Below are 114160 nucleotides of genomic sequence, written 5' to 3' on the forward strand. Positions count from 1 at the left end.
CTCAATTGATGAGAAGAGGGTAAGGCCAGTGAAAACTGGCCTTACCCTAAACCAAGTTATTTTCCTTTCACGAACAATAAGTTAAGTTGTTTTTTTGAGGATTTCGCACGATTCCCGGCCAACCCTCGTGTACGGGTCATAGTGCAGGTAGACCTGCGGAATCAACGCCGGCAAGCGATCGCCTAGCAAGCCGCCGTAGCGCTCGTAGTAGCCCTGGAACACCGCAAATTCCCCCGCAGAACGGGCGCCGAGCACAGCCTGACGCAGCCGCCGGAACAATTGCTCTTTTGCGCTGATCGGATCGCTGATCCCTTGCAGTTCGGCATACCAGTCCCGCAAATCTTTCCAGAGCAGCAATCCCGAACTGGGCAAGAACCGGTCGAAGACCAGCACCTTGTCGGCGTGCCTGACGATCTCGACATCGTTGTTGACCGCATCGCGAAAGACCAACTCCGGCTTCTCACCGATCGAGGCGAAGATCAGATTCTTCATCGTCCCGGCGACGCCGGCCTGCGCCCGGCACACCCCATAGATAGCGTATCCGGACTCCATCCCGGTCTGCCGCACCGTGAAGCCATCCCGACTCAGTGCTGCGTCAATCGCGCTGGCTAACTCGCCCTGCTCCGCATCGCGGCGGATCATGGGATGCAAGAGCTTCGTCAACAGCGCGAAGAAGCGAGTCTGGCTGCACGTTAGCGCACCGCATTTCCTCAGTAGTTCTTCGTGCGACCAATCGTCGTTGCGCAAGCAATGCTGAATGATCTGCCCGTGCAGACTGTTACGTCCGAGCAACCCCACCGGATCGTCCTGGATAACCGAGGTACCGAACACCTCGCTCAGACAGTCGATCAGCGGCATTTCACCGAAAAGAGTCTCCAAAGGATTGAGCGCCTTGAGCACGTCACACCGAACCAGCGCACTCACCCGATGCGCTGCGTGCACCGTCATCTCGCTGACCGTGTTTTCGAGATCCTCCGATGCGTATTCGCGCAAAACCCGAGCGGCCAAGGCGAGAAGGTCGGCCTCATCCCACGAGAGGATGCGGCGCCGGACGTACATCCGCTTGCTGCCGAAGGCCTCCTGCTCATCGCCATCCGCGACGGCTTGCTGAATCCCCAGGCGGACACAGACACTCGGAACGTCATAGGCTTTGGCAGTAGCAATGGCCTGTGCGATCTGCTCCCTCAGCGTATCGAGAGGAATGAGTGCCGACTTAACCTGTGTTCCCTGCATGACATCTCCAAGGCTCAACGCTTGCGGACCGTCCAGCCCAGCGGAAAGATAATCTGAGTAAACCTCTTCTCGCCCCAGGAAGGGTACTTGATGCTCAGAAGGTGCTTGGGCACAGCCATCTGTTCAACCATACGTTTCTCAAATTTCGCGATAGTCATGCGCTCTCGCATGGGCTTGCCGTCTGGGCCATTGCTGTAGTCCTCGTCTTCAAGCCACAAAACGTTGCTACCCCCGTAATGAACCGACTCCAGGATGCAGGCTTCGCCGTCGGGGGGGGACTGGTGATGACGTCGATCACGACCTCGTGGCCCTTGCCCGGAATGCTGTGGAAATGTCCGGATTCAGGCAGCAGGCACTCCGCGATGAAATCGAAGCTGGGCTGGAGTTCCTTGTGCCGTTGCAACTCGAACAACTCGGTACGCCGGCCGGATAAGCCATGCATCATTCCGGCATCAGATAGGCCTTACTCTTCCCCGTCGAAAACCGTCAGTGCATGGCTGAGACGTTCTTCACGCCAATATTTCGCCGTTTGTCGCCGAGCGCTTTTCACTGGCCTATCGGCCACAAGTTCCACCGGCAGTTTCAACCGCGGTCGTGCAGGCGCCGCACTTTCGATCAGCGGCATCCCTCTCACGGAACCAACAGCAAACTCCTGCAGAAAGCTGGTCTCGATTTTTGGCATACCCAGGTCTACCGTTTTCTGGAAAAGCCGATCCGCCGACCGTGGAAGTCGCGTCGATGCCGTAGGGGCGGTCGCCGACTCGCCTATCCGGCTCGCCTCGACATAGAGCTCCTTCACGATTTGAGGACTGACTGGCGCACGCGGCAAAACCACGCGCGTATGCCCAAACCTCCCCGCCTGAATAGCGCCCATCGGGCGAGCATAGACGACGGCATCGCCCGTTTCCAAAGCACTACTCGGATGGTCCACCGGTTTGCCCTCTTGGCCGTAGATCGGCATCCAGGACGGCTCGGCCGGACTCTTTCCGTAGAATGCGAAGTATGCCCCCCTGGAACAGCGCGCTCGGGCATAGGCTTGTGCGGCTAGGTAGGCTGCATGAAAGCGCTTCGTCTCACGCTTGCCACGGTGTACAGCCGCCATCGTCTCCACCAGGACCGAAGCGCCCATGGCGAAAATTGGCAGTCCCCGGCCAAGCGCCAGATCGATCAATGAGCGTATCTCCGATTCCGTGGCATCCTCCCGCTGCAGCGCCAACGCCGCCGACACGATCGCGCCGTCGGCCATGTAGGGGAACCACTCGACGAGGTTGCCCACCCAGTCGCGGCGATGTTGCAGACGCCGATTCTTGAGCAGAACATAGGCGCCCGCCGCCGCCGAGACCGGGTCCTGCTTCTTCTCGTAGAGGAGAAGGTCCGCCGCATTCCAGGCCTCGGCTAGGCGATCTGCTTCAGCGACCGCGCCTCGCGCCAAGTAGGACATAATCAACTCGTTGTCCGGTTTGGCCCGTCCCACGGTGATATCGAGGGCATCGCCATCCTCCGCCGCGCTACGCGTCAGCGCCACGCGCACCGGACCACCGGGCGGCAATGAGACCAGCCGCCAGGCCACTTCCTCGCCGCCGATCTGCAAGAGATGGGGGAAGCGCGGCACGTCTACGACGAGCTGCTGTATGCCGTAGTCGCGCTGCCGCTCAATGGGGCGCAGCCCTTGCGCTTCCCATCGCCCATCGCGCAAGGACCATAGCGTCATCCAGACCTTGCCGATACGCCGGTTGGAGACGGCACCGGACTCGGCAGCAGACCGCAAGTGGCCCAGGGAGCGGAACGGAGTCACCCATTGCAACCACTCGTGGGGGCTCTCCTCGCCCAGATGCAGCGTCGCCTCCGCGCGATCTCCGCGCAGTTCGACCGTCTGCTGGATCGACGATCCGTTGGGCAACTTGCCCAGCACGTGCACGCGGTCCCATGGCAGTCCCCCCCACTTGGAGAGTTCGAATCGACCGGGCTGGCTGGGTGAGGCCGTACCGCTTGCAAGAATGCGCCCGTCCGGCGCATAGACGTCCACCGGCAGCGTGAGCAGCCGCGATTCCGACCAGGAGCCTGACACAGAGATAGTTAATTGCGTCATGGCCTTGCTCCTCAGGGAATACGAAAGCGGCAGGTATGTACTGCCCTCGTCAGAAACTGTCGGGCGTAAAACTGTTCGGGATACTCATTGTTCTGAGCATTGGTGCCGTATGACCACTCGCCTTGCTCCTTCACGAAGCGCGCCGGACCGCCGGCAAGCGTCTTCATATCCCGCTGCTGCGCCGCGTCCTCCATGAAGGCGCGTGCCACGGGGCGGTAACCCTCGGGTTGCACATCCATCTCCACAAGGACCGATGGGCGCTGCGTCTGAACATGCATCGCGACGCTCCAATCGCCCTCTCCTTCCGTCTGTCCCAGTTTCTGGCGTTCACCGGTAGCCATCTGTTGCGAGAGCGCCAGAAAGGCGGCAGTGGCGTCGCGCAAATCGGAGACACCGACGTCGAATCCCGCCCCATCGGCGCGCTGGCTTCCGCAATGACCACCCAAGGCCTGAAGGAGCGCCGCCGTGAAGCGTGCCACTCCATCCTGCGGCGCATAGGCGAGGCGATTTGCTGTGGTGGCGCGCAACACCGCCCATTCGGTCGTCTGGGGCGGCCCGTTCCGCTTGCCTGGGATGAGTGCCAGCGGATCGTCGATCTGGTTGATCAGTTCCTCGCTGAGTTCCATGCAGGCGTCGACCAGGAAGAACAGGCTGGCCGCCGTCTTGCGAATCGTCGCCTGGCAGGTGTTGGACACATGGAAGACACCCGACCAAGGATCGTCCGGTAGATCGCCAAAATCATCGGCCACTAGATACTGGCTGATGCCATCGCTGACGCCATGGCCACAAAAGTGGAACACGCCGCGGCTACCCGGGTTAGCACCGAGCCGAGCTAGCCACTGCAAATAGGCGGCCCTGATGTTCGCTAGGGTGGGACGCGTCGTCGGGGAAACCGCCCCGGACGGCGCCTGGTAGGGCTGTGCGGGCGAAGTCAGCATCACGAGCGAGCCCAGCGGCGCTTCGGGATTGTAGAAGGCCCGATCTGAAGGCTGTGCCAGCCCTACCGGCATAGCATCGGGGCCACTCAGGAACCAATTGGCCATGGCCTCAGCCGACAGGCGCGGCGAGGTCAGCGGTTTCAAGCCGCCGAAGCCTGCTGCTGCAAGATGAGGGTATTCCCCGCAGCCAACCAGCAGCACATGGGTCGCTGTTGCCTGCGGATTCTGCAGGATCGTATCCGACTCGAAAATAATGCCCATCAGGCGACCTTGCCCAAGCGAACGGCGAGGCGCTTGTAGAAACTCGGGCGGGCGAAATAGCCGCCATGGGCATCCAGCAGGCCGTAGCCGGTATCAAAGCGATAGTCGTCCACGCCGTTGAAAACGCCGGTAGCCCGGAAGGAAAACACGTCGTTCGTGTCGTAAACGTTCAGCCACCGCGCCGCGTGCGCAGGCCGTTCCAAGCGGTCCTTGTCCGGGTTGACCGGCGGCTCTTGCGCGCTGCTACGGTACAGCGCCATCTCCTCGAACAAGGCAACCTGTGAGCCTACCGTCACGAAAGCGTCGACCGTGATGTCAGGAGCGAAACAGGTCAGCACGTCGTACATGATCACACCGCCCAGGCTATGACCGATCACGATGAGCTTGTCGTCGCCGGGCCGCTTAGCCTCCTGCGCTGCTCGCAATTGGGCGAGCACATCCTTGAGGATTTTGCCCGGCTGCTCCAACGTTCCCCGCCGGTCCAGGTAAACAAACACGTCTCCGAGGAAGCGCGAAGCCTTGGCATGGACCGATTTGCGTGCCAAACCTACCGACAGCGAAGTCAAAGCATCCCCCGGCGCGTCGGCGAGGCGGCTCACCGCTTCCTTCAGCGACTGGAACCAACTGCCGATACCCAACGCCTCTGCCGGCTTCCCGGCAAGTGCCCCGGGGCGGTAAGGTTCGATCGCTGCCATCAGCTGCTCTATGAACTCCTTGTTGGACAAGAAAGGCTCCTGGAAGGCCCAAGCCGGCGCCAGGTGCTCCCCGGCGTAGGCCATCGAGGCCATATAGCCCTCGAGCAGTTCACCATACCCCTGATCGGGTCGCAGCAAGGCCGAAGCGGTATCCCAAACCAGATCGATGGCGGTCGCGAACCCCTTCGTTTTACTAAGTTGTCCCAGATTCACCCCTTGCGCGCCATACTGGAAACGCGCCTCACCCAGCCAGACCTCTGGATTATCGGAAGCCCCGCCGGGCGAACCGAGCGCGAGCGCCTCAACTGCCTCCGAACCGGTGGGCACCGACGCCTGGTTCCAGCGGAATTTGACACCTTCTCCTCCCCAGTAGGGAAAACTGATGGAGACCTTCTGCGCATCGAGACCGATGTGCGGTGCGAGCAGCGACTTAAAAAACTCCGTCTTGCGCGCCAAGCCTTCCTCATAGTCCGCATCCTCGATGCGGTTGTTAACTCCGTGAACAAAAACGATGGGCATGATCTCCCCCTCATGTTTTGGGCGAGCTTTTGCCCAGAATTCATTGATGACGGAACGCTAATAACTCCACTATTGCATACTAGCGGCATATTGAGAAATCACCAACACGACCAAGTGGTGCAGCCAGTCTTGATCCTCAAGACTGATACATCTGCTTTTGACTGTACGAGTGGCCTGCTCAAGACAAAGCGATTAAAGGCACACCACATTGACTGCCTGCAATTCAAAATTGACATTATCCCCAGCAAGTCTGGAATTCGATCTTTCCGGTTATTGGCCGGTTGCTCGGTATCTAGCCGCAACCGAGCGGTTAGCGACCAGATGACTTAGCAGCATGCAAATTAGCCGTTTAGCGCAGTAAATGCCGGGTTTCCGGAAACAACACTGAGATGAATTCATCGTATTGCCTATCGTACACTGTCTCTTTATCGAGATAGGTAAGGAATTTTTCTAGCGTGATTGCCTGTTTTTTCGTGCGTGGAGGTTCGTAGGTTTGCCAGACTTTTAGAAATAGGCGTCGCAGCGGATGATGCCCATTTTTCCCTCTACACAAAGCTACCGCCAGAACGTTAAATGGGCCGTCGAGCCGACTACCAACGGTTCGTCCCAGTTGAAAAGATAGGAGCACAGGTAGGATTCCTTTGCCCCCCCAGAACGCCGGATTAAGCGCCGGCGCAAATTCATCTCGCCAGTAGCGATAGCGGGTCAATCGATAGATATCAGCAAAGAGTACCTGCTGTTGGTCCCTGGGGGAGCCCGCATCATAGAAACGGGTAGCATGCTCAAGCAATGAGCACATCGACTGATCCCAAGATTCATTCGTATCACAGGGTTGTTTGTCGAGTTCGCTTAGCACAACCCGCTCCCAGGCCCCCTTTAGGCTCAGATGGTGTTCGACCAATTGGCGATCTGGATAACTGAAATGGCCCCCCCTCACCTGTTCGATGCCATGACGGATCATCATCAAAATGGTGACTTCGTTTTCAAGGTCTTCCGCTTCGCGGGTATTTCGTGTTCCAGTGCTTATTGCATGCATCACCCGGCGTGGCTTATGTAGGCGAGTCCATTCCGCACCAAACCCCTCACCGTCCCAGTGTTGTTGCAAGCGCTTGGTAATGTCTGATGTGAGGCCGACGTAATAGCATCCATCGTTCAACTCAAGAACGTATAAATAGATATCTACGGGGTCAGGAGACCCACACCAAAATATTTCAGGTTTCAATTTTATTCCAGTGAGCTAGTGCGGCTCGCGGCGATTAAATGCCAAATCGTTATCCGAGCTATCCTGATCCGTAAGGAGGCAAGTGTCTCGCCCAATCCATCGCTCTTGTACAACTGCCGAGCGGTATTTGAGGATCAAATCAAGCACGATCCGGCACGGAGCATCTGCTGAAATTCCAGCTATAGCATTCTGGAGGCTCGGGTACTGATCCTGGAAAAGGTCTCTGCGGCCTATTTGCGGCGATGATAGCTGCTGATTTAGCGTAGGCAGATCAGGCGTAACCATTCCCACAAGCCACGGCAAACTAGTGGCAATCACTACTCCTGCCAGATCGGCATCAACGAATGCTAGGACTGGCAACTTTGCATCTCCTAGGAATGCCAGAACGTTATCAATGCGGCTCTCGTTCGGATCACCGCGATAAACGATCAAGGGAGAACTGTATTCCACTGGGAACTTAAAAGAGGTCTGGTGAATGCGATTGAAGTTCTCGTAGTTCTCGACCACCATGATGCAACGATGACCAATCTGACTAACTATCTTCTTCCAATCCACGTCCAAGTGAGACTCTTCCGGCAGGTTGATAGGCTGCCCACCGATAACGAGAGCTTGCCCAGCTAGCGCCTTGATCGAGATGCGGTTGCGCTTTACGGCTTCATCGCCTGCCTTCTCATGGGGAGTGACCTCAAGCCGCTTTGCTCGGCTCATGCCGGTCATATCTACTAGCTCGGTGGAAAAGCCCTTGGCTTCCAACCACTCACGCATCGCCTGACGATCACGCTCGTTGAAATAGGCCGATTTGCCGCACTTGGTGCCGATGCCGTCATCAACCAGGCGCTGAAGAGTGGCCGTCAAAGTAAAACGCTCGTCCTGCCGAGACAGGATGCGCTGCATGGCTTCTGCAAGCTTTTGATCGAGCATCAGGCAGCCCTCTTGGAGATCACGACATCCTTGATGAGGAGGTTCCCGTCAAAGTCTGGATGCGGCCGAGAGTTCATACGCAACTGCCAGTGGCCGAGCTTCCCCTTGTTATCGTGTTCGGCCAGGACGCGGAGGACCCAGATTTCCTCTTTAATACTGCCGAGAAGGATGGGGTTAGCTGACCACCAATCGCGTGCCGATAGGCCCTCCGGAGAGCGCTTCGCATCCTTGAAATACATCCGTATCGCCTTGCGGATCGGCGACTCGGGTGGCTGAATCTGCTGATTGCCAGGCTCCTGATCCAGATTGCCGGCCGGGCGGGCAGTACGGCTCTTGGCCCCTGCCGTATCGGGAATCGACCTTGCAATCTCTGAGAGAAGCTCTTCCGCTTCCGGTGCTAATACGTCGGGGTGGGTCTGGATTTCGAGCGGAGTCGCACAACGCAGCCAGTCGGCCGGTTCAGCAACCTCATCCCATGCTTTCGGCTCCCAGTCCGGATTACGGTTCAGGTGGAGAGCAAAAGCGCGAACCCGCTTGGCACGCTCTTCGATCTTACGGAACTCAAAGAGGTACTGGTTCAGCGTATCCAGGATAGTCCATAGCGACTCGCGGAATGCAGGAATGCGATCTGCCAGCAGTGACTTGAAAGACAGAGCCAATTCCTCGTGCCCGGCCAACTGCTCGCCAATATCCGAAAAGTGAAAGCTTTCCAGAAGATTGACCAGTTGTTGAGTTCGCTTCTGGTAGTGGAGGTTCTGGCGCTTCTTCTCGGCGATGGTCGAAACGGCTGCAAAGCGCGTGGAAACTTGGGCTTGAAGGATGATCAGTTCATCGTCGATGGCATCGGCAATATCGCTGATGGCTTCCCGTGTTTCTACTTCGTAGCGCTCACAATCAACATCACGCCCTTCCTGATAGGCCACAGAATGGCCCTCAACCAGATCGGACAGGCGCTGAAAATAGCCTCCGATGTTGGCCCCCATCGAAAACAGCCGCTCGGTGTTAAGCGCCGCATTCAGGAAATGGCGGAAACTAGCCCGTAGCTGGAAGGCGTCCCTGATGTCCGGCGACAGGAGACGAAGATGCCGCAAACGTTCGATGTCGCGGAAGTTCTCCTCGGTCTTGTGAACACGACCTTGATAGTAGGCTTCGGCAACCGTCTTGCTGCTCGCACTTAGCTTGGCGAGTAGCGTGAGGACTGGGTCGATGTTGCTCACAGGAGCCCCCGCTGCTCTGGCGCATCCTCCTGATCCTCTGCTGTTGGATCGGCAATTCCTTCGTTCTGAGCCGGGTCCATGAGAAATTCGATCACTTGATAGTAGTAATCGATCTTCCCCGTGAAGCGGTAGGACTCTTGCTCGCGATTGACCAGAATCAGGTAGCCCCAGCGCTCCATTTGCTGGATAACCTTGTCCAGCATTCCCTTGGCTGATGCGTCGGTGACGGTGAATTCCTTGCCCATTGTGGCGAATTCGCGCAGCACCTCGAAGAGATGGGGATTCTCGGTGACAGCCTTCAGAAGCACCGCATAGTCCAGACGATCACCGGCTGCCGGGCTGGCGTCCTTCTTCTCCACCTCCATGCACAGATTGATGAAGTGGATGACCGGACGAATCATCTGTTTGATGTTGGCAAAGACACGCTTTACCTCAGAGCGCTCATCGGAACCGACGCGCTTCCAGGTCGCGTAGTAGGCGACGCCATTCGGGGTCTTGGTCAGACGACGCCCGATCCTGTCGAGGTAAGCGGCAACATCCTGCCGTGACTCCTCGGAATTGAGCCAACGGAAGGCTTCAGGCGCAGTCGATTCACAGATGAACTTGCCTTCGAGAAGGCGAATGGTGACCTGGTCAAACATGGGCTTCCTCCTCGTCGTTCTCGACTTCGTCATCAAGGTTGATCAAGCCGACCTTGCGGCCCGGGAGAATCTTGTAGTTGCGCTCGAACAGCTCGGCTAGGTCAAGGTCGATATCCGGGAAGGCCGAAATCATGGTGATATTGTTCCGCGTCAGCAGATCGAGCAGCGTTTTGGCATTGGCGAAACTCAAGTCCTTCAGCTCGTCCACGACGAAAGGCACGACGACGTTCTCTGAACGGCGAATCCGGTTCACGAAGCCAATCAGGATCACACAGAGAATGATGTAACTCAGACCGTTACTACTGATGTTGGCCAGCTCGTGTTCATTGCTTGCTGTTTTCACCCCTTGATTGTTCACGTTGGCACTGATCTTCAGGCTGATGAGATCAACCGGGTCAGCAACCAGCCCCTTGTCCTCACCAACGACAAGCGCTACTTGCTTGGCGGCATCGACAAAGCTAGCCGGCGGCAATGCTGGATCACCATTGGTGTGCCAAGTCTCGTATTCGCGATGCAGGTTGCCAACCGCTTCCCAGTAGCCCTGAGTATCGACCTCGGCCCGGATTTCCGTGCTGACATCGGCAATGCTGTCGAAGATTTGGCCTTGTTCCAGATTAGCTCGCAAATCGGTCGCGAAGGTGCTGACGTTACGTTTGAAGTCATCGAGACTCTTCCAGAAGTAGGAGATGTTCTGGGCCAGCGTCTTTCCGCGCTGGAGAAGGTCTGTCCGGTTCGTTTCGTGTTCGTGCTGGAACCAAGTGCGGAATACTTCAATCCACTCGTGCTCCATCCCCGGGCGCGGATAGCCTGATGCCGCCACGGCGCTTGCATAGAACTTCTCGGGGCCGGTACCAACAATCGAAATCATCTGCCGGCGAATTTCTTCAACACCTTGCCGAATCTTTTCCCGGAAACTATCAAGGTCTGCCATCAAGCGGCGACGCTCGGCCACTAGAGCGTCGATATCGGGAATCTGCTCGAAACCGGCCTTCAGGGTTTCCTGATCTTGCGGCCAATGCACCAGATCACGTGTTTGGCCTAAAGCGAGAATGCGCCTTCTCTCGTGTTTATTGATCGTCTCACCGATCTCCTTGATGACAGTCTGTTTCTTATCGGTGACTTCCTTGCGCTCACGGAGCACATCTTCGCTCTCGCGCTTCAGGCGAGCGGAATCAGCATCTGCTGTTTGCCGGTCCTGTAAGTGTGTTGGCCGTTGAGACCACAAGGTATCGAGCCAGTCACGATACTGAATCACCTCTGAGCGTAGCTTGTTGGCTTCGGCAATCTGGCCATCCAGTTTGGAAATGCGCGTCCGGAGTCCACTGAGGACATCGGTTGAATAACCCTTGTCGCGCAGGCTGGCGTCGCGATCTTTGGCGATCTGGGCGACTTTGGCAGCCAAGTCGGCATCGATAGTCCTCTTGCGGGTATCGATCTCATTGAGCGCGTTTGTTTTTTCGGACTTTAGTTGAACGAGGGTTGCGGTATGCAGCCTCTCAACCTCGTCGATTTCTTTGCGGTGATCCTTCTTGAGCGATTCCAGCGCCTGAACAGCCAAGGAAAGATTCTTGGCGCAAACATCAAGCTCTCCTTGGGCTTTTGTGGCTGCCGCCTTTTTGCTTTGCTCGACTCGGAGAAGTGCTGTCTTTACCGCAGTATCGGCAGACAGCTTCCGGTTCTTTGCTGTAGCGATGGCGGCATCGTGAAGGGTAATGGCGGTCTTGGCCTTATCCATTGCCTCCTTCTTCTTTATCAGGAGTTTCCTGTCTTCTGCCACCTCCCCATTCCGGGTTGCTAGCCTAGTCCTAACCAGCTTTATTTCCTGCTGGATAGCTTCTTCGGAGGAGTAGCGGCCCGCCTTGAGTTGCTCCAGATCAATGGTTACTCCGTACAGATCGCGACCATCGCCAAGAACCGGGGCCAGATCAGTCCTCAGTAGCGTTTCTGGAGAGACCACACGCCCGATGTCGGCAGCCCAGTTCGGCTTATTCCGGCGCAAGAAACCGAGGAAGGTGTCGTCTCCAGCAGCATCGGCGGCTAGCAGTTCTTCAAGTTCTGCCTCCGCTTTCTCGATGGCGTTTTCACCTTCGTTGACCTGCAATTCCAGATCATCGTATTCGCGCTTAGCCTTGCTGTAGGTCTTTTGGAGGCCATCAGTCTTGTCGTGGAGGTCAGTCAGATCAGTGTTAGCGGCGGTTTGTTTCTGCCGTTCGATTTCCAGTGCTTGAATGGTCTCCGGGTCAGCCTGGATTTTTTTGACCTCGACCTCAAGCCCGGCTTTTTGGGTCTTGAGGTCTGTAACTTTGATGTTTGCTGCGTCGAGTTCTGGCTCATGGCGCAACCGGATCGCCTTGAGATTTTCCCCGTGAGCATCAATGACTGCTTCCTTGCGCTTTCCGAAGGACTCGTAGATGCCGGGCTTCTTGTCGTCTAGCTCGGACTTCTGATCGCGGGCTTGATTTCTGGCTTCTGTTTCCATCACCGTGAACGTCTCGGTCAGCGACTTGACCTCTCGCTCCAGGTCATCCAACTGCTGCTTGAGCGGCTTCAGTTCAGCTTCCCATGCAGTAATCGAATCGACTTTCGTTATCTTGCCGGCGATATCGTCCGTCTCGTATTTGCGCTTCCGGGCATCCAGTTGCTCGATGGCCTGGCGAGCCTGCTTGGCGCGAGAGTCTGCTGCGATCTTTGCGTCGGAAATGGTTTGCAGGCGCTTTCTGTACTCTTCCTCCGTCTCGGTGAGTTCGGCCTTGGCCCGTTCCTCGGCTTTCTCCCCTTCTACAACCAGTTCTTGAAAGAAGTCGTGGAGTAACTGGAACTTCGCATGCAGGGTCGTGAATTCATGATTGATCAGCCGGCGGCCTTGATCGGCCTGCTCCAGATCAGCCATGACCGGCCCTTTTTCCATCACCTGACGATGGGCTTCGTGTTCATTCAGCCAGTGCTGCAAGTCGCGCCGACCGGTGCGGAGGGCAAAGACTTCATCGCCGTTCAGGACGGACGACACAATCATCTTCTTCAGGTCGTGGAAGGTTGTCGCACGCTGAAGGATGCCAGTGACCACGCGCTCAAGATGGGTCAGTTTCCCAGTCCCCCCCGTGAAGGAAAAACGTGCAGCCAAGCTGCGGTGCTCACGACCGGCGGTGTTCTGGATAATCTGCCGATAGGCATGAAGGGTTAGCGGCTTGGAGTCGAATACACCTTGTTTGTCGAGATGGCGGTACAGGTCGCGAGTTTGGACGACCTGCCCCTCGTGCTTGAACAACTCAGGTTTGTACTCGCTATCGATCAGGCGATAAACCACGCCTTCGCCACTCTGTCCATCTGGATGAATAACAGCCATGGCCTTATGTGTCCGGCGTAGGTACTCGAAGATGACGTAGGAGCCGGTAGTCGGGAAATAGTAGCTGCCGAAACGCTCCGTGACTGCATCACCGCGAATGATCCGTGAGGGGCTTTCACCGAAGAACATGGGCAGCAGGCGCAGCAAGGTGGTTTTGCCGGCCCCGTTCTCGCCATTGATAGTGATGTGCCCGCTGACATCAAGTTCAACGATGCGGCTGCGGCAGTAGGAATCGATCAGGATGATGCGAGTAAGTCGGAAGTCCAAAGCTGGCCTCTTGGTGGTACGATGTTATCGTTAATGATATGTTATCGTATAAGATAAATGACAAGCGCACAACAGGGTAAGTATGTCAAATAGGCCAGCACTTCGCGATCAACGATTGAGAATCATGGAAGGCGTTCTCTCCTGGGAAGGGGAGATCGGCAATGCGAGGGTTCGACAGCTCTTCAATTTGCAGCCAGTGCAGGCCAGCCGGCTGCTCGCCGATTTCAGGGTATTGCTTGGAGAGAAAATCACCGAAGACGGTCGAGCCAAGGTGCTCCGCCTTGCAAATCCGAGTGAATTTGAGTGCTCAATACCTCTTGACGAATACGTCTTGCACACCATGGCTTCCGAAGGTGGGAGTCCCGGCCTTGTGGATGCACGCGTCGACCTGACGGAAGTTCGACCAGAGATATTCGCAACGCTTCGAAAGGCTGTGCTAGCGAAAACGGGGGTTGAAATCGCCTATGCGTCGATGACCAATCCGGCGTATGGAAAACGGGTTATTTTTCCACATGCCATAGTGCATGTTGGTCGCCGATGGCATGTTCGTGCCTGGTGTATGAAACGACAGGACTATCGAGATTTCACTATGGGACGAATTCGCTCGGCAGAATCAGCTCTTGAACGATTTCCGCTCAACCTTGATAAGGACAAGGGGTGGGAGACATTTGTTGAGCTTGAACTTCAAGCGCATCGCAAGCTCTCGCCTGATCAACAACAAGTTGTTCGAAATGAATTTTTTTCTGGGGAAAAAAATCGCTTTCTATCAATTCGCGCTTGCTTAGCTCAATATGTGATTTTCGACCTTAAGGCCTCAATTGATCCTGTGCATGAGGAGCCACCGGAATTTCAGCTAGAAGTGGCAAATTCCGAAAAATTGCTTTCACTTCTATTCGAATAAATTCGCTAGGCAGGAACACTCGCCGTTTAGCGCAATCTGCTGATACCAATAAATTCCTGATCAAGTAATGCTGGGGGTTCAATGCCCGCTGTCCGAACTGCGGAAATTGGGGTTGGTCCCCTTCCCTACTTTGTTTGACATTACCCCCAGTAGGTCCGGAAATCGGCCTTTGCATCTGCTTAAGAAACGGACCACTTAGTGAATCAAAACAGTCCTTCAAACCATCGAGCCGGAGCGAGTTACGGAGAGGAATTTTCACTGTCGAATAATGCTGAAAACCGGTGAATTATTTCAACGTTAGCGGAAACCGTTAAGGACGGGGGCATTTCAGGCTATTCTTTAGCTTGCTCGCCGTTAAATTTGCGCCACAACGCCTCCGTCTTTCTTTCCGAATGAGCGAAGTGACCCCTTCTGCCCAAACCGCCGTCACGCTGTTGTTGCCGTTTCAACGCTACCGGCTGCGGTTTTCTCATCGCCTGCTAGACAGCCTGGGGGGCGTATCGCGTTTTATTCTTCGCGCGCTGGCTGATGGCTTGGCGTTGGAGCAGATTGCTGAGATCGTAGCCCTATCGCACACGGTGCTGCTACAACAGATGACCTTCTTGGAGTACCACCATTTCGTGTCCATCGCGCGAGATACTGATGTGACCGTAGTGACATTACTCGAGCGTGGGGTCAGGATGGTCGCTGTCGAACAACATTTGCGGCAGGGCGATCATCGGGTCTGGCTAGATACTTTCACAGTGGACCGGAAAGCTGTCCATCTGCTGGTTGCACCTGACCCCACTAGCTTGATCCAGATTCCGCACGGGGACCTCCGTCAAGACGAAAGGCCGGAGGTTCGCCTTCCGGTTCGCCGGTACCAATACCATTTGTTCGACGACGCGAGTCGGCTACACAGGCTGCTGGACCAGGACAATCTGACCGATCTCATCGGGTATTTCTGGAGCGGCGCCCAGGCGTTGATTGCGGAAGAAGTCGATTACATGGATTGCTTATTGGAGCAAGAGACAGTGGACGTGCAGGAGTACTACCCATTGCTCCTGTCGGCAAGCGAATTGCTGGACATTGCCGATACGGAAACAGCCGGGAAAAAGGTGGCACTGCCATTGCTGCTGGTGCCGGTACTGGAAATGACAATGAAGTTCAGCCGAGCCGAAGGCTTTCCCTGGCCGGTAGCCATACCTGCCGCACGGACGTCATACCTGGAATTGGTCACCCAGCGGTCGCTGCCACATTTCATTCCCGACGGGCAAGCAGACCCGGCGGCACCGGACGTCGCTGTCCTGTCAGCGATCACCGGTACGCATCCGCCAGAACTTGCCGATACGATTGTACCCGCGGGTCTGTCCGTGACCTGCACCACAAGCCAGACCTACGAGCGGCGAGCGATCAATCACCGGGCGTTGTCCCGCCTGATGCACGAAGGCACGGAAGTGTTCCTGATCTCGTTCAATCAAACCACCCGCGAAACAGAACCTATACCTGAAGCGGAGTCGCTATGCGAGTAGTAGACCTGTTCGTCGATTTGTACGAGTGGGAGGACAACGAGCGCGAGCGCGTGCATCGCATGGTGCGAGCCGGAAAACACGTTTACACGGCCGCAAGGCATGGCGCATCCGCGGTGAGTCCTTTGGTGGTGGTCGATGCGGCGCTGGCTGTACTCGATGCGCTGGACGCCTATGTTGGGTATAGAAGAGCCAAGGAAGTCACCCAGCAACTGAAGATCGAAGGAGACTCGCTGTGCCGTCTGTTGCAGGAGTTGTATGAGCAACAGGCGATTCATGCAAAAGTGATGGAAGACAGGCATGCACAAATGGTCCGTTCGTTGCGTGCGCGCCTGTCTGTTACTGCCGCGGAAATCGAGATAAGCCGAGATGCCTTCGACAGCCTCTCGCTGCAGGCGAAGAACTTGGGTGGTGCTATTGGCGCGCTACGCGTGAATTCGGCGCCCAACTGCGCATGTCTATTAAAGCTGGAGCGCGCGTATTACGATCTGGTCGACCTGCTTCTGCTGGCCATGATGAATGCTGTGAAAGAGTGAGGAAATAAAACAGTGAAAAAACCAACACCGAAGCAGGGCACGCAGAAGGATGAAACCGGCAAGAGCACCGGCAGCAAGACGAATACGCAGACGGTAAACAAGGTGCTCGATATCGGCAAAGGCATTGTTTCAGTCTGCAGCGGCGTTATTGACCTGGGCAAGGAGAAGGAAAAGACCAACCAAGTTCGCATAAAGGCAGATGCCGACATTGAAACCGCACGGCAGATAACTGAGCGGCATCGCCTTTCCGCCAACGTGGCGCACGACGAGATCGCCCGGTTGCGCGAAAAGGACGACAAAATTTTTCAGGCCGAGATGGCAAGGCTCGCCATTGAGCGTGATCACAAGGCATCTCAGAATCACGTTCGTGAGAGCCTAGTCCAACGACTTGTGCAGGATTCCGAGGTCAGTAAGGCCCAGATCGTGGACACCTACCAGGCGCTGCTTTCCGACGACCAAAAGAAATAGGCCGGGCAGCACATGCTCCCAGTAGTTTTCGCAGGCATCGTCATCGGCGCATCGGTGGTGGCCTATCTGTACGATAGGATGACCGACGAAGAAGAGGCGCTACAGGAAGAGCTACGAGGCAGGAATGCAGAGTTGCGCAGGCAGTACAGTGCCAGCATGGATGACGACCGGCGCAGGCGGGCGATCAAGAGAAAACAGCTGGCCACCGAGATGGCGGCCACTCGTCGTGAATATTGCCTTCGTTTCCAGGAACGCGTGAATACGCCGCTGCAGGAGTTCCAGAAACTGGCCTCCACTCTGAAGGCTAGCCTGAGCGATCTCACCATCAGCCCCTACCGCCGCAATGCGTTGCGCTTGCTGCAAGCACGCCTGGAGGACACGGGAAACCGTCTAAAGGCCTACGGTAACTATTGCGACTGGTATTTGAAACAGCAGGAGTGGCTGGCGGAACATGGGCGGTTCGAGACACTGATCGATTTTCCGGACCCATCGGTACGCTTGCCGGAGGACTGGTACTACGGCGGCAAGGTTGCCTTGGCTTCGGTTAAGGAACTTGACCGCATTCGTAACGGCTACGGCCAGATGCTCGAGCTTTTACAGGAACGTGTAGGCAGCGACTACAGCGATGCAACGCAGCGCGCGCTGATGCTTCAGTATCCGGACCAAGAAGCAGTACCGGTGCAATTGTTGGCACAGAAAAATCCGTACTTCTTTAAGGCCTGCATTCTTCGCGGCGCGCTCTACGTGGACCACGTCCTGGAGCAACTGCCGTGCACAGGGATCGTTCGTCAGGCAAAGCGCCATGACATGTTTGGTGATGGATATATTGTGCAGTGCCACCCTGGTTTTTGCCCCGTAGATAGGCAGCAGGGGCTCAATGGCGGCCTACCCGCCTTCCTGCCGAAGTCTGAATCGAGTTTCCCAGGCAAGCACTATTTTCCGGGAGAGAAGATCGAAGTCTTCCTTCATTACTACGACCTGCTTCTCAGCAACGGGAATACAACGGTCACGCAGCATCGAGAATCGCTGGACGTAGGCGGCAAAAGCAGCGGCAGCGCTCTAGTTTTTCTACATGCGGATGCCACCAAGCATGACTTGTACCCGCTGATAGAGGAAGTTGCTCAAGGAGCGGTTTGGTGTTTGAGCAGTTGCGTCGAGCGGGATGACCGTTTTTGCGTCACGCTGCAAATCGGGGCATGGCAAGTCGAGGCGGAAGCTGGCCCTGGCAGCACCCAGCTACAACTCGTCGCCACGGCGCGTACCAGCATCGGCAGTGTTGAATTGGACGAATTGCCATTTGCGGTGCGCCTGATCGACCAGCGATTCAGAGACCATGTATTCTGCGATGCGCTGAGATTCCAGGAATTCCTGCAGTTCTGCAGTCAGCAGACACGCTACGGCGAGGATGTGCCGGGCCGCAAGGCTGCTGGGGAGTTCTTCAGCCGGTGGAGCAAAGTTACCGATTATTTGCTGGAAGAGAACGGATACGTGACATTCTGGCTAACTCCTGATCGAGACCCGGATGAGGGGCAATGGGATTGCCTGTGCGCAACCAATCTTCGGTCAGACCTTCAATGCTTGATCGAGAAGGCATTGTCTAAGCCGAAGCTGTTTCTTGAAGAGCAGTACATGAGCGCCGCGGGTGAGCGATGGCTGCGCATAGGTGAGTTGAACGGATTGCCAGAATCCCTGGGAAAAGGGCTATTCCGGCTCTCGCATACAGGTATCAGGCGTCCGAGCCCATACGAGCGGTACGAACGGATCGAGACGGTGCAGTTGCGTTTGCGTTTCCCACTAAGCGGAGAATTGTCCAACCTGGGGCGGCAGCGCGAGGCCCTGCAGTCCTTCATGAGCGGCCGCCTGCAGAATCCGGTCTTGCAGCAGATTCTTCTCATGCCGGCAAGCTATGTTCCGCAACCAGATCCGGTCTGGGAAGCCCGGGTTCGCCTGGGCTTGCATTGGCAGGACAAGAATTGGCAGGAACCCGACAAGGCGGCTGTTGCCAAGCGTATCGTCGAAGAGGCGCTTACCGAGTCCAACCTGTATTTGATCCAGGGGCCGCCCGGAACGGGGAAGACCACCTGCATCGTCGAGTTGCTGTATCAGATTTTCGCGGCAGCGCCGGAGAGTCGGGTGTTGGTGGTTTCACAACAGAATACTGCCGTGGATAATGCGCTGGATCGCTATCTGGCACGCTATCCAGATCGTCGCAAGAGCGTCGTGCGGATGGCGAGTGATGCCAGTAAGGTGCAGGCATGCCTGCATCCGAACATTACGGAGACCATCCTTAGCGATTACCTCATGAGGCGTCAGCAGGAGTACAGCCGTTCCGTCACACTGCATATGGATGCGCGCGCTGCTTGGGTCCAAGACTGGATTGAAAGCGTGTATTCGCCCGGGGGCGACGGACGTCCACGATTCGACGAAGAGCTGACGGAATTACTGGTAAACGACTACCCCCTGGTGGGGGCCACGTGCGTGGGCATGGCTTCGCGCCGCCATGGCGCAGACCGGCTGATTTTTGACGTGTGCATCGTAGACGAGGGCGGACGCTCTACCGTGCCGGAGATGCTGATTCCGCTGATGCGCTCCCGCAAAGCGATCATTATCGGAGACCATTTCCAGTTGCCGCCGAGCATTGCCGCGGAACTTCGAGAAGCCGACGCCCGGGAGACCCTGCCGTTCCTGAATGAAACCTTCCTCAAGACGAGTTTCTTCGAACGGCTGTATACGAATCTGCCTGACGGATGCCGGGGCATGTTGCGTGAGCAATATCGCATGGTTGAGCCAATTGGTGACCTAGTGGCCGATCTGTTCTATACGGATCAGGGGGAGCGGCGCCTATTCAACGGTATGGTGCATGACCGCCAAAGATTCCTTGACCCGGACCATCCCCTTCGCTGGGTTGACGTGCCGCACGGAAGGCAGACAAAAGAGAATGGCAAGGGACCCAGCCTGTTGAATGAAGGGGAAGCGAAGGCTATCCTGCATTATCTGCAGGTGGCCATGGTTCCGCTGGTGAAACGCAAGGAGGACGAAGGCAGCGCGTTCAAGAAGAAGACATTGGCCATCATAACCCCCTATGGCGCCCAAAAGCGATCAATTGCAAGACTGCTGGCAGCCCTGGCGGCGACAGATGCACGGCTGCATGACGTCATGTCGATCGAAGTTGACACGGTGGACAATTTCCAGGGTAGTGAGGCCGATATCGTGCTCTATTCGACGGTTCGCACGGATGGGGCCATCAGTTTTCTGCTGGATCGGCAGCGCTTGAACGTGACATGCTCGCGGGCCCGCGAGAATTTGGTTTTTTTCGGTGCCAGTGGATTCCTGCGCGATCAGGAATCACGCAGCAAGCAGCCATTATTCAGCCAAATTATCGATCGCGCTGCCTTCATAGCTGTCCGCCCCCCGCACAAGAATGAGGTACCACACCACAATGCGGCGCAGCAGACTAAGAAAAACCGCCATAAGGCAAATACTTAGCGGTGTAACAAAAGTGGCTTCATGGATTCCATAGAGCCCGCAGATGTTCAGTGCCCACAACTCGCCTAACACCGGTCACTCGAGGGAGCCGCCACTAACGGCAGCAATGGCCGAGGAGCGGAAATAGGGCATCCTCCCCGGCCCCATTTCGTTTGACATTATTCCCTTAGGGATCAGCAGAGAGCCTACGACTAGAATTTCGGTACTGGATAAGCGATTACTCCCCTCCCGGTGGCACGTAGGCTCGTGCTTGAGAGAACACAGAACTGTCGAAGAGCCCCTCCGCGTGCGAGGTCCGCCACGTAATCCCCCTTTAGGATGGCACGCTCGACATCAAAGACCAAACCTCGATAAGCCGCCCAGAAAAATATCTTCCAGCCCGCAGGCTTCAAGTTCCCCAACGCGAATGGGATCAGGTCCTGACCGATGAAAACATCCTCTCGCTCTCCTGTTCTACCCATCAATTCCGGGGTAGACAAGCTTTCAAATTGCACTCGCCACAGTACGTAGGCAAGCTCTGCCGCACTCATCCCTGTATCCGGCTTCACGCACGACCACCCCAGCTCTCGACACTGCTGAAGGAGGATTGCTAACCTATCTGGCGTTAGCCGCCGCTCAATCCCCTTCTTCGCCTCCGAATAAGCCGCTGCGACATATCCTTCGGTCGCGCGTGGCCGCTTTGGAAGCGCGCCACCTTCGGCAAAGTAAAGGCATTTCCGAGGCAAAGAAGGCGTCTGCCAAACGAAGGGACCTGCCGGCAATGGTCGAATAGCGTTCAACACGTACACGGCGTCGACTTCGCGTTCAGCACGGTATTCGCCAGCGTACTCGATAACCCATTCTCGTAATGAAGCAAAATTAAGATCTACCTCACGAAATGCCGACAGCCACTGATCAATTGGTTGCCATATCTCCCGGAGCCGATCAGTCTCCAATCCGGGATTGAAGTATGTTTGTATCGACACACTGGAGCTCGCATACAAAGCATTGCACTTCCAGCAGCAATACACTTGACTCATAAGCTCTCGGCAAACCCTGAAGAACGGGGTGACAGATCCGCAGCTTGGGCATGTGTCACGTAGTGGCCGATGATGAATCGGACATTCTTGTAGGGCGAGAATTTGGAAGTACCGAGCGTGGTAGCCGACTTTTAGGCATTCAGAGCAGAACCGTAGGCGTTGGGCGACAACAGGGGTCCCCCTTAGGATTTCTAGGATGTCCCCCAGAAGCGCATTCTTTGCTTCATGGAGGGGCATCCCCACGGCAGTGCAGAACCGACTCCACTCCTCACCGATGTTCCCGGTGCAATAAAGAGGACGTCCCAGTGGAGAAACCACTGACGTATAGGAAATCAGCCCTTTAAGTGACTGAGGAGAGAGGGCGTTCGCGTAAGCAAAGCGGAGCAATATGCCCACCATAGAATCGCCATACAGATGCCAACGAGGACTCCAGTTCCATGATGCCTCTTGCCCAAGACTCATCTCCGTCTCCTTGGCGCTTTACTCTCTGGCATCTGACTCAGCATCGCTCGCGAACTGATCAGACCACTGGATTGAACGGCAATACGCCACGCATCCTCATCTGGTGGCAGCGCCCCGCTCCCTCGCTGATATGCAGATTCCAGCAAGGAACAAGCCGTTTCGGTGACGTATTGCATTTCCACTTCAGCGGGCACCCCTTCCCGAATTGCATAACCCGAGAAAATAGACCACGCCCTCGCCGCCTCATGCCAAAGACGCCATCCACGGTCAAATGCCTTGGGAAAGCAGAATCGTGAGATTGGCCATTCGCTGCCTTGAGGAAACCGACATTTATCGAAGGACTCGAGAAAATAGGCGAGTTCTTGAGAACTTCTTATTCCGTAGAGGTAATGTTCGTTCTCAAAATAGCGTCGGACAGGCTCCTCCCTAGCCTCATCATGTAAACAGTCCCTTATCGTCCGCAATGATTCATATCCCGCTAGCGCGACCACAAGATTCGTTCCCTCGTCGGCTAGGTCATCTTGAAATACTGCCAGCTGCAACAACTCCTCGGGCAGCAAGGTATGAGCGCGATCAACGATCAATAGAAGACGGTCACTATCGTGTGCATTGGCTCTCGTAAGGAGATTCCTTAAGAGGCCGAGACGAAGCGCATCGGGATTACGCCATGTCGCAAGATTCGGAATGAGTTGGGTGACCAGCGAGGACCAGAATCTCACAGGGTGATAGACCGTTGCCCCTGGGGACCGAACAAGCGCGATGGGAATTTCGGAGTAAAGCTTTGGCCATCCAGCAACTAAAATGCGGAGTGCCGTCGTCAACCCCATCAGCGGTTTGGAAACAACGACAAAGCCTTTGGTGCGAGCCCGGATAGCGTGTTCGCAACTGCGAAGGAGGTGTTCTGAAGCTTGCGTCGGATAAGTAATTTGGCGTAACTTGACCGGATGTCGCTCCCAGATTTCCCCTCGGTCAACGATGGAGTTCATCTTGCTCCCCCCCTCCATCCAACTCGCTCTGCCACAACAAATCGCGCAGTTCCGAGCGGGCTACTTCAGATGGTAGCGCAAGCGAAGGTAAATCCGGACGCTCGGCATTAGGCTTGCTCAGACTTGCGGCAGTTACGCCAGTGCGATGGTCGATTTCGGCAAGCCGAGTTCCTGCTTTGGAGACTCGCTTGTGTTTAGTCTCCGCACCGCCCTCAGTAGCGGCCTTGGCCGCAAGATGCGCTAGATATGCAGCCACCGGATCTGCATGAGGTGGTATTGCAAGGGTTCTTAGGTGTTTCAACCGATTGATTGCCCGACGCATTTCCCGCGTGTGCGGTGTTCGAGACCAGGGGCCTTGCGCGATGAGCATTCCTAGTTTTATACCGGAATCCATGACGCTTGCCTCGACGCTCCGAAAATCGTCCTCGTCTATGGCAATCCGGAGTTTATGGCCGATCAGATGCCAAGACTTTGCAAGTATTGGATTGGTATATCGAGCCCGGTCCAAATTGATATATGGCCTCCTACCTACCCTTTGTGAGCCGCGGACAACGACCTCCTCATAAACAACAGATAGGCAGTTGCTTACATGCCGCTCTGACGGCAACGTTCTTAACAGGAAATGCTGACAAGGATCGGTTACCAACTGGCGCAAGAGTTCAATTGGTGTGAGCATGCCGATGCCTTCACTTGGGATCGCATTTTGCTGAGCGATCACTACTTCAATCAGTTGAAGCACTTCAGACCAGCGAATGCGCAACTTGACCGCAGTTTGTACTGGATCATTTTTCCGCGCATCAACCGGGCTTGATCCGGTGGTGCTTGGCAGTCGCTGAGCCGATGACCTGAGAACTTCAAGAATCTTTCGTTCGACATCCGCTCTTCTATACCAGGCCCCCACCGGTCCCAAATTGATGAAACTTCCGATAACCTCACCGAGATCCGACAGCAGCCCGATATCCTGATGAGCAAGGGCGTTGTCGACAACCAAGACCGTCCAGGGATGGTAGGCAAGACTGGGGATGAGTCCGCTCGGCAGTCCCGCATCCGGGTGGCCATACGTCAGGCCGCTAATAGAGAACTCCTTCGGCTTCCAGGGATTCAGGGCATTCTGAATCGCATGCCTGATGTCGCGTGAAGTCACTGAATTGGTGAAAAACGCGTACCAACTGCAGATCGCTTTCGATACCAACTCAATGACGACGACTACATGAATCCTCTCTATCGCAACGTCCCTGACACCTCCGCCCAGTATTGGAATAGCAACCGTTGTAATCAGGTCGAACGTAAATTCGTCAATTCCGACAATGTCGTAAGGCAGCTGAGGGGACAACAGAGAACTATGTCCGCTGCCAACATGGAGGCGAGTACCCGCATCCTTACCATAACGCGCCCGGATGAATTGATGCGGTTTCTTCTGCCCCACTCTTTTGACATAGTTGATGAGCGACGTTCGCCCCTTGGTTTTTGTGTTGAAAGGCCATTGTTGGTCTGCATTGCGGCCGACTTTCTCGCATAGCTGGAGGAAGACTCGATGTAAATCGACAATCGAAATTTTGGCTTCAGCAACTTTGACCCCTGCTGGTAATCGTTTGAGAATCTCCTGCTCGATGCGCTCTTCCAGCTCAGGAAACTCGTCAAACAGTTGAGTCAATGCACCGGAGCAACCGCCACGGCCCGCACCCTCCATCCGGGCAACCCTCGTTCTTCGGATATAGGGCCGCACATGAATAAAAGGTAAAAGACCACGTTCTCCGCAGATATCACCGTTTCCATCGGGTTGAAGACATTTTGCTAGCAGGCGCCTGACCTTCGCACTCGAAACCCCGGTTTCCTTGGTGATTTCTCGGTAAGAGGCTTGGGCGAGCAAAGCCGTAATGGCTTTCCGATTCCGTAGAAAATCCTCACGTTTTTCCTCAGGAAGCGCATAAGCATCGACAGAAGGCCAAGTACGTATGTCACGCCGAGTAGATGGAATGCGCTGTAATACTGTGTTCTTACGCATGGAGGTCCTCCATGCGGTGCAGTTTTGTGGCCAAAGTTAGCGGCGTGGATTCAAGGTCGCCGAGAACGCTGCCGTCCAACATTAACCCGAAGATAGCAGCTAGCGTGATTCCCCTATCGTCACCGCCTGTTTCAATCAACTCTCCGATCGATGCTACTCCCCCGCATAAACGTGAGAGCACAAGTGTTCTGGCACCAGCCACGGAAAATTCTTTTGCGGCTTGGAGCACCTGCAGCATGCGCAGGCAATTCCAAACGCGTGTGGTATGGGGTTTTAGTTCGTTGATAGTAAAAAGGCGATACAAAACTTGATGAGCGGCCGCCAATTTTGCCTGCGCTTCCAGCTGTTTTTGCTGTGCGTCATCTATCGCTTCAACGTCGCCTTTTACTTCATCCCAGGCAACCGTCCCGTCTTTGAAATGTACTTCGGCATCAAATCTCGTTCCAACAACTTCGTGGTTGAGGCGAATGGCGAGTGATGGCGCTTCCAGTTCATAAGAACGCACTCTCAGATCAGATTCCAAAAGTGCAAAGTGAAACAGTGCGGGATCCGATGGCAGCAAACAGGATATTTGCAGTTTGTATGACCACACTGACCACAAGTTATGCAGCTTATGGCCCCGCTCTGCCACTGCAAGACGAATCGTAGTGGGGGCTTGATGTATTTGCACATGGCCTATCGTACTCATGATATCCACCCATACTGAGAAGTAATGTCATACGCTTCAAAATATGAATCCGGAGTTGTCCCCGCTTAGGCTGCACTACCAATTTGAGACAAAAAACGACCTACTCTTCAGGAAAAAACCTGAAGTTCGATTAACGATCTGAGGAATATTGAACACGGTCTTGACCGAAAACCGCGTGGCAAAGATACTAACAAGCGCCAACTAGCTGTAAATTCACCGGGCGATCTCGCCCCAGACGGGACAAGCCGTGAGGATTGTCCCGTCTACATTTTCGTCTCCTGATTTATGAGCTGGTAAAGGAGTAACGCACGTCCGTCATTTTTCCCCTTGCTTTTTTCGTTCGGCCTTAATCGCTGGCGGATGGCAACGATTTTTCCTGGATATAAACGGTCGATTTTTTCCCCAAGCTCATTACAGAGCTGATATTTTTCTAAAGAACCTTGTTTCGGGAGCACCAACTGACGACGAAACTTTTTGGCCGCTTGCAGAATTTCGCTAAATTCGACTTCATTCAAATGAAGCCATTTGGTAAATCGGCTCAAGAATTCCTGACTCGGAGAGTGAAGACACACCTCAATAGCAAAAGTGTGGGGGTGTTCATAGCCAAACACCCTTTCCACCTCGTACTGGCGTAAGCCAAAATTAAGCAGTCTCTTCTGAGAAAAATCTCCAATCAGGCTACTCATCGCGGCTGGTCTTTCTTGACGGATTGGTTTAAACCTACCCACCAGCCTATATTAGCTAAGCATTTGTTTCAACTACATTATTTAATGCAACACAACGAACTTTTGCAATTTTCTGGAATTTTTATACCAGAGTCAGAAAGCCCTGACTCTGCACATTGGCGAATAGGCATCAATATTTAGTGAATTGGGTGACTTCCGCGTTCACCTAAGCCCATGTTTTCCTGACATCGCACGTGCAAACTAACCCATTGTCGTAAAAAAACACCACTAAAAGTTGGAGAAGAAAAAGATAACCTGTTGGTTATTTTTAACTCTTTTGCAAAGCATCAGAATAGCTATTAGTGGAGCGAACTACCGGTGCTTCTGGGCTCCCGGTACCAGCTACCGATCGGCTGACGCTGCCCTAACGACGGCATCAGCCTGCGCTCACCGTGACCTGACTTTCGCAGCCGATCAACGCTTCCAGGGCTTGGGGTTGCTGCAGTAGATCCGCCAGGGTGTAACTGTCCAGGACCAGGAACATCCCCGCCAGGGCTTCGGCCAGTATGGCCTTCAGGCGACAGGCCGGCTGGATGCGGCAGTCGGAACCGGTGCTGAAACACTCCACCAGGCTGATGTCGCCTTCCGTGTGGCGAATGACCCGTCCCAGGACGATCTGCTCCGACGCCTGGCCCAACCGTATGCCGCCGCCTTTGCCCCGTACCGTTTCCAGATAGCCGGCCTTGCCCAGTTGGTGCACCACCTTCATCAGGTGCCCGCGGGAGATGCCGAAGGCGGCCGTGATTTCGGCCACGGTGGCCAGGCGTTCGGGGTGCAGGCCCAGGTAGATGAGCACCCGCAGGCTGTAATCGGAAAAGGTACTGAGCTTCATGACTGTTCACACCGTAAAGATATATTTGTTGTATTGATTTAGGTTGATGCGCCTGTTACATTAAAGATATACGAAATTTCAATCTTTTGGGTGACGGACGCTTTGCTCCAACCGCCCATGTCTTTGCGTTTTCCCCATGTCCCAGCCTCCCAAAGCGCCCAAAGTCATCCCGATTCAACCGATGTTCCAGTCCGACGCGAAGGTGTATCCGCGTTCCATCTCGGGCTGGTTCGCCAACTGGCGCTGGGGCCTGGTGTGGCTGACCCAGGCGGTCTATTTCGGCCTCTGCTGGCTGCCCTGGAACGGCCGTCCGGCGGTGCAGTTCGACCTGGACGCCCGCCGTTTCTACATTTTCGACCTGGTGTTGTGGCCCCAGGACACCATCTACCTGGCCATCCTGCTGGTCCTCTCCGCCCTCGCCCTGTTCCTCTTTACCACCCTGGCCGGCCGCCTGTGGTGCGGCTACAGCTGTCCCCAGACCGTCTATACGGAAATTTTCCTGTGGATCGAAAAGGTGATCGAGGGTGACCGGCCCAAGCGCATGAAGCTGGACGCAGCGCCCTGGGATGCCCGCAAGGTGGGCATCAAGACGGCCAAGCACGGCGCCTGGCTGGCCTTTTCCTTCTGGACCGGCATTACCTTCGTCGGCTATTTCGTCCCCATCCGGGAACTGGTGGCGGACCTGTGGCAGCTGCGGCCAACCCTCAACGAGGCTTTCTGGGTCGCCTTCTATGGCTTTGCCACCTACGGCAATGCCGGCTTCCTGCGGGAGCAGATGTGCAAGTACATCTGCCCCTACGCCCGCTTCCAGTTTGTCATGTTCGATCCGGACACCCTGATCATCACCTACGACGCCGAGCGGGGCGATCCCCGGGGCACCCGCAAGAAAGGCGCCGATGCCAAGGAAAAGGGCCTGGGCGATTGCGTCGATTGCGGCATCTGCGTCCAGGTGTGCCCCACCGGCATCGACATCCGGGACGGCCTGCAGAACGAATGCATCGGCTGCGCCGCCTGTATCGATGCCTGCGACCAGGTGATGGACAAGATGGAATACCCCCGGGGCCTGATCCGCTATTCCACGGAAAACGCTGTCAAGCAGCACTTCGGCCGCAGCGAGATCATCCGCCGCGCCCTGCGTCCGCGCACCATCGTCTATGCCTCGGTGTTCTTCCTCCTGACCGGGGCCACGGCCTGGTCCCTGGCCACCCGGGTGCCCCTCAAGGTGGACGTGCTGCGGGACCGCAGCACCCTGGCCCGGGAGGCGGACGACGGCAGCATCGAAAACAACTACCAGCTGCAGCTGGTCAATGCCAGCGAGCAGCCCCGGCGCTACACCGTGCAGGTGGCCGGCCTCGAGGGCATCCGCCTCAGCCAGCCGGCCCAGGTGTCCCTGGCAGCGGCGTCCACCGGCACGTTGACGCTGCAAATCCGGGTGGATGCGGGGAGCGCGGACAAGGGCGCCCATCCCATCACCCTGACGGTGCAGGACGAGGCTGACGCCAGCATCCGGGTAACGGAAAAAACCAAATTCTGGATGCCCTGAAGATCGGCCAGGGGCGGGCTTCTCCGCCCTTCCCCGGCCAGGATGGCCTAACGGCGGCGTTTGCTGATGGGGCGTTGCACCGGTTCCGTCGTCAGCCCCAGGGCCTGACGGGATAGGCGATCGGCCTCGCCGTTGCGGTGCCGTGGCACCCAGAGAAACTGCACCGCCTCGAAACGGGCCGCCTTGGCCAGCACGGTCTGCAACAGTTCTGCCAGATGGGGCACCGCGGTATGGGCCTGTCCCTGCAGGTGGCGTACCGCAAAATCGCTGTCGCCGCGCACCGTCAGGCGCCGCGCCCCCGCGGCCCAGGCCAGATCCAGCACCTCGGCCAGGGCCAGCAGCTCCGCCTCGTTATTGCAGCCCAGCTGCCCCGGACGCAGGGAAAGCTCCTGCCGGGCGCCGCCGGGCGACAGCAGCAGCCCGCCCAAACCGATGCGGCCCGGATTGGGGGCCGCCGCGCCGTCGAACCAGGCCTGCCAGCCCTCCCCTGCCTCCACCCTAATGCACCGTGCCCTGGGCCCGGTTGGTCTGCTGCCATTCCAGCACCGTGCGGGCCGCATTGCCCATCACCTGGGAACGCAGTTCCCCCGGCAACTGCTTGGCCAGGGCGCCGAACAGCTCCTGGGTCATTTCCTGGCCCAGGCCTTCCGCCGCCAGGGCGTGGGCCAGGCAGCGGATCTGGATGTCGGCCAGGGTGTTGGCCAGGATCATCCAGCCGTGCTGCGGCATGGCCTGGGGCAAGGCCAGCATCATGCCGCCCAGCTGCTGCAGCAATTGCAGGGCTTCACCCCGGTTTTCCGTGGCGATCATGGTGTGCCAGAGGGCCATGTGGATGGCCTGGCGCAGGTCGGACTTGAAGCTGAAGGCCGCCGTTTCCTCGTTCACCAGGCGCTCGAAGAAGGCCTGGTAGCCTTCGCTCTCCCCCGCCCCGTCCAGGCCGGCGCGCAGGCCGGCCACCATGGCCGAGAGGCCGGTCATGGCGCTGGGACCGTAGACCTGGGCATAGGCCAGGCCCCACTGATCCAGGCCGCTGAGCAGCATGGCCTGGCGCAGGTGGCGGCCGGCATGGTGGTCGCCCGCCTCCCCTTCCCGCTTGTCGTTGGCCCAGCCCATGAGGCGCTGGACGATCTGGGCGATGATCTGGGGCCGCTCTTCCCCCTTGCCCTCCAGAGTCTGGCGGAAAGCCAGGGCAAAGGCCTCCTGGGCCAGGCGGGCAGCTTCCCGTTGCAGGGCGTGGGGCGCCAGGTCGGCGACGGGATCGTTCAGGGTCTGTTCTTCCATGGGGACTCTTATTTCTGCAGGTTCTGCGAATACATGAAGTTTTCGATGCCGGTTTCGCCGATGCGGAACCAGGCCTGTTGCTGGCTGCGGAAGCGCTGCCAGTCGTTATAGATCTTGCGGAACACCGGATTGCGCTCGGCTTCCTCGTCGTAGAAGGCAAAGGCGGCCTTGTAGGCGGCCTTCATCACGTCATCCGGGAAACGGCGCAGCTTGACGCCCTGGGCCAGCAGGCGGGTCAGGGCCGGCGGATTCTTGGCGTCGTATTCGGCGGTGGTGAGCAGGTGGGCTTCTGCCGCCGCCACCTCGAAGGCCTGCTGGTAGGCCTTGGGCAGCTTTTCCCATTCCCGGGCATTGACCAGGAAACTCAGCTGGGCACTGGGCTCCCACCAGCCCGGATGGTAGTAGTAGCGGGCCACCTTGAAGAAGCCCAGCTTCTCGTCATCGTAGGGGCCGGACCATTCGGCAGCGTCGATGGCGCCCTTTTCCAGGGCCGGATAGACATCGGCCCCGGGAATGGTCTGGGGCACCGCCCCCAGGCGCGCCATGATTTCCCCGCCCAGGCCTGGAATGCGCATCTTCAGGCCCTTGAGGTCGGCCAGGCCCTGCAGTTCCTTGCGGAACCAGCCCCCCATCTGGGCGCCGGTGTTGCCGCCGGGGAAGTTGATGACGCCGTAGTCCCGGTACAGCTCCCGCAGCAGGGTCAGGCCGTTGCCGAAATGCATCCAGGCCGTCTGCTGGCGGGTGGTGAGGCCGAAGGGCAGGACGCTGTCGAAGGCGAATGCCCGGTTCTTGCCGACATAGAAGGAGCCCAGGGTGTGGCCGCACTCCACGGTGCCTTGCTGCACCGCATCCAGGGTCTGCAGACCGGGGACGATTTCGCCCGCGGCGAAGGGGCGGATCTGGAAGCGTCCCTCGGTCAGGGCCGCCACCCGGTTGGCCAGCACTTCGCTGGCGCCGTAGAGGGTATCCAGGCTCTTCGGATAGCTGGAGGCCAGGCGCCAGCGCACCACCGGCTGGCCGTCGGCCGCCCGGGCCGTAGCCGCGCCCAGGGCCGCCGAAGCGCCGGCGCCGAGCAGGAAGTCACGTCGTTGCATGGCAGTGTTCCTCCCGAAACCAGGTTGCTGCAGCAAAAATCGGGAGCGGCCGAAACCCGCGTTCCCGCTTACTCCAGGACGGCGCCGGCCTGGCGCAGCAGGTCGGCGATTTCCGTATTGTTGGCGGCCACGGCCCACTTCAGGGCGGTGCCGCCGGCCTCGTTGATCTTGTCCACATCCGGCTTGTGCTTGAGCAGCAGGCGCACCGCTTCAATATGGGCATTGCGGGCTGCCACCATGAGGGCGGTGGTGCCGTTGTCGCTGGTGCCGTTGATGTCGGCGCCGTGGGCCAGCAGGTATTCCATCACCTCCAGCTGGTTGTTGAAGGCCGCATAGGCCAGGGGCGGCCAGCCTTCGCTGCGGTTCACCGGGGCGCCGCCGGCCAGGAGCAGCTTCACCACCGGCAGATGGCCGCGGAAGCTGGCCAGCAGCAGGGCGTCGTCGCCGAAACGGTTGCGGGCGGTGACCTTGGCCCGGCGCAGGATCAGCTGGTCCACCAGCTCCGCATTGCCGTTGCGGGCCGCCAGCATGAGCAGGGTGCTGCCTTCGGCATCGGCGGTATTGGGATCGATGCCCCGCTCCAGCAGGGCCACCGCCTCCTCCGTGTGGTTTTCCAGCACGGCCTTGAGGGTGTCGTCGTAGATGCCGGCCAGGGCCGGCTGGGCAAGGGGGAAAGCCAGGGAGAGCAGCAGGGCTGCCAGGAGCTTGCGCATGGTGGTTCCTCGAGGGTCAGGCGGCTAGGGCGGTGCCGGCGGCAGGGAAACAGCGGAAGAAATTGGCGGTGGTGGCGGCGGCCACCTCCTGCAGGGTGAGACCGCGCAGGGTGGCGATTTCCTCGGCCACGTGGCGCACGTAGGCCGGTTCGTTGGTCTTTCCCCGGAAGGGCGTGGGCGCCAGGTAGGGCGAGTCGGTTTCCACCAGGATGCGCTCCAGGGGCACCTTGGCGGCCACTTCCTTGACCACCTTGGCGTTCTTGAAGGTGACGATGCCGGAGAAGGAAATGTAGAAGCCCAGGTCCAGGGCCTGTTTGGCCACTTCCCAGTCCTCGGTGAAGCAGTGCATGACGCCGCCCACCGCTCCGGCCCCCTCCTCCGCCATGAGGCGGATGGTGTCGGCGGCCGAGTCCCGGGTATGGATCACCAGGGGCTTGCCGCAGGCCTTGGCGGCGGCGATGTGGGTGCGGAAGCGCTGCCGCTGCCACTCCGGCTTGTCCTTGTGCCAGTAGTAATCCAGCCCGGTTTCGCCGATGGCGACGACCCGGGGATGGGCGGCCAGGGCCACCAGTTGCTCCGCCGTGGGCTCGGCCCCTTCCGTGTGTTCGGGATGGACGCCGACGCTGGCCAGCAACTGGGGATGGGCCTCGGCCAGGGCCAGGACCCGGGGAAAGTCCTCCAGATTGACGCCGATGCAAACGGCGGCCTGGACCTGGTTGGCTGCCATCTTGGCCAGGATTTCCGGCAGCCTGGCGGCCAGGTCGGGAAAGTCCAGGTGGCAGTGGGAGTCGACAAGCATGGTTTCTCTACGCGGGGCCGCCAGGGCCCTCAGATGGTATGGGTGGCGCGGCTGGACTGGAGCAGGCCGCCGAGCAGGCCTTCGATCTTGCGCCGGGCCTCGATGCCGCTCTCGTCGTTGTTGAAATGGATGCCGATGCCCTGGGCCTTGCTGTTCTGGGCCCCGGCCGGGGTCACCCAGACCACGGTGCCGGCGATGGGCAGCTTGGTCGGGTCCTCCATCAGGGAGAGGAGCATGAAAACTTCGTCCCCCAGGGTGTAGCGACGGTTGGTGGGGATGAAGATGCCGCCGTTTTTCAGGTGGGGCATGTAGGCGGCGTAAAGGGCCGACTTGGAATTGATGTTGAGGGAGAGAACGCTGGGGCGGGCTCCGGCGGCGGCAGGAGCGGCAGAACTTGCGGCATTGGTGTCCGACATGGGGTCCTCGCGTCTTTCAGTACAGGGCCCGGTAGGCGAAGAAGAGTTCTTCCAGTACCAGGCGCAGGTTCAACGGATGCTCAGATTGAGCTTTAAATTTAATCAGCAATCTATTGAAATTTATAATTTTAATAGTGCTTGACGAAGCCGCCAGCTGCCCTATTGTAGCGCCATCGGCCTGGAAGTAGCGCGGCGGCAGCCCCTCTGCCACCAGGGCCAGGTCGGCGCTCCATTTCTGCAGCCATTCCACCGTCCGCTTCATGGTGAGGGCGCCGGACTTGTCCGCCTTGAGGGTTTTCTCGATCAGGGCGGCCGCGGCAATGGGGTCCAGCTGGCGTCCCTTCTGCAACTGTCCGAGCAGGGCATCGAGCAGGCCGCGCTGGCCGCTGCCGGCCAGTTCCGCCGCCAGGCGCGGCGCCCCGCCGGCCAGGGCCAGCCAGCGCCCGCCGTCGCTGACCTTCTGCGCCGCCAGCCAGGCGGTGGCCGCCTGGGGCGACGGCAGGGGCACTTCCACGGTCTGGCAGCGGCTGCGGATGGTCGGCAGGAGCCGGTCGGCCTCGCTGGACACCAGCAGGAACAGGGTGTCGGGCCGGGGTTCTTCCAGGCTCTTCAACAGCGCGTTGGCGGTGTTGCGGTTCATGGCCTCCGCCGGGTGCAGCAGGACGATGCGCACACCCTGACGGTGGGTGCCGACGTGGAGGAAGTCGTCCAGCCCCCGCACCTGGTCGATGGTGATCTGCTGGCTGGGCTTCTTCTTGCCCGTTTCCTCGTCGGCCTCGGCCTCTTCGTCGCTCATGGCCGCCGGTTGCACCAGCCGGAAATCCGGGTGGTTGCCCTGCCCCAGCCAGTTGCAGGCGGAACACTGGCCGCAGGCATGGCCGTCCATGCCCGGCGCCTCGCAGAGCAGGCCGGCGGCGAAGGCCCGGGCCAGTTCGAACTTGCCGACGCCGCGCTGGCCGATCAGCAGGAGGGCGTGGGGAAGCTGGGCACGCCGCCCCTGGAGCCGTTGCCAGGCCGATTCCTGTAATTGAAATATATTCATAAACAAATATTTGAAATCAATTCTTCAATTGATTTCTTGATTTCATCCACGGTCCGATCGGCCTGCACCACCCGGATGCGGCCGTTGGACTGGCCGGCCCGCTGCAGATAGCACTGGCGCACCCGCTCGTGGAAGTCGGCCTCTTCCTGCTCGAAGCGGTCGAGGATGCGCTCCTTGCCGATGCGGGCCTGGGCCACCGCCAGGGGCAGATCGAAAAGCAGGGTCAGGTCCGGCTGCAGGTGGCCGTGGACCCAGTCCTCCAGGACTTTCAGCTTGTCCAGGGAGAGCCCCCGGCCGCCGCCCTGGTAGGCCACGGTGGCATCGGTGAAACGGTCCGAGATGACCCAGGTGCCGGCCGCCAGGGCCGGCTCGATGACCTCGGCCAGGTGCTCCCGGCGGGCAGCGAACATCAGCAGGGCCTCGGTTTCCAGGTGCATGGGCTCGGCCAGCAGCAGGGCCCGCAGCTTTTCCCCCAGGGGCGTGCCGCCGGGCTCCCGGGTGGTGACCACGGTCTTGCCCCGGGCCGTGAGCTGGTCCGCCAGCCACTGGATGTGGGTGCTCTTGCCGGCCCCGTCGATACCTTCGAAGGTGATGAATTTTCCGCGCATGGTCATCCTGTAATCAGCGTCCGCCCCGCTGGTATTTGTTTACCGCCCGGTTGTGCTCGTCCAGGGAGGAGGAAAAATGGCTGCTGCCGTCGCCCCGGGCGACGAAATAAAGGGCCGGGCTGGCAGCGGGATGGAGCGCCGCCTGCAGGGCCGCCTGGCCGGGCATGGCGATGGGCGTGGGCGGCAGGCCGCCCCGGGTGTAGGTATTGTAGGGCGTATCGGTGAGCAGGTCCTGGCGCCGCAGGTTGCCGTCGAAGCGCTTGCCCATGCCGTAGATGACCGTGGGGTCGGTCTGCAGCAGCATGCCCTGGCGCAGGCGATTGACGAAGACTGCGGCGATGTGGGGCCGGTCCGCGGCCCGCCCCGTTTCCTTTTCCACGATGGAAGCGAGGATCAGGGCCTGGTAGGGGTGCTGCAGGGGCAGGCCCGGGTCCCGGGCCGCCCATTCGGCCTGGAGGCGCTTCTGCATGGCCCGGTAGGCCCGGGCCAGCAGGTCCAGGTCGCTGGACTGCTTGCTGAAGAGATAGGTGTCGGGGAAGAACAGTCCTTCCGGATGGCTTTCGGCGGCACCGATGCGCTGCAGCAGTTCCCGGTCCGACAAGCCGGCGCCGTCATGGCGCAGATCGGGATGGGCGTTGAGCTTGTCCCGCAGCTGGCGGAAATTCCAGCCCTCGATGATGGCCAGTTCGCTCTGGCTGACGTCGCCCCGGGTCAGCTTCTGCAGCAGGGCCCACAGGGTGATGCCCTGCTCCACCTCGTAGCTGCCCGCCTTGAGGGCCGCCGCGCTGCGGCTGGCCCGGGCCAGGGCCTCGAAGGCCCAGGGATTGAGATCGATGCCCGCCTCCACCATCTGCCGGGCGGCTGCGCGGGCACTGCTGCCGGGCTGCACCTGGAAGTCCAGGGGCGAGGCATTGAGGCGGACCGGGCTCAGGGCCAGCCAGGCCAGGCCGCCGCCGCCCAGCAGGGCCGCGAGGATCAGCAGGGACAACAGTCTGCGGAACAAGCGCATAGGAAAGCGGGTCTAGGGGAACGGCTGCCGCCACCGGCCTGGCCGTTGCCGAGAATTCGGGGTAAAAGGAGGCGATATAATAGCCCAAGCCCTGTATTCTCCCCAGCTATTGACGCCCGCGCCGGCCAATGACGACGCGGACCTGCTGTACGAGCCGGCCCCCGATGGCCGACCGTTTCCGACAAGCGACTCACGAAAACCCTTAACTTTCCCCCAATTGCCACGGAAATCCCCATGAACGCTCTCTGGAAAACCACCCTGGAAACGGCTGGCGCCAAGTTCGACGCCGATCTGGTCACCGATTTCGGCGATGCCGCCGGCGAACGCCAGGCCGCCCTCAACGGCCCGGTGCTGGCTCCCCTTTCCCACCTGGGCCTGATCGCCGTCGGCGGCGAGGATGCCAAGTCCTTCCTGCACAACCAGGTGACCAGCGATGTGAACCACCTGAAAGCTGAAGCGGCCCAGCATTCCGCCTGGTGTACCGCCAAGGGCCGCATGCTGGCCAGCTTCCTGCTGTGGAAGGAAGGCGACGCCTACCAGGTGCAGCTGGCTGCCGAACTGCAACCCGCCATCCAGAAGCGCCTGCAGATGTTTGTGCTGCGGGCCAGGGTGCAGATCACCAGTCGCAGCGACGAAGTGGCCCTGATTGGCCTGGCCGGACCGGGCAGCGCCGCCCTGCTGGCCCAGGCAGGTTTGCCGGTGCCGGCCCAGCCCCTGGAAGCCCAGGAGGCGCCGGCGGGCAAGGTGATCCGCCTGGAAGGCAACGAGCGCTTCGAAATCGCCGTGGCCGTGGCCGCCGCACCCAGCCTGTGGGCAGCCCTGGCCGCCGGTGCCCGCCCCGTGGGCACGCCGGTATGGCAATGGCTGCAGATCCAGGCCGGCATTCCCCACATCAGCGGCCCCACCCAGGAAGCCTTCGTGCCCCAGATGGCCAATTTCGAACGCATCGGCGGCGTCAGCTTCCACAAGGGCTGCTATCCGGGCCAGGAAATCGTCGCCCGCACCCAGTACCTGGGCAAGGTCAAGCGCTCCCTCTTCCGCGCCAGGGTGGCCGCCCCGGTAAAGGCCGGCGACGCCCTCTTCTCCACCCTGGCCGACGAGAACCACGGCGGCACCGTGGTCAATGGGGCACCGGCAGCCGACGGCAGCTGGGAGCTGCTGGCGGTGATTCCGGAAAACTGCGCCAGCGGCGGCCCGGTGCATGCCGGCGGCCCGGACGGCCCGGTGCTGGAACTGCTACCCTTGCCTTACTAAAACTAGTGCCACAGCGGACACAGAGACCAACAGGGGAAACTGTCACGGTTTCACCGTCGTAGCCGTACTACGGCCGCCTACGGTCGCCTACGGCCTTCCTGTCTTTTCTCTGAGATCTCTGTGCCCTCTGTGGCTATAGGTTTCCCATGTGTCTCATCCTCCTCGCCTGGCAGACCCATCCGGATTACCCCCTGGCGGTTTGTGCCAACCGGGATGAATTCCATGCGCGCCCCACCCTGGCCGCCGATTTCTGGAGCGACCAGCCCGGCATCCTGGCCGGAAGGGACCTGCAGGCCGGCGGCACCTGGCTCGGCATTGACCGGCGCCAGCGCTTTGCCGCCGTCACCAACTACCGGGACCCCAAGGCTCCCGAAGGCCAGCGTTCCCGGGGCGACCTGACCCGGGACTATCTGGCCGGCGACCTCTCGCCCCGGGACTTCCTCTCCGGACTGGACGGCGGGGCCTACGGCGGCTTCAACCTGTTTCTCGCCGACCGGGACAGCCTCTGTTACTACTCCAACCGGCAAGGCCGCATCCAAGAACTTCCGCCCGGCATCTACGGCCTTTCCAACCATCTCCTGGAAACCCCCTGGCCCAAGCTGGTGGCGGCCAAGGCCCGTTTCAGCGAGGCCCTGCAGGCCCTGCCGGAGACCGAACCCCTGTTCCATCTGCTGGCAGATCCCACCCGCTGGCCCGACGAGCACCTGCCGGATACGGGCGTCTCCCTGGAATGGGAAAGAATGCTCTCCGCCATCTTCGTCCAGTCACCGGCATACGGCACCCGGGCCTCCACCGTCCTGACGGTGGATCGGCAGGGAGATATCTGCCTGACGGAGCGCAGTTTCAACGCCGCCGGCCCCAGCGGCGAAGTGCAGCGGCGCTTCCAGGCTGACTAGGATGACCCGGGCGCCCTGTTAAGGGGGCCGCCACCGCCGGCTGAAGGCCTTTGGTGGCGCGGCGCCATCCACCGGGCCATCGGCAGGCACGATGGCTATTGCCGATGCCGACGTGCCTCGACATCAAATAAATCGGCATTTTTCCAAGAATCGTTTGACAGCCTCCTGGGGGGTGCGTATAACGGATCGGGCTAAATCTTCAAGTTCCAGATTCAAGTTCATCGTTGTCCCTCTGCATAGTGGTACTCCATTGTTCCATGTAGTCTCCCTTGATTATTGCGCGCCTCGAGCATCTGCTCATTTTTTAAGCTGTTTTTAAGGAATACAAAATGGAAACTGGTACCGTTAAGTGGTTCAACGACGCTAAGGGCTTCGGCTTCATCACCCCGGACAATGGCGGCCCCGATCTGTTCGCCCACTTCTCCGAAATCAAGGCTGACGGCTTCAAGTCCCTGAGCGAAGGCCAGAAGGTGAACTTCGTCGCCGGCCAAGGCCAAAAGGGCCCCCAGGCAACCAACATTCAGCCCCTGTAATCCAAGTTCGCTGAACGGTTGTAAAAAAAGCCCCGCACTGCGGGGCTTTTTTCATGGTGCCGGCCGTGGCACCGCTTTTGGAACTTCCATCTGCACGGCCCCAGTCCCCAAAGCTCAATCCTCGACGATATCCACTTCCGTAAACGCCGGGACCCGCTCGAAAAGATCCACGATGTCCGCATTGCCCATGCGGATGCAGCCGTGGGACGCCGGCGTGCCCAGGGCTGCCTCGTCCGCCGTACCGTGGATGTAGATGTAGCGGGCCATGGTATCCACCGGGCCGAGCCGGTTGAAGCCTGGCTCCCGGCCACAGAGCCAGAGAATGCGGGAGAGAATCCAGTCCCGCTCCGGCGTGGCGGCAGCCAGTTCCGGCGTGCAGATTTCGCCGGTGAAGCGGCGGCCGCGGAATACGGCATGGGTCGGCAGGCCCTCGCCGATCTTGGCCCGCACGTAATGGCGGCCCCGGGGGGTACAGAAGCTGCCGCTCTCCTCCCCCGCGCCCCTGGCCGAGGTGGAGACGGGATAGCCGCGCAGCACCCGGCCCTGGTCGTCCAGCAGTTCCAGGACCTGACGCCCGAGGGAGACGCGCAGTTTCATGCCTTGGCCGCCTTGCGCCGTTCGGCAAAGAAGCGGGAGAGCAGCTGGCCGCATTCGTCGGCCAGGACGCCGCCGACGATTTCCGTGTGGTGGTTGAGCTGGTCCACCGCGAACAGGTCGAGCACGCTGGCGTGCACGCCGGTCTTGGGGTCCCGGGCGCCATAGACCACCCGGGCGATGCGGGAATGCATGATGGCGCCGGCACACATGGCGCAGGGTTCCAGGGTGACGAACAGCTCGCAGCCGGGCAGCCGGTAATTGCCCAGGTTGCGGGCCGCATCCCGCAGGGCCGCCACTTCGGCGTGGGCCGTGGGATCGCTGTCGCCGATGGGCGAATTGAAACCCCGGCCGACGATGACGCCTTCCCGCACGACGACGGCACCCACCGGCACCTCCCCCAGGCAGCCGGCAGCCACGGCCTGGGACAGGGCTTCACGCATGAAAAATTCGTCGGTCATGGGCGGAAAAAGGACGGCAAAGAGGCGAAATAAGGGAAAAAGGTGGCAGACAATCGAAGCAGGCCCATAGTTTACCTCATGGCCTGCGGGCCCAGCGCCTATAATCGCCCCTTCGCCTCATGCTGCCGCCCGTTTCGCCATGCCTGCAAAAGCCAAAGCCACGCCCGCCCCTGCCGCCGCCTCCATGCCGGAAATCCGCCCCGGCCAGTCCCTCGAGCTGCTCAAGGAACTGCACATCCTGACCCGGGACGGCAAGATGAACCAGGACAGCCGGCGCAAGCTGAAGCAGGTCTACCACCTGTACCAGTTCATCGAGCCCCTGCTGCTCGAGCTGCTGCAGGACAAGCCGGAATTCACCCTGGTGGACCACGGCGCCGGCAAGAGCTACCTGGGCTTCATTCTGTACGACCTGTTCTTCAAGTCTGGCGCCCCCCTGGCCCGCATCGTTGGCATCGAGACCCGGGACGAACTGGTGGGCAAATCCCGGGAGCTGGCCCAACGACTGGGCTTTCCCGGCATGGAATTCCACAACCTGTCGGTGGCCGATTCCATCACCTCGCCCCTGCTGCCACCCCGGGTGGACATGGTCACGGCCCTGCATGCCTGCAACACGGCCACGGACGACGCCATCCGCTTCGCCCTGGAAAAACAGGCCCGCTTCATCGTCCTGGTGCCCTGCTGCCAGGCGGAAGTGGCGGCGGTGCTGAACAAGAACAAGGGCAAGTCCCTCGGCCAGACGGTGCTGACGGAAATCTGGCGCCACCCCATCCACACCCGGGAATTCGGCAGCCAGCTGACCAACGTGCTGCGCTGCCTGCAGTTGGAGGCCCACGGCTACCAGGTCCGGGTGACCGAACTGGTGGGCTGGGAGCACTCCATGAAAAACGAGCTGATCATCGCCACCTACAAGAACCTGCCCCGGCGCAAGCCTGCCGAGCGCCTCAACGAACTGCTGCAAAGCCTGGGACTGGAAGAGATGCAGTCCCGCTTCTTCACCGCTGCGCCCGACCGGACGGCGCATTCCGAATCATCAACGTAGCAGACCCGCGAAGGAATCCAGTTGGCCAAAACCAATTTTCAGTTTGAAAAACGCCAGAGGGAATTGGCCAAGAAAAGGAAAAAGGAGGAAAAGCTGCGCCGCAAGCAGGAAGGCCTGCCGGACGACACTCCGGAAAATCAGGAGCCGGCTGAGGGCAGCGAAGGCACCGCCAACGACGACGCCCCGCCTGCCGTGCCCGCCGCCTGATCTGGCTTCACGCCTCCCCAGTCGCCGAACCGTCCGGATTCTTCCGGCGCTTCGGCGATTTGTTTTTGCCCTCCCCCAGGAAGCGGGAGCGCATCAGGCTTTCCTGCCAGATGCCGGCCACGGCGGCGCCGGCGGCGAAGCTACCCTGCAGGTCGCCGCTGGAAACCGCTTGCAGCAGGCCTTCCAGGGCCCGCCCCAGGGCCGCCTGTTCTGCCGCCTGGCGGGCCCGGTAGAGGCGCATGTTCTGCTTCACCTGCTCGCTGCGTTCCGCATAGCGGCTGCGGGGCCGGCCCCGGCTGGGGCGTTGTTCCGGATTGGCGTCGTCCATGGCAGTTAATTTTGATAACGTTATCTAAATTATAGGCGATGGACGCAAAAAAGCCGCCCCGGGGCTTACCCCGGGACGGCCTGGGAGAGACGGGCGCAGACGTCGTCAGCCCAGCACGACCGGCAGCAGGGCCTCCAGCGGCGTGGTGGGACGGCCGATGAGGCGGCTCAGCTGGTGCTGGTCGTCGAACAGGGCTCCCCGGGCCGCAGCGGCATCGGAGTCGGCCAGCAGGGCCGCCAGGGGCGCCGGCAGGCCGGCCTTGAGCAGGGCGGCCTCGAAATCGGCCTGACTCAGATTCACATAGGGCACGGTCTTGCCGCTCAGGCGGGTGATGGCGGCGGCCAGATCGGCCAGGGTGTAGGCCGTGTCCCCGGCCAGTTCATGGACCTTGCCGGCCTGATTGGGCTGGGTGAGGACGGCAGCGGCCGCCTCGGCATAGTCGGCCCGGGCCGCCGAGGCGATGCGCCCCTCGCCGGCGGCGCCGATGTAAGCGCCGTGCTGCAGGGCCGGAGCGACGCTGGCCAGGTAGTTCTCGGTGTACCAGCCGTTGCGCAGGATCACGTGGGGCAGACCGGACTGGCGCAGCAAGGCTTCGCTCTGCCGATGCTCTTCTGCCAGCCCGAGGGGCGAGGTATCGGCATGCAGCAGGCTGGTGTAGGCCAGCAGGCCCACGCCGGCTGCCTGGGCGGCCTCGATGGCATTGCGGTGCTGGGGCAGGCGCTGGCCCACTTCGCTGGAGGAAATGAGCAGCACCTTCTCGGCGCCGGCGAAAGCGGTACGCAGGCTTTCCGGTTGGCTGTAGTCGGCCTGGCGCACGACGATGCCCTGGGCCGCCAGGTCGGCGGCCTTGGCCGGGTTGCGCACGGCGGCGACGATGCGGCTGGCGGGAACCTGCCGTTGCAGCAGGGACTGGATGACCAGGCGGCCCAGTTGGCCGGTGGCACCGGTAACGACGATCATGGATTTGCTCCTTCATCTCTGGTTTCGGGCGGAAAGCATTGGCCACTGGCCACGTCCCGCCCCGGGCTTGGGTTTAGCCAAGGGAAATGGGAGAATAGCAACCATACGAACTAAAAATAAGTACGCACACAAAGGTAAGTACCCATGCCCTCCTCCCCACCCGCCGTTCCGGCCCCCACTCCCGCCGAGACTCCGACCCTGGCCGAACTGATGCGCCGGGGCGACGTCTTTTCCGACCGCTGCCCCTCCCGGGAAGTGCTGCAGCACGTCACCAGCCGCTGGGGCGTGCTGGTGCTGGTGGCCCTGCTGGAAGGCACCCACCGCTTCAGCGACCTGCGGCGCAAGGTGGCCGGCGTCAGCGAACGCATGCTGGCCCAGACCCTGCAATGGCTGGAGGCCGACGGTCTGGTGCGGCGCCAGGCCTTCCCGGTGGTGCCGCCCCATGTGGAATACAGCCTGACGGGCCTGGGCCGGGAGGCCGGGGCGCGGGTCCAGGCCCTGGCGGACTGGATCGAGGGCAATCTGGCGGACATCCTGGCAGCCCGGGAGACGGTGCAGCGGGACAAGTCCGCCAACCGCCCCAAATAAGGGCTCGCGACCATGACCTCCCGCAACTTCCGCCTGCGCCCCATGCAAGGGGCCGACCTGCCCGCCGTGCTGGCGCTCCAGGCCCGGGCCTACGTGCCCTTCTTCCATGAGGACGAAGCCGTCTTCCGCGGCAAGCTGGCGGCTTTTCCGGACTGGTGCTGGGTGGCGCAGATGGCAGACGGCGAACTGGCCGCCTACCTCTTTACCCAGCCCGCCCGCCTGGGCCGTCCGCCCTGTCTGGGCGATGGGGGCGGTAGCCATAAGGACGGTGCCGACACCCTGCACCTGCACGACATGGCCGTCAGCCCCCTGGCCCGGGGGGCAGGACTGGCGGCCCGTATGACGGCCCATGCCCTGGAGGCCGCACAGAAAGCCGAGTTCCGGCATGGCCGCCTGCGGTGGGCCAGCCTGATTGCCGTCCAGGGCTCCGTGCCCTACTGGGCCCGCCACGGCTTCGTTCCCGGGCAGGTAGCGCCCGATCTTTCCTCCTACGGGCCGGGAGCGGCCTACCTGGTCCGCCCCCTGGCTCCCCAGCTGCTGCCCTAGCCCCCCACCACGCCGCCGTCTTCGCGCCGGATCACCACGGTGCCGGAACGGGGCCGGCCAGCGGGCGTTTCCGGGAACTGGCTGTGGGGCCAGTGGGAAATGGCGGTGGCCTTGGCCGGCTCGGAACGTTCGCTGGCCGGCTCCCCCGGGTGCTGGATATTGACGAACAGGGTCCGCCCGTCCGGCGTGCTGGTGATGCCAGTGATCTCGCAGCCCTTGGGCCCGGTAAGGAAGCGCTTGACCTGGCCCGTCGCCACGTCGGCCACCAGCATCTGGTTGTTGCCCAGGCGGGCGTAGTCGCCCTGGTTGAGGACGCTGGTGGAAACGTCGGTCTGGATCCACAGGCGGCCGGCGGCGTCGAACCACAGGCCGTCCGGGCTGCCGAAGGCATCACCCTTGATGTTGCCGCGGCGGGAAGCCTCCGGATGCTGGGGATCGCCGGCCAGGAGGAAAATGTCCCACTCGAAATCCAGGCTGCCAGCATCGTGCCGGCCCTTGGCCGGAGCCTCGCGCCAGCGCACGATGTGGCCGAAGACGTTGTCGGCCCGGGGATTGGCGGCATTGAGCCCGGGCACTTCACTGGTACCGCGCTTGACGTTGTTGGTGAGGGAAACATAGACCTCGCCGCTCTTGGGATGGACGGCGATCCACTCGGGCCGGTCCATTTTGGTGGCGCCCACCTGGTCGGCGGCCTGGCGGGTGCGGATCAGCACCTGGGCCTGGTCGGCAAAGCCGTTTTCCGCCGTGAGGCCGTTTTTGCCGTGCTCAAGGGCCACCCAGCGCCCCTTACCCTCCTCGCCAAACTTGGCCACGTACAGGGTGCCTTCGTCCAGCAGACTGGCGTTGGCGGCCCGGTCGCCGGGCTGGTAGATGCCCCTGGAGACGTACTTGTAGATGTACTCGAAGCGCTCGTCGTCGCCCATGTAGACCACCACTCGACCGTCCGCCGCCAGGGTCACGGTGGCGCCCTCGTGCTTGATGCGGCCCAGGGCGGTGCGCTTGACCGGCGGCTGCATGGGGTTCCACGGATCGATTTCCACCACCCAGCCGAAACGGTGGGGCTCATTGGGGTGCTTGGCGGCGTCGAAGCGCTCGTCGAATTCGTGCCAGCGGTAGCCGGCGGTCTTGTCGTTGATGCCGTAGCGCTTCTCGTCCGGCGTGGCGCTCTTGCCGGTCTTGAAGTAGCCGTTGAAATTCTCTTCGCAGGTCAGGTAGGTACCCCAGGGCGTATGGCCCATGGCGCAGTTGTTGAAGGTGCCGAAGATGAGCCGGCCATGGGGGTCCTGGGCGGTTTTCAGGCCGGCACTGCCGGCAGCCGGGCCGGAGACGGTGATGGCGCTCTGGGCCGTGATGCGGCGGGCGTAGGCGGAAGGCCGCAGCACCTGCCAGCGGCCGCCCTCCTCCTTCACTTCGATGACCGAAACCCCGTGGGCCGCCTGGGACTTGGCCACCTTCTCGGCAGACCAGTCGGCCATGCCGCCGGTGTGGAGCAGGCCATCATCCGTGTATTCGTGGTTGATACACATCAGGCCGTGGGTGGAAGAGAGCTTTCTGCCCTCGACGAAGGGGAAGAAATGCATGCCGTCGTGGTGGCTGCCGGACTGCAGGCCCTGCTCGGCGGCACTGTTGCCCCCATCGGCGCGATAGACCGGGCCGTCTGACACCGGGTCGCCCCAGGCATAGAGCAATTCGGCCCGGTAACCGGCCGGCACCCGTACCTGGTCCAGTTGGGAAACCGGGATGGGATCGAAACCGATGGGCACCTTGGCCGCCCGCCCGGCATCGGAAGCCGCGCTGACGGCTGCTGCCGGCAGGGGCAGGCCGGCCAGGGCTGCGGCTCCCAGGCCGCCGGCCAGCATCTGGCGGCGAGCGGGACTGGCCAGGTCGAGAAGATGGGGATTGGGACTGGCATTGCTGCAACAGGCGTCGTCGAAGTCTTTCATGGGAGCCTCGTGGCGAAAATTGGCCATTGTTCGCGCCCCATGTGACAGAACCATGACAGGTGGAAAGGGGTTGGGGGTGCCAACGGCTCAGGCAAGACTTGCAGGGGGAAGAATAATGCCGGACAATTTTGTGAAATATTTCACACAAGTGATCGCCATGGATCAATTTGAAGCCCGCCGTCGCCGCGAATGGATGCTCATCGGCCTGGTCCTGCTGCTAGCCGTGCTGGCCAACCTGCCCCACGACCTGAGCCAGGCCCTGCATCTCAACACCAACTACCTGGTGGCCGTCCTCGGCCTGATGGTGCTGCTGGCCCTCTTCCTTTACGTCCGCTTCACCTTTTTCCTGCTCTACGCCCTGCTGGTGGTCGGTGCCAACCTGCCGGACCAGTGGGCCGACGGTCTGGGCGTGTCGCGCATGCCCCTGCTCTTCGCCCTCGGCTTCATGGTGGCCGGTTCCCTGGTGAATCAGGTCACCCGCCTGGTGCCGAGCGGCCTGGAACCCAAGCCCAAGGTGAAAAGCAGCGAAGGCACCCGGGCCCTGTGTGGCGCGGTGGAACGAAACAACCTGTCCCTGGCCCGCCGCGTCCTGGCCATGGAGATCGATCCCAATCAGATGGACGAACAGGGCCGTCTGCCCCTGGCGATGGCCGCCATGAACGGCCACCTGCCCCTGGTACAGGTCCTGCTCCAGGCCGGCGCCAATCCGACCCAGGCGGCCGGTGACGGCCAGACCGCCCTGATGCTGGCGCAGCAGCACGGCCATGCCGAAGTTGTGAGTGCCCTGCGGGAGACCTTGAAGGAGCGGCAGGACGACGAAATGCCGCGCCTCAACCCGGATTCGAGCTTCATCCGGACCTGATCCCCAGGACTCGGAATAAAAAAACCGGACTTCGCGTCCGGTTTTTTATTGGGCCAGGCTGCCTGATATCTACCGGCAGAACGGCACACTCACTCCCACTCGATGGTGGCGGGCGGTTTGCCGGAGACGTCGTACACCACCCGGTTGAGGCCGCGGACTTCGTTGATGATGCGGTTGGAGACCTTGCCCAGCAGCTCGTAGGGCAGATGGGCCCAGTGGGCGGTCATGAAGTCGCTGGTGACCACGGCGCGCAGGGCCACCACGTTTTCGTAGGTGCGGCCGTCGCCCATGACGCCCACGCTCTTCACCGGCAGGAAGACGGCGAAGGCCTGGCTGGTCAGGTCGTACCAGCTCTTGCCGATATCGGCCTCGGTGCAGGCGCCGGCGGCCACGTCCCGCTCGGTGGCCAGGGTGGCGCGCAGCTCGTCGATGAAAATGGCGTCGGCCCGCTGCAGCAGCTTGGCGTACTCCTGCTTCACCTCGCCCAGGATGCGCACGCCCAGGCCGGGACCGGGGAAGGGATGGCGGTAGACCATCTCTCGGGGCAAACCCAGGGCCACGCCCAGTTCCCGCACCTCGTCCTTGAACAGCTCGCGCAGGGGTTCCAGCAGCTTGAGGTGCATGTCTTCCGGCAGGCCGCCCACGTTGTGGTGGCTCTTGATGGTGTGGGCGCCCTTCTTGCCCTTGCCGGCGGATTCGATCACGTCCGGGTAGATGGTGCCCTGGGCCAGCCACTTGGCGGCGGAGAGTTTCTTGGACTCAGCCTGGAAGACCTCCACGAATTCCTTGCCGATGATCTTGCGCTTCTGTTCCGGATCGGAAACGCCGGCCAGCTTGCCCATGAAATCGTCCACCGCATCGACGCGGATGACCTTGACGCCCAGGTTGCGGGCGAACATGTCCATCACCATGTCGCCTTCGTTGAGGCGCAGCAGGCCGTGGTCCACAAAGACGCAGGTGAGCTGGTCGCCGATGGCCTTGTGGATTAGGGCGGCGGCCACGCTGGAATCGACGCCGCCGGAGAGGCCCAGGATGACTTCTTCACTGCCCACCTGGGCGCGGATGGCAGCGACGGCCTCGGCGATGTAGTCGCCCATGACCCAGTCGGTGCCGCAACCGCAGATGCCGTGCACAAAGCTTTCCAGGATGGCCCGGCCCTTCACGGTGTGGGTCACTTCCGGATGGAACTGGACGGCGTAGAACTTGCGTTCCTCGTCGGCCATGCCGGCGATGGGACAGGAAGGGGTGGAGGCCATGAGCTTGAAGCCCGGCGGCAGTTCCATGACGGAATCGCCATGGCTCATCCACACCTTGAGCATGCCGTGGCCTTCGGGGGTGGTGAAGTCGGCGATGTCTTTCAGCAGGGCGGTATGGCCGTGGGCGCGGACTTCGGAATAGCCGAATTCCCGGGCCTTGCCGGCGGCTTCGGCGGTCATCACGGTGCCGCCCAGCTGCTGGGCCATGGTCTGCATGCCGTAGCAGATGCCCAGCACGGGGATGCCCAGTTCGAACACCACCTTGGGGGCCCGGGGGGTATCGCCCTCGGTCACGGAGCTGGGGCCACCGGAGAGAATGATGCCCTTGGCGCCGTAGTTGCGGATGAACTCTTCCGACACGTCGTAGGGGTGGATTTCGCAGAAAACCTTGGCCTCCCGCACCCGGCGGGCGATGAGCTGGGTGACCTGGGAACCGAAGTCGAGAATGAGGATTTTCTGGTGGGCCATGATGGGTCTGCTATGTGGGCAATAGGGGCAATGAAGCCGATGCTATGAAAAAGGGCGGCCTAGTTGGAACTGGCCGCCCTTGCTTGGTCCCGGAGGATCAGTCCTGGTGGTAGTTGGGCGCTTCCTTGGTGATCTGCACGTCGTGGACGTGGGATTCCCGGACGCCGGCGGCGGTGATCTCGACAAACTCGGCGGTCTCCCGCATCTGGTCGATGGTGGCACAGCCCACATAGCCCATGGAGGCGCGCAGACCGCCCATCAGCTGGTGGATCACGGCCAGCACGGAACCCTTGTAGGGAACCCGGCCTTCGACGCCTTCCGGCACCAGCTTGTCCACGTTGGCGGTGTTGTCCTGGAAGTAGCGGTCGGAGGAGCCGGCCTGCATGGCGCCCAGGGAGCCCATGCCCCGGTAGGACTTGTAGGAGCGGCCCTGGAACAGTTCCACTTCGCCCGGGGCCTCTTCGGTACCGGCAAACAGGCCGCCCAGCATGACGCAGTTGGCGCCGGCGGCGATGGCCTTGGAGATGTCGCCGGAGAAGCGGATGCCGCCGTCGGCGATCATGGGCACGCCGGTGCCCTTGAGGGCTTCGGCCACGTTGGTGATGGCGGTGATCTGGGGCACGCCGACGCCGGCCACGATACGGGTGGTGCAGATGGAGCCGGGGCCGATGCCGACCTTGACGCCGTCAGCGCCGTGATCGACCAGGGCGCGGGCGGCGGCGGCGGTGGCGATGTTGCCGCCGATCACTTCCACATGGGGGAAGTTCTGCTTGACCCACTTGACCCGGTCCAGCACACCCTGGGAGTGGCCGTGGGCGGTATCCACGATCAGCACGTCCACACCGGCGGCGGCCAGCAGTTCTGCCCGCTCCTCGGTGCCGGCACCGACGCCGATGGCGGCGCCAACGCGCAGGCGACCGGCTTCGTCCTTGTTGGCCAGGGGGTGCTCGGAGGTCTTGAGGATGTCCTTGACGGTGATCAGGCCCTTCAGTTCGAAGTCGTCATTGACCACCAGCACACGCTCGATGCGATGCTCGCGGATCAGTTCCTTGGCCTCTTCGATGCTGGCACCTTCCTTGACCGTGACCAGGCGCTCCTTGGGGGTCATGATCTTGGTCACCGGCTGATCCAGCTTGCCTTCAAACCGCAGGTCCCGGTTGGTGACGATGCCCACAACCTTCTTGCCTTCCAAGACCGGCAGGCCGGAAATCTTGTGCTGGCGGGTCAGGGCCACCACTTCACCGATGGTCATGCTGGGGGTGATGGTGATGGGATCCTTGAGGATGCCGGCTTCGTGGCGCTTGACCTTGGAAACTTCAGCGGCCTGGGCCTTGGCCGAGAGGTTCTTGTGCACAATGCCGATGCCGCCTTCCTGGGCGATGGCGATGGCCAGGCGGGCTTCGGTCACGGTGTCCATGGCGGCGGACACCAGGGGCAGATTCAGGGAAATGTTGCGGGTCAGGCGGGTGGCCAGGCTGACGTCGCGAGGCAGGATGTTGGAATGGGCGGGGACAAGCAGGACGTCGTCGAACGTCAAGGCCTTCTGGATTACACGCATGGCTTTGATCCGGAGTCTCAAAAACGTATTATACGGGACTGGATTACCCTCGGAAAAGAGCCTAGGCATGCCCATCTTCCCATTCCGGCCTGCGACATCCTCCGGCAACCGTCCCCATATTGCCCGAATCGCTGCCATATCCCTGCTTTTCGCAGCCACTTCGGCACTGGCACAAATTTATACCTGGAAGGACGAAAACGGCCGCACCGTCATGTCCGACAAGCCTCCCGTGGGCAAGGTGCAGCAGAAACGGGTGATTGATACGCCTCCTGCCGGCAGTGTCCAGACGCCCCCACCGAAGAGCCTGGCGGAAAAGGAAATGGAATTCCGCCAGCAGCAGAAAATCCGGCAGGACAAGGCGAAAGAGGCTGAAGAGGAGGCTGCCCAGCAGAAGAAGCGCAAGGACAACTGCGATGCAGCCCGCCGCAATCTGGCGCTTTATCAGTCCGGAGAGCGCATCGCCCGCCGCAACGACGCCGGCGAACGGGAAATTCTCGACGACAGCCAGCGGGCTGCGGAAGCAGCCAAGGCACAGCAAGCGGTCAATGAATGGTGCAAATAGCGCTGCAGCAGATCTGATTCGATAAAAAAGGCGGCTTCAAGCCGCCTTTTTCATTCGCCGGAGCCTTCGTCCCCGGCTCCCTTCTTCATCACCTTGCCTTCGGCGGCCCGCTGCTTGCGCACCTCCTTCGGGTCGGCGATGAGGGGGCGGTAGATTTCCACCCGGTCCTTGTCCCGCAGCACCCCGTCGGCCTTGGCCAGCTTGGCGAAGATGCCCAGCTTGTTCTTGGCCAGGTCGATTTCCGGATATTTCTCCAGCAGGCCCGAGGCCTCGATGGCCTGGCGCACGGTGGCGCCCTCCTCCAGCTTGACGGACACCAGGTCCTGCTTGCGCTGCTGGGCGTAGACGACTTCGACGTTGATTTTTTCAGCCATAAATCTGGGCCGCACGTTTGACGAAGGCTTCGACGAACGTATTGGCAATGTGATTGAAGACGGGACCGATCACCTTTTCAAAGAGCTTGCTGGAAAACTCGTAGCTCAGGGTGAATTCGATCTTGCAGGCCTTTTCCGCCAGAGGCTTGAATACCCAGCGCCCCTCGAGGCGGCGGAAGGGACCATCCACCAGGCGGATGTTCATCCACAGGGGAATTTCCTTCTCATTCTCGGTGGTGAAGTGGCTTTTGACGCTGTGATAGTTGATATGCAGGGTCGCCGCCGTCTTCTGCCCGTCGCGGAACTTCAGTTCCGTGGAGCTGCACCAGGGCAGGAACTGGGGATAGTCCTCCACCCGGTCCACCAGATCGAACATCTGCTGGGCCGAAAACTCGATCAATACTGATTTTTCCACCAGGGCCATGGGCGGCCTTTTTCTCGGAATCCTTGTAGAATGGCGCATTTTAGCGGAAAGCCCGGCCCAATGAGCATCACCACCAACAAGAAAGCCTTTCACGACTACTTCGTCGAGGAGAAGATCGAAGCCGGTCTCGCCCTCGAAGGGTGGGAAGTGAAGGCCATTCGTGCCGGACGGGTGAATCTCAAGGAATCCTACGTCGTCATCAAGAACGGCGAAATCTGGCTGCTGGGCATGCATTTGACGCCCCTCTACACCGCCTCCACCCACGTCCATCCCGAAGCCACCCGCACCCGCAAGCTGCTCTTGCACCGGGAGCAGATCGACAAGCTCATCGGCAAGGTGGAACGGGCCGGCTTCACCCTCGTCCCCCTGGACCTGCACTACACCCGGGGCCGGGTAAAGGTGGAAGTGGGCCTGGCCAAGGGCAAGAAGATGCACGACAAGCGGGAAACCGAGAAGCAGCGTGACTGGGACCGGGAAAAGCAGCGCCTGATGCGGGTCAAGGTCTGATGCTGCTGGCCGATCTGCTCTACTGGGTCGGCCTGGTGGCCGTGGCGGTTGGTGCCGCCACCGGCGTCTTTGAAGCCGAACGCAAGGGCATGGACCTGGTCGGCACGGTCATGGTGGCGGTGGCCACGGGCCTGGGCGGCGGCACGGTACGGGACCTGCTGCTGGACCGCAATGTCTTCTGGGTGGTGGACCAGACCTACCTGATCACCGCCTTCGCCACCGGCATTCTCACCTTTTTCATCGTCCGCCGGCGTCCCATCTCCCCTCGCCTTTTCCTCTATCCGGATGCCCTGGCCCTGGCCCTGTTTGCCGTCCTCGGCACCCAGGCCGCCCTGCACTGGCATGCACCCTGGCTGGTGGCCAGCCTCATGGGCGTCATCACCGGGGTGTTCGGCGGCGTGCTGCGGGACATCTTCTGCAACCAGGTGCCCCTGATCTTCCTCCCCGGCGAACTCTACGCCTCGGCCGCCCTGGCCGGCTGCCTGCTGCTGATCGGCCTGCAGGCCCTCGGCGTTTCCCCGGTCTGGGCCGCCTGGCTGGCGGCGGCGCTGATCTTCGGCCTGCGCTGGGCCGCCATCGTCTTCAAGATTTCCCTGCCCACCTTCAAGGCCCGGACCTAGCCGCCGGCCGCGGCGGCAGGCCATTTCCAGCCGCGACAGCACCTCCGCTGCGAGCAAGAACAGATAAGCCTTTCCGGGCTCCCTATCCCGAACACCGCGCTCCTCCTGCCCTCCATGGCATGCCATGAAAAAAGGCGCCGAGTTGTGCACTCGGCGCCTTTTCCGGAGTCGTCAGGGAGACGGGGCTCCCTTTGCCTTTAGCTGGCCTTGTGGGCGCCCAGGCGGGTCCAGGTGTCCACCACCGTATCCGGATTGAGGGAGATGGAGGAGATGCCCTGGTCCATCAGCCACTCGGCCAGATCCGGATGGTCGGAGGGGCCCTGGCCGCAAATACCGACGTACTTGCCCTTCTTGTTGGCGGAGGCGATGGCCATGGCCAGCAGGGTCTTGACCGCCGGGTCCCGCTCGTCGAAGAGGGAAGCCACCAGACCGGAGTCACGATCCAGGCCCAGGGTCAGCTGGGTCAGGTCGTTGGAGCCGATGGAGAAGCCGTCGAACACTTCCAGGAACTGGTCGGCCAGCAGGGCGTTGGAGGGAATCTCGCACATCATGATCAGTTTGAGATTGTTCTCGCCCTGCTTGAGGCCATGTTCGGCCAGCAGGCTGACCACACCCTTGCCTTCATCGACGGTGCGCACGAAGGGCACCATCAGTTCCACGTTGGTCAGGCCCATTTCTTCGCGGACCTTTTTCATGGCCCGGCATTCCATCTCGAAACAGTCGCGGAAGGTGCTGGCGATGTAGCGGGAGGCGCCGCGGAAGCCCAGCATGGGGTTTTCTTCCTCGGGCTCGTAGAGGTCGCCGCCCAGCAGCTTGCGGTACTCGTTGGACTTGAAGTCGGAGAGACGCACGATGACGGGCTTGGGCCAGAAGGCGGCGGCGATGGTGGACACACCCTCGGCCAGCTTCTCGACGAAGAATTCCACCGGATTGGCGTAACCCCGGGCGCGACGCAGGATCTCTTCCCGCTTGGAGGCGGGCAGACGGTCGATTTCCAGGATGGCCTTGGGGTGGATGCCGATGACGTTGTTGATGACGAACTCGACCCGGGCCAGGCCGACGCCGGCGTTGGGCAGCTGGGAGAACTCGAAGGCCAGCTCCGGGTTGCCCACGTTCATCATGATCTTGGTCTTGATCTCGGGCATGGCGCCCAGGTCGCGGGAGGTGACCTCGAAGTCCAGCTTGCCGCGATAGACGTGACCGGTGTCGCCTTCGGTGCAGGAGACGGTGACCACTTCGCCTTCGGCCAGGGTCTCGGTGGCGTCACCGCAACCGACGATGGCGGGGATGCCCAGTTCCCGGGCGATGATGGCGGCGTGGCAGGTACGGCCACCACGGTTGGTGACGATGGCGGAAGCCCGCTTCATCACCGGCTCCCAGTTGGGATCGGTCATGTCGGCCACCAGCACGTCGCCGGGCTTGACCTGGTCCATCTCGGAAGGATCGTGCACCACGCGCACCGGGCCGACGCCGATCTTCTGGCCGATGGCGCGGCCGGAGGCCAGCACCTTGGAGAAGGACTTGAGCTTGAACTTCTCGACGCGGCCATGGCCTTCTTGGGACTTCACAGTCTCGGGACGGGCCTGCAGGATGTACAGCTTGCCGTCCACGCCATCCTTGCCCCACTCGATGTCCATGGGACGCTGGTAGTGCTTTTCGATGATCATGGCGTAGCGGGCCAGCTCTTCCACTTCGGCATCGTTGATGGCGAAACGGTGACGCTCGGCCTCGGCCACGTCCTCGGTGATGGTGGACTTGCCGGCCACCTTCTCGGCGGAGAAGGTCATCTTGATCAGCTTGGAACCCAGGTTGCGGCGGATCACGGCCTTCTTGCCGGCGGCCAGCATGGGCTTGTGCACGTAGAACTCGTCCGGGTTCACGGCGCCCTGCACCACGGTCTCGCCCAGGCCATAGGAGGCGGTGACGAAGACGGCGTCGCGGAAGCCGGATTCGGTATCCAGGGTGAACATCACGCCGGCGGCACCCTTGTCGGAACGCACCATGCGCTGCACGCCGGCGGACAGGGCCACCTCGGCGTGGGTGAAGCCCTTGTGCACGCGGTAGGAGATGGCGCGGTCGTTATAGAGGGAGGCGAACACTTCCTTCATGGCGTGAAGGATGTTGTCGAAGCCGTGGATGTTGAGGAAGGTTTCCTGCTGGCCGGCGAAGGAAGCGTCGGGCAGGTCCTCGGCGGTGGCGGAGGAGCGCACGGCGAAGGAGGCGTCGGCGGTGGAATCGACGATCAGGGCGTCGTAGTGGGCCTTGATCTCGTTCTGCAGCTGGGCCGGGAACGGGGTGTCGATGATCCACTGGCGGATCTTGGCACCGGCAGCCAGCAGGGCATTGACGTTGTCCACGTCCAGGTTGGAGAGTTCAGCCTCGATGCGGGCGGCCAGGCCTTCATGGGCCAGGAACTCCCGATAGGCATGGGCCGTGGTGGCGAAACCGCCGGGAACCCGCACACCGGTATTGGCCAGCTGGCTGATCATTTCGCCGAGAGAGGCGTTCTTGCCGCCGACACGGTCCACATCTGTCATGCGCAGCTGGTCGAAACCGATTACATAATCGCTCATGAAGTCCTCTGAAGATTGTTTCAAAATCGGGAAACCGCTATTTTAGCGCCTTCCACAACACTTGACCCGCCGATTAGGGAAATCCATGACTCAAGCGCCGTCCCATCTCCCCTCCCGCACCATCTTCTTCATCTCCGATGGCACGGGCATCACCGCTGAAACCCTGGGACACAGCCTGCTCACCCAATTCGAGGGTGTGCGCCTGAAGATGGTGCGGATTCCCTTCGTCAATTCCACGGACAAGGCCCGGGAATGCCTGGAACGCCTGAAGGAGGCGACCATCCTGGACGGCGCCCGGCCCATCGTCTTCTCCACCCTCATCGACCGGGACCTGAACCGCATCCTGAGCGAGGCCAACGTCCTCTGCCTCAATTTCTTCGACACCTTCATCGTGCCCCTGGAGGCGGAGCTGGGCGTCAAGTCCACCCACACCATCGGCCGCACCCACGGCTCCATCGACACCAACGACTACAAGCAGCGCATCGAGGCCATCAACTACACCCTGTCCCACGACGACGGCGTCACCAACCAGGGGCTGGAGCAGGCCGATGTCATTCTCGTCGGCGTCTCCCGCTGCGGCAAGACGCCCACCAGCCTCTACCTGGCCATGCAGTTCGGGGTCAAGGCCGCCAACTTCCCCCTCATTCCGGAAGACTTCGAGCGCATGAAAATGCCCGACAGCCTGGTCAAGCACCGGGAGAAGCTTTTCGGCCTCACCATCCAGCCCGAGCGTCTCAACCAGATCCGCAGCGAGCGGCGCCCCAACAGCAAGTACGCCTCCCTGGAAAACTGCCGCTACGAGGTCAAGGAGGCGGAGAAGATGATGCGCCAGCACGACATCCGCTGGCTCGATTCCTCCACCAAGTCCATCGAGGAAATCTCCACCACCATCATGCAGGAAGTGAAGCTGGAACGGCTGAGCTTCTAAACCCGTCGCCCTACAAGGCAGCAGGGGCGCCATTCTCCAGCCATAGGCCGGGAAGAATGGCGCCCCTGCTGCATTTCAGGCCGGGCCGCTTTAAGGTACTGCTCTCGCTTCTGCGGCTCAGCGCCGCTGGCGCACCGTCTCGAACAGGCAGATGGCGGCGGCGGCGGCCACGTTGAGGGATTCGCTGCCCCCCGGCATGGGAATGGCCAGGGGCGCATTGGTCAGGGCCAGCACGGCGGGCCGCACGCCCTGCCCTTCGGAACCGAAGACCCAGGCCACCGGGCCGCGCAGGTCCGCATCGAAGAGGTCGCCCTGGGCCCCCAGGCAGGTAACGGCGGCCTTGCCGCCATAGCCGGCCAGGAAGGCGCAGAGGTCCTGGTTCTCATGGATGACCGTCTGGAAATGGGCGCCCTGCCCCGCCCGCAGGGTCTTGGGTGCCCAGGCCTGGGCGCAATCCGCGCTCAGCAGCACCTGGCGGAAGCCGGCGGCGGCGGCGCTGCGCAGGATGGAGCCCAGGTTGCCCGGGTCCTGCACGCCGTCCAGCAGCACCGCATCGCCCTGGGCGTCGGGGCCGGCGGCGGGCACCGGGGTGTTGATGAGGCCGACGATGCCGGTGGGCGTATCCACCAGCCCCAGGTCTTCGAACAGGCGTTCGCTCAGCACCGTCTGCTTGATGCCGGCGGAGGCGGCCAGGTAGGCGGCGATTTCGGGCTTGTCCCGGGCCGCCTCGCTGACGAACAGCTCCCGCACCTTCTGGAAGCGCTCCTCGTAGGCCGTCAGCAGATGCATGCCGTCGAGCACGGAAAAGCCGGTCTTGCGCCGCTCCCGGCCGGACTGGCAGAGGCGCCGCAACTGGCGGTAGGCGGGATTGTCGGGGGATTCGACGAAGCGCATGGTTCAGAACAGCTCGGCCTGGGCCAGCAGCAGCTTCACCGGGCCGAAGGAGCGCCGGTGGATGGGGCTCGGCCCGTGCTGCCGCAGGCGCTCCAGATGGTCCGCCGTGGGGTAGCCCATGTGGCGGTCGAAGCCGTATTGGGGGTATTGGCGGTGCAGGTCGAGCATGGCCTCGTCCCGGGCCGTCTTGGCCAGGATGGAGGCGGCGGCAATGCAGGCCACCTTGCCGTCTCCCTTGACCACCGCCTCCGCCGGCACCGCCAGCTTGGGGCAGCGGTTGCCGTCCACCAGGGCCCGCAGGGGCGCCACGGCAAGGCCGGCGACGGCCCGCTGCATGGCCAGCATGGTGGCATGGAGGATGTTGAGACGGTCGATCTCGGCCACGGAGGCTTCCGCCACGCACCAGGCCAGGGCCTTTTCCCGGATTTCCGGGGCCAGGGCCTCGCGCTTCGCCGCGCTCAGCTTTTTCGAGTCGTTGAGGCCGGCGATGGGCCGGGCCGGGTCCAGGATCACCGCCGCCGCCACCACGCTGCCCGCCAGGGGGCCGCGGCCGGCTTCGTCGATGCCGCAGACCAGGTCGTCAAACAGCTGCAGGGACATCGTCGGCCCGCACGGGACGGCGCCCGAGCACGGAAAGGATGGCCGCCGCCGCCTTCTCCGCCGTGTTCTGGCGCAGCTGCAGGTGGATGCGGGTGAATTCGTCCTCGATGCGGCCGCGCAGCAGCTTGTCGGTCTGCAGGTTGAGCAGGGCCTGGGCCAGGTTGTCCGGCGTCGCATCGTCCTGCAGGAATTCGGGCACCACGAACTGGCCGGCCAGGATGTTGGGCAGGCCCACCCAGGGCTGGTACTTCATCCGCTTCATGAGGCGCCAGGAGAAAGGCGCCATGCGGTAGGCGATGGCCATGGGACGCTTGAGCAGCGCCGCTTCCAGAGTGGCGGTGCCGCTGGCCACCAGCACCGTGTCGGCGGCCGCCATGGCATCGTGGGAATGGCCGAAGAGCAGGGTGAACGGCACATCCAGGGCCTGATGGCGGTAGATGGCGGTCTCGAACAGCAGGCGGGTTTCCCGGGTGGCCAGGGGCACCAGGAACAGGGCCTTGGGCATGCGGGAGTAAATGCGCTTGGCCGTCTCGATGAAGGTGTCCGCCATGTACTCCAGCTCGGACTGGCGGCTGCCGGGGAGGAAGGCGAAGATCGGCGCCTCCAGGGGCAGGTTCAGCTTTTCCCGGGCCGACTGGCGGTTGATCTCCAGGGGCACCATGTCGGCCACCGGATGGCCCACGTAGTCCACCGGCACGCCCTTGGCCTCGTACAGGGCCGGCTCGAAGGGGAACAGGCAGAGCATGCGGGAGACGGAACGGGCGATCTTGTGGATGCGCTTGCCGCGCCAGGCCCAGATGGAGGGGCTGACGTAGTGGATGGCGGGAATGCCCTTGTTCTTCAGGCTCCGCTCCAGATCCAGATTGAAATCCGGCGCGTCCACGCCGATGAAGACATCGGGCTTTTCCTCCAGCAGACGCTTTTTCAGCTGGCGGCGGATGCCGGTGATTTCCCGGTAGTGCTTGAGCACTTCCACATAGCCGCGCACCGCCAGCTTTTCCAGGGGCCACCAGGCATCGAAGCCCTGGGCCGACATCTTGGGGCCGCCGATGCCGTAGAAGGTGGCGTCTGGCAGGTGCTGCTTGAGCGCCTTGATCAGATGGCTGGCCAGGAGGTCGCCCGAGGCTTCCCCCGCCACCATGGCGATACGGATTCCGTTGCCCGCCATGGCCTCACCGAACGATGCCGCGCTTGGACACGGCGAGGAAATCGAGCAACAGCTGGTATTCGGGATGTTTGGCCAGATCGGCCTCCAGCTTGGCCTTGGCTTCTTCCAGGGTCAGGCCGGACTTGTAGATGGCCCGGTAGGCCCGCTTCAGGGCCATCACCGCCTCGGAGGAGAAACCGCGGCGCTTCAGGCCCTCGCTGTTGATGCCGTAGGGCGAGGCCGTATTGCCGGCAGCGGTGACGTAGGGCGGCAAATCCTGGAACAGGATGGTGCCCATGCCGGTCATGGAATGGGCACCAATGCGCACGAACTGGTGCACCACGGTGAAACCGCCGAGGATGGCGTGGTCGTCCACATGGCAGTGGCCGGCCAGCTGGGCATTGTTGGCGAAAATGGTGTGGTTGCCCACCTGACAGTCGTGGGCCAGGTGCACGTAGGCCATGATCCAGTTGTCGTTGCCCAGACGGGTGACGCCACCGTCCTGGATGGTGCCCAGGTTGAAGGTGCAGAATTCCCGGATGACGTTACGGTCGCCGATTTCCAGACGGGTCGGTTCGCCGGCGTACTTCTTGTCCTGGGGTTCGGCACCGATGGAGCAGAACTGGAAAATCCGGTTGTCCCGGCCGATCGTGGTATGGCCTTCGATCACCACATGGGGACCGATCTCGGTGTTGTCACCGATCTGCACATGCTCGCCGATGATGGAATAGGCGCCGACGGAGACGTTCGCTCCGAGCCTGGCTCCGGGATGGACGATGGCCGTCTGATGGATCATGGGCTTACTCGATGGAACGGACGGTGCACATCAGTTCGGCTTCGGTGGCCAGCTGGCCATCGACCTGGGCTTCGGCCTTGAACTTCCAGATGCCGCGCTTGCTGGCGATGATCTCCACATGCAGGTTGAGCTGGTCGCCCGGGCTCACCGGCTTCTTGAAACGGGCGCCGTCGATGCCGGCAAAGTAATAGACGGACTTGTCGTCAGGCTTGGAACCCATGGTCTTGAAGGACAGGATGGCAGCGGCCTGGGCCAGGGCTTCCAGGATCAGCACGCCGGGCATGACCGGATGGTGCGGGAAGTGGCCGTTGAAGAAGGGCTCGTTGATGGTCACGTTCTTGATGGCATGGATACTCTTGCCTGGCTCGCATTCGAGCACCCGGTCCACCAGCAGGATGGGATAACGGTGGGGCAGGTATTCGAGAATTTGGTGAATATCCATATTGGTCAAGATTTTTTCTCCAGCTCACTAAGTTTTTTTTCAAGTTCATGGACCCGGTCCGCCAGCTTCGACAGATGGCGCAGGTGGGCCGCATTCTTCAGCCAGCCCTCGTGGCGCTCCACGGGGAAGGCTCCGGTGTATTGACCGGGCTGTTTCAGGCTCTTGGCCACCAGGGTGCCGGAAGAGACATGCACATCGTCCCCCAGCTCCAGGTGGCCCAGGATGATGGCACCGCCACCGACGGTACAGCGCCTGCCGATGCGGGCGCTGCCGGCGATGCCGACGCAGCCGGCCATGGCCGCGTGGTCGCCGATCACCACGTTGTGGCCGACCTGGATCTGGTTGTCGAGCTTGACGCCGTCGCCGATCACGGTGTCCTCGATAGCGCCCCGGTCGATGGTGGTGTTGGCGCCGATTTCCACATCGTCGCCGATGATGACGCGCCCCACCTGGGGAATCTTCAGCCAGGCCTCGCCATCCTTGGCGAAACCGAAGCCGTCGGCACCGATCACGGCACCGGCATGGATCAGGACCCGCTTGCCGATGCGGCAACCGGCATAGACGGTGACATTGGGATGCAGCACCGAACCGTCGCCGATACTGGCGCCGTCGCCGATGACGCAGCCGGCATGGATCACCACGCCCTCGCCCAATTGCACATCCTGCCCCAGCACCACGCTCGGATGCACCGGCGTTTTTGGCTGACGAGCCGGATAGAGCAGCTGGGCTACCCGAGCGTAATAAGTGTAGGAATTGGCGGCAACGATGCGGGGCCGGTCCGTGCCGTCCTGCATGGCCGGAGGCACGATGACTGCGGCCGCCCGGGTGCTCGCCAGCTGGCTGCGATACTTGGGGTTGGAGAGGAAGCTGATCTGCCCCTCGCCGGCCCCGGCCAGGGTGCCCACCCCGCAAATCCGGACGGCACCGTCACCCAGCAGGGAGCCTCCCAGACGGGCGACGATTTCGTCGAGACGAATCCCCTCCCCCGTCACGCGGCCCCCTGGCAAATCGGCTTACTTGCCGGCCTTGTCGTCGGACAGGGCCTTGATCACCTTGTCGGTGATGTCCAGCTTGGGGCTGACCCAGACCACATCCTGCAGGATCAGGTCGAACTTCTCGTTCTCGGCGATCTGCTTGATGGCCTTGTTGGCCTTTTCCAGCACGGCGGCCATTTCCTCGTTCTGGCGCAGGTTCAGGTCTTCGCGGAACTCGCGCTGACGGCGCTGGAAGTCGCGGTTCAGATCGTTCAGCTCGCGCTCCTTGTTGCGGCGCTCGCTCTCGGACATGGTGACGCCGTTCTTTTCCAGATTTTCCTGCAGGGTCTGCAGTTTCTTGGCAACGACCTGGAGGTCCTGGTCCCGGCGGGAAAACTCGGCATCCAGCTTCTTCTGGGCCTTGACGGCAGCGGGGGCATCGCGGAACACCCGCTGGGTATTCACGTAACCGATCTTGTTCGCTTCATTGGCAAAAGCGGGCACAGCCAGAAATGCAGACAGGACAGCGGCGGCACCGACATTAAGCATTTTGTATTTCAAACCAGTCTCTCCTGATTAAAAAGTAGTACCCATGGTGAACTGGAAGCGCTGGGTCTTGTCGCCTTCCTTGTCGTTCAGCGGCTGAGCCACGCTGAACTTGAGCGGCCCCATGGGCGAAGCCCACGCCACGGCCAGACCCGTGGAATAACGCAGGTCACCCAAGGCAAACTTGGAGTAATCCCCGTTGTCGTCCTTGGGGCCAAAGACCTGGCCGGCGTCCACGAACCAGCCCAGACGCAAGGACTTGTCCAGACCAGTACCGGGCATCGGGAACAACAGTTCGGCATTCATCACCACCCGCTTGGTACCGCCGATGGCTTCGTCATTCTGACGGGGGCCGAGGCTGGCCACATCGTAGCCGCGCACTGAAGTCACGCCGCCAGCGTAATAGCTGCGATAGAACGGCAGGGACTTGCCGTTCAGGCCATTACCGATACCAAGCTCCCCATTCAGCATCAGGACCAGGTCCTTGGTGAAGGGGAAGAAACGCTGGTGCTGGAGGTTCATCTTGTAGTACTTGAGACTGCCAGCCGGTGCCACTTCGGCACTGACCCGGGTCATACCGCCCTTGGTCGGATAGATCAAACTGTCCCGACCATCCTGGGACCAACCGACCGTACCACTGAACGAGGTGTTGGAATTACCGAATTCCTTGACGTGGTCCAGGTAAATCTGGCGACTGGTGGAGAGCGTCGTGATATCGGTGTTATCCACAGCCACGCCGAAACTGAAGGTTTCCTTTTCGGCAATGGGAATACCCCAACGCAGGCCGCCACCGATGGAGGTGGTCTTGTAGCTCTTGGCGTAGTAGCTCGAGTTGGTGGGATCGTAGGTTTTCTTATAGACATCGAAACCCTGACTGATCCCGTCCACCGTGAAGTAGGGATTGGTATAGGAGAGCGAATAGGTCTCCCGGGACTTGGCCGTATTCACGCCGACCGAAACCGACTTGCCGCTGCCGAAGACGTTCTGCTGGGCAATGGAGCCGGACAGGATGACGCCATCGTTACTGGAGAAGCCGGCACCCAGCATCAGGTTGCCGGTGGGCTTTTCCGTGACGTTCATGGAGACATCCACCTGGTCGCTGGTACCGGCCACCGGTGGTGTTTCCACGGTCACATCGGAGAAGTAGCCGAGCTTGTCCACGCGCTGCTTGGAGAGCTGGATCTTTTCGGCATCGTACCAGCCGCCCTCCATCTGGCGCATTTCCTGGCGGATGACCTCATCCCGGGTCCGCGTATTGCCACCGATGTTGATACGGCGTACATAGACCCGCTTGCCCGGATCCACGAAGATGGTGAAGGCGACCTGGCGCTTTTCCTTGTCCACTTCGGGTGCGGAGTTCACGTTGGCAAAGGCGTAGCCTTCGCGTCCCAGGCGATCGGAAACGGCCTTCTGGGTTTCATTCAGTTTTTCCCGGGAGAAAATCTCGCCCGGCTTGATGGTCACCAGCTTGCGCAATTCGGCTTCAGGCGCAATCAGGTCACCAGCCAGCTTCACCGAGGAAACAATGAACCGCTCCCCCTCATTGACGCTGATGGTGATGTAGATGTCCTTCTTGTCCGGACTGATGGAAACCTGGGTGGACTCCACATTGAATTCCAGATAGCCCCGGTTCTGGTAATAGGACTTGAGGCTTTCCAGGTCGGCGGAAAGCTTCTGCTTGGAATACTGATCGTTCTTGGTGTACCAGGTCAGCCAGCCAGGCGTCTGCAACTGGAAGAGTTCCAGCAGTTCCTTTTCCTTGAAAGCCTGGTTGCCGACGATGTTGATCTGCTTGATCTTGGCCGCATCGCCTTCGTCAATGGTGAAGTTGATGGCAACCCGGTTCCGCTCCAGAGGCGTTACCGTGGTCTTGATCTCCACCGCGTATTTGCCGCGGGAGAGATACTGGCGCTTCAACTCCTGCTCCGCCTTGTCCAGCAGCGCCCGGTCGAAAATGCGGGACTCGGCCAGACCGACGTCCTTCAGGCCCTTCTTCAATTGGTCCTTGTCGAACTCCTTGAGGCCGACAAAATCGATCTGGGAGATGGCAGGCCGCTCTTCCAGCACCAGGACCATGACATCGCCATCAACCTCGATGCGCACGTCCTTGAAAAAGCCGGTGGCGAACAGGGCCTTGATGGCCTGGGCGGCACGCTCGTCATTCAGGGTGTCGCCGACGCGGACCGGCAGGTAGCTGAATACGGTACCGGCTTCGGTACGCTGAATACCTTCAACACGGATATCTTTGACCACAAACGGGTCGAAGGCTTGGGCCGCAGAAGCGAAAAGCGCCGCAACAACCCCTGCCAACAGGTTTTTGTTCATATTCAGCCGGAAATCAATCGGTTGATGTCGTTGTAGAAGGCAAACGCCATGAGCAACAAAAGCAGCGCCAGCCCGATTTGTTGACCAATCTCCATGAACCGCTCCGAGACTGGCCCTCGCTTGATAATCTCAATCATATGATACATCAAATGCCCGCCATCCAGCACCGGCACGGGGAGCAGATTGAGGATGCCCAGACTGATGCTGACCAGGGCCAAAAACTTGAGGTAGTAGTCGATGCCCATGCGAGCCGATTGACCCGCGTAATCGGCGATGGTGACCGGACCGCTGAGATTGCGCCAGGACACCTCTCCCGTCAGCATCTTGCCCATCATCACCAGGCTGAAGGAGGATTTTTCCCAGGTTTCCTCGACCGCCTTGGACAAGGCGGTCAGCACATCGTAGCGCACCGTGACCGTCAACTCGTCGCGGCTGGGACCCGCATCGCGCACGCCGACGCCGATGCGCCCGATCCTGGCGCCGCGATCCCCATAGCCTTCCGGCACGACACTGATTTCCAGCCGGGCATCGTCGCGAAGAATGCTCAGGCGCAGAGGCTGGTCCGGCGCACTGCGGATTTTCTGCACCACATCCGACCAGAATTCGATGGCCACGCCATCCACCGCCAGCACCCGATCACCACTCAGGAGCCCCGCGGCCTCCGCCGGACTGCCGGGCGTCACCTTGCCGAACACCGGCGCCAGCTGGGGCCGGAAAAAATTCACCCCCAGGAGCCCCAGCGGATCCCCCTCGTACCCCTGCTCCCTCAAAGGCGCCAGGTTGAGGCGCCGGAATACGATTTGCTGACGGGCGTCCTGGACTTCGATGCTCACATAGCCGGGATCGGGCTCTCCACCTTCGGCCCCGGCGGACTTATTGACGCTGGACTGCAGCAGTTCCCAGCGGAAATCCTGCCAGGTCTGCACCGGCCGGCCATCCACCCGGACCACCACTTCGCCGTTTTGAATACCCGCCTCGGCGGCCGCGGAGGCGGCCGGTGGCGCGCCCAGGATGGGGCGCAGTTCTTCGGTGCCGCTGTAGAAAAGCCCCCAGTAAATCAGGACCGCCAGCAGCAGGTTGGCCAGGGGGCCCGCCGCCACAATGGCCATGCGCTTGCCCACCGGCTGCACGTTGAAGGCCCGGTGCAGTTCCTGGGCCGCCACGGGAGCCTCCCGCTCGTCGAGCATCTTGACGTAGCCGCCCAGCGGGAAGGCACCGACGGCCCATTCGGTACGGTCCGCCCCGGAGAACAGCGAAAAAATTGGCCGTCCAAAACCGATGGAAAAGCGCAGGACCTTCACGCCGCAAAGCCGGGCGACCCAATAATGTCCCAGTTCGTGCACCACGATCAGGATACCGAGGACGACGGCGAATGCCGCCAGGTAGAAAAGGAAGTTGCTCACCGCAGCGATTCCCGGGCCAACAGTTCCCTGGCCTTGGCACGGGCCTGGGCATCGGCGCCCATCACGTCGTCAAGACTGCCCACGGCGACCGCGGGAATGGCATCGAGGGTCGCCTCAATGACGCGGGGAATAGCGGTAAAGCTGATGGTACCGGCCAAGAATGCCTCCACTGCCACTTCGTTGGCTGCGTTGAGCAGGGCCGGGGCACTGCCCTCCTCCGCCAGAGCCCGATAGGCCAGGGAGAGGCAGGGGAAACGCCGGTTGTCGGGCTCCTGGAAATCCAGCCGGCCAACCTGGAACAGGTCGAGAGGGCCGACCCCGGACTCGATGCGCTCGGGAAAGGCCAGTGCATGGGCGATCGGAGTGCGCATGTCCGGGTTGCCCAGTTCGGCCAGCACCGAGCCATCCACATACTCCACCAGGGAATGGATGACGCTCTGGGGATGGATCACCACCTGGATCTTGTCGGCGGCCACGTTGAACAGATAGTGGGCCTCGATCACCTCCAGGCCCTTGTTCATCATGGAAGCGGAATCCACTGAAATCTTGCGCCCCATGACCCAGTTGGGATGGGCGCAGGCCTGATCCGGCGTGACCGATTCGAGACTCTCTGCCGTGGCGTTGCGGAACGGCCCGCCGGAGGCGGTGAGCAGAATCCGACGCACCCCATTTCTTGATAAATCACTTGAGAAATTAATCGGAAGTGATTGAAAAATAGCGTTATGCTCACTATCGATAGGCAGTAATGTGGCGCCATGCCGGGCCACTGCAGCCATGAACACCGGCCCGGCCATGACCAGGGCTTCCTTGTTGGCCAGCAGCACTTTCTTGCCGCAACGGACCGCGGCCAGGGTGGGCGCCAGACCGGCTGCGCCGACGATGGCAGCCATGACCGCATCCACCTCCGCCAGCTCCGCCATCTGACACAAGGCCTGGGGACCGTGTAGCACCTCGATGGAGAGCCCCGCCAGCCGGCCCCTCAAATCGTGGGCCAGAGCCTCGGTACCGACTACGGCATAAGATGGCAGGAATTCCCGACACTGTTCCGCCAGCTTGTCCACCTGCCGGTGGGCACACAGAGCCACCACCCGGTAGCGCTGGGGATGGCGGCGGACGACGTCCAGAGTGCTGACGCCGATGGAGCCGGTGGAACCTAGGATGGTGAGACGCTGGGGCTGCATGGGGAGTCCGGCAAAAAATACGGAAGGATCAGAGAACGAGCCAGAGCAGGGTCACCAAAGGCAGGGTCGAAGTGAGACTGTCGATGCGATCCAGAATGCCGCCATGGCCGGGCAACAGCTGGCTGCTGTCCTTGATGCCGGCCTGGCGCTTGAGCAGGGACTCGAACAGGTCGCCGATGATGCTGACCGCGGTCAGCACCAGCAGGGTGGGGATCAGGAGCAGCAAGGGCAAAGCCAGCGCGGAACCGGCAAGGAAATAGACCGCCAGACCGTAGATCAGGACGCCGGCCACGGCGCCATAGGCTCCCTCCCAGGTCTTCCCCGGGCTGATCTGGGGCGCCAGCTTGCGGCGACCGAAGGCCCGGCCGGTGAAGTAGGCGGCAATATCGGCGATCCAGACCAGAGCCATGATGCCGAGCAGAGCCCAAGGACCCAGGTGGCGCAGCAGGACCAGGGCCAGCCAGGTGGGCAAGAGCACCACGGCGCCGGTCAGCAGGCCGAACGCTGTCCCCGACAAGGGAAAGCGCCGCACCAGCCATAAGGGCACCAGCAGGGTCCAAAAACCCAGGGCCGGCAGCAGGAACCACCAGGCCAGGGACAGGGCGGCGCCCTTGTCGAGGCTGCCGGAGAGACCGAGCGCCTCCGGCTGGGCAAGCATCAAGGTGGTACAAGGGACACCAAGGAGCAAGGCCACCGCGATCCGCTGGATGCCGACCAGACGCATCAGGCCGCCCCACTCCCAGGCCGCCAGCATGGCGACTACGGTGGCCAGCAGGGTCCAGCCCAGGGGCGAAAGCAGGAACAGGGCGGCCAGGAAACCGATCAGCAGGAAAATGGCGGTGATGACCCGGGCCTTAAGCATGGGAGTTCCCCTTGGTGTCGGTGGCGAGCTGCTCGCTGGTACGGCCGAAGCGGCGCTCCCGCTGCTGGTAGGAAGCAATGGCGGCCTCCAGGGCGGCCGTATCGAATTCGGGCCAGAGGGTATCGGTGAAATAGAATTCCGAGTAGGCCAGCTGCCAGAGCAGGAAATTGCTGATGCGCTGCTCGCCCCCGGTGCGGATGAACAGATCCGGCTCCGGGGCATAGGCCATGGCCAGGAAAGGCGCCAGGTCCTCTTCCTGCCACTGTCCGAGCTTGTCGGGACAGGCCTGGGCCAGACGGTTGGCCGCCTGCAGGATGTCCCAACGACCGCCGTAGTTGGCGGCAATGGTCAGGGTCAGGCGCTCGTTGCCGGCAGTGCGTTCCTCGCCCTGGCGGATGAGTTGCTGCAAGGCGGGATCGAAACGGGACAGGTCGCCCACGATGCGCAGGCGTACACCGTTGCTGTGCAGCCGTTCCACCTCCTGCTGCAGCGCCTTGACGAACAACTGCATGAGCAGGCTGACTTCATCCTGGGGACGGCGCCAGTTCTCGGAACTGAAGGCGAACAGGGTCAGGTATTCCACCCCTTTTTCCAGGCAAGCCCGCACCATGTCGCGGACGGACTCGACGCCTTTGGTGTGACCGGCAAAACGGGGGAGGAAACGCTTTTTGGCCCACCGGCCATTGCCATCCATGATGATGGCAATGTGCCGGGGCACCGCTGCCGCCCGGGGAATCTCCCGGGTGGAGCTTTTGAAAATGGACATCCGGTGAAATCTCCCGGAAGGGGAAGATGGCGGTCAGACCGCCATCAGCTCGGCTTCCTTCTGGGCGACGAGCTTGTCCACTTCGGCAATGTATTTGTCGGTGAGCTTCTGGATGTCGTCCTGGGTACGACGCTCGTCGTCCTCGGAAATCTCCTTGGACTTGACGCCCTCCTTCAGGCTGTTGTTGGCATCCCGGCGCAGGTTGCGCACGGCCACCTTGGCATTCTCGCCTTCGCCCTTGACCACCTTGGTCAGGTCGCGGCGGCGCTCTTCAGTCAGGGGAGGCATCGGCACGCGGATCAGGTCGCCCTGGGTGGCCGGATTGAGGCCCAGATCGGAATCGCGGATGGCCTTTTCGATCTTGGCGCCCATGCCCTTTTCCCAGGGCTGCACGCCGATGGTGCGGGCGTCCACCAGGGTGATGTTGGCCACCTGGTTAACCGGCACCATGCTGCCGTAGTAATCCACCTGCACGTGATCCAGCAGGCCGGTATGGGCACGGCCGGTGCGGACCTTGGCGAGGTCGTTCTTCAAGGCCTCGATGGACTTCTGCATCTTGGCTTCGGTGTTCTTCTTGACTTCGGAAATCATGGTCTGTTCCCCTCAGCAGTAGACCAGCGTGCCTTCCGCTTCACCCAGCACCACCCGCTTCAGGGCGCCGCTCTTGAAGATGGAAAACACGTTGATCGGCAGTTTCTGGTCGCGGCACAGCGCGAATGCAGTGGCATCCATGACCGCCAGATTACGGGCGATGGCTTCGTCGAAACTGATCTTGTCGTAACGGGTGGCGGACGGGTCCTTCTTCGGATCGGCAGTGTAGATGCCGTCCACCTTGGTCGCCTTGAGCACGATCTGGGCGCCGATTTCGGCACCGCGCAGGGCGGCGGCGGTATCGGTGGTGAAGAAGGGGTTGCCGGTGCCGGCAGCGAAAATGACGATGCGGCCCTGTTCCAGATAGCGGATGGCCTTACCCCGGATGTAGGGCTCCACCACCTGCTCGATATCCAGGGCGGACTGGACCCGGCTGTTGAGGCCGGCCATGCGCATGGCGTCCTGCAGGGCCAGACCGTTCATGACGGTGGCCAGCATGCCCATGTAGTCGGCGGTAGCCCGGTCCATGCCGGTGGCGGCAGGCGCAACACCGCGGAAGATGTTGCCGCCGCCGATGACCACGCCGATTTCCACCCCCAGTTCAGCCACTTCCTTGATCTCGGCGACAATCTCGGAGATCGTCTGGCGATTTATGCCGTAGGCATCGGAGCCCATCAGGGCCTCACCGCTGAGTTTGAGGAGAATACGCTTGTAGGCCGGCTGGGGAGTGGTATCGGGCATGGGCATCCTTAGATTGCTAGATTACTTCTGGGCAGCAGCGGCAGCCTGGGCAGCCACTTCAGCAGCGAAGTCGGTGACCTTCTTCTCGATGCCTTCGCCCACGATGAACAGGGTGAAAGCGGCCACGGAGGCACCCTTGGCCTTCAGCAGCTGTTCGATGGTCTGCTTGCCGTCTTCAGCCTTGACGAAGACCTGGGCCAGCAGGGTCACTTCCTTCAGGAACTTCTGCACGGTGCCGTCGGCGATCTTTTCCAGCATGGCTTCGGGCTTGTTGTCGGCACGGGCCTTTTCGATGGCGACGCGACGCTCGGTGTCGATCAGTTCCTGGGAAACGCCGGAAGCATCCAGAGCCTTGGGCTTGGAAGCGGCGATGTGCATGGCGATGTCCTTGGCCAGCTGTTCGTCGCCGCCCACCAGGTCCAGCAGCACGCCGATCTTGGCGCCGCCGTGGATGTAGGAGGCCAGCTTGCCCTGGGCTTCCACGCGCACGAAGCGGCGGAAGGACATGTTTTCACCGATCTTGCCGACCAGGGCGGCACGGATGGATTCCAGGCTCTGACCACCCACTTCCAGGGCGGAGAGGGCTTCCACGTCGGCCGGGTTCTTGGTGGCCACCAGTTCGGCGGCGTTCTTCACCAGCTCCAGGAAGTCGTCGTTCTTGGCCACGAAGTCGGTTTCGCAGTTCACTTCAACGATGGCGCCCAGCTTGGCGTCAGCGGAAATGTAGATGCCGACCACGCCTTCGGCGGTCACGCGGGCAGCGGCCTTGGTAGCCTTGTTGCCCAGCTTGACGCGCAGGATTTCCTCGGCCTTGCCCATGTCGCCGTCGGCTTCGGTCAGGGCCTTCTTGCATTCCATCATCGGCGCATCGGTCTTTGCGCGCAGTTCAGCCACCATGCTTGCGGTAATTGCCGCCATATTTTTTCTCCGGTTGCTACTGGAAGGGCGCCACGCAGGCGCCCTTCCGGATTGACATAAACGAATCAGAAACGCCGCTCGGAAGCGGCGTCGGAAGGGACCGATTACTCGGCAGCTTCTTCCACTTCAACGAACTCGTCGTCGCCGCCGGTGGCAGCCACGATTTCCTGCAGGGACATGCTGCGGCCTTCCAGGATGGCATCGGCCACGCCACGGGCGTACAGGCGGATGGCGCGGGAGGAGTCGTCGTTGCCGGGGATCACGTAATCCACGCCTTCGGGGGAGTGGTTGGTATCAACCACGGCGATCACGGGGATGCCCAGCTTGTTGGCTTCGGTGATGGCGATCTTGTGGTAGCCCACGTCCACCACGAACAGGGCGTCGGGCAGGCCGGCCATGTTCTTGATGCCGCCGATGGACTTCTGCAGCTTTTCCAGTTCGCGCTTCTGCATCAGGGCTTCCTTCTTGCCCAGACGCTCGATGGAGCCGTCCTCGACGGACTGTTCCATGTCCTGCAGACGCTTGATGGACTGCTTGACGGTCTTGAAGTTGGTCAGCATGCCGCCCAGCCAGCGCTGGTCAACATAGGGGGTGCCGGCGCGCTGGGCTTCTTCGGCGATGATCTCGCGAGCCTGGCGCTTGGTGCCGACGAACATGATGGTGCCCTTGTTGGCGGCCAGCTTCTTCACAAAGGCCATGGCTTCGTTGTACTTGGCCAGGGTCTTTTCCAGGTTGACGATGTGAATCTTGTTGCGGGCACCGAAGATGTACTGAGCCATCTTCGGGTTCCAGAAACGGGTTTGGTGGCCGAAGTGAACACCGGCTTCCAGCATCTGACGCATAGTTGCGGACATATAAAACTCCTCAAGGGTTGAACCGCCATCCGCCGCATTACAGCTTAAAAAGCCACTACTGCCACCCGCAAAGCGGGCACCCTAGATAGAGGCGGATGTGAGTGATTTGCCCGGAACCGGACCACCCGGTTCCATGACATGCAGGCCTGGCAAAACAGTTTTGCCAGCCCCGTCTTCCCGGTTTCGATGGACCGAAGCCGAAAAGCCGCAGGATTTTAGCATTTCATCGCTTTTTACTCAAGGCGAACCACCGGCCACCAAAATTGCCTAAGGGGGGCGCCTTCTATATCCTTCGCCCTTCAACCCGCATCAGACAAAGAGCCGCAATGAGCGTCATCATCAAAACCGCCGACGAAATCGAAAAAATGCGTATCGCCTGCCGCCTGGCGGCGGAAGTGCTCGACCACGTCACCCCCTATGTGAAGCCCGGCGTCACCACCGGCGAACTGGACCGCATCTGCCACGACTACATGGTCAATGTGCAGGGCTGCATCCCCGCCCCCCTCAACTACGCCCCGCCGGGTTACACGCCCTACCCCAAGTCCATCTGCACCTCCATCAACCACCAGGTGTGCCATGGCATCCCGGGGGAAAAGCCGCTGAAGAACGGCGACATCGTCAACCTGGACATCACCGTCATCAAGGACGGCTTCCACGGCGACACCAGCCGCATGTTCGTGGTCGGCGAAGGCTCCATCCTGGCCAAGCGCCTGTGCGAGATCACCCACGACTGCATGTGGATCGGCATCAACCAGATCAAGCCCGGCGCCCACCTGGGCGACATCGGCGCCGCCATCCAGAAATATGCGGAAAATGCCGGTTTTTCCGTGGTCCGGGAATTCTGCGGCCACGGCATCGGCCGCAAGTTCCACGAAGACCCCCAGGTCCTGCACTACGGCAAGGCCGGCACCGGCATCGAACTGAAACCCGGCATGATCTTCACCGTGGAACCCATGATCAACGCCGGCAAGGCCGCCATCAAGGAAATGGGCGACGGCTGGACCATCGTCACCAAGGACCGCAGCCTTTCCGCCCAGTGGGAACACACCATCCTGGTCACCGAAACCGGCTACGAAGCCCTGACCGTCTCCGCCGGCAGCCGCCCCAAACCCGACTGGATCTGAAGCCCATGCCCAGCAGCGCCCCCGCTCCCCATCCCCTGGCCCATTACAAAGCCATGCTGCAGGAAGGGCAGCAGGCGCTGAAGTCGGACTACCAGTCCCAGGGCGATGCCGCTGCCCTGCTGCGGCAACGCTGCAGCAACATCGACAAACTGCTGGTGCAAATCTGGCAGGACCAGCAGTTCCCCTCCTCCCTGGCCCTGGTGGCCGTGGGCGGCTACGGCCGTGGCGAGCTGTATCCGGCCTCCGACATCGACCTGCTGCTGCTGTTGCCGGAGGAGCCCGACGAGGCCCTGAAGGGCAAGCTGGAACAGCTGGTGGGCCTGTTCTGGGACATCGGTCTGGAAATCGGCCACAGTGTCCGCACCCTGGAAGAATGCCTGCAGGAGGCTGCCGGCGACATCACGGTGCAGACGGCCCTCATCGAAGCCCGCCTGCTGAGCGGCGACCAGGCCCTCTTCAGCCGCTTCCAGCAGGGACTGGCGGCCACCCTGGACCCCCAGACCTTCTTCAAGGCCAAGAAACTGGAGCAGGATGAGCGCTACATCCGTTTCCATGAAACCCCCTACGCCCTGGAGCCCAACCTCAAGGAAAGCCCGGGCGGCCTGCGGGACCTCCAGGTGGTGCTGTGGGTGGCCCAGGCGGCCGGCCTGGGCCGAACCTGGCAGGACCTGGAACGGGGCGGTTTCATCACCGCCGAGGAAACCCAGGCCCTGATCGAGGCCCAGGGCCTGCTGGAGACCCTGCGGGTCAGGCTGCACCTGCTCACCGGCCGGCGCGAGGACCGGCTGCTGTTCGACGTGCAGACGCCCATGGCGGCGGACATGGGCATCGAAGCCACGCCCACCCGCCGCTCCAGCGAACAGCTGATGCAGCGTTACTACCGCAACGCCAAGCTGGTGACCCAGCTCAACATCATCCTCATGCAGAACATCGGGGCCGCCATCTTCCCGGCCCAGGAACGGGCCCCCGAAGCCATCGACGCCGATTTCCAGAAGGCCAATGGCCTGCTCGACGTCAGCGACGAAGAAGTCTTCCAGCACCGTCCCGGCGCCCTGCTGGAAGCCTTTCTCCTGCTGCAGCAGAACCCGGACCTGAAGGGCATGACCGCCCGCACCCTGCGCGCCCTGTGGCGGGCCCGCCTGCTCATCAACGACGAATTCCGCGCCGATCCGGCCAACCGGGCCTGCTTCCTCAAGCTCTTCCAGCAGAAGCAGGGCATCGTCCACGAATTCCGCCGCATGAACCAGTACGGCATCCTGGGCCGCTACATCCCGGCCTTCGGCGCCGTGGTGGGCCAGATGCAGCACGACCTGTTCCATGCCTACACGGTGGACCAGCACATCCTCCAGGTGATGCGCAACATGCGCCGCTTCACCATGGAGGAATTCGCCCACGAATACCCCCTCTGCTCCCGCCTGGTGGCCGGCTTCGACCGCCCCTGGCTGCTCTACATCGCCACCCTGTTCCACGACATCGCCAAGGGCCGGGGCGGCGACCACTCCAGCCTGGGCATGGCCGACGCCCGCGCCTTCTGTGAAAACCACGGCCTGGCGCCGGAAGACACGGAGCTGGTGGAATGGCTGGTGGGCCAGCACCTGGTCATGTCCCAGGTGGCCCAGAAGGAGGACATCACCGATCCCGAAGTGGTGGCCGCCTTTGCCGCCCGGGTCAGGGACGAACGCCATCTCACCGCCCTCTACCTGCTCACCGTGGCCGACATCCGGGGCACCAGCCCCAAGGTGTGGAACGCCTGGAAGGGCAAGCTGCTGGAGGACCTCTACGGCATGACCCTGCGCCTGCTGGAAAAGGGTGTCACGCCCGAACCCCACGGCGTCATCGAGGAGCGCCAGGAGGAGGCCCTGCGCCTGCTGCGCTACTTCGCCCTCTCCGACACGGTGCACCAGGGCCTGTGGAAGCAGCTGGACACGGTCTATTTCCTGCGCCACTCGGCCGAGGAAATCGCCTGGCATACCCGCTGCCTGCACTACCGCATCCACCACGACGAGCCCCTGGTGAAGGCCCGCCTGCGCCAGATCCAGGACTGCAGCGAGGCCACCGAGACCCTGCAGGTGATGGTCTACACCCGGGATCAGCCGGACCTCTTCGCCCGCCTCTGCGGCTTCTTCGGCCGCGCCGGCTTCAACATCGTCGACGCCAAGATCCACACCACCCGCCACGGCTACGCCCTGGACAGCTTCATCCTGCTTGACGTCTCCAACCGGGAGATTCCGCGGGAAATGGCCAGCTATGTGGAACACGAACTGACCGAGGCCCTGCTCCACCCGGGGCCGCCGGAGGCACCGCCCACCGGCCGCCTGTCCCGCCAGGTGCGGCACTTCCCCATCGCGCCCCAGGTCAGCCTGCTGCCCGACGACCGGGGCCACTGCGTCCTCTCCATCGTCGCCGCCGACCGTCCCGGCCTGCTCTTCTCCGTTGCCCAGACCCTGGCCCGACACGGCGCCGGGCTGCAGACGGCGAAAATCGCCACCCTGGGCGAACGGGCCGAGGACACCTTCCTCGTTTCCGGCGGCGACCTGGACCAGAGCAGCAAGCGCATCCGTCTGGAAACGGAATTGCTGGAAATGCTGCAGGTCTAGGGCAGACTCCAGGCGGCGGACTGCGCCATGAAAAAAAGGAGGCCGCGGCCTCCTTTTTTAATCCTCCGCCCCCGTGCCGGGGCCCTCGGGAAACAACTCCTCGATGAAGCCGAAGCGGGAAAAGTCCCGGATGCGAGCCGGATAGAGCAGGCCGTCCAGATGGTCGCACTCGTGCTGCACCACCCGGGCGTGGAAACCTTCCACCACCCGCTCCAGGGGCTCTCCCTCGGGGGTGAAGCCGCTATAGCGCAGGCGCTTCCAGCGGGGCACCCAGCCGCGCATGCCGGGCAGGGAGAGACAGCCTTCCCAGCCCTCTTCCTCCTCGCTGTCGAGGGGCTCCAGCTGCGGATTGAGCAGCACTGTGAAGGGAATGGCCGGGGCCTCCGGATAGCGCTCGCTGCTGTCGAAGCCGAACACCACCAGGCGCAGGTCCACGCCGATCTGGGGCGCCGCCAGGCCGACGCCGCCCTCCGCCACCATGGTCGCTTCCATGTCCGCAATCAGGGCGGCCAGGGCCGGAGTGCCGAACTCGGTGATTTCCCGGGCCCGCTGCCGCAGCACCGGATGGCCCATGCGCAGGACGGGACGGGCGACGCCGGCGGCCATGGTCAGTCCCGGGCGCCGTGGTTGGCGACCAGCTGCTCGATGATGCCCCGCACCCGCCCCATGGCGTTCTGCAGCACGTCCTCGATGGACTCGAAGTGGATGCCGTCCCGGCTCTCGCCGCGGCCGGCGGCGTAGTTGGCCACCACGTTGATGGCGGCATAGGGCAGATCCAGCTCCCGGGCCAGCACCGCTTCGGGCATGCCGGTCATGCCCACCAGGTCGGCGCCGTCCCGCTCCATGCGGTTGATTTCGGCGGCCGTCTCCAGGCGCGGCCCCTGGGTGGCGGCATAGACGCCACCCATGCGCACCTCCTCGCCGATCATGGAGGCGGCGGTGAGTATCTGGTTGCGCAACAGCTCGTCGTAGGGATGGGTGAAATCCACGTGGGTCACGGTGCAGCCGTCGCCTTCATGGAAGGTGGAGCGGCGGCCCCAGGTGTAGTCGATGATCTGGTGCGGCACGACGATGTCGCCGGGGGCCAGGTCGCCGCGGATGCCGCCGACGGAAGCCACGGAGACGATGGCTGTGGCCTTCTTCGACCACAGGGCCCACAGGTTGGCGCGGTAATTCACCTCGTGGGGCGGAATGGTGTGGCCGTAGCCGTGGCGGGCGACGAACATGGCGGGCTGGCCGCAGATGTTGCCGAAGGTGACAGGCCCGGAGGGCTCGCCGTAGGGGGTGCGGACGATTTCCCGGTGGGAAATGTCCAGGTTGGCCAGCTGGGTCAGGCCACTGCCGCCGATGATTGCAAGCATTGCGGGAAAACTCCGAAGATTGGCCGGTGGCGGCGAAAGCCGCCGCCGGGATTACTCGTCCTTGAGGGCGTAGATGGCCGGCAGGTTGCGCCAGGCGCCGTAGGCATCCATGCCGTAGCCGAAGACGAAGCGGTCGGGCACCTTGAGGGCCGCGAAATCGGCAGTCACGGGCTTATTCTTGCCGTTTTCCTTGTCCGTCGCCACCGCCAGATAGACGGCCTTGGCCCCCTGGTGCAGCAGGCGGTCCTTGATGGCCGCCAGGGTCACGCCTTCGTCCAGGATGTCGTCCACCACCAGCACGGTGCGGTCCTTGACGCTGGTCCAGGGCGCGGCGCGCCAGGACAGGGCGCCGCCGGCCGTATCCTGACCGTAGCGGGTGGCATGCAGGTAGTCGAAGTCCGCCGGGAAGGGCAGGCGGGCCATCAACTGGCCGGCAAAGACCACGCCGCCGGTCATGACGCAGAGGATCAGGGGATTGCTCTCCCCCAGGCGGGCGGTGATTTCCGCCGCCACCCGGTCCACGGCGGCGGACACGGTTTCGGCGGAATGGACCAGTTCTCCCCGGGCCAGCAGGGCCAGGGCTTCTTCGCGGGTAGCCATGGGCTGCTCCTTCTTATTTCAGGGAATCGAGATAGGCGCCGAAGGCGGCCCCCACTTCGGGATGGCGCCGGCCCAGGTCCACCGTGGCCTGCAAATAGCCCAGCTTGGAGCCGCAATCGTAGCGGGTGCCGGCGTAGCGGTAGGCCAGCACCTGCTCTTCCGAGAGCAGGGAAGCGATGCCGTCGGTGAGCTGGATTTCGCCGCCGGAGCCTTTGCCGATGCGCTCCAGGTGGTGGAAGATGCGCGGCGTCAGGATGTAGCGCCCGACCACCGCCAGGGTGGAAGGGGCCTCCTCGGGCTTGGGCTTCTCGACGATGGCGGCGATCTGCTCCAGGCGCTCGGCCACCGGCTTGGCGTCCACGATGCCATAGCTCTTGGTGTCGGCCCGGGGCACGTCCTGCACGCCCAGCACGGAGCAATGGTAGTAGTCGTAGGTGTCCACCATCTGCTTCATCACCGGCGTCTCGCCATCCAGCAGGTCGTCGGCCAGGATCACGGCGAAGGGCTCGTCCTGCACCACCGGCGCCGCGCACAGCACGGCGTGGCCCAGGCCCAGGGCCTCGGGCTGGCGGATATAGATGCAGTTCATGGACTTGGGCAGCATATCCTGCACGAACTTGAGCATTTCGGTCTTGCCCCGCTCGGCCAGTTCCTTCTCCAGTTCGTAGGCCTTGTCGAAATGGTCCTCGATGGCCCGCTTGCTGCGGCCGGTGACGAAAATCATGTCGGTGATGCCGGCCGCACAGGCCTCTTCCACCGCGTACTGGATCAGGGGCTTGTCCACGATGGGCAGCATTTCCTTGGGACTGGCCTTGGTCGCCGGCAGGAAGCGGGTTCCCAGACCGGCCACGGGAAAGACGGCCTTACGCACTTTTTTCATTGGATTTTTCCTCATTCAGCAGATTCAGGAGGGCCGTCTCGTCGAGCACGGGCACCCCCAGTTTCAAGGCATTTTCCAGCTTGGAGCCGGCTTCCTCGCCGGCCACCACATAATCGGTCTTCTTCGACACCGAGCCGCTGACCTTGCCGCCCTGGGCCTCGATGCGGGCCTTGGCCTCGTCCCGCTTCAGGGTCGGCAGGGTGCCGGTGAGGACGAAGGTCAAGCCCGCCAGGGGCCGGGGCCCCAGGGCCTGGGCCGGCAGGGCCGCCAGCAGTTCCCGCCGCAGGGCCGCCAGGGCCGTCAGGCGGGCGCGGTTGCCCTCCTCCTCCAGCCAGGCCAGCACCGCGGTCGCCACCTCGGCGGGCAGGGCCGCCAGTTCCAGGCAGCCGGGTGCCAGGGCCGCCAGTCCCTCGCCTTCAGGCACCAGATCGGCCAGCTGGCGCGCCCGCACCGGCGTCAGGCGGGGAATGCCGAGGGCTGCGTAGAGTTCGGTCCAGCCCAGGCGGCCACCCAGCTCGGGGCTGGGGGCATGTTCGTCGGCCGGCGCCACACCGGCCGCCAGCAGGGCATCCACGGCGGCGGCATTGTGGGGTTCGGCGAAGAAGTCGGCAATGGCCGTGGCCACGGTGGCGCCGATATCCGGCAGGGCCGCCAGGAGGGGCGCCGGAGCCCGGCGCACCACGGCCAGGGAGCCCAGCCAGTCGGCCAGGGTCTTGGCCGTGGATTCGCCGACGTGGCGAATGCCCAGGGCGAACAGCAGCCGCGCCAGGGGCGGCGTCTTGCTGGCGGCGATGCCGGCCAGCAGGTTCTCCGCCCAGCGGGTGGCGATCTGGCCCTGCTTCACCGTCTCCGGCGTGACGCCATCCCGCTCGTCGGCGAGGCGCTTCATTTCCAGCAGGTCGGCCAGGGTCAGGCGGTAGAGGTCGGCAACGCCGTGGATCAGGTCGAACTCCACCAGCCGCTCCACATAGCGCTCCCCCAGGCCCTCGATGTCCATCATGCGGCGCCCGGCGAAGTGCAGAATGGCCTGGATGCGCTGGGCCCGGCAGGCGAAGCCGCCGGAACAGCGGGCCACTGCCTCGCCCTCCTCCTTCACCACATGGGAGCCGCACACCGGGCAGCTGCGGGGCATCTGGAAGGGCGTGGCGCCGGCGGGACGGCGCTCGGCCACCACCCCCACCACTTCGGGGATGACGTCGCCGGCCCGGCGCACGATGACCGTGTCGCCGGTGCAGAGGCCGCCCTTGCGGGCCATTTCGTCCTCGTTGTGCAGGGTGGCGTTGGTCACCGTGACGCCGCCGACGAAGACCGGCTGCAGCCGGGCCACGGGAGTCAGGGCGCCGGTGCGGCCGACCTGGATGTCGATGGCCTCGACCACGGTCAGGGCCTCCTGGGCCGGATACTTGTGGGCCACGGCCCAGCGCGGCTCCCGGGAGCGGAAGCCGAGGCGGGCCTGCAGTTCCAGGGAATTGACCTTGTACACCACGCCGTCGATGTCGAAGGGCAGGCTGTCCCGCAGGGCGCCCATGCGCCGGTGGAAATCGGCCAGGCCGGCGGCGCCCCGCACCACGTCCCGGTGCTGGCACACGGGCAGGCCGAAGGCGGCCAGGGCGTCGAGCAGGCCGGCATGGGTGGCGGGCAGCGTCCATCCGGAGACGGCGCCGATGCCGTAGGCGAAGAAATTGAGGGGGCGGCTGGCGGCGATGGCCGGGTCCAGCTGGCGGATGCTGCCGGCCGCGCCGTTGCGCGGATTGACCAGGGTCTTGTCGCCCCGGGCCAGGGCCTTTTCGTTGTAGCGGGCCAGGTCGTCCCGGCGCATGTACACCTCGCCCCGCACTTCCAGCAGGGGCGGCAGGCTTGCCGCCGGGCCCTGCAGGCGCAGGGGGATGGAACGCACGGTGCGCAGGTTCTGGGTGACGTCCTCGCCGCTGGCGCCGTCGCCCCGGGTGGCCCCCTGGACGAGCACGCCGTGCTCGTAGCGCAGGCTCACCGCCAGGCCGTCGAACTTCAGCTCGGCGGCGTATTCCACCGGCGCCGCGCCCTCCTCCAGCTCCAGCTCCTTGCGCACCCGGGCGTCGAAATTGAAGGCGCCGCTGGGCTCCGTATCCGTCTCGGTCTGGATGGAGAGCATGGGCACCGCATGGCTGACGCTGGGAAAACTGTCCAGGGGCTTGCCGCCCACCCGCTGGGTCGGCGAATCGGCGCTGAGCAGCTCCGGATACTCGGCTTCGAGGGCCTGCAGTTCCCGGAACAGACGGTCGTATTCCGCGTCCGGGACCGTCGGCGCATCGAGCACGTAGTAGGCGTGGTTGTGGCTTTCCAGCTCGGCCCGCAGGGCCGCGGCCCGGGCCCGGGCGACTTCCCCCACCGGCATCAGGCGAACAGGCGCAGGGAGAGGGAACCGCCGGCCACCAGGCCGCGCTGGGCCATGGCGCCCTGGTACTGGGCCACCTGCTTGCGGATGGGCTCCAGCAGGGCCTCGGTCAGGGGCTGACGGTTGTCGTCCACCACCACCCCGTGCAGGGAATCGGCGAAGCGGCGGGCCAGGTCGCCCATCTGGTTGAAGACCCGGTCGCCGTTGGGCACCCGGGGCACATCCAGGAGGAAGGTCAGGCCGTGGCAGGAGAGGGTCTTCATGGCCTCGGCGGTGAAGGGCTGCTGGCTCTGGTGGCTGAGGGTGTACAGCACCCGGCCGTCGTCGTCACGGCGGACGAAGGCACCGTCGGCTTCCAGCACCATGCCGGCGGCTTCGGCCAGGGCGCGGATCTTGGTGCCGGGGAAGAGCTGGCCCACGGCCACCACGTTGATGCCGATCTGGATATCCACGTCGGCGCAGAAGCGGTCCAGTTCGTAGGCGTCTTCCAGGGCCGACTTGCGGGTCGGCAGGTCGGCCACGGCCATGAATTCCTCGGCCAGCTGGCGCATGGCGGTGTGGAAGATGGACAGCTCGGCGTCGGAAATGGCGCCGCGGCGGTCCGCCAGCTGCACGCCGATGCGCAGGCGGCGGTACTCCTGGGGACTGTTCTCGTCCATCACTTCCCACTCGCCGCTGCCTTCGTTGAGGCCGACCCAGGTGACCCGCTTGCCGATGCGCAGCAGGGCTTCCCGCTGGGACTGCATGAACTGGCCGGCGGGAATGAAATCCACGGTTTCCAGGGCCACGATGTAGTCGGCGGCCGGAGAGAGCAGGAAGGTGGGCAGGGCCGGCGCCATCAGGGTGCGGGGGGCCTCGGCTTCGCCCGGGGCTGGCATCTCGCTGGCGGGTGCCCGCGCAGCCACGGCCGGCGCGGCTTCCCGCAGGGGCATGGCGATCGGGTCGATGGACAGGGCACCCTGGGCCTGTGTCGCGGCGAAGGCAGGCGCAGCGGGCTTCACCGCCAGGGCAGGCTCGGCATCGAAGTCCAGGGCGGATTGGGGCGTGGCCTTGGCGGCGGTCCGGGGTGCTTCGGCGGCATAGACGGGTTCGGCCGCCGGGGCCGGTTCGTCGTCGAAGTTGAACACCGGTTCCTGGCGCGCGGCCGGGGCCGGCTCCGCCTCTGCCTCGAACACCGGCTCCTTGCGCTGGGCCAGCTGGGGCGCGCGGATGATCTCGCCGTTTTCGTCGCGCTGGATGAGGACGGCGTATTCCTCCTCGCCCTCTTCCTCCACGGCATCCTCCTCGCCGTCGAGCAGCACGTCCTCGTCGCTGGGACGCAGCATCTGCTCGGCCACCTGGCGGTGCTTGCGCTCCTGCCACTTGTTGTAGGCCAGCACGCCAACCACGGCGACGCCGCCGAAAGCCAACAGGCCAATATGCAATTCGGTCATGGCTTTTCCTTTTCCATCGGGGTCATGCGGCCACCTGTTCGCGCATGCGCAGGGCCTCGGCGATATCCACCTCGACGATCCGGGACACCCCGGATTCCTGCATGGTCACGCCCACCAGTTGCTGGGCCATTTCCATGGCGATCTTGTTGTGGCTGATGAACAAAAACTGGGTATTGGCAGACATGCGCTTGACCATCTCGGCAAAGCGCTCGGTATTGGAATCGTCCAGGGGCGCATCCACTTCGTCGAGCAGGCAGAAGGGCGCCGGGTTGAGCTGGAACATGGCGAACACCAGGGCGATGGCGGTGAGGGCCTTCTCGCCGCCGGAGAGCAGATGGATGGTGGCGTTCTTCTTGCCCGGGGGCTGGGCGGTGATCTGCACGCCGGCATCGAGGATCTCGTCGCCGGTCATCACCAGCCGGGCCTCGCCGCCGCCGAAGAGAGTCGGGAACAGTTCGCCGAAGTGCCGGTTCACCGTGTCGTAGGTGGCCTGCAGCAGGTCCCGGGTTTCCTTGTCGATGCGGCGGATGGCGTTTTCCAGGGTTTCCATGGCGGTGTTCAGGTCTTCCGCCTGGTCGTCGAGGAACTGCTTGCGCTGGGTCGCCGATTCCAGTTCCTCCAGGGCCGCCAGGTTCACCGCTCCCAGTTCCAGGATGGCCTTCTGCAGGCTGCCGATGGAGCTTTGCAGGCTGCTGGCCTTGGTGCCGGCGAAGGCCTGGGCCTGTTCCGCCAGGACTTCCTCGTTGGCGCCGGCTTCCAGCAGCTGGGCGGTGAGCTGTTCCACATTGAGGGCCGCCGCCTGTTCCTTGAGGCGCAGTTCGCCGACCCGGTCGCGCATGGGGTTGAGGCCCTGCTCGATCTTCAGGCGCTGCTCTTCCAGCTGGCGCAGGGCCTGGGTGGCGTTTTCCATGGCCTCCCGCTGGGCCGCCAGGGCCTGCTCGCGCAGCACGCGCTGTTCCAGGGCTTCCTGCAGCTTGGGTTCGAGAATCTCGACCTGAAGGTTTTCCCGGGTCTGGCGGCACTGGGCCAGGTCGTCGGCGATGCGCTGCAGCTGGCGCTGGGACATGACCCGGTTGTTGGCCACTTCGGCCAGCTTGCCTTCGGCCTCGCGCAGGGAGAACTGGGCTTCCCGGTGTTCCCGCTCCACGTTGGCCAGGGCCTCCCGCTCCTCGCGCAGGGCCCGGTCCGCCTCTTCCAGGCGGGCCCGCACGCCGGCGAAGCGGGCATGGAGGGCGTCCAGGTTTTCCCGCTGCTGGGCGATGGCCTCGTCGGCGATGAAGAGGCGCTCCTGCTCCACTTCCTCTTCCGCCGCCAGTTCGGCCGCGGCCTGTTCGATCTGGGCGTGGCGCTCCCGGATGCGCTCGAGAATCTGGTTCTGCCGCATCACTTCCATCTGCAGGGTGTGGATGCGGTCCTGCTGTTCCTGGGTGCGGCGGCGCAGGTTCTGGCTGTCGCTCTGGCCGGCGGCGATGCGTTCCTCCACTTCGGCCAGGCGGGCCTGGGCGGTTTCCACCGCCAGTTGCTTGTCGTCCAGGGCGGCGGCGAGGGCCTCGATTTCCCGCTGGCGTTCCAGCAGGCCGTGTTCGGCCGAATCGGGGGCGAACAGGGTCAGGCTGTGACGGCTCAGCAGATGGCCTTCCCGGGTCACCAGCAGCTGGCCGGGGGCCAGGCTGGCGCGCCGCTGCAGGGCCGCCTCCATGCTGTCCACGCAATCGATGCCGTGCAGCCAGTCGGCCAGGACGCCGGCCAGGGCCGGCTCATGGCAGCGGATGCGGCCCAGCAGGCCGCCGGCCGGGGCTTCGGCGGCGCCGGAGAGGAGCAGGGTCAGCTTGCCCGCCGGCTTGTCGTCCACCAGGGCGGCCAGGGCCGCCGGGTCTTCCAGGGAAACGGCGTTGAGGCGTTCGCGCAGCACGGCTTCCACCGCGTCTTCCCAGCCCGCGTCCACCTCCAGGCGCTTCCACAGGGGGGTGCGGCTTTCCAGGCCGTGGCGGCGCAGCCATTCACCCACCTTGCCGCCGGACTGGACCCGCTCCTGCAACTGTTCCAGGGCGGCGCGGCGGGCGCGCACATCGGCCACGTCCTTCACGGCTGCCTGCACTTCCTCCAGCAACTCGCGGCGACGGGCCTCGAGCTGGGGCAGTTCGCCCTGGGCGGCGCCCAGTTTGTCCTGCAGGGCGATCAGGCGCTCCTGCTGTTCGGCCAGTTCCTCGGTCTTCAGGTCCAGCTCGCTGGTATCCGGATCGGCCAGGCTTTCCCGCTCCTGCTCCATGCGGTCGCGGCGCTGGGCGATGCTTTGCAGGGTGCGCTCGGCATGGCTGCGGTGGGTCTGTTCCACCTGCAGTGCCTGCTCCACCTTGGCCATCTCGGCCCGCTGCTGGTTGAGGGCCTCCTGGGCCGCCGCCTGGGCCTCCTCGGCCATGGGCAGGCGTTCCTGGCGGGCCTCCAGCTTCATCTGGGCCTGTTCCTGGCGGCCTTCGGCCACCAGTTGCAGTTCGCGCCAGCGTTCCTCGTCCATGTCCAGGCGCTCGGCCTGTTCCTGCCAGTGCTGCTGCTCGCCTTCCAGCTGGGCCAGACGGGATTCCAGCTGCACGCCGGATTCGCGCTGGTGGCGGATTTCCGTTTCCAGCCGGGCCACGTCCGCATTGACTGCGAAGAGGTCGCTCTGGGCCTGGTGCACGCCGTCGCTGGCGGCGAAATGGGCTTCCCGGGAGGCTTCCAGCTGGGCCTCGATGTCGCGCAGGGCGGCGGTCTGGCCTTCCAGGTCGGTGCCGGCCCGCTCGATTTCCATGGCGAAGCGCTGCTGCTCGGCCTTGGCCTCGTTGCGCCGCAGCACCCACAGCACCTGCTGCTTCAGGGTCAGTTCGTCGTTCAGCTGGTGGTACTGGCGGGCCACGGCGGCCTGGGCTTCCAGGCGCTCCATCTGGCCGGCCAGCTCGAGACGGATGTCCTCCACCCGCAGCAGGTTTTCCCGGGTGTCGGCCAGGCGACCTTCGGTTTCCTTGCGCCGTTCCTTGTAGCGGGTGACGCCGGCGGCCTCTTCCAGGAACACCCGCAACTCGTCGGGCTTGGCCTCGATGATGCGGGAGATCATGCCCTGGCCGATGATGGCGTAGGCCCGGGGGCCCAGGCCGGTGCCCAGGAACAGGTCGGTGATGTCCTTGCGGCGGACCTTGATGTTGTTGATCAGGTAGTCGGACTGGCCGGAACGGGTCAGCACCCGCTTCACCGACAGTTCGGCGTACTGGCTCCACTGGCCCATGGCCCGGCCCAGGGAATTGTCGAAGATCAGCTCGACGGAGGCCCGGGACACCGGCTTGCGGTTGGAGGAGCCGTTGAAGATGACGTCCTGCATGGACTCGCCGCGCAGCTCCGAGGCCTTGGACTCCCCCAGCACCCAGCGCACCGCGTCCATGATGTTGGACTTGCCGCAGCCGTTGGGGCCGACGACGCCCACCAGCTGCCCCGGCAGGGCCACCATGGTGGGATCGACAAAGGATTTGAAGCCGGCAAGTTTGAGCTTGGTCAGGCGCATCGGCGGGTCAGTCAGGCGGCGGGTCGGCCGGAGGAGAAAACTTGGTTTTTCCCCCGAAAAGCCCGGATCGCGTTTCTCGTTAATCCAAATGAAACGAAAAGGGCGCCAGAAAAGACTGCGGGCGCCCCGGAATCCACATACATGGGCGCGTATAATAGCATTTTGCCTGTGGCGGACGAACTACCCCGCCATCATGCCCCGGTCCTTTTTCACCGGCAGAAACCGGGACCGGGCCGGGCAGCAGCAAAAACTGGCCGTCCGCCGACAGTTTCATTCAGGCAACGGCAGTGCGGCGCCCCGCCTGAAGCGCCTCGGCGTGGCAGGCGACATGTCCGGTTTTCCGCCCTGCCGCACAACACCGCCGCCGGCAGACCAGCCCCGGCCAAGGCCCCACACGACCGATTTGTTGCACCCGGATTCCACTGAAATCAAACCCTGAGACCTCACCATGACCACCACTCCCCCCACCCCGCTCAACGATGCCGACCTGGACCGTCTGGAAGTCCTGCTGGACGACCCGGCCCTGGAAGACACCCTGCGCCTGGACGAAATCCAGGGCTACCTCTGCGCCACCCTGGGCGGCCCGGTGCCGGTGCCCGAAGAAGAATGGCTGGCCGAGGTCCTGGGCAGCGACGAAGCCGCCGCCAGCCCCGCTGGCCAGGAACTGACCGGCCTGCTGCGCCGCTTCGCCGCCGGCCAGGCCGAGCTGCTCAACTCCGGCGAGCCCCCCGTACTACTGCTCTACGGCCAGGAGGAAGGGGACGACGCCCCCAGCGATTTCGCCCCCTGGTGTTCCGCCTACCTGCTGGGCGTGGATGCGGCGCCGGAAGACTGGTTCGACGCCATCGCCGACGAAGAGGAACTGGAATGGCTGGACGAGCGCCTGTTCCCCTTCATGGTGCTGACCGGCGAAGCCGAGGCCGCCGCCAAGGAACACGGCGAGGAATGGCCTGACGGCAAGGAAAAGGCCGACATGGAAAAGCAGTGCCAGGATGACCTGCCCCTGGCCGTGGCCGAAATCCACCGCTTCTGGCTGGCCAAGCGCAACCCGGCCACCCAGCGCCGCGACGGCGACAAGGTGGGCCGCAACGATCCCTGCCCCTGCGGCAGCGGCAAGAAGTACAAGCAGTGCTGCGGCAAGGAATGAGCCTCAGCTGAAGCCCTGCCCCGGCGGCCCCGCGCCGCCGGGGCCCGCCCACCCCTTCCTTCCACCGGCGACGGCCTCCTGCCGTCGATCTTCCAGGATTCTTCCGATGCTGGAACGCTACTTCCAACTGTCTGCCCACGGCACCACCGCTCGCACCGAGCTCATGGCGGGGATCACCACCTTCCTCACCATGGCCTACATCATTTTCGTGAACCCGGACATTCTCTCGGCCGCCGGCATGCCCCGGGAGGCGGTGTTCGTCTCCACCTGCCTGGCCGCCGCCCTCGGCTCGGCCATCATGGGGCTCTACGCCAACTACCCCATCGCACTGGCCCCGGCCATGGGCCTCAACGCCTATTTCGCCTTCACCGTCGTCGGCGGCATGCACTTCCCCTGGCAGACGGCCCTGGGCGCCGTCTTCATCTCCGGCTGCCTGTTCGTCCTGATCAGCCTGTTCCGCCTGCGGGAAGCCATCGTCAATGCCATTCCCCGCTCCCTCAAGTACGCCATCTCCGCCGGCATCGGCCTGTTCCTGGCCATCATCGGCCTCAAGAACGCCGGCCTCATCACCGCCCATCCGGCCACCCTGCTGACCCTGGGGGACCTGCACCAGCCGGGCGCCCTGCTGGCCATCGGCGGCTTCATCCTGATCCTGGCCCTGGAGCAGCGCCGCGTTCCCGGCGCCATCATCATCAGCATCCTGGCAGTCACCGCCACCTCCATGCTGCTGGGTCTGACGCCTTTCAACGGCATCGTCGCCATGCCGCCCAGCATCGCCCCCACCTTCCTGCAGATGGACCTGGAAGGCGCCTTCCACGCCGGCCTACTGACCGTGGTCATGACCTTCTTCCTGGTGGAACTGTTCGACGCCTCCGGCACCCTCATCGGCGTCTGCCACCGGGCCGGCCTGCTCGACGCCGAGGGCCGCCTGCCGCGCCTGAAGAAGGCCCTGCTGGCCGACTCCGGCGCCATCCTGGCCGGCGCCGCCCTGGGCACCTCCTCCACTACCGCCTACATCGAGTCCGCCGCCGGCACCTCCGTCGGCGGCCGCACCGGCCTCACCGCCGTGGTGGTGGCCCTGCTGTTCCTGGCCGCCCTCTTCCTCGCGCCCCTGGCCGGGGTGGTGCCGGCCTATGCCACCGCTCCGGCCCTGTGCTATGTGGCGGTGCTGATGGTGCGCGGCCTGGCCGAGATCGATTGGGACGACCTCACCGAGTCGGCCCCGGCGGTGGTGACGGCCATCACCATGCCCTTCACTTTCTCCATCGCCCACGGCATCGCCTTCGGCTTCATCACCTATGCCGCCCTCAAGCTGCTGTCGGGCCGGCAGGGCGACCTCAAGCCCATGGTGGTGGTCATCGCCCTGGCCTTCGTCCTCAAATTCGCCCTGCTCTGAGCTGCCCATGAACGACGCCTTTTTCGCCTCCCACATCCGCACCATTGCCGACTGGCCCCAGCCCGGCGTGCAGTTCCGCGACATCACGCCCCTGCTGCGGGACGGCGCCGCCTTCCGCCGCCTCATCGACGCCTTCGCCGAGCGCTATGCCGACAGCCACATCGACGCCGTGGTCGGCATCGACGCCCGGGGCTTCATCATCGGCGCCGCCCTGGCCTACCGGCTCGGCTGCGGCTTCATCCCGGTACGCAAGGCGGGCAAGCTGCCCTTCACCACGATGCAGGAGTCCTATGCCCTGGAATACGGCGAGGCCAGCATCGAGGTGCATACGGATGCGGCTCTGCCGGGGGAACACGTGCTCATCATCGACGACCTCATCGCCACCGGTGGCACCCTGCTGGCGGCGGTCAATCTCATGACCCGGCTGGGGGCCCGCATCATTGAAGCGGCGGCGGTGGTGGACCTGCCGGAACTGGGCGGATCGGCCCGTCTGGCGGAGGCCGGCCTGCCGGCCTTCACCCTCCTCCGCTACTGAGGCGATAGGCTGCAGAACGGCTCAGGCAGCCGCTTCCACCCGTGCTTCCAGGCGGGTGGACAACAGGCTGGCGGCAGCGATCATGGCCCCACCCAGCCACTCCCGCGCCCCCATGGTCTCCCCCGCCAGGAACCAGGCGGAGATGGCGGCAAAAACCAGCTCCGAGAGCAGGATGACGATGGCCCGGTTGGCCGCGGTGTGGTGCAGGCCGAACTGCACCACCCTGTTCACCAGCATCAGGATCACGCCGATACCCAGCAGCCACAGGACGCCGGCACCGCTCTGGGGCCACTGCATGGAGCCCCAGCCGGTGAGCAGCAGGGCACCGCTGATGACCAGGGCACCGACGAACATGGCGACGGACTTGACCTCGATGGAGAGGGCCTGGGCCCGTCGCGACAGCACGTTGGAACAGGCAAAGAAGAAGCCGGACGCCAGGCCCAGCCATTCGGCCCCATTGCGGGGCCAGGGCAGGCCCATGGCCGGATGCCAGAGCATGGCGGCGGCACCGCCCAGGGACAGGCCCACCACCGCCAGCCCCCACACCCCCAGCTGCTCCCCCAGCCACCAGCGTGCCAGCAGGATGGTCCACAGGGGCGCCAGGTAGAACAGCAGCAGCACCCGCATCACTTCCCCGTGCAGGGTGGCCAATACATAACCCATGTTGCAGGCGGCGCCGGCCAGGCCGATGGCCGCCAGCAGCCAGGAGGGCCGCAGGGCGGCCAGGGCCCGGCGCCAGAAGACCAGGGCCAGCGCCAGGGCCACCGCGTAGGTCAGGGCCGAGGCGGCGATGCCGCTGATGCCCAGGCCGGCCAGCACCCGGTAGGGATACCACAGCACACCCCAGACCAGGGCGCCGGTGAGCAGGGCGCCGACGGCCAGGTGGGTGCGCCTGCCATTTCCTCTCCGTGCCGCTTCTTCCCTCACGCTCCGCCCTTTATAATCCGTTGTTTTCAGCCCAGCCCCACACCGGGAACCCCGCCGTGAATCCATTTCTCGCCAAGCTGCAGCCCTACCCCTTCGAAAAACTGCGCCAGCTGTTCCAGGGCGTCACGCCCAATCCGGACTACCAGGAAATCAAGCTGTCCATCGGCGAGCCCCAGCACGCCACCCCGGGCTTCATCAAGGAAGCCCTGACGGCCAATCTGGGCGGCCTCGCCAATTATCCCACAAGCCAGGGAACGCCCGCCCTGCGCCAGGCCATCGCCGCCTGGATGGAGCGCCGCTACGGCCTGGCCGGCGTCAATCCGGACACCGAGATCCTGCCGGTGAACGGTTCCCGCGAAGCCCTCTTCGCCTTCGCCCAGACCGTCATCGACCCCAGCCGCGGCTACGTGCCCCTGGTGGTCAGCCCCAATCCCTTCTACCAGATCTACGAAGGCGCGGCCTACCTGGCCGGGGCCGAACCCTACTTCCTCAACACCCTGCCGGAGAACGACTTCTCCCTGGAACTGGAGGCCCTCTCCGAGGCCGACTGGGCCCGGGTGCAACTGCTCTATGTCTGCTCCCCCGGCAACCCCACCGGCAAGGTGCTGGACCTGGAAGACTGGAAGAAGCTCTTCGCCCTCTCCGACAAGTACGGCTTCGTCATCGCCTCCGACGAGTGCTACTCGGAAATCTACTTCGACGAAGCCAAGCCGCCTCTGGGCGGCCTGCAGGCTGCAAAACAGCTGGGACGGGGTTTCGAGCGCCTGGTCATGTTCTCCTCCCTCTCCAAGCGCTCCAACGTGCCGGGCCTGCGCTCCGGCTTCGTCGCCGGCGATGCGGCAGTGCTGAAGAAATTCCTGCTCTACCGCACCTACCACGGCGGCGCCATGAACCCGGCGGTGCAGGCGGCCTCCGCCATCGCCTGGAACGAGGAAGCCCATGTGCGGGAAAACCGTCGCCAGTACAAGGAAAAGTTCGATGCGGTGACGCCCATCGTCGCCTCCGTGCTGCAGACCGGCCTGCCGGATGCCAGCTTCTACCTGTGGGCCCGCACGCCCATCGCCGATACCGAGTTCGCCCGCCGTCTGCTCGCCGACTATAATGTCGTGGTCCTGCCGGGCAGCTACCTGGCGCGCGAGGCGCGGGGCGTGAATCCCGGCGAGAATTTTGTCCGGATCGCCCTGGTGGCCCCCCTGGCCGACTGCCTGGAAGCCGCCGAACGCATCCGCCTCTTTGTGCAGCAACTCGAACAGCAACCCTAACCCCCAAAACGGAAACGACAACATGCAAGAACTGCAACAGATCATCGAAGACGCCTGGGAAAACCGCACCTCCCTGCAGCCCGGCACCGCCCCCGCCAAGATCGGCGAAGCCGTGGACCACGTGCTGGAACAGCTGGACAAGGGCACCCTGCGCGTCGCCGAGAAAATCAACGGCGACTGGGTCACCCACCAGTGGATCAAGAAGGCCGTGCTGCTCTCCTTCCGCCTGCAGGACAATGTGCTGCAGCAGTCCGGTGACCTGCGCTTCTTCGACAAGGTGCAGACCAAGTTCGCCAACTACGACGAGCACATGTTCCGCCAGGGCGGCTTCCGCGTCGTGCCGCCGGCCGTGGCCCGTCGCGGCTCCTACATCGCCAAGGGCGCCGTGCTGATGCCCTCCTACGTGAACATCGGCGCCTACGTCGATGAAAACACCATGGTGGATACCTGGGTCACCGTCGGCTCCTGCGCCCAGATCGGCAAGAACGTGCACCTCTCCGGCGGCGTCGGCATCGGCGGCGTGCTGGAACCCCTGCAGGCCAACCCCACCATCATCGAGGACAACTGCTTCATCGGCGCCCGCTCCGAAGTGGTGGAAGGCGTCATCGTCGGCGAAGGTTCCGTCATCTCCATGGGCGTGTATATCAGCCAGTCCACCAAGATCTACGACCGGGAAACCGGCGAGATCAGCTACGGCCGCATCCCCCCCGGCTCCGTGGTCGTCTCCGGCAACCTGCCGGCCAAGGACGGCAGCCACAGCCTGTACTGCGCCGTGATCGTGAAGAAGGTGGACGCCCAGACCCGGGCCAAGACCAGCATCAACGAACTGCTGCGCGACTAAGCCAATAACAACAGGGGCGCCACGAGGCGCCCCAATCTTTTCGGCGGGAGGGAGGAAGCGTGATTCTCGACAAGCTGTTCCAGCTGATGGCGGAAAAGCAGGCCTCGGACATTTTCATCTCCGCCGGCGCCCCCATCCACATCAAGATCCAGGGCAACACCATCCCGGTGAACCAGCAGATGATGGACCCGGCCATGATCGACAAGATCGCCGAGGAACTGCTGAACGCCGAGCAACTGGCGACCTTTGCCCAGACCATGGAAATGAACCTGTCCTTCGGCATGTCCGGGGTCGGCAATTTCCGGGTGAATCTCTTCCGCCAGCGCGGTTCCACCTCCATCGTCATCCGCTACATCCTGGGCAACATCCCGGCCCTGGACAGCCTGGGGCTGCCTCCGGTGCTGAGCGAACTGATCATGGAAAAGCGGGGCCTGATCCTCATTGTCGGCTCCACCGGCTCGGGCAAGTCCACCACCATCGCCTCCATGCTGGATCACCGCAACGCCAACCGTTCTGGCCACATCCTGACGGTGGAGGACCCGATCGAATTCCTCTTCAAGCACAAGAAGTCGATCGTGAACCAGCGGGAAATCGGCATGGATACTGCCGATTGGGACAATGCCCTGAAGAACGCCATGCGCCAGGCCCCGGACTGCATCCTCATCGGCGAAATCCGGGACAAGCAGACCATGTCCGCTGCCCTGGCCTACGCCCAGACCGGCCACCTGTGCCTGGCCACCCTGCACGCCAACAACAGCTACCACGCCCTCAACCGCATCATCAATTTCTTCCCCCTGGAAAACCGCTCTGCCCTCAACCTGGACCTGTCGGTCAGTCTCAAGGCCATCATTTCCCAGCGGCTGCTGAAGAAGCCGGACGGCAAGCGCATTCCCACGGCGGAAATCCTGCTCAACACCCGCCACATCCAGGAACTGATCGAACGTGGCGAGATCAATGCCATCAAGGAGGCCATGGAACAAAGCCTGGCCCCCGGTTCCCAGACCTTCGAGCAGGACCTGTTCCGCCTCTACAAGACCAACGTCATCACCCTGGAAGAGGCCCTGGGCACCTCCGATTCGCCGACCAACCTCTCCTGGCTGATCAACAACTCGGAGTTCGGCAACAGCGGTACCGCCGCCATCGAGGAAGCGCCGGCCGAACCCTCCATCGACCCCCATGTCACCAATCCAACGGGGGGCGCCTCCTTCAAGGAATTCACGCTCAGCATGAGCGACGAATAAGACCATCACCTCACCACCATTCATGTCCCAGCCCAACTCCTGCACCAGCGACCCGACCCTGGACCTGGCCGCACAGCTCATTTCCCGCCGCTCCGTCACCCCGGAAGACGGCGGCTGCATGGACCTCATCAGCGCCCGCCTGAAGCCCCTCGGCTTCACCCTGGAAGCCATCAACCGGGGCAACACGGTGAACCTCTGGGCCCGCCGCGGCAGCGCCGCTCCCCTGGTCTGCCTGGCCGGCCATACCGACGTGGTGCCCACCGGCCCCGTGGAGCAATGGGCCTCCGATCCCTTCACGCCCACCCTGCGCGACGGCATGCTCTATGGCCGCGGCGCCGCCGACATGAAGGGCTCCCTGGCCGCCTTCGTCACCGCCGTGGAAACCTTCGTCGCCCGCCATCCGCAGCACCAGGGCTCCATCGCCTTCCTGCTCACCTCCGATGAGGAAGGCGACGCCACCGACGGCACCGTGGCCGTGGTGGAAGCCCTACAGGCGCGCGGTGAAGGCATCGACTGCTGCATCGTCGGCGAGCCCACCTGCGTCAATCGCCTGGGCGATATGGTGAAGAACGGCCGCCGCGGCTCCCTCTCCGGCCGCCTGACGGTGAAGGGCATCCAGGGCCACATCGCCTACCCGCACCTGGCAAAGAATCCGATCCATCTGGCAGCGCCGGCCATCGCCGAACTGGCTGCCACCGAGTGGGACCAGGGCAACGAGTACTTCCCGCCCACCACCTGGCAGGTCTCCAACATCAGGGGCGGCACCGGTGCCACCAACGTCATTCCCGGCACGGTGGACATCCTCTTCAACTTCCGCTTCTCCACCGCCAGCACCCCGGAAGGCCTGAAAAGCCGCCTCGAAGCCGTCCTCGCCAAGCACGGCATCGACTACGACCTGGCCTGGACCCTGGGCGCCAAGCCCTTCCTCACGGGGCGCGGTCCCCTGGTGGATGCAGCCATGGCGGCCATCCGCGAGGAACTGGAAATTGAGACCGAACTCTCCACCACCGGCGGCACTTCCGACGGCCGCTTCATTGCCGAAATCTGCCCCCAGGTGATCGAACTGGGGCCGGTGAATGCCACCATCCACAAAATCGACGAGTGCGTGGAGGCCGCCGCCCTGCCCCGCCTCTCCGCCACCTATTGCCGCATCCTGGAAAAACTGCTGACCTGACTATGTCCGAAAACGCCCGCACCGAACTCTTCACCCTGCGCGACCTGCTGCGCTACGCCGTCAGCCGTTTCAACGAAGCCGAGTTGTTCTTCGGCCACGGCTCCGACAATGCCTGGGACGAAGCCGTCTATCTGCTGCTGCACACCCTGCATCTGCCCCTGGACCGGCTGGAACCCTTCCTCGACGCCCGCCTCACCGAAGCCGAGCGCAACACCGTCCTGCACATCATCGAACGCCGCGTCAAAAGCCGCGTTCCGGCGGCCTACCTGACCCATGAAGCCTGGCTCGGCGAGCATAGCTTCTACGTCGACGAACGGGTCATCGTGCCCCGCTCCTTCATCGCTGAACTGCTGGAAGAGCAGTTCGCCCCCTGGATCGACGATCCCTGGGCCATCACCCGGGTAGCCGACATCTGCACCGGCTCCGGCTGTCTCGCCATCCTGGCGGCCCTGGCCTTCCCCGAAGCCGACGTGGACGGCGTGGACATCTCTGCCGACGTCCTCGAAGTGGCCAAGCGCAACGTGGCCGACTACGGCCTGGAAGACCGGCTGCGCCTGGTGCAATCCAACCTCTTCGCCGGATTGGCGAGCCAGCGCTACGACCTCATCATTTCCAACCCGCCCTACGTCAATGCGGAATCCATGGAAACCCTGCCACCGGAATACCGGGCCGAGCCGGAACTGGCCCTGGCCGGGGGCGACGACGGGCTGGACCTGGTGCGCACCCTGCTGCGGGAAGCCAAGGACCACCTCAACCCCGGCGGCCTGCTGGTGGTGGAAATCGGCCACAACCGGGACGTCCTGGAAGAAGCCTACCCCCAGACCCCATTTACCTGGCTCGACACTTCCGGTGGCGACCAGTTCGTCTTCCTGCTGCGGCGTGAGGAATTGCCCAACTGAAGACGGAACGAAGGGCCAAACGACCCGACATAAAAAAAGCCCAGGCAAACACCTGGGCTTTTTTTATGGGCATTCCGCAGATTTCAGCTCAATCCCCACTGACCGCGGGTATCGCGCAGAATGCGGGCCAGCACCTGTTCCAGTTCCATCATGTTCATCATCCTTGCTCAAGCGGTTTGCTCCCTGTGACGGCTGAATCCTACCCGCCGACGATGACAACCGGATTACACTAGCACCACCTCAATCCGGAGATTTTCTTCATGGAACTGATGTCACTCTTGCTGATCCTGGCCGTGGCCATCGCTGTTCTCGGCATCCGCATCATCAATCAGCAGACCGCCGCCGTCGTTGAAACCCTGGGCCGCTATTCCCGGGTGCTGGAGCCCGGCCTCAACTGGATTTTCTTCCCCTTCCAGCGCGTCACCGGCATGCTCTCCCTGCGCATCGACGAAGTGCAGAGCACGGTGGAGGTGAAGACCTCGGACAACATGTTTGTCTCCCTCCCCGTCAGCCTGATGATCCGTGTCACACCGGAGCGTGCCAGCCATGCCTGGTACAAGCTGCAGAACCCGTCGGCCCAGATCTCCACCTGGGTCCTCAACACCATCCGCGCCATCGCCGCTTCCATGACCCTGGAGGACCTGTTCAAGGACCGGGACCATCTTGTGACTCAGGTGGAAAAGGCCCTCTCGGCCAAGCTGGAGGAATTCGGATACGTCCTGGAAGCGGTGCTGGTAGACCAGCCCACGGTCTCCGGCGACGTCCAGGCCTCCTTCAACCGGGTGGTGGCCGCCAAGCGGGAACGGGAGGCTGCGGAACAGGAAGCGGAAGCCATGCGCATCAAGACCGTGCGCCAGGCCGAAGCGGAGGCCGACGCCCAGCGGGCCCGGGCCAAAGGCCTGGCCGACTCGCGCAAGCTGCTGGCCGAAGGTCTGCGGGAATCCCTCGCCGACTTCGAGAAATTCCACGTCAATTCGGCCGAAGCCCTGACCGTCTTGCTGGAAACCAACCGCATCGATGCCATGCGCGACATCGGCAAGTACGGCAATCTGGTATTGCTGGATGTGGCCAGGGACCCCGGCAACGCCCCCCTGCTGGGGCTGGCGGCAAAGCTGGGCAAAACTGCGGGCAACAGCGCGGTGGCGGAAGATTAAAGTTGAATTTTTGAAGCAGAAAAAGAAAAACCCGGCACTAGGCCGGGTTTTTCTTTATTTTGGGGCGATATACCGGGATCGAACCGGTGACACCTGGAATCACAATCCAGTGCTCTACCAACTGAGCTAATACCGCCACTGAAACCTGTTTGGCGCGCCCGGCGAGGCTCGAACTCACAACCTACGGCTTAGAAGGCCGTTGCTCTATCCTGTTGAGCTACGGGCGCTAATTCTCGCTCGCCTTGGGTGCAACCTGTATCTGCTGGTCGGGGCGGTGGGATTCGAACTCACGACCCTCTGCTCCCAAAGCAGATGCGCTACCAGGCTGCGCTACGCCCCGAAGAGACGCGAATTCTACACATGCCCCCCGGGGTGGTCAAGCGCCAAAAGTAGTTTTTTTTCGTGCAATCAATGATTGTTGCAGGTAAGATGCTTTTCTGATATTTAATCGCCTTTTTGCACAAACACGGATGGTCTTCGAACATGGCTGAAGATTTGCTCCACAAACATTTCACGCCCTACGTCCCCAAGAAGGGCGAGGAATACATGAACAGCAAGCAGCTGGCTCACTTCCGCGCCATTCTTGGCACGCTGAAGCAGGAGTTGATGGCTGACATCGAGCGCACGGTGCATACCATGCAGGATGAAGCCACTGTCTTTGCCGACCCCAACGACCGGGCCAGCCAGGAAACGGATATCGCCCTGGAACTGCGCAACCGGGACCGGGAGCGCAAGCTGATCAAGAAGATCGACGAGACCCTGGGTCGCATCGATTCCGGCGACTACGGCTTCTGCGACAAGTGCGGCGTGGAAATCGGCATCAAGCGCCTGGAAGCCCGCCCCACGGCAACCCTATGCATCGACTGCAAGACCCTGGAGGAACTGCGGGAAAAGCAGGTCGCCAAGTAAGCGGAGCACTCCGCCGCAAAAAAGCGCAGCCTCGGCTGCGCTTTTTTATTGTCGGCGGATCAAACTATGAAAAAGGGCGCCGAAGCGCCCTTTTTCCTTTGCAACGGTGAAAAACTTACTGTTGCGGTTCTGCAGCCACGGCGGGAGCAGCCTCTTCGGCAGCCACAGCCTTCATGGACAGGCGGATGCGACCCTTCTCGTCGGTTTCCAGAACCTTGACGCGGACGACCTGACCTTCCTTGAGGTAGTCGGCCACGGCATTGACGCGCTCGTTGGCGATCTGGGAGATGTGCAGCAGACCATCCTTGCCCGGCAGGACACTGACGATGGCACCGAAGTCCAGAATCTTCAGCACAGGACCTTCGTAGACCTTGCCCACTTCCACTTCAGCGGTGATGGCCTCGATGCGCTTGCGGGCCATCTCGGCGGCTTCACCGTCGGTGGAGGCAATGGTGATGGTGCCGTCGTCCTGGATGTCGATGGAAGTACCGGTTTCCTCGGTCAGGGCACGGATTACCGCGCCACCCTTGCCGATCACGTCACGGATTTTTTCCGGATTGATCTTCATGGTGTACAGACGGGGAGCGTAAGCGGACATTTCCGTACGCGGAGCATCCTGGGCATCCTGCATGATGTTCAGGATGTGCAGGCGACCGGCCTTGGCCTGATCCAGCGCCACCGCCATGATTTCCTTGGTGATGCCCTGGATCTTGATGTCCATCTGCAGGGCGGTGATACCGGAATCGGTACCGGCCACCTTGAAGTCCATGTCGCCCAGGTGGTCTTCGTCACCCAGGATGTCGGTCAGCACGGCGAAGCGGTTGCCTTCCTTGATCAGGCCCATGGCGATACCGGCCACGTGGGACTTGAGGGGCACGCCAGCATCCATCAGCGCCAGGGAGCCGCCACAGACGGAAGCCATGGAGGAGGAGCCATTGGATTCGGTGATCTCGGACACCACGCGCATGGAGTAGGAGAACTCGTCGGCGGGCGGCAGCACGGCTAGCAGGGCACGCTTGGCCAGACGACCGTGACCAATCTCGCGACGCTTGGGGGAACCGACGCGGCCGGTTTCGCCAGTGGCGTAGGGAGGCATGTTGTAGTGCAGCATGAAGCGGTCTTTGTACTCGCCGGCCAGGGCATCGATGATCTGCTCGTCGCGGCTGGTACCGAGGGTGGCCACCACCAGGCCCTGGGTCTCACCACGGGTGAACAGGGCGGAACCGTGGGTACGGGGCAGCACGCCGGTACGCACGGTGATGGGACGCACGGTGCGGGTGTCGCGACCGTCGATGCGGGGCTCGCCGGCCAGGATGCGGCCGCGGACGATGGCGGCTTCCATGGCGAAGAACAGGTCGGCCACGGTGTTTTCGTCGGGAGCATCTTCACCCTGGCACAGGGCGGCAACGGCTTCGCTGCGGATTTCCTTGACGCGCTGGCTGCGGGTCTGCTTGCTGGTGATGCTGTAAGCCTCTTCCAGCTTGGCCTTGACCAGGGCTTCCAGCTTGCCCACCAGGACCTGGTCCTGGGCCGGAGCTTGCCATTCCCATTCGGGCTTGCCGGCTTCTTCCACCAGTTCATTGATGGCGTTGATGACGGCCTGCATCTGCTCGTGGCCGTAGACCACGGCGCCCAGCATGACTTCTTCGGAGAGTTCCTTGGCTTCGGATTCCACCATCAGCACGGCGGACTGGGTGCCGGCAACCACCAGGTCCAGCTTGCTGTCCTTGAGCTGGGTGGCGGAGGGATTCAGCACGTACTGGCCGTCGATGTAGCCGACGCGGGCTGCACCGATGGGGCCGGAGAAGGGAATGCCGGAAATGGCCAGGGCAGCGGAGGCACCGATCAGGGCGGGAATGTCGGAATCCACTTCGGGATTCAGGGACATGACGGTCGCCACCACCTGGACTTCGTTGTAGAAGCCTTCAGGGAACAGGGGGCGGATGGGACGGTCGATCAGGCGGGAGGTCAGGGTTTCCTTTTCGGAAGGACGGCCTTCGCGCTTGAAGAAGCCACCGGGGATCTTGCCGGCAGCGTAGGTCTTCTCGACATAGTCGACGGTCAGGGGGAAGAAATCCTGACCCGGCTTGGCTTGCTTGGCGCCGACCACGGTCACCAGGACCACGGTGTCGTCAACGGTGACCAGTACGGCGCCGGAGGCCTGGCGAGCAATCTCGCCGGTTTCCAGAGTGACCTGATGGGCACCGTAGGTGAAGGTTTTCTTTGCAATATTGAACATATCTTCCTTTCTCTCTTTCTCTTGTCTTCGCTTAAATTCTTGCAACCGCCGATTCTACCTGCTTACCCGGGGAAAACCATGCTCCCGGAAAGCAAAAGAGCGGCGCGGCCAAAGGCCGCCCGCTCTTTCAAACGCTACTTGATGCGTCCCGACCGCATGGGCGGACGGTATCAGGCGTGGGCAAGATTACTTGCGCAGGCCCAGACGCTCGATAACGCTGCGGTACTTGTCCACATCGGTGCGCTTCAGGTAGTCCAGCAGCTTGCGGCGGCGGGACACCATGCGCAGCAGACCGCGACGGGAGTGGTGATCCTTCATGTGTTCCTTGAAGTGACCGGTCAGGTCGTTGATGCGTGCGGTCAGCAGCGCGATCTGCACTTCGGAGGAACCGGTATCGCCCTGAGCGCGTTGGAAATCGCCAACGATCTGGGCCTTTTGAGTGGTGTTGATAGCCATATGTCAAACTCTCTTGAGTGTTACGACGCTGCCCCAGTTTGATAGAGCCAGGCGCCCGACGGTTAAAAAAACTTCGCTCCACGGGGAGCGAAGCGGCGGATTATACGCAGGGAGCAGAGGAGTAGCAAGATAATTCCGGCCATTCCCCGCTATTTTGCACGCCCCTAGCCGTTGTCCTTCTGGCGCAGCAGGCGGTAGGGCCACAGCTTGCCTTCCCTGACCTCTCCCACCCCCTGCAGGACGCCCTCGCCATAGACCCGGGCCTTGCCGGACTGGAGTTCGGTTGCCACCGGATTGCCGTGGGCAAAGCGCTGCAGGGATTCAGCCTCCAGCAATACCTCGGGCAGGCTGCGCAGCAAGGCATCCACCGGCAGCAGGTAGCGCCCCCGGTCCGCCTCCTCCGTATTTTCCAGCTCTGCCAGGGACACCGCACGATCCAGTTCCAGCGGACCGACCCGGGTACGCCGCAGGCCCGTCAGATGGGCACCGCAGCCGAGGGCCTCGCCAATGTCCTCGGCCAGGGTACGGATGTAGGTACCCTTGCTGCAATCCACATGCAGACGGAAGTTAACGCCGTCGAAATCGCTGGCAGCCAGGCTGAGAATGGTTACTTCCCGGGCTTCCCGCTCCACTTCCAGCCCCTGGCGGGCCAGCTCGTAGAGCGGCTTGCCATCGCGCTTGAGGGCCGAATACATGGGCGGCACCTGGGCAATCACCCCGGTGAAGCGGGGCAGCACGGCAGCCAGCTGCTCGGCGGAAACCTGTACCGGCCGGGTCTGCAGGATTTCACCCTCCGCATCGCCGGTGGCCGTGGTCTGACCGAGGCGGACATCGGCAACATAGGCCTTGTCGGCATCCAGCAGGTCGGCGGAAAACTTGGTGGCTTCGCCGAAGCAGATGGGCAGCAGGCCGGTGGCCAGGGGATCGAGGGTACCGGTATGGCCGGCCTTGGCGGCCGAAAAGAAACGACGCGCCTTTTGCAGCGCGTCGTTGGAGGAGAGGTGAAGGGGCTTGTCCAGCAACAGCACCCCATCCACCTGTTTCCAGGTGCGTCTGGGTTTGGACATGAGCTGGTCAGCTTTCGGCAGCGGTATCCGGCGGGGCTTCCCCATCCTCGTCGGGCGAAGTCTGGCGGCTGGTGGCCGCCGCTTCGTCGATCAGACGGGAAAGGCTGGTGCCGTGCTCGATGGAATTGTCGTACACGAAATGCAGCTGGGGCGTGGTGTGGATGCGCACCCGGCGCCCCAGTTCCCGCCGCAGGAAACCGGAAGCCTTGTCCAGGCCCTTCTTGATTTCCGCCAGCTGCTCCGAGGCCGCCAGGGTGGTGAAGAAAACCTTGGCATGGGCGTAATCGGGAGTCACCTCGACGTCGGTCAGGCTGACCATGCCGACGCGAGGGTCCTTCAGCTCGGTGCGAATGAGCTCCGCCAGTTCGCGGCGGATCTGCTCATTCACCCGGTCCTTGCGTGAAAAACTCTTGTTAGCCATCGTGCCTTACAGGCTCCGGGCGATTTCCTGGATTTCGTACACTTCCAGTTGATCGCCTTCCTCGATTTCATTGAAGTTCTTCAGGGACAGACCGCACTCGAAGCCGCCCTTCACTTCCTTCACGTCATCCTTGTAACGCTTCAGGGAGTCCAGCTCGCCATCCCACTGCACCACGTTGTTGCGCAGCAGACGGACGCGGGAATTGCGCTTGACCACGCCTTCCAGCACCAGACAACCGGCGATGGAACCGACCTTGGAAATGCGGAAGACCTGACGAATCTCCACCAGACCGGTGATCTGTTCCCGCTTTTCCGGGGACAGCATGCCGGACAGGGCTGCCTTCACCTCATCCACGGCGTCGTAGATGATGTTGTAGTAGCGGATATCCACGCCGAAAGTATCGGCCGCCTTGCGGGCGCCGGCATCGGCACGGGTATTGAAGCCGATGATGACGGCTTTGGAGGCGGATGCCAGGTTCACGTCGGTTTCGGTAATGGCACCGACCGCTGCGTGGATCACGTTCACCCGCACTTCGTCGGTGGACAGCTTGTTCAGGGACTGCACCAAGGCTTCCTGGGAACCTTGCACGTCGGACTTGACGATCAGCGGCAGGAACTTGGCGGCGCCCTCGCCCATGTTGTCGAACATGGACTCGAGCTTGGCGGCCTGCTGCTTGGCCAGCTTCACTTCGCGGAACTTGCCCTGACGGAACAGGGCGATTTCACGGGCCTTGCGCTCATCGGCCAGCACCATGGCTTCCTCGCCGGCAGCCGGCACGTCGGACAGGCCCTGGATTTCCACCGGGATGGAAGGACCGGCCTGGTCGATGGGCTTGCCGTTCTCGTCGAGCATGGCGCGCACCTTGCCGAACACCTGACCGACCAGGACGATGTCGCCCCGCTTCAGGGTGCCGGACTGCACCAGGATGGTGGCCACGGGGCCCTTGCCCTTGTCCAGACGGGCTTCGATGATGATGCCCTTGGCCGGAGCATCCTTGGGCGCGGTCAGTTCCAGCACTTCGGCCTGCAGCAGCACATGCTCCAGCAGGTCGTCGATACCGGTACCCTTCTTGGCAGACACCGGCACGAAGGGGGAATCGCCGCCGTACTCTTCCGGCACCACGCCTTCGGCAATCAGCTCCTGCTTGACGCGGTCCGGATTGGCTTCGGGCTTGTCGATCTTGTTCACCGCCACCACCAGGGGCACATTGGCCGCCTTGGCGTGGTGGATGGCTTCCTTGGTCTGGGGCATGACGCCGTCGTCGGCCGCCACCACCAGGATCACCAGGTCGGTGGCCTTGGCACCGCGGGCCCGCATGGCCGTGAAGGCCTCGTGACCCGGGGTGTCGAGGAAGGTCACCATGCCGCGGGGAGTTTCCACGTGGTAGGCGCCGATGTGCTGGGTAATGCCGCCGGCTTCGCCGGAAGCCACGCGGGTGCGGCGGATATAGTCGAGCAGGGAGGTCTTGCCGTGGTCCACGTGACCCATCACGGTCACCACCGGGGCGCGGGGCTCCTGCTTCACATCCACATGCTCGACGGCGTCGTCGAGGAAGGCATCCGGATCATCCAGCTTGGCCGCCAGTGCCTTGTGGCCCATTTCTTCCACCACGATCATGGCGGTTTCCTGGTCCAGCACCTGGTTGATGGTGACCATGGAACCCATCTTCATCAGGGTCTTGATCACCTCGGTGGCCTTGACTGCCATCTTGTGGGCCAGATCAGCCACGGAAATGGTTTCGGGCACGTGTACTTCACGCACGATGGGTTCGGTCGGTGCCTGGAAGGCATGGGCTTCGTCGTTGCCGCCGCCATGGCGCTTGCCATGCTTGCCGCCGCCACTGCGCCAGCCGCTGTTGGCATCGCCGCCACGGGTCTTGAGACCGGGACGCTTCTTGTTGCCGTCGTTCCAGCCGCCTTCTTTCTTTGCACCGGGTTTGGCGTCGCCGGGCTTGCCAGCGGGCTTGTGCAGGGTGCGGTCGGCGGGCTTGTCGTCTGCCGGCTGGGCCACCTGGTGGGCGGTCGCCGCCTTCTTGGCAGCTTCAGCAGCCTTCAGGGCCACGGCCTTTTCCTCGGCTTCACGCCGCAGGCGCACCAGTTCGGCGGCGCGGGCCTGCTTTTCCTGGTATTCCCGCTGCTGGTGTTCCAGCAGGGCCTGGTGGCGACGGGCCTCTTCTTCCCGGGCTTTCATCTCGGCTTCGCCGATGACGGAAACCATGCTGCGCTTGACCACCTTGGTGCGGGTCGGCGCGGCAGCCGGAGCAGGCTCGGCGGCAGCCACGGGCTCCTCAGCCGGAGCAGCAACGGGCTCGGGAGCGGCTTCCACCACGGGTTCGGGCACAGGCTCGGGTGCGGGTTCGGGAGCAACTTCCACCACGGGCTCGGGCACAGGTTCGGGCGCGGCCTCGACCACGGGTGCAGCCACGGGCTCGACAACCGGCTCAGCCTGAACAGCAGCTTGCTGGGCTTCTTCGACTGCTGCCTCGACCACGCCTTCGCCGGCTTCACGCTTGACCAGGACGCGCTTCTTGCGCACTTCGACCTGGACGGTACGAGTCTTGCCGGTGGAATCCTGGGCCTTGATCTCGCTGGTCTGCTTGCGGGTCAGGGTAATCTTGTTCTTACCCTGGGCTTCGCCGTGGCTGCTGCGCAGGTAGTCGAGCAGACGGGTCTTGTCCTGCTCGGAGAGCTGATCTTCAGCGGCTTGCTTGCTGACGCCGGCTTTCTGTAGCTGTTCCAGAAGAACAGCGGCCGGCATTTTCAGCTCGGCGGCAAATTGGGATACGGTGGTTTGCGCCATATTTACTTCTCTCCCTTCCCTCTCACTCGAACCAGTGCGAGCGGGCGTTGGTAATCAGTTGCTTGGCGCGATCTGCGTCAATGCCGGTAATTTCGGTGAGTTCATCCACAGCCAGGTCGGCCAGGTCGTCCAGGGTTTTCACACCGCCGGAAGCCAGCTTGGCAGCCAGGGACTTGTCCATACCGTCCAGGGCCAAAAGGGAATCTTCCACACCTTCGAGTTGCTCTTCGGTGACGATGGCTTCGGTCAGAAGCACATTACGGGCGCGGTTACGCAGCTCGTTCACCGTATCTTCGTCGAAGGCCTCGATTTCCAGCATTTCCGCCAGGGGCACATAGGCAACTTCTTCCAGGGTGGAGAAGCCTTCGTCGATCAGGATGTTGGCGACTTCCTCGTCCACATCCAGTTTTTCCATAAACAGCACACGGGTGGCAGCGGTTTCTGCTTCCACCTTCTTTTCCGACTCTTCCTGGGTCATCAGGTTGATGTTCCAGCCGGTCAGTTCGGAGGCCAGGCGCACGTTCTGGCCGCCGCGGCCGATGGCGATGGCCAGGTTGGCCTCGTCCACCACCACGTCCATGCTGTGCTTTTCCTCGTCAACCACAATGGAGCTGACTTCGGCCGGAGCCAGGGCGCCGATGACGAACTGGGCCGGGTCCTGGGACCAGTGCACGATGTCCACGCGCTCGCCGGCCAGTTCGTTGGTGACGGCGGTGACGCGGGTACCGCGCATGCCGACGCAGGTACCGATCGGATCCACGCGGGGATCGTTGGACTTCACGGCGATCTTGGCTCGCATGCCGGGATCCCGGGCGGCAGCCTTGATTTCCATGAGACCGTCTTCGATCTCGGGCACTTCCAGATCGAACAGCTTGATGATGAATTCCGGCGCGGTGCGGGAAAGGATGATCTGGGGACCGCGGGCATTGCGATCGATACGCAGCAGGAAGGCCTTGACCCGGTCGCCGACGCGCAGGTTTTCCTTGGGGATCATCTGGTCCCGGGGCAGCAGGGCCTCGATCTTGCCGGCTTCGATAATGGCGTTGCCGCGCTCCATGCGCTTGATGGTGCCGGAAACGATGTGTTCCTTGCGCTCCAGGAAGTCGGCCAGGATCTGCTCCCGCTCGGCATCGCGGATGCGCTGCAGGATGACCTGCTTGGCGGCCTGGGCGCCGATACGGCCGAAGTCGATGGGCTCCAGGGATTCCTCGATCACGTCGCCGACTTCCACGCCTTCGTCCTGCTTCTGGGCTTCGGACAGGGGCATTTCCAGGAACTCGTTGACGTAGGTTTCGTCAGCCACCACCTGCCAGCGGCGGAAGGACTCGTACTCGCCGGTATTGCGGTCGATCACGACGCGCACGTCGGCTTCGTCGTTAATACGCTTCTTGGTAGCGGATGCCAGGGCCGACTCCAGAGCGCCGAACACCACATCCTTGGCAACGTTTTTTTCGCGCGCCAGTGCATCCACCAGCAACAAAATCTCGCGGCTCATTGCTTTTCTCTCCTCGTATCTGCCTTCAACCCGCCATCAATCAAACTTCGGCTCCAGCCGGGCCTTGTCGATATTGCCCGGCTCGAGGGCCACTTCGCCCTCTTCCTTGCCGCTGTTCTTGTCAATCAGGCGCACGCAGACCTTGCCGTCGCGCACGCCCATGAGAATGCCGTTGTAGTTGCGCCGGTTGTTCAGCGCCACGCGCAAGCGGATATGCACTTCCTGGCCGGCAAAGCGATCGAAATCGGCCAGCTTCTTCAAAGGCCGGTCGAGACCGGGGGAGGAAACCTCCAGCCGGTCGTAGTCGATGTTTTCCACCATCAGCACGCGGGAAAGCTGGTTGCTCACGGCAACGCAATCCTCCACGCCGATACCGCCCTCCTTTTCAGGCTGGTCGATAAAGACGCGGATAACCCGGGCCCGGGGCGTCAGTTCCAGGTCCACCAGCTCGTAACCCAGGCCGGTGACCGTATTTTCAACTAATGAGTGCAGATCCATGCGCTACAAATAAAAAATGGGCGAAACGCCCATCCAAAAAGTTACCCGCCCAAAGCCGGGCAGGACGATGAAAACTTTTGAATTATATCGGAAAACAACAGCCCGGACAACGGCTTTCCTGCCGGAAAGCCGCCACCCGGGCTCCAAACGACCCTGGGGGTAGCCGCGGATCGGGCCGCTGCGGCCCGAAATCACTTCCGGGTACGCTTGTCCCGCTTCTGGATCACTTCCGGTGCCGGCAGGCCAAATTCCCGCATCAGCTTGGCCACATCCATGTCCGTCAGCTCCATGGTGCTGCCCCGCTTGAGGCGGGCCGGCAGGACGAAGGGGCCGTAACGCACGCGGATCAGGCGACTCACCGTGGCCCCTACGGCTTCGAACATACGCCGCACTTCCCGGTTGCGGCCTTCGGACAAGGTCACCCGGTACCAGTGGTTGGCCCCCTCGCCGCCCGCGTCCAGCAGGGTGGTGAAGCGGGCCGGACCGTCTTCCAGTTCGATGCCGGCGGCCAGCTGCTTGAGGGTGGCGTCGTCCAGGTCGCCCAGCACCCGCACCGCGTACTCCCGCTCCAGGTTGTAGCGGGGGTGCATCAGCCGGTTGGCCAGGTCGCCGGAGTTGGTGAACAGCAGCAGGCCGCTGGTGTTGTAGTCCAGCCGCCCCACCGCCACCCAGCGGCTGCCGCGCATGCGTGGCAGGAAGTCGAAGACGCTGTCCCGGCCTTCCGGGTCGTCGCGGGAGACGATCTGACCTTCGGGCTTGTGGTAGAGCACCACCCGGGGCAGGCGCAGGGAGCCGAAGCGCAGATGCACCAGGCGGCCGCTGACCTTGACCTTGTCTTCCGGCCCCACCAGCTGGCCCACTTCGGCCGGCTTGCCATTGACCGTGACGCGGCCGGCGGCAATCCACTCCTCCATGTCGCGCCGGGAACCGACGCCGCTCTGGGCCAGGATCTTGTGCAGGCGCTCGGGCTTGGCCTCCACCGGTGCATTGCGGCCGCTGCGGCCAACGGCACGGGGCGCAGGGGCATTGCGGCCGGCACCGCGACGGGGACGAGGCGCTTCCTGCTCCTCTACTTCCTCCACGGCGGCGACAGGCTCGGGACGGGGGCGGGTGGGCGCGCGGAATGGCGTCCGCTTCGCCGCGTCCCGCGCGGGTTTCGGGCCAGGCCGGCCAGAAGCCGCACCAGTGCTGCCTGAGCGACGACCATGGGGAGCGGGGTCGGAACCCTCCACCCACTCGGCGCCGTCGTCCCGGCGCTGACGACCGCCGGCAGGGCTGCGGCGGGGTGCCTGGCCCGTCTTGGGTGCGGCAGGCTTACGGGGAGGCTTAGGAGGCATCGCTTAATTCCAGTGTTTGATTGAGTTGTTCCAGGGGCGGCAGCTCGGTCAGGCTGCGCAGCCCCAGATCGTCGAGAAATTTCTTGGTGGTGGCAAACAGGGCGGGACGGCCCGGGGTATCCCGGTAGCCCACCACATCGACCCAGCCCCGCTCTTCCAGGGCCTTGATGACCTGGGTGGCGACGGTGACGCCGCGGATGTCCTCGATGTCGCCCCGGGTCACGGGCTGGCGGTAGGCAATGATGGAGAGGGTCTCCAGCACTGCCCGGGAATACTTGGGCGGTTTTTCCGGATTGAGGGCTTCCAGATAGGGCATGTACTCGGTGCGGGTGCGGAAGCGCCAGCCGGTGGCCAGCTGGACCAGTTCCACGGTGCGCTCGCTCCACTCCTCCCGCAGTTCGTCGAGCAGCTTGCGCACCACTTCCGGCGCCAGCTCGCCATCGAACATCTGGCGCAGTTCGGACACCGAGAGGGGCTGCTGGGCGGCCAGCAGGGCCGCTTCCAGGATGCGCTTGATCTCGGCGGGGTTAGACGGTAACTGGGGCATCGCCCTCTCCTTCTTCCGCAGGGATTTCGACTATCTGCCCCGCCTCTTCCTCGGTCAGGGGCGTTTCCGCGTCGTCGGCAATGGCCAGGCGCACGTAGATGGGCATGAAGGCCTCGGCCTGGGTGATGCGGATCAGCCGCTCCCGGGCCAGTTCCAGCATGGCCAGGAAATGCACCACCACGGAAGGGGCGCCCAGCTCCACGTCGAACATGTGGATGAACTCGACGAAGCCGTCCGCTTCCTTCAGCTGGCGCAGGATCAGGCCCATGTGCTCGCGCACCGACAGCTCTTCCCGCTGCACCTTGTGGGAGGTATGCAGCTGGGCCTGGCGCAGGATGGACTGCCAGGCCTGCTGCAGGTCCGCCACCGACACGTCGGGGAAACGCTGCATCTGGGATTTTTCCACCCAGGTCTCGACCCAGACGAAGTCCCGCTCGGCCTGGGGATGCTCGTTCAGGCGCACCGCCGCCAGCTTCATCTGCTCGTATTCGATGAGGCGGCGCACCAGTTCGGCCCGGGGATCCTCCACCTCGTCCTCTTCCGCCTGCTTGGCCCGGGGCAGCAGCATGCGGGACTTGATCTCGATGAGCATGGCGGCCATCACCAGATAGTCGGCCGCCAGCTCCATGTTCTGGGAGCGCATGGCTTCCACGTACTCCAGGTACTGGAGCGTCAGGGGCGCCATGGGAATGTCGAGCACATTCACGTTGGCCTTGCGGATCAGGTAGAGCAGCAAGTCCAGGGGGCCTTCGAAGGCATCCAGCATCACCGCCATGGCGTCGGGCGGGATGTACAGGTCCAGGGGCAGCTGCTCCAGGGGCTGGCCGTAGATGCGGGCCAGGGCCTCCTGGGCCGGCGCCGCCTGGGGGGCCGGAATGTCGTCGAGGACCGGAGTATCGCTCATGTCAGGCGTAGTTCAGGCCCATGGCGGCGCGCACATCGGTCATGGTTTCCTGGGCCAGGCGGCGGGCCTTGGCGCAACCGTCGTTGACGATCTCCCGCACCAGGGCCGGATTGTCCAGATAGACCTGGGCCCGCTCCCGCATGGGCGCCTGTTCCTTGAGGATGCCGTCGATCACCGGCTGCTTGCATTCGATGCAGCCGATGCCGGCGGAAGTGCAGCCCTGGCGCACCCACTCCTTGGTGGCCCCGTCGGAATAGACCTGGTGCAGCTGCCACACCGGGCACTTGTCCGGATTGCCGGCGTCGGTGCGGCGCACCCGGGCCGGATCGGTGGGCATGCGCTTGACCTTCTGGGTGACGGAGGCTTCATCCTCCCGCAGGGTGATGGTGTTGCCGTAGGACTTGGACATCTTCTGACCGTCCAGGCCGGGCATGCGCGAAGCCTCGGTAAGCAGGGCATCGGGCTCCACCAGGATCATCTTGCCGGTGCCTTCCAGATGGCCCAGCAGGCGCTCCCGATCCACCAGGGACAGGCTCTGGGCCTCGTTCACCAGGCGCTTGCCCTCCTCCACCGCGGCAGCATCGCCGTCCTGCTGGAAGCGGGTGCGCAGCTCGTTGAAACGCTTGCCCACCTTGCCGCCCAGCTTCTTCACCGCTTCCAGGGCCTTCTCCTCGAAGCCGGGCTCCCGGCCGTAGAGATGGTTGAAGCGGCGGGCGATTTCCCGGGAAAACTCCAGGTGGGGAATCTGGTCCTCGCCCACGGGCACCCGGTTGGCGCGATACACCAGGATGTCGGCAGACATCAGCAGGGGATAGCCGAGGAAACCGTAGGTGGTGAGGTCCTTGTGGGAGAGCTTTTCGATCTGGTCCTTGTAGGTCGGCACCCGCTCCAGCCAGCCCAGGGGCGTCATCATGGACATCAGCAGGTGCAGTTCGGCGTGCTCGGGCACCCGGGACTGGATAAAGATGGTGGCCTGATTGGGGTCCACGCCGGCGGCCAGCCAGTCGATCACCATGTCCCAGGCGGCCTTCTCGATGATGTCCGGCTGGTCGTAGCTGGTAGTCAGGGCATGCCAGTCGGCCACGAAAAACAGGCAGGGGTAGTCGTGCTGGAGCTTGACCCAGTTCTTCAGGACCCCGTGGTAGTGGCCAAGGTGCAGGCTGCCCGTGGGGCGCATGCCGGAAAGGACTCGTTCCGCGTACATGGTGATGTTTGTCTCAGGCTTGGAAATTGAAAATCAGGGCCAACAGGTAACGCATGATACCCATCAGCGGATAAAGGATGCTGGCCAGCACGCCGGAAAAGAGCAGCAGGATCAGGATCGGGAAACCCCAGGGTTCCACCCGGGAAAAGGCGACGGCCTGGCGGTAGGGCAAAAGGCTGACGGCGATGCGGCCGCCATCCAGGGGCGGAATGGGCAGCAGGTTGAGCAGCATCAGGCCGATATTCACATCCATGCCCAGGTCGGCCATACGCTCCAGGGGCAGGGTATAGGCATTCACCGGCAGCAGCTGGGCCAGCTTGAGCATGCAACCCCAGCCGATGGCCATGGCCAGGTTGGCCAGGGGGCCGGCGGCGGCCACCCACAGCATGTCCTGCTTGGGACGGCGCAGGCGGCCGAAATCCACGGGCACCGGTTTGGCATAGCCGAACAGCAGGCTACCGCCGGAGAAGAGCAGGATCAGCACCGGAATCAGGATGGTGCCTACCGGATCGATGTGGCGCAGGGGATTGAGGCTGATGCGCCCCGCCGCATAGGCCGTCAGGTCACCGAAGTGGCGCGCCACATAACCATGGGCGGCCTCGTGCAGGGTGATGGCGAAGATCACCGGCAGGGCTGCAATGGCAAGAGTCTGGATCAGTTGGTCCATGGCGCGTCAGCGTAATAAAGGGGGGATTCTACCAAAGGGACCGACCCGGCTCCGGTCGGCCGTGCTGGTCAGAGACCGAAGGGGGCCAGCGCTCCGCGGCCGGCCCGCACCAGTTCCGGTGCCCCGCTGGTGAGGTCGATGACGGTGGTGGGCTCGGTGCCGCAATGGCCGCCATCCAGGATCAGCTCCAGCTGGTCGTCGAGACGGTCCTGGATCTCCCAGCCTTCGGTGAGAGGCGCTTCATCCCCGGGCAGCTGCAGGGTGGCGGTGAGCAGGGGCTCGCCGAACTCCTCCAGCAGGGCCAGGGCGCCCAGATGGTCGGGCACCCGCAGACCGATGGTCTTGCGCTTGGGGTGCATCACCCGTCGCGGCAGTTCCTTGGTGCCTTCCAGGATGAACACGTAACTGCCCGGCGTGACCGTTTTGAGCAGGCGGTACTGGGCATTGTCCACCCGGGCAAAGTGGGCGATCTGGGACAGGTCGCGGCACATCAGGGTCATGTGGTGCCGGTCATCGACGCCGCGGATGGCCCGCAGCCGATCCAGGGCCTCCTTGTCGCCCAGATGGCAGGCCAGGGAATAGCAGGAGTCAGTGGGAAAGGCGATCAGCCCCCCCTCCCGCAGGACCTGGGCGGCCTTGGCCAGCATGCGGGGCTGGGGATTATCGGGATGGAGGGAAAGATATTCGGCCATGGCGTGGATGATCAGACGAAACGGGAGCAGATGGGCGTGAGGCCGTCCGGCAGGGGCGAGAGGCGCCCCAGATCGGTATAGCTCTCCTCCGGCCCGTGGAAGTCGGAGCCGCGGGAGGCGAGAAAGCCGTAATGGCGGGCCAGGCGGGCGAAATGATGGATCTGGTCGGGGCTGTGGCTGCCGGTCACCACCTCGATGCCCTCCCCGCCCGCATCCTTGAACTGGCCCAGAAAACGGCGCAAGGCCGCATTGGAAATCTTGTAGCGCCCCGGATGGGCCACCACGGCCAAACCGCCGGCGGCACGAATCCAGCTGACCGCGTCCTCCAGGGAAGCCCAGCGATGCTCCACGTAGCCGGGCTTGCCCGGGGTGAGGTAGTTGTCGAAGACGTTGTGCACGTCCTTGCACAGGCCGATCTGCACCAGATAGCGGGCGAAATGGGCGCGGGAAATCAGGTTGGGGTTTTCCGCATAGGCCATGGCGCCCTCGAAGGCGCCGCGGATGGCAATGGCCTCCAGGGCCTCGGCCATGCGCCTAGCCCGTTCCACCCGGCCGCTGCGGATGCCGGCCAGCCCTTCGTTCAGAACCGGATTGGCGGCATCGAAGCCCAGGCCCACCACGTGGATGGAGAGGCCTTCCCATTCGATGGAAACTTCCACGCCATTGACCAGGCCCATGCCCATTTCCTCCGCCGCGGCCCGGGCTGCGGGCAGGCCGGCCAGATCGTCATGGTCGGTCAGGGCCAGCAATTGCACCCCGTTGCCGGCGGCGCGGCGCGCCACTTCGGCCGCCGGCAGCAGGCCGTCGGAAGCGGTGGAGTGGCAGTGGAAATCCCAGTTCAGGTCAGACATCGGCAGGTCGCGACAAAGGCGCCCCAAGACAGCAGGAAAGCGCGGAATCATAGCACAGGGGCCGCGCCGCCCCTTGGCCTCAGGCCGTGATGAAGGACTCCAGCAGCGCTGCCACCGCCTCGGGCGCATCGTGATGCAGCATGTGGCCGGCATCGGCCACCACGGCTTCCCGGGCCGAGGCAAAACAGCCCAGGCGTTCCCGATAGTCGCCCTCGTCTATATGAAAGCGTTTGAGGAAAGAGGTTTCCGCTCCCCGCACCCACAGGGTGGGCGCCTGGACCCGGCGCCAGCAGGCCTTGGCTTCCTCAAGCCGGTAGAGCAGCGGACTGGCGGCCTTGTGCCAGGGATCGCCGGCCCACTTCACACTCCCGTCATCGTCGACACGCCCCAGATGGGTGGCCAGGAACTCGGCCCGAGCAGGTGTCAGGCGCGGGTTGTCCCGGCGCAGGCGGGATGCCAGGGCGGTCCGGTCGGCGTAGGCATGGAGTGAGGGCGGCGCAGCCAGTTGATCCAGCCAGGCCGACAAGCGTTCCGGCGCCTGGGCCGGGACCATGTCATTGATACCGAAACCTTCCAGGGAGACCAGGTGACTGATCCGCTGGGGCCGCAATCCGGCGTACAGGCAGGCCACGTTGCCGCCCATGCTGTGCCCCACCAGGGGCACGGCCTGCCGGGGGAACAGGCTGTCCAGCATGGCATCCAGATCACCCAGGTAATCGGCGAACCAGTAGGGCCCCCGATTTTCCTGGCTGTCGCCGAAGCCCCTCCAGTCCGGTGCCAGCACGGACCACTCCCGACTCAGGGCATCCACCACGAACTGGAAGGAGGCGGCAACGTCCATCCAGCCGTGCAGCAACACCAGGGGCGGCGCCTCGGCAGGCCCCCAGCGGCGCAGGGCCTGGCGACGGCCGCGCAGGGAGAAATATTCGACTCGGCTCGGTTTCATGGCAGGCAAATGAAAAGGGCCGGCACAGGCCGGCCCCGGGTGTGGTGGCGCAGGACTCAGTCGTCGTGCATCTGGGACTGCAGGTAATTGGGCAGGGTCACCTTGGCGATCAGCTCCAGCTGGGTTTCCAGCCAGTCCACATGCTCTTCCTCGCTTTCCAGGATGTCTTCCAGCAGATCCCGGGTGACGTAGTCGGCCACGCCTTCACAGTAGGCAATGGCTTCGCGCAGCAGGGGGATGGCGGCCAGTTCCAGCTTCAGGTCGCACTCCAGCATTTCCTTGGTGTTCTCGCCGATGAACAGCTTGTTCAGCTGCTGCAGGTTGGGCAGGCCTTCGAGGAAGAGAATGCGCTCGATCACCTTGTCGGCATGCTTCATCTCGTCGATGGACTCGTGGTACTCGTGTTCGTTGAGCTTCTTCAGGCCCCAGTTCTTGTACATGCGGGCATGCAGGAAGTACTGGTTGATGGCGGTCAGCTCGTTGGCCAGAATCTTGTTGAGGTACTGAATGACTTTTTTATCGCCCTTCATGGCTGGCTCCTGATTCGTTGGGGAATGGATGCCGGTAGATTAGCACAAGGCACAAAAAAGAAGCCCCCGCGCCGATGTGACGCGAGGGCAAGGGGAAAAAGCGGAACGGACTGCCCGACCGAACCGCAACCCGAGGTTCAACAATGCTTGGCGTTAGCGCATTTGCCGCAGCCCCGGCACTGGCCCAGTTCGTCGCGCAACTGCTGGCGCACTTCCCGGGCGCATTTGCCGCAGCAGGTGCCCACCCCCAGCTCGTCGCGCAGGTCGGCAAGCGTGGAGGCGCCCATGGCTACGGACGCTGAGATCTGGCGATCAGTAACGGCGTGGCAGACACAGACATACATGGCGGGTGCTCCTGAACAGATGGATGGCTAACAAACTAATGAGAATTATTATCACGAACCCATCCAAATGCAAGTGCTTCTCAACAAATATTTATCAACCCATGTAGCAAGCCAACTCCCGGCCCTCCCGGAGGCCCTTGCCGGGCATCCGGGCGACGGCCTGAAATCTAGCATTGGCGCGGTCTGGGAAAACGCCGCTGGCAGCGCCGCCCGGGCTTGTTGTCATGCCCCCTGCCTTTGGGTATAGTCCGCCGCGCAAACGGGAGAGCGCGGCCCGGCTTCCACGGGCTGCCGCCGAAGGCGCAATCCACCATTCGCTAGCCCCGAAATCGCTCAGGCAAAAAGGACCGTTTGCGGCAGAACATCTCTGGAGAGCGGCCCCCGGTCCGGGCGGCCCACCGAAGGGGGCAACGGCCGCTGTTTCTCCATCCTCCGGGTGGAACGAACGGGGACCGCAACACTCTCAGGTTGCAGGACAGAGGGGGCGAGCCGGAAACCAGACCTGTCTGGAATTTTCCGGCTCGCCCCTTTTTCGTTTTCAGAATCGGCTTTCACAGCCCCGCCCAAGGAACTGAAATGACGAAGCAAACCGTCCTCAACAAGGCCCACCGCGCCCTCAATGCCCGCATGGTGGATTTCGGCGGCTGGGACATGCCGGTGAACTACGGCTCCCAGATCGAGGAGCACCATGCCGTGCGCAACGACTGCGGCATGTTCGACGTCTCTCACATGTGCGCCGTGGATGTCACCGGTGCCGACGCCAAGGCCTTCCTCCTGCGCCTCATCGCCAACAACGTGGACAAGCTGAAAGTCCCGGGCAAGGCCCTCTACAGCGCCATGCTCAACGAGGCAGGCGGCGTGGTGGACGATCTCATCGTCTATTACCTCACCGACACCCACTACCGGGTGGTCATCAACGCCGGCACCGCCGACAAGGACCTGGCCTGGATGGATCAGCTCCTGGGTCAGTGGCAGCTGGACGTCTCCGTCATTCCCCTGCGCGAAGGTCCCAAGGCCGTAGCCATGATCGCCGTGCAAGGCCCCCAGGCCAAGGCCAAGGTGTGGCAGGTGCTGCCCGAGGTGAAGGCCGCCACGAAAAACCTGGCCCCCTTCTTCGGCACCCAGATCGGCCAGTTCTTCATTGCCACCACCGGCTACACCGGCGAGGACGGCTTCGAGATCGCCCTCCCCGCTGCCAAGGCCGAGGACTTCTGGAATGCCCTGATCGCCGCCGGCGTGCGCCCCTGCGGCCTGGGCGCCCGGGACACCCTGCGCCTGGAGGCCGGCATGAACCTCTACGGCCAGGATATGGACGAAACCGTCTCCCCCCTGGACGCCGGCCTGGCCTGGACCGTGGACCTCAAGTCCGAGCGGGACTTCGTCGGCAAATCCGCCCTCCTCGCCAACGGCCAGAAGGCCCAGTTCCTCGGCCTCAAGCTGCTGGACAAGGGCGTGTTGCGGGCCCACCAGAAGGTGGTGACGAGCCAGGGCGAGGGTGAAATCACCAGCGGCACCTTCTCCCCCACCCTGGAACAATCCATCGCCCTGGCCCGCCTGCCCCTGGGCGTCGCCATTGGCGACACCGTGCAGGTGGATATCCGCGGCAAGCTGCTCAACGCCCAGGTGGTCAAACCCGTTTTCGCCCGTCACGGCAAGGCCGTGGCCTGATTTATCCCGATTTCAGCAATCAGAATTCACATTCAACTTAAGGAGAGTTCCATGTCCAACGTTCCCGCCGATCTGAAGTACACCAAGAGCCACGAATGGGTTCGCCTCGAAGCCGACGGCA

General features: G+C 62.7%; 106 protein-coding genes, 3 tRNA genes and 1 riboswitch (1 of these 110 cut by a window edge). Of the genes, 32 read left to right on the plus strand and 77 right to left on the minus strand.

Features of this window, described 5'->3' with window-relative positions:
* Nucleotides 1-81: 81 nt before the first annotated feature.
* The 9 genes from OEL49_RS11285 to OEL49_RS11325 form a co-directional block, all read right to left on the minus strand.
* Nucleotides 82-1233 carry a hypothetical protein gene (locus OEL49_RS11285; RefSeq protein ID WP_287874702.1) on the minus strand — a complete coding sequence of 384 codons (1152 nt, stop codon included), beginning with the start codon at nucleotides 1231-1233 and terminating at the stop codon, nucleotides 82-84.
* A 463-nt stretch (nucleotides 1234-1696) separates the two neighbouring features.
* Nucleotides 1697-3322: a hypothetical protein gene (locus OEL49_RS11290; protein ID WP_287874703.1), complete on the minus strand. Its 1626-nt coding sequence runs from the start codon at nucleotides 3320-3322 to the stop codon at nucleotides 1697-1699.
* 11 nt (nucleotides 3323-3333) lie between these two features.
* On the minus strand, nucleotides 3334-4521 hold the full coding sequence (locus tag OEL49_RS11295) for a caspase family protein (RefSeq protein WP_287874704.1): 1188 nt from the start codon (nucleotides 4519-4521) through the stop codon (nucleotides 3334-3336).
* Nucleotides 4521-5735: a hypothetical protein gene (locus OEL49_RS11300; protein WP_287874705.1), complete on the minus strand. Its 1215-nt coding sequence runs from the start codon at nucleotides 5733-5735 to the stop codon at nucleotides 4521-4523. Before OEL49_RS11300 ends, OEL49_RS11295 begins: the two co-directional genes overlap by 1 nt.
* 349 nt (nucleotides 5736-6084) lie before the next feature.
* Entirely contained in the window at nucleotides 6085-6957 is an 873-nt protein-coding gene (locus OEL49_RS11305) for a GIY-YIG nuclease family protein (RefSeq protein WP_287874706.1), read from the minus strand.
* 15 nt (nucleotides 6958-6972) lie between these two features.
* A complete protein-coding gene (locus OEL49_RS11310; protein ID WP_287874707.1) occupies nucleotides 6973-7878 on the minus strand; it encodes a DUF7281 domain-containing protein in 906 nt (301 codons plus the stop codon).
* Nucleotides 7878-9095 carry a hypothetical protein gene (locus tag OEL49_RS11315; protein ID WP_287874708.1) on the minus strand — a complete coding sequence of 406 codons (1218 nt, stop codon included), beginning with the start codon at nucleotides 9093-9095 and terminating at the stop codon, nucleotides 7878-7880. Before OEL49_RS11315 ends, OEL49_RS11310 begins: the two co-directional genes overlap by 1 nt.
* A complete protein-coding gene (locus OEL49_RS11320) occupies nucleotides 9092-9736 on the minus strand; it encodes a condensin complex protein MksE (protein ID WP_287874709.1) in 645 nt (214 codons plus the stop codon). Before OEL49_RS11320 ends, OEL49_RS11315 begins: the two co-directional genes overlap by 4 nt.
* Nucleotides 9729-13346, minus strand: coding sequence for an ATP-binding protein (locus tag OEL49_RS11325; RefSeq protein WP_287874710.1), 3618 nt, complete (start codon nucleotides 13344-13346; stop codon nucleotides 9729-9731). Before OEL49_RS11325 ends, OEL49_RS11320 begins: the two co-directional genes overlap by 8 nt.
* Nucleotides 13347-13470: 124 nt before the next feature.
* Here OEL49_RS11325 and OEL49_RS11330 point away from each other — a divergent pair, with 124 nt between their 5' ends.
* The 5 genes from OEL49_RS11330 to OEL49_RS11350 all read left to right on the plus strand — a co-directional run bounded on the left by OEL49_RS11330 (nucleotide 13471) and on the right by OEL49_RS11350 (nucleotide 20245).
* On the plus strand, nucleotides 13471-14247 hold the full coding sequence (locus OEL49_RS11330; protein WP_287874711.1) for a helix-turn-helix transcriptional regulator: 777 nt from the start codon (nucleotides 13471-13473) through the stop codon (nucleotides 14245-14247).
* Nucleotides 14248-14639: 392 nt separating this feature from the next.
* Nucleotides 14640-15758, plus strand: a complete 1119-nt coding sequence (locus OEL49_RS11335; protein WP_287874712.1) for a hypothetical protein — start codon at nucleotides 14640-14642, stop codon at nucleotides 15756-15758.
* Nucleotides 15749-16291: a hypothetical protein gene (locus OEL49_RS11340; RefSeq protein WP_287874713.1), complete on the plus strand. Its 543-nt coding sequence runs from the start codon at nucleotides 15749-15751 to the stop codon at nucleotides 16289-16291. The genes OEL49_RS11335 and OEL49_RS11340 overlap by 10 nt, the downstream gene beginning before the upstream one ends.
* Nucleotides 16292-16303: 12 nt before the next feature.
* Complete coding sequence (locus tag OEL49_RS11345; RefSeq protein ID WP_287874714.1) at nucleotides 16304-16759, plus strand: hypothetical protein; 456 nt, start codon at nucleotides 16304-16306, stop codon at nucleotides 16757-16759.
* A 12-nt stretch (nucleotides 16760-16771) separates the two neighbouring features.
* On the plus strand, nucleotides 16772-20245 hold the full coding sequence (locus tag OEL49_RS11350; RefSeq protein ID WP_287874715.1) for a DEAD/DEAH box helicase: 3474 nt from the start codon (nucleotides 16772-16774) through the stop codon (nucleotides 20243-20245).
* Between the two features lie 1477 nt (nucleotides 20246-21722).
* Here OEL49_RS11350 and OEL49_RS11355 read toward each other — a convergent pair.
* The 5 genes from OEL49_RS11355 to OEL49_RS11375 form a co-directional block, all read right to left on the minus strand.
* Entirely contained in the window at nucleotides 21723-22712 is a 990-nt protein-coding gene (locus OEL49_RS11355) for a hypothetical protein (protein WP_287874716.1), read from the minus strand.
* The gene (locus OEL49_RS11360) at nucleotides 22696-24717 is read right to left on the minus strand and encodes a hypothetical protein (RefSeq protein ID WP_287874717.1); all 2022 of its coding nucleotides are present in this window, start codon (nucleotides 24715-24717) and stop codon (nucleotides 22696-22698) included. The genes OEL49_RS11355 and OEL49_RS11360 overlap by 17 nt, the downstream gene beginning before the upstream one ends.
* Entirely contained in the window at nucleotides 24710-25279 is a 570-nt protein-coding gene (locus tag OEL49_RS11365; RefSeq protein ID WP_287874718.1) for a hypothetical protein, read from the minus strand. Before OEL49_RS11365 ends, OEL49_RS11360 begins: the two co-directional genes overlap by 8 nt.
* A gap of 389 nt (nucleotides 25280-25668) precedes the next feature.
* Complete coding sequence (locus OEL49_RS11370; RefSeq protein WP_287874719.1) at nucleotides 25669-26091, minus strand: hypothetical protein; 423 nt, start codon at nucleotides 26089-26091, stop codon at nucleotides 25669-25671.
* A 415-nt stretch (nucleotides 26092-26506) separates the two neighbouring features.
* The gene (locus tag OEL49_RS11375; protein ID WP_287874720.1) at nucleotides 26507-26962 is read right to left on the minus strand and encodes an Rrf2 family transcriptional regulator; all 456 of its coding nucleotides are present in this window, start codon (nucleotides 26960-26962) and stop codon (nucleotides 26507-26509) included.
* 136 nt (nucleotides 26963-27098) lie between these two features.
* On the opposite strand from OEL49_RS11375, the gene ccoG reads away from it, so the two are divergent.
* Nucleotides 27099-28505 carry a cytochrome c oxidase accessory protein CcoG gene (gene ccoG / locus OEL49_RS11380; RefSeq protein ID WP_414635386.1) on the plus strand — a complete coding sequence of 469 codons (1407 nt, stop codon included), beginning with the start codon at nucleotides 27099-27101 and terminating at the stop codon, nucleotides 28503-28505.
* Between the two features lie 47 nt (nucleotides 28506-28552).
* Here ccoG and OEL49_RS11385 read toward each other — a convergent pair whose 3' ends face one another.
* The 9 genes from OEL49_RS11385 to mltG all read right to left on the minus strand — a co-directional run bounded on the left by OEL49_RS11385 (nucleotide 28553) and on the right by mltG (nucleotide 35467).
* The gene (locus OEL49_RS11385; RefSeq protein ID WP_197739044.1) at nucleotides 28553-29002 is read right to left on the minus strand and encodes a ribonuclease HI family protein; all 450 of its coding nucleotides are present in this window, start codon (nucleotides 29000-29002) and stop codon (nucleotides 28553-28555) included.
* 1 nt (nucleotide 29003) lies between these two features.
* Nucleotides 29004-29786, minus strand: coding sequence for a hypothetical protein (locus tag OEL49_RS11390; RefSeq protein ID WP_130458524.1), 783 nt, complete (start codon nucleotides 29784-29786; stop codon nucleotides 29004-29006).
* A gap of 8 nt (nucleotides 29787-29794) precedes the next feature.
* Nucleotides 29795-30880, minus strand: a complete 1086-nt coding sequence (locus OEL49_RS11395; protein WP_287874722.1) for a TRAP transporter substrate-binding protein — start codon at nucleotides 30878-30880, stop codon at nucleotides 29795-29797.
* A gap of 68 nt (nucleotides 30881-30948) precedes the next feature.
* Nucleotides 30949-31593: an ankyrin repeat domain-containing protein gene (locus OEL49_RS11400; protein ID WP_152089170.1), complete on the minus strand. Its 645-nt coding sequence runs from the start codon at nucleotides 31591-31593 to the stop codon at nucleotides 30949-30951.
* A gap of 16 nt (nucleotides 31594-31609) precedes the next feature.
* Nucleotides 31610-32392 (minus strand): TatD family hydrolase, encoded by a 783-nt coding sequence (locus OEL49_RS11405; RefSeq protein WP_014237683.1) that lies wholly within the window; start codon nucleotides 32390-32392, stop codon nucleotides 31610-31612.
* A 29-nt stretch (nucleotides 32393-32421) separates the two neighbouring features.
* Nucleotides 32422-32808, minus strand: coding sequence for a PilZ domain-containing protein (locus OEL49_RS11410; RefSeq protein WP_014237684.1), 387 nt, complete (start codon nucleotides 32806-32808; stop codon nucleotides 32422-32424).
* A gap of 16 nt (nucleotides 32809-32824) precedes the next feature.
* The gene (gene holB, locus OEL49_RS11415; protein WP_130458528.1) at nucleotides 32825-33850 is read right to left on the minus strand and encodes a DNA polymerase III subunit delta'; all 1026 of its coding nucleotides are present in this window, start codon (nucleotides 33848-33850) and stop codon (nucleotides 32825-32827) included.
* The gene (tmk, locus tag OEL49_RS11420; protein WP_287874723.1) at nucleotides 33847-34458 is read right to left on the minus strand and encodes a dTMP kinase; all 612 of its coding nucleotides are present in this window, start codon (nucleotides 34456-34458) and stop codon (nucleotides 33847-33849) included. Before tmk ends, holB begins: the two co-directional genes overlap by 4 nt.
* Before the next feature lie 13 nt (nucleotides 34459-34471).
* On the minus strand, nucleotides 34472-35467 hold the full coding sequence (mltG, locus tag OEL49_RS11425) for an endolytic transglycosylase MltG (RefSeq protein WP_287874724.1): 996 nt from the start codon (nucleotides 35465-35467) through the stop codon (nucleotides 34472-34474).
* 234 nt (nucleotides 35468-35701) lie between these two features.
* Between mltG and OEL49_RS11430 the strand changes: the two genes are divergently transcribed.
* The 3 genes from OEL49_RS11430 (at nucleotide 35702) to OEL49_RS11440 (ending at nucleotide 38150) form a co-directional block, all read left to right on the plus strand.
* Nucleotides 35702-36721: a YgfZ/GcvT domain-containing protein gene (locus OEL49_RS11430; RefSeq protein WP_287874725.1), complete on the plus strand. Its 1020-nt coding sequence runs from the start codon at nucleotides 35702-35704 to the stop codon at nucleotides 36719-36721.
* A gap of 146 nt (nucleotides 36722-36867) precedes the next feature.
* Nucleotides 36868-37617, plus strand: a complete 750-nt coding sequence (locus tag OEL49_RS11435) for an NRDE family protein (RefSeq protein ID WP_287874726.1) — start codon at nucleotides 36868-36870, stop codon at nucleotides 37615-37617.
* Between the two features lie 329 nt (nucleotides 37618-37946).
* Nucleotides 37947-38150: a cold-shock protein gene (locus tag OEL49_RS11440; RefSeq protein WP_014237690.1), complete on the plus strand. Its 204-nt coding sequence runs from the start codon at nucleotides 37947-37949 to the stop codon at nucleotides 38148-38150.
* A 114-nt stretch (nucleotides 38151-38264) separates the two neighbouring features.
* Here OEL49_RS11440 and OEL49_RS11445 read toward each other — a convergent pair whose 3' ends face one another.
* Nucleotides 38265-38747, minus strand: a complete 483-nt coding sequence (locus tag OEL49_RS11445) for a L,D-transpeptidase (RefSeq protein WP_287874727.1) — start codon at nucleotides 38745-38747, stop codon at nucleotides 38265-38267.
* Nucleotides 38744-39205 carry a tRNA adenosine(34) deaminase TadA gene (gene tadA / locus OEL49_RS11450; RefSeq protein ID WP_014237692.1) on the minus strand — a complete coding sequence of 154 codons (462 nt, stop codon included), beginning with the start codon at nucleotides 39203-39205 and terminating at the stop codon, nucleotides 38744-38746. The genes OEL49_RS11445 and tadA overlap by 4 nt, the downstream gene beginning before the upstream one ends.
* 139 nt (nucleotides 39206-39344) lie before the next feature.
* Here tadA and OEL49_RS11455 point away from each other — a divergent pair, with 139 nt between their 5' ends.
* Together OEL49_RS11455 and OEL49_RS11460 are read left to right on the plus strand one after the other, a co-directional pair.
* The gene (locus OEL49_RS11455; RefSeq protein ID WP_287874728.1) at nucleotides 39345-40244 is read left to right on the plus strand and encodes a class I SAM-dependent methyltransferase; all 900 of its coding nucleotides are present in this window, start codon (nucleotides 39345-39347) and stop codon (nucleotides 40242-40244) included.
* Nucleotides 40245-40307: 63 nt separating this feature from the next.
* Complete coding sequence (locus OEL49_RS11460) at nucleotides 40308-40451, plus strand: hypothetical protein (RefSeq protein ID WP_235832400.1); 144 nt, start codon at nucleotides 40308-40310, stop codon at nucleotides 40449-40451.
* A gap of 7 nt (nucleotides 40452-40458) precedes the next feature.
* Here OEL49_RS11460 and OEL49_RS11465 read toward each other — a convergent pair whose 3' ends face one another.
* Both OEL49_RS11465 and OEL49_RS11470 read right to left on the minus strand, forming a co-directional pair.
* Nucleotides 40459-40779, minus strand: a complete 321-nt coding sequence (locus tag OEL49_RS11465) for a hypothetical protein (protein WP_130458536.1) — start codon at nucleotides 40777-40779, stop codon at nucleotides 40459-40461.
* Between the two features lie 105 nt (nucleotides 40780-40884).
* Nucleotides 40885-41739 (minus strand): SDR family oxidoreductase, encoded by an 855-nt coding sequence (locus tag OEL49_RS11470; RefSeq protein WP_287874729.1) that lies wholly within the window; start codon nucleotides 41737-41739, stop codon nucleotides 40885-40887.
* Between the two features lie 144 nt (nucleotides 41740-41883).
* Between OEL49_RS11470 and OEL49_RS11475 the strand changes: the two genes are divergently transcribed.
* Entirely contained in the window at nucleotides 41884-42327 is a 444-nt protein-coding gene (locus OEL49_RS11475) for a winged helix-turn-helix transcriptional regulator (protein WP_287874730.1), read from the plus strand.
* Nucleotides 42328-42339: 12 nt separating this feature from the next.
* Nucleotides 42340-42873 (plus strand): GNAT family N-acetyltransferase, encoded by a 534-nt coding sequence (locus OEL49_RS11480; RefSeq protein WP_287874731.1) that lies wholly within the window; start codon nucleotides 42340-42342, stop codon nucleotides 42871-42873.
* Here OEL49_RS11480 and OEL49_RS11485 read toward each other — a convergent pair.
* On the minus strand, nucleotides 42870-44816 hold the full coding sequence (locus OEL49_RS11485) for a PhoX family protein (RefSeq protein WP_287874732.1): 1947 nt from the start codon (nucleotides 44814-44816) through the stop codon (nucleotides 42870-42872). The two genes, OEL49_RS11480 and OEL49_RS11485, sit on opposite strands and share 4 nt — an antisense overlap.
* Before the next feature lie 157 nt (nucleotides 44817-44973).
* On the opposite strand from OEL49_RS11485, the gene OEL49_RS11490 reads away from it, so the two are divergent.
* Entirely contained in the window at nucleotides 44974-45678 is a 705-nt protein-coding gene (locus OEL49_RS11490) for an ankyrin repeat domain-containing protein (protein WP_287874733.1), read from the plus strand.
* 89 nt (nucleotides 45679-45767) lie between these two features.
* On the opposite strand, the gene guaA is transcribed toward OEL49_RS11490, so the two are convergent.
* Nucleotides 45768-47402: a glutamine-hydrolyzing GMP synthase gene (guaA, locus tag OEL49_RS11495; RefSeq protein ID WP_014237701.1), complete on the minus strand. Its 1635-nt coding sequence runs from the start codon at nucleotides 47400-47402 to the stop codon at nucleotides 45768-45770.
* Nucleotides 47403-47499: 97 nt separating this feature from the next.
* Entirely contained in the window at nucleotides 47500-48960 is a 1461-nt protein-coding gene (gene guaB, locus OEL49_RS11500) for an IMP dehydrogenase (RefSeq protein WP_014237702.1), read from the minus strand.
* Between guaB and OEL49_RS11505 the strand changes: the two genes are divergently transcribed.
* Complete coding sequence (locus OEL49_RS11505; protein WP_287874734.1) at nucleotides 48959-49522, plus strand: DUF4124 domain-containing protein; 564 nt, start codon at nucleotides 48959-48961, stop codon at nucleotides 49520-49522. The two genes, guaB and OEL49_RS11505, sit on opposite strands and share 2 nt — an antisense overlap.
* 50 nt (nucleotides 49523-49572) lie before the next feature.
* Here OEL49_RS11505 and OEL49_RS11510 read toward each other — a convergent pair whose 3' ends face one another.
* Both OEL49_RS11510 and OEL49_RS11515 read right to left on the minus strand, forming a co-directional pair.
* The gene (locus tag OEL49_RS11510) at nucleotides 49573-49896 is read right to left on the minus strand and encodes an RnfH family protein (protein WP_014237704.1); all 324 of its coding nucleotides are present in this window, start codon (nucleotides 49894-49896) and stop codon (nucleotides 49573-49575) included.
* A complete protein-coding gene (locus tag OEL49_RS11515) occupies nucleotides 49889-50320 on the minus strand; it encodes a type II toxin-antitoxin system RatA family toxin (protein ID WP_014237705.1) in 432 nt (143 codons plus the stop codon). The genes OEL49_RS11510 and OEL49_RS11515 overlap by 8 nt, the downstream gene beginning before the upstream one ends.
* Nucleotides 50321-50380: 60 nt before the next feature.
* Here OEL49_RS11515 and smpB point away from each other — a divergent pair, with 60 nt between their 5' ends.
* Both smpB and OEL49_RS11525 read left to right on the plus strand, forming a co-directional pair.
* Nucleotides 50381-50827, plus strand: coding sequence for an SsrA-binding protein SmpB (gene smpB, locus OEL49_RS11520; RefSeq protein ID WP_014237706.1), 447 nt, complete (start codon nucleotides 50381-50383; stop codon nucleotides 50825-50827).
* Complete coding sequence (locus tag OEL49_RS11525; RefSeq protein WP_014237707.1) at nucleotides 50827-51447, plus strand: trimeric intracellular cation channel family protein; 621 nt, start codon at nucleotides 50827-50829, stop codon at nucleotides 51445-51447. The genes smpB and OEL49_RS11525 overlap by 1 nt, the downstream gene beginning before the upstream one ends.
* A gap of 197 nt (nucleotides 51448-51644) precedes the next feature.
* On the opposite strand, the gene ppsA is transcribed toward OEL49_RS11525, so the two are convergent.
* Nucleotides 51645-54020 (minus strand): phosphoenolpyruvate synthase, encoded by a 2376-nt coding sequence (gene ppsA / locus OEL49_RS11530; protein ID WP_287874735.1) that lies wholly within the window; start codon nucleotides 54018-54020, stop codon nucleotides 51645-51647.
* Nucleotides 54021-54105: 85 nt separating this feature from the next.
* Between ppsA and ppsR the strand changes: the two genes are divergently transcribed.
* Complete coding sequence (ppsR, locus tag OEL49_RS11535) at nucleotides 54106-54948, plus strand: posphoenolpyruvate synthetase regulatory kinase/phosphorylase PpsR (protein WP_014237709.1); 843 nt, start codon at nucleotides 54106-54108, stop codon at nucleotides 54946-54948.
* Nucleotides 54949-55065: 117 nt separating this feature from the next.
* Here ppsR and OEL49_RS11540 read toward each other — a convergent pair whose 3' ends face one another.
* From OEL49_RS11540 to rpsB, 16 genes are all read right to left on the minus strand, one after another.
* On the minus strand, nucleotides 55066-55842 hold the full coding sequence (locus OEL49_RS11540; RefSeq protein WP_014237710.1) for a TrmH family RNA methyltransferase: 777 nt from the start codon (nucleotides 55840-55842) through the stop codon (nucleotides 55066-55068).
* 3 nt (nucleotides 55843-55845) lie between these two features.
* Nucleotides 55846-56442, minus strand: a complete 597-nt coding sequence (gene rnhB / locus OEL49_RS11545; protein WP_130458546.1) for a ribonuclease HII — start codon at nucleotides 56440-56442, stop codon at nucleotides 55846-55848.
* Nucleotides 56423-57610, minus strand: coding sequence for a lipid-A-disaccharide synthase (lpxB, locus tag OEL49_RS11550; protein WP_287874736.1), 1188 nt, complete (start codon nucleotides 57608-57610; stop codon nucleotides 56423-56425). The genes rnhB and lpxB overlap by 20 nt, the downstream gene beginning before the upstream one ends.
* A gap of 4 nt (nucleotides 57611-57614) precedes the next feature.
* Nucleotides 57615-58385 carry an acyl-ACP--UDP-N-acetylglucosamine O-acyltransferase gene (lpxA, locus tag OEL49_RS11555; protein WP_014237713.1) on the minus strand — a complete coding sequence of 257 codons (771 nt, stop codon included), beginning with the start codon at nucleotides 58383-58385 and terminating at the stop codon, nucleotides 57615-57617.
* Between the two features lie 4 nt (nucleotides 58386-58389).
* On the minus strand, nucleotides 58390-58827 hold the full coding sequence (fabZ, locus tag OEL49_RS11560; protein WP_205230380.1) for a 3-hydroxyacyl-ACP dehydratase FabZ: 438 nt from the start codon (nucleotides 58825-58827) through the stop codon (nucleotides 58390-58392).
* 5 nt (nucleotides 58828-58832) lie between these two features.
* Complete coding sequence (gene lpxD, locus OEL49_RS11565) at nucleotides 58833-59819, minus strand: UDP-3-O-(3-hydroxymyristoyl)glucosamine N-acyltransferase (RefSeq protein WP_287874738.1); 987 nt, start codon at nucleotides 59817-59819, stop codon at nucleotides 58833-58835.
* 21 nt (nucleotides 59820-59840) lie between these two features.
* Nucleotides 59841-60362, minus strand: a complete 522-nt coding sequence (locus tag OEL49_RS11570) for an OmpH family outer membrane protein (protein ID WP_205230382.1) — start codon at nucleotides 60360-60362, stop codon at nucleotides 59841-59843.
* 15 nt (nucleotides 60363-60377) lie between these two features.
* A complete protein-coding gene (bamA, locus tag OEL49_RS11575; protein WP_287874740.1) occupies nucleotides 60378-62672 on the minus strand; it encodes an outer membrane protein assembly factor BamA in 2295 nt (764 codons plus the stop codon).
* A 2-nt stretch (nucleotides 62673-62674) separates the two neighbouring features.
* A complete protein-coding gene (gene rseP / locus OEL49_RS11580) occupies nucleotides 62675-64075 on the minus strand; it encodes an RIP metalloprotease RseP (protein ID WP_287874742.1) in 1401 nt (466 codons plus the stop codon).
* Nucleotides 64072-65256: a 1-deoxy-D-xylulose-5-phosphate reductoisomerase gene (gene ispC, locus OEL49_RS11585; RefSeq protein WP_014237719.1), complete on the minus strand. Its 1185-nt coding sequence runs from the start codon at nucleotides 65254-65256 to the stop codon at nucleotides 64072-64074. The genes rseP and ispC overlap by 4 nt, the downstream gene beginning before the upstream one ends.
* A gap of 28 nt (nucleotides 65257-65284) precedes the next feature.
* A complete protein-coding gene (locus tag OEL49_RS11590) occupies nucleotides 65285-66118 on the minus strand; it encodes a phosphatidate cytidylyltransferase (RefSeq protein ID WP_014237720.1) in 834 nt (277 codons plus the stop codon).
* Complete coding sequence (gene uppS / locus OEL49_RS11595; protein WP_014237721.1) at nucleotides 66111-66884, minus strand: polyprenyl diphosphate synthase; 774 nt, start codon at nucleotides 66882-66884, stop codon at nucleotides 66111-66113. The genes OEL49_RS11590 and uppS overlap by 8 nt, the downstream gene beginning before the upstream one ends.
* Before the next feature lie 33 nt (nucleotides 66885-66917).
* Entirely contained in the window at nucleotides 66918-67475 is a 558-nt protein-coding gene (frr, locus tag OEL49_RS11600) for a ribosome recycling factor (protein ID WP_014237722.1), read from the minus strand.
* A gap of 12 nt (nucleotides 67476-67487) precedes the next feature.
* Nucleotides 67488-68216 (minus strand): UMP kinase, encoded by a 729-nt coding sequence (gene pyrH / locus OEL49_RS11605; protein ID WP_130458553.1) that lies wholly within the window; start codon nucleotides 68214-68216, stop codon nucleotides 67488-67490.
* A 21-nt stretch (nucleotides 68217-68237) separates the two neighbouring features.
* Nucleotides 68238-69134 carry a translation elongation factor Ts gene (gene tsf, locus OEL49_RS11610; RefSeq protein WP_014237724.1) on the minus strand — a complete coding sequence of 299 codons (897 nt, stop codon included), beginning with the start codon at nucleotides 69132-69134 and terminating at the stop codon, nucleotides 68238-68240.
* 104 nt (nucleotides 69135-69238) lie between these two features.
* The gene (gene rpsB, locus OEL49_RS11615) at nucleotides 69239-69988 is read right to left on the minus strand and encodes a 30S ribosomal protein S2 (RefSeq protein WP_014237725.1); all 750 of its coding nucleotides are present in this window, start codon (nucleotides 69986-69988) and stop codon (nucleotides 69239-69241) included.
* 326 nt (nucleotides 69989-70314) lie between these two features.
* Between rpsB and map the strand changes: the two genes are divergently transcribed.
* A complete protein-coding gene (gene map, locus OEL49_RS11620) occupies nucleotides 70315-71112 on the plus strand; it encodes a type I methionyl aminopeptidase (RefSeq protein WP_014237726.1) in 798 nt (265 codons plus the stop codon).
* 5 nt (nucleotides 71113-71117) lie between these two features.
* A complete protein-coding gene (locus OEL49_RS11625; protein WP_014237727.1) occupies nucleotides 71118-73709 on the plus strand; it encodes a [protein-PII] uridylyltransferase in 2592 nt (863 codons plus the stop codon).
* A gap of 57 nt (nucleotides 73710-73766) precedes the next feature.
* Here OEL49_RS11625 and def read toward each other — a convergent pair whose 3' ends face one another.
* The 7 genes from def to smc are packed head-to-tail and all read right to left on the minus strand — an operon-like array spanning nucleotide 73767 to nucleotide 83889.
* Nucleotides 73767-74315 carry a peptide deformylase gene (def, locus tag OEL49_RS11630; RefSeq protein WP_014237728.1) on the minus strand — a complete coding sequence of 183 codons (549 nt, stop codon included), beginning with the start codon at nucleotides 74313-74315 and terminating at the stop codon, nucleotides 73767-73769.
* Nucleotides 74316-74317: 2 nt separating this feature from the next.
* Nucleotides 74318-75070, minus strand: coding sequence for an S-methyl-5'-thioinosine phosphorylase (locus tag OEL49_RS11635; RefSeq protein WP_014237729.1), 753 nt, complete (start codon nucleotides 75068-75070; stop codon nucleotides 74318-74320).
* A 51-nt stretch (nucleotides 75071-75121) separates the two neighbouring features.
* Nucleotides 75122-75670 (minus strand): hypoxanthine-guanine phosphoribosyltransferase, encoded by a 549-nt coding sequence (locus OEL49_RS11640; protein ID WP_014237730.1) that lies wholly within the window; start codon nucleotides 75668-75670, stop codon nucleotides 75122-75124.
* Between the two features lie 13 nt (nucleotides 75671-75683).
* Nucleotides 75684-76550 carry a UTP--glucose-1-phosphate uridylyltransferase GalU gene (gene galU, locus OEL49_RS11645; RefSeq protein WP_014237731.1) on the minus strand — a complete coding sequence of 289 codons (867 nt, stop codon included), beginning with the start codon at nucleotides 76548-76550 and terminating at the stop codon, nucleotides 75684-75686.
* Nucleotides 76534-78924, minus strand: a complete 2391-nt coding sequence (gene ligA / locus OEL49_RS11650; protein ID WP_014237732.1) for an NAD-dependent DNA ligase LigA — start codon at nucleotides 78922-78924, stop codon at nucleotides 76534-76536. The genes galU and ligA overlap by 17 nt, the downstream gene beginning before the upstream one ends.
* Nucleotides 78924-80357 (minus strand): cell division protein ZipA C-terminal FtsZ-binding domain-containing protein, encoded by a 1434-nt coding sequence (locus tag OEL49_RS11655; protein ID WP_014237733.1) that lies wholly within the window; start codon nucleotides 80355-80357, stop codon nucleotides 78924-78926. Before OEL49_RS11655 ends, ligA begins: the two co-directional genes overlap by 1 nt.
* Before the next feature lie 22 nt (nucleotides 80358-80379).
* Nucleotides 80380-83889 carry a chromosome segregation protein SMC gene (smc, locus tag OEL49_RS11660; protein WP_130458558.1) on the minus strand — a complete coding sequence of 1170 codons (3510 nt, stop codon included), beginning with the start codon at nucleotides 83887-83889 and terminating at the stop codon, nucleotides 80380-80382.
* A gap of 448 nt (nucleotides 83890-84337) precedes the next feature.
* Here smc and OEL49_RS11665 point away from each other — a divergent pair, with 448 nt between their 5' ends.
* The 3 genes from OEL49_RS11665 (at nucleotide 84338) to OEL49_RS11675 (ending at nucleotide 86967) form a co-directional block, all read left to right on the plus strand.
* A complete protein-coding gene (locus OEL49_RS11665) occupies nucleotides 84338-85036 on the plus strand; it encodes a YecA family protein (RefSeq protein ID WP_014237735.1) in 699 nt (232 codons plus the stop codon).
* Between the two features lie 106 nt (nucleotides 85037-85142).
* Nucleotides 85143-86432 carry an NCS2 family permease gene (locus OEL49_RS11670; protein ID WP_014237736.1) on the plus strand — a complete coding sequence of 430 codons (1290 nt, stop codon included), beginning with the start codon at nucleotides 85143-85145 and terminating at the stop codon, nucleotides 86430-86432.
* A gap of 7 nt (nucleotides 86433-86439) precedes the next feature.
* Nucleotides 86440-86967: an adenine phosphoribosyltransferase gene (locus OEL49_RS11675; RefSeq protein WP_152089138.1), complete on the plus strand. Its 528-nt coding sequence runs from the start codon at nucleotides 86440-86442 to the stop codon at nucleotides 86965-86967.
* A 21-nt stretch (nucleotides 86968-86988) separates the two neighbouring features.
* On the opposite strand, the gene OEL49_RS11680 is transcribed toward OEL49_RS11675, so the two are convergent.
* Nucleotides 86989-87894, minus strand: a complete 906-nt coding sequence (locus OEL49_RS11680) for a DMT family transporter (protein ID WP_287874753.1) — start codon at nucleotides 87892-87894, stop codon at nucleotides 86989-86991.
* Between the two features lie 56 nt (nucleotides 87895-87950).
* On the opposite strand from OEL49_RS11680, the gene dapC reads away from it, so the two are divergent.
* From dapC to OEL49_RS11710, 6 genes are all read left to right on the plus strand, one after another.
* The gene (gene dapC / locus OEL49_RS11685) at nucleotides 87951-89156 is read left to right on the plus strand and encodes a succinyldiaminopimelate transaminase (RefSeq protein ID WP_287874755.1); all 1206 of its coding nucleotides are present in this window, start codon (nucleotides 87951-87953) and stop codon (nucleotides 89154-89156) included.
* Between the two features lie 22 nt (nucleotides 89157-89178).
* The gene (gene dapD / locus OEL49_RS11690; protein ID WP_287874757.1) at nucleotides 89179-89997 is read left to right on the plus strand and encodes a 2,3,4,5-tetrahydropyridine-2,6-dicarboxylate N-succinyltransferase; all 819 of its coding nucleotides are present in this window, start codon (nucleotides 89179-89181) and stop codon (nucleotides 89995-89997) included.
* 59 nt (nucleotides 89998-90056) lie between these two features.
* The gene (locus tag OEL49_RS11695) at nucleotides 90057-91238 is read left to right on the plus strand and encodes a PilT/PilU family type 4a pilus ATPase (protein ID WP_287874759.1); all 1182 of its coding nucleotides are present in this window, start codon (nucleotides 90057-90059) and stop codon (nucleotides 91236-91238) included.
* Between the two features lie 22 nt (nucleotides 91239-91260).
* The gene (gene dapE, locus OEL49_RS11700; RefSeq protein ID WP_287874761.1) at nucleotides 91261-92412 is read left to right on the plus strand and encodes a succinyl-diaminopimelate desuccinylase; all 1152 of its coding nucleotides are present in this window, start codon (nucleotides 91261-91263) and stop codon (nucleotides 92410-92412) included.
* Nucleotides 92413-92414: 2 nt separating this feature from the next.
* Nucleotides 92415-93311: a 50S ribosomal protein L3 N(5)-glutamine methyltransferase gene (prmB, locus tag OEL49_RS11705; RefSeq protein ID WP_287874763.1), complete on the plus strand. Its 897-nt coding sequence runs from the start codon at nucleotides 92415-92417 to the stop codon at nucleotides 93309-93311.
* A gap of 260 nt (nucleotides 93312-93571) precedes the next feature.
* Nucleotides 93572-94465 (plus strand): SPFH domain-containing protein, encoded by an 894-nt coding sequence (locus tag OEL49_RS11710; protein WP_014237744.1) that lies wholly within the window; start codon nucleotides 93572-93574, stop codon nucleotides 94463-94465.
* A 60-nt stretch (nucleotides 94466-94525) separates the two neighbouring features.
* Here OEL49_RS11710 and OEL49_RS11715 read toward each other — a convergent pair.
* The 3 genes from OEL49_RS11715 to OEL49_RS11725 form a co-directional block, all read right to left on the minus strand.
* A tRNA-His gene (locus OEL49_RS11715) sits at nucleotides 94526-94601 on the minus strand.
* Between the two features lie 14 nt (nucleotides 94602-94615).
* A tRNA-Arg gene (locus OEL49_RS11720) sits at nucleotides 94616-94692 on the minus strand.
* Nucleotides 94693-94728: 36 nt separating this feature from the next.
* Nucleotides 94729-94805: transfer RNA gene (locus OEL49_RS11725), tRNA-Pro, on the minus strand.
* Nucleotides 94806-94948: 143 nt separating this feature from the next.
* Here OEL49_RS11725 and dksA point away from each other — a divergent pair.
* Complete coding sequence (dksA, locus tag OEL49_RS11730) at nucleotides 94949-95374, plus strand: RNA polymerase-binding protein DksA (protein WP_014237745.1); 426 nt, start codon at nucleotides 94949-94951, stop codon at nucleotides 95372-95374.
* Between the two features lie 115 nt (nucleotides 95375-95489).
* Here the strand turns inward: dksA and pnp are convergent, their stop codons facing one another.
* The 17 genes from pnp to OEL49_RS11815 all read right to left on the minus strand — a co-directional run bounded on the left by pnp (nucleotide 95490) and on the right by OEL49_RS11815 (nucleotide 112371).
* Nucleotides 95490-97613: a polyribonucleotide nucleotidyltransferase gene (gene pnp / locus OEL49_RS11735; RefSeq protein WP_014237746.1), complete on the minus strand. Its 2124-nt coding sequence runs from the start codon at nucleotides 97611-97613 to the stop codon at nucleotides 95490-95492.
* Between the two features lie 186 nt (nucleotides 97614-97799).
* On the minus strand, nucleotides 97800-98069 hold the full coding sequence (rpsO, locus tag OEL49_RS11740) for a 30S ribosomal protein S15 (protein WP_014237747.1): 270 nt from the start codon (nucleotides 98067-98069) through the stop codon (nucleotides 97800-97802).
* Between the two features lie 164 nt (nucleotides 98070-98233).
* Entirely contained in the window at nucleotides 98234-99136 is a 903-nt protein-coding gene (gene truB, locus OEL49_RS11745; RefSeq protein ID WP_014237748.1) for a tRNA pseudouridine(55) synthase TruB, read from the minus strand.
* Between the two features lie 7 nt (nucleotides 99137-99143).
* A complete protein-coding gene (gene rbfA, locus OEL49_RS11750) occupies nucleotides 99144-99557 on the minus strand; it encodes a 30S ribosome-binding factor RbfA (protein ID WP_014237749.1) in 414 nt (137 codons plus the stop codon).
* Nucleotides 99558-99563: 6 nt separating this feature from the next.
* Nucleotides 99564-102356: a translation initiation factor IF-2 gene (gene infB, locus OEL49_RS11755; protein WP_014237750.1), complete on the minus strand. Its 2793-nt coding sequence runs from the start codon at nucleotides 102354-102356 to the stop codon at nucleotides 99564-99566.
* Between the two features lie 22 nt (nucleotides 102357-102378).
* Complete coding sequence (gene nusA, locus OEL49_RS11760) at nucleotides 102379-103851, minus strand: transcription termination factor NusA (RefSeq protein ID WP_014237751.1); 1473 nt, start codon at nucleotides 103849-103851, stop codon at nucleotides 102379-102381.
* 36 nt (nucleotides 103852-103887) lie between these two features.
* Complete coding sequence (rimP, locus tag OEL49_RS11765) at nucleotides 103888-104349, minus strand: ribosome maturation factor RimP (protein ID WP_014237752.1); 462 nt, start codon at nucleotides 104347-104349, stop codon at nucleotides 103888-103890.
* A gap of 191 nt (nucleotides 104350-104540) precedes the next feature.
* Nucleotides 104541-105431 (minus strand): 23S rRNA pseudouridine(2605) synthase RluB, encoded by an 891-nt coding sequence (gene rluB, locus OEL49_RS11770; RefSeq protein ID WP_238526306.1) that lies wholly within the window; start codon nucleotides 105429-105431, stop codon nucleotides 104541-104543.
* Between the two features lie 244 nt (nucleotides 105432-105675).
* Nucleotides 105676-106233 (minus strand): SMC-Scp complex subunit ScpB, encoded by a 558-nt coding sequence (gene scpB / locus OEL49_RS11775; protein ID WP_014237754.1) that lies wholly within the window; start codon nucleotides 106231-106233, stop codon nucleotides 105676-105678.
* Complete coding sequence (locus OEL49_RS11780; protein WP_014237755.1) at nucleotides 106214-107137, minus strand: segregation and condensation protein A; 924 nt, start codon at nucleotides 107135-107137, stop codon at nucleotides 106214-106216. Before OEL49_RS11780 ends, scpB begins: the two co-directional genes overlap by 20 nt.
* 1 nt (nucleotide 107138) lies before the next feature.
* Complete coding sequence (locus OEL49_RS11785; RefSeq protein WP_014237756.1) at nucleotides 107139-108341, minus strand: tryptophan--tRNA ligase; 1203 nt, start codon at nucleotides 108339-108341, stop codon at nucleotides 107139-107141.
* A gap of 13 nt (nucleotides 108342-108354) precedes the next feature.
* Nucleotides 108355-109008 (minus strand): site-2 protease family protein, encoded by a 654-nt coding sequence (locus OEL49_RS11790; RefSeq protein ID WP_014237757.1) that lies wholly within the window; start codon nucleotides 109006-109008, stop codon nucleotides 108355-108357.
* A gap of 68 nt (nucleotides 109009-109076) precedes the next feature.
* Nucleotides 109077-109700 carry an L-threonylcarbamoyladenylate synthase gene (locus tag OEL49_RS11795; RefSeq protein WP_014237758.1) on the minus strand — a complete coding sequence of 208 codons (624 nt, stop codon included), beginning with the start codon at nucleotides 109698-109700 and terminating at the stop codon, nucleotides 109077-109079.
* 11 nt (nucleotides 109701-109711) lie between these two features.
* Entirely contained in the window at nucleotides 109712-110551 is an 840-nt protein-coding gene (locus OEL49_RS11800; RefSeq protein WP_014237759.1) for a 3',5'-nucleoside bisphosphate phosphatase, read from the minus strand.
* A 79-nt stretch (nucleotides 110552-110630) separates the two neighbouring features.
* The gene (locus OEL49_RS11805) at nucleotides 110631-111497 is read right to left on the minus strand and encodes an alpha/beta fold hydrolase (protein WP_014237760.1); all 867 of its coding nucleotides are present in this window, start codon (nucleotides 111495-111497) and stop codon (nucleotides 110631-110633) included.
* Between the two features lie 56 nt (nucleotides 111498-111553).
* On the minus strand, nucleotides 111554-112027 hold the full coding sequence (gene bfr / locus OEL49_RS11810) for a bacterioferritin (RefSeq protein WP_014237761.1): 474 nt from the start codon (nucleotides 112025-112027) through the stop codon (nucleotides 111554-111556).
* 137 nt (nucleotides 112028-112164) lie between these two features.
* Nucleotides 112165-112371 (minus strand): (2Fe-2S)-binding protein, encoded by a 207-nt coding sequence (locus OEL49_RS11815; protein ID WP_014237762.1) that lies wholly within the window; start codon nucleotides 112369-112371, stop codon nucleotides 112165-112167.
* A 250-nt stretch (nucleotides 112372-112621) separates the two neighbouring features.
* Nucleotides 112622-112731, plus strand: a riboswitch (glycine riboswitch).
* A gap of 216 nt (nucleotides 112732-112947) precedes the next feature.
* Between OEL49_RS11815 and gcvT the strand changes: the two genes are divergently transcribed.
* Together gcvT and gcvH are read left to right on the plus strand one after the other, a co-directional pair.
* Nucleotides 112948-114039, plus strand: a complete 1092-nt coding sequence (gene gcvT / locus OEL49_RS11820) for a glycine cleavage system aminomethyltransferase GcvT (protein WP_014237763.1) — start codon at nucleotides 112948-112950, stop codon at nucleotides 114037-114039.
* Between the two features lie 51 nt (nucleotides 114040-114090).
* Nucleotides 114091-114160: the beginning of a glycine cleavage system protein GcvH gene (gcvH, locus tag OEL49_RS11825; RefSeq protein ID WP_014237764.1), read on the plus strand. The gene runs 317 nt beyond the window's last position; only the first 70 of its 387 coding nucleotides appear in the window; it begins with the start codon at nucleotides 114091-114093; the stop codon falls past the right edge of the window.

The sequence above is a fragment of the Azospira sp. genome (assembly GCF_030247495.1).
GTDB classification, from domain to species: domain Bacteria; phylum Pseudomonadota; class Gammaproteobacteria; order Burkholderiales; family Rhodocyclaceae; genus Azospira; species Azospira oryzae.

Coding starts and splice junctions, on each gene's coding strand:
- gcvT (WP_014237763.1), top strand. CDS start 112,948: ATGACGAAGCAAACCGTCCTCAACAAGGCCCACCGCGCCCTCAATGCC.
- OEL49_RS11435 (WP_287874726.1), top strand. CDS start 36,868: ATGTGTCTCATCCTCCTCGCCTGGCAGACCCATCCGGATTACCCCCTG.
- OEL49_RS11590 (WP_014237720.1), bottom strand. CDS start 66,118: ATGCTTAAGGCCCGGGTCATCACCGCCATTTTCCTGCTGATCGGTTTC.
- ppsR (WP_014237709.1), top strand. CDS start 54,106: ATGACTCAAGCGCCGTCCCATCTCCCCTCCCGCACCATCTTCTTCATC.
- rnhB (WP_130458546.1), bottom strand. CDS start 56,442: ATGTCCCTGCAGCTGTTTGACGACCTGGTCTGCGGCATCGACGAAGCC.
- OEL49_RS11675 (WP_152089138.1), top strand. CDS start 86,440: ATGAACGACGCCTTTTTCGCCTCCCACATCCGCACCATTGCCGACTGG.
- OEL49_RS11335 (WP_287874712.1), top strand. CDS start 14,640: ATGAGCGAAGTGACCCCTTCTGCCCAAACCGCCGTCACGCTGTTGTTG.
- OEL49_RS11350 (WP_287874715.1), top strand. CDS start 16,772: ATGCTCCCAGTAGTTTTCGCAGGCATCGTCATCGGCGCATCGGTGGTG.
- OEL49_RS11445 (WP_287874727.1), bottom strand. CDS start 38,747: ATGAAACTGCGCGTCTCCCTCGGGCGTCAGGTCCTGGAACTGCTGGAC.
- OEL49_RS11310 (WP_287874707.1), bottom strand. CDS start 7,878: ATGCTCGATCAAAAGCTTGCAGAAGCCATGCAGCGCATCCTGTCTCGG.
- ligA (WP_014237732.1), bottom strand. CDS start 78,924: ATGCCGGTGGGGGAAGTCGCCCGGGCCCGGGCCGCGGCCCTGCGGGCC.
- OEL49_RS11780 (WP_014237755.1), bottom strand. CDS start 107,137: ATGAGCGATACTCCGGTCCTCGACGACATTCCGGCCCCCCAGGCGGCG.
- rimP (WP_014237752.1), bottom strand. CDS start 104,349: ATGGATCTGCACTCATTAGTTGAAAATACGGTCACCGGCCTGGGTTAC.
- guaB (WP_014237702.1), bottom strand. CDS start 48,960: ATGCGTGTAATCCAGAAGGCCTTGACGTTCGACGACGTCCTGCTTGTC.
- OEL49_RS11480 (WP_287874731.1), top strand. CDS start 42,340: ATGACCTCCCGCAACTTCCGCCTGCGCCCCATGCAAGGGGCCGACCTG.
- smc (WP_130458558.1), bottom strand. CDS start 83,889: ATGCGCCTGACCAAGCTCAAACTTGCCGGCTTCAAATCCTTTGTCGAT.
- OEL49_RS11505 (WP_287874734.1), top strand. CDS start 48,959: ATGGCTTTGATCCGGAGTCTCAAAAACGTATTATACGGGACTGGATTA.
- uppS (WP_014237721.1), bottom strand. CDS start 66,884: ATGTCCATTTTCAAAAGCTCCACCCGGGAGATTCCCCGGGCGGCAGCG.
- rpsB (WP_014237725.1), bottom strand. CDS start 69,988: ATGTCCGCAACTATGCGTCAGATGCTGGAAGCCGGTGTTCACTTCGGC.
- OEL49_RS11455 (WP_287874728.1), top strand. CDS start 39,345: ATGCCTGCAAAAGCCAAAGCCACGCCCGCCCCTGCCGCCGCCTCCATG.
- tadA (WP_014237692.1), bottom strand. CDS start 39,205: ATGACCGACGAATTTTTCATGCGTGAAGCCCTGTCCCAGGCCGTGGCT.
- mltG (WP_287874724.1), bottom strand. CDS start 35,467: ATGCGCTTGTTCCGCAGACTGTTGTCCCTGCTGATCCTCGCGGCCCTG.
- fabZ (WP_205230380.1), bottom strand. CDS start 58,827: ATGGATATTCACCAAATTCTCGAATACCTGCCCCACCGTTATCCCATC.
- prmB (WP_287874763.1), top strand. CDS start 92,415: ATGTCCGAAAACGCCCGCACCGAACTCTTCACCCTGCGCGACCTGCTG.
- pyrH (WP_130458553.1), bottom strand. CDS start 68,216: ATGCCCGATACCACTCCCCAGCCGGCCTACAAGCGTATTCTCCTCAAA.
- OEL49_RS11635 (WP_014237729.1), bottom strand. CDS start 75,070: ATGCTTGCAATCATCGGCGGCAGTGGCCTGACCCAGCTGGCCAACCTG.
- OEL49_RS11330 (WP_287874711.1), top strand. CDS start 13,471: ATGGAAGGCGTTCTCTCCTGGGAAGGGGAGATCGGCAATGCGAGGGTT.
- OEL49_RS11470 (WP_287874729.1), bottom strand. CDS start 41,739: ATGATCGTCGTTACCGGTGCCACCGGCCAACTGGGCCGCCTGGTCATC.
- OEL49_RS11355 (WP_287874716.1), bottom strand. CDS start 22,712: ATGAACTCCATCGTTGACCGAGGGGAAATCTGGGAGCGACATCCGGTC.
- scpB (WP_014237754.1), bottom strand. CDS start 106,233: ATGCCCCAGTTACCGTCTAACCCCGCCGAGATCAAGCGCATCCTGGAA.
- nusA (WP_014237751.1), bottom strand. CDS start 103,851: ATGAGCCGCGAGATTTTGTTGCTGGTGGATGCACTGGCGCGCGAAAAA.
- OEL49_RS11400 (WP_152089170.1), bottom strand. CDS start 31,593: ATGCGCAAGCTCCTGGCAGCCCTGCTGCTCTCCCTGGCTTTCCCCCTT.
- ccoG (WP_414635386.1), top strand. CDS start 27,099: ATGTCCCAGCCTCCCAAAGCGCCCAAAGTCATCCCGATTCAACCGATG.
- OEL49_RS11665 (WP_014237735.1), top strand. CDS start 84,338: ATGACCACCACTCCCCCCACCCCGCTCAACGATGCCGACCTGGACCGT.
- guaA (WP_014237701.1), bottom strand. CDS start 47,402: ATGGCCCACCAGAAAATCCTCATTCTCGACTTCGGTTCCCAGGTCACC.
- OEL49_RS11625 (WP_014237727.1), top strand. CDS start 71,118: ATGCCCAGCAGCGCCCCCGCTCCCCATCCCCTGGCCCATTACAAAGCC.
- OEL49_RS11510 (WP_014237704.1), bottom strand. CDS start 49,896: ATGGCTGAAAAAATCAACGTCGAAGTCGTCTACGCCCAGCAGCGCAAG.
- OEL49_RS11370 (WP_287874719.1), bottom strand. CDS start 26,091: ATGAGTAGCCTGATTGGAGATTTTTCTCAGAAGAGACTGCTTAATTTT.
- OEL49_RS11410 (WP_014237684.1), bottom strand. CDS start 32,808: ATGTCGGACACCAATGCCGCAAGTTCTGCCGCTCCTGCCGCCGCCGGA.
- OEL49_RS11540 (WP_014237710.1), bottom strand. CDS start 55,842: ATGCGCTTCGTCGAATCCCCCGACAATCCCGCCTACCGCCAGTTGCGG.
- bamA (WP_287874740.1), bottom strand. CDS start 62,672: ATGAACAAAAACCTGTTGGCAGGGGTTGTTGCGGCGCTTTTCGCTTCT.
- galU (WP_014237731.1), bottom strand. CDS start 76,550: ATGAAAAAAGTGCGTAAGGCCGTCTTTCCCGTGGCCGGTCTGGGAACC.
- OEL49_RS11340 (WP_287874713.1), top strand. CDS start 15,749: ATGCGAGTAGTAGACCTGTTCGTCGATTTGTACGAGTGGGAGGACAAC.
- ispC (WP_014237719.1), bottom strand. CDS start 65,256: ATGCAGCCCCAGCGTCTCACCATCCTAGGTTCCACCGGCTCCATCGGC.
- OEL49_RS11375 (WP_287874720.1), bottom strand. CDS start 26,962: ATGAAGCTCAGTACCTTTTCCGATTACAGCCTGCGGGTGCTCATCTAC.
- tmk (WP_287874723.1), bottom strand. CDS start 34,458: ATGCGCGGAAAATTCATCACCTTCGAAGGTATCGACGGGGCCGGCAAG.
- OEL49_RS11320 (WP_287874709.1), bottom strand. CDS start 9,736: ATGTTTGACCAGGTCACCATTCGCCTTCTCGAAGGCAAGTTCATCTGT.
- OEL49_RS11285 (WP_287874702.1), bottom strand. CDS start 1,233: ATGCAGGGAACACAGGTTAAGTCGGCACTCATTCCTCTCGATACGCTG.
- OEL49_RS11465 (WP_130458536.1), bottom strand. CDS start 40,779: ATGGACGACGCCAATCCGGAACAACGCCCCAGCCGGGGCCGGCCCCGC.
- OEL49_RS11800 (WP_014237759.1), bottom strand. CDS start 110,551: ATGTCTGACCTGAACTGGGATTTCCACTGCCACTCCACCGCTTCCGAC.
- OEL49_RS11405 (WP_014237683.1), bottom strand. CDS start 32,392: ATGCTTGTCGACTCCCACTGCCACCTGGACTTTCCCGACCTGGCCGCC.
- lpxA (WP_014237713.1), bottom strand. CDS start 58,385: ATGATCCATCAGACGGCCATCGTCCATCCCGGAGCCAGGCTCGGAGCG.
- OEL49_RS11805 (WP_014237760.1), bottom strand. CDS start 111,497: ATGAAACCGAGCCGAGTCGAATATTTCTCCCTGCGCGGCCGTCGCCAG.
- smpB (WP_014237706.1), top strand. CDS start 50,381: ATGAGCATCACCACCAACAAGAAAGCCTTTCACGACTACTTCGTCGAG.
- OEL49_RS11395 (WP_287874722.1), bottom strand. CDS start 30,880: ATGCAACGACGTGACTTCCTGCTCGGCGCCGGCGCTTCGGCGGCCCTG.
- OEL49_RS11795 (WP_014237758.1), bottom strand. CDS start 109,700: ATGGCCGAATATCTTTCCCTCCATCCCGATAATCCCCAGCCCCGCATG.
- OEL49_RS11785 (WP_014237756.1), bottom strand. CDS start 108,341: ATGTACGCGGAACGAGTCCTTTCCGGCATGCGCCCCACGGGCAGCCTG.
- OEL49_RS11360 (WP_287874717.1), bottom strand. CDS start 24,717: ATGCGTAAGAACACAGTATTACAGCGCATTCCATCTACTCGGCGTGAC.
- OEL49_RS11525 (WP_014237707.1), top strand. CDS start 50,827: ATGCTGCTGGCCGATCTGCTCTACTGGGTCGGCCTGGTGGCCGTGGCG.
- OEL49_RS11290 (WP_287874703.1), bottom strand. CDS start 3,322: ATGACGCAATTAACTATCTCTGTGTCAGGCTCCTGGTCGGAATCGCGG.
- rbfA (WP_014237749.1), bottom strand. CDS start 99,557: ATGGCTAACAAGAGTTTTTCACGCAAGGACCGGGTGAATGAGCAGATC.
- def (WP_014237728.1), bottom strand. CDS start 74,315: ATGGCCGCCGGCGTCGCCCGTCCCGTCCTGCGCATGGGCCATCCGGTG.
- holB (WP_130458528.1), bottom strand. CDS start 33,850: ATGAATATATTTCAATTACAGGAATCGGCCTGGCAACGGCTCCAGGGG.
- truB (WP_014237748.1), bottom strand. CDS start 99,136: ATGTCCAAACCCAGACGCACCTGGAAACAGGTGGATGGGGTGCTGTTG.
- OEL49_RS11670 (WP_014237736.1), top strand. CDS start 85,143: ATGCTGGAACGCTACTTCCAACTGTCTGCCCACGGCACCACCGCTCGC.
- infB (WP_014237750.1), bottom strand. CDS start 102,356: ATGGCGCAAACCACCGTATCCCAATTTGCCGCCGAGCTGAAAATGCCG.
- OEL49_RS11390 (WP_130458524.1), bottom strand. CDS start 29,786: ATGGAAGAACAGACCCTGAACGATCCCGTCGCCGACCTGGCGCCCCAC.
- tsf (WP_014237724.1), bottom strand. CDS start 69,134: ATGGCGGCAATTACCGCAAGCATGGTGGCTGAACTGCGCGCAAAGACC.
- OEL49_RS11515 (WP_014237705.1), bottom strand. CDS start 50,320: ATGGCCCTGGTGGAAAAATCAGTATTGATCGAGTTTTCGGCCCAGCAG.
- OEL49_RS11710 (WP_014237744.1), top strand. CDS start 93,572: ATGGAACTGATGTCACTCTTGCTGATCCTGGCCGTGGCCATCGCTGTT.
- OEL49_RS11475 (WP_287874730.1), top strand. CDS start 41,884: ATGCCCTCCTCCCCACCCGCCGTTCCGGCCCCCACTCCCGCCGAGACT.
- lpxB (WP_287874736.1), bottom strand. CDS start 57,610: ATGGCGGGCAACGGAATCCGTATCGCCATGGTGGCGGGGGAAGCCTCG.
- OEL49_RS11790 (WP_014237757.1), bottom strand. CDS start 109,008: ATGGACCAACTGATCCAGACTCTTGCCATTGCAGCCCTGCCGGTGATC.
- OEL49_RS11655 (WP_014237733.1), bottom strand. CDS start 80,357: ATGACCGAATTGCATATTGGCCTGTTGGCTTTCGGCGGCGTCGCCGTG.
- OEL49_RS11815 (WP_014237762.1), bottom strand. CDS start 112,371: ATGTATGTCTGTGTCTGCCACGCCGTTACTGATCGCCAGATCTCAGCG.
- rpsO (WP_014237747.1), bottom strand. CDS start 98,069: ATGGCTATCAACACCACTCAAAAGGCCCAGATCGTTGGCGATTTCCAA.
- frr (WP_014237722.1), bottom strand. CDS start 67,475: ATGATTTCCGAAGTCAAGAAGAACACCGAAGCCAAGATGCAGAAGTCC.
- OEL49_RS11490 (WP_287874733.1), top strand. CDS start 44,974: ATGGATCAATTTGAAGCCCGCCGTCGCCGCGAATGGATGCTCATCGGC.
- ppsA (WP_287874735.1), bottom strand. CDS start 54,020: ATGAGCGATTATGTAATCGGTTTCGACCAGCTGCGCATGACAGATGTG.
- OEL49_RS11295 (WP_287874704.1), bottom strand. CDS start 4,521: ATGGGCATTATTTTCGAGTCGGATACGATCCTGCAGAATCCGCAGGCA.
- OEL49_RS11440 (WP_014237690.1), top strand. CDS start 37,947: ATGGAAACTGGTACCGTTAAGTGGTTCAACGACGCTAAGGGCTTCGGC.
- OEL49_RS11300 (WP_287874705.1), bottom strand. CDS start 5,735: ATGCCCATCGTTTTTGTTCACGGAGTTAACAACCGCATCGAGGATGCG.
- pnp (WP_014237746.1), bottom strand. CDS start 97,613: ATGTTCAATATTGCAAAGAAAACCTTCACCTACGGTGCCCATCAGGTC.
- bfr (WP_014237761.1), bottom strand. CDS start 112,027: ATGAAGGGCGATAAAAAAGTCATTCAGTACCTCAACAAGATTCTGGCC.
- dksA (WP_014237745.1), top strand. CDS start 94,949: ATGGCTGAAGATTTGCTCCACAAACATTTCACGCCCTACGTCCCCAAG.
- map (WP_014237726.1), top strand. CDS start 70,315: ATGAGCGTCATCATCAAAACCGCCGACGAAATCGAAAAAATGCGTATC.
- OEL49_RS11485 (WP_287874732.1), bottom strand. CDS start 44,816: ATGAAAGACTTCGACGACGCCTGTTGCAGCAATGCCAGTCCCAATCCC.
- dapE (WP_287874761.1), top strand. CDS start 91,261: ATGTCCCAGCCCAACTCCTGCACCAGCGACCCGACCCTGGACCTGGCC.
- OEL49_RS11640 (WP_014237730.1), bottom strand. CDS start 75,670: ATGGCTACCCGCGAAGAAGCCCTGGCCCTGCTGGCCCGGGGAGAACTG.
- dapD (WP_287874757.1), top strand. CDS start 89,179: ATGCAAGAACTGCAACAGATCATCGAAGACGCCTGGGAAAACCGCACC.
- OEL49_RS11430 (WP_287874725.1), top strand. CDS start 35,702: ATGAACGCTCTCTGGAAAACCACCCTGGAAACGGCTGGCGCCAAGTTC.